Source organism: Streptomyces sp. NPDC030838, assembly GCF_055572035.1.
The window spans coordinates 1-114,482 of record NZ_JBVIED010000014.1; the positions used below are offsets into that span (position 1 = coordinate 1).

At 72.5% G+C, this 114,482-nt stretch carries 94 protein-coding genes, 2 pseudogenes and 1 riboswitch (1 of these 97 running past the window's edge); of the genes and pseudogenes, 36 read left to right on the plus strand and 60 right to left on the minus strand.

Features of this window, described 5'->3' with window-relative positions:
- Positions 1–457 precede the first annotated feature (457 nt).
- Positions 458–907 (plus strand): PTS sugar transporter subunit IIA, encoded by a 450-nt coding sequence (locus ACZ42A_RS29660; protein ID WP_468530360.1) that lies wholly within the window; start codon positions 458–460, stop codon positions 905–907.
- Between the two features lie 79 nt (positions 908–986).
- Entirely contained in the window at positions 987–2,657 is a 1,671-nt protein-coding gene (ptsP, locus tag ACZ42A_RS29665) for a phosphoenolpyruvate--protein phosphotransferase (RefSeq protein WP_468530361.1), read from the plus strand.
- A gap of 69 nt (positions 2,658–2,726) precedes the next feature.
- On the opposite strand, the gene ACZ42A_RS29670 is transcribed toward ptsP, so the two are convergent.
- Positions 2,727–3,620 (minus strand): hypothetical protein, encoded by an 894-nt coding sequence (locus ACZ42A_RS29670; protein WP_468530362.1) that lies wholly within the window; start codon positions 3,618–3,620, stop codon positions 2,727–2,729.
- A gap of 138 nt (positions 3,621–3,758) precedes the next feature.
- Positions 3,759–5,726, minus strand: a complete 1,968-nt coding sequence (locus ACZ42A_RS29675; RefSeq protein WP_468530363.1) for an acetoacetate--CoA ligase — start codon at positions 5,724–5,726, stop codon at positions 3,759–3,761.
- Between the two features lie 213 nt (positions 5,727–5,939).
- Here ACZ42A_RS29675 and ACZ42A_RS29680 point away from each other — a divergent pair, with 213 nt between their 5' ends.
- Complete coding sequence (locus ACZ42A_RS29680; RefSeq protein ID WP_468530364.1) at positions 5,940–8,300, plus strand: glycoside hydrolase family 31 protein; 2,361 nt, start codon at positions 5,940–5,942, stop codon at positions 8,298–8,300.
- 3 nt (positions 8,301–8,303) lie between these two features.
- On the opposite strand, the gene ACZ42A_RS29685 is transcribed toward ACZ42A_RS29680, so the two are convergent.
- Together ACZ42A_RS29685 and ACZ42A_RS29690 are read right to left on the minus strand one after the other, a co-directional pair.
- The gene (locus ACZ42A_RS29685; protein ID WP_468530365.1) at positions 8,304–8,834 is read right to left on the minus strand and encodes an NUDIX domain-containing protein; all 531 of its coding nucleotides are present in this window, start codon (positions 8,832–8,834) and stop codon (positions 8,304–8,306) included.
- A gap of 48 nt (positions 8,835–8,882) precedes the next feature.
- On the minus strand, positions 8,883–9,692 hold the full coding sequence (locus ACZ42A_RS29690; protein ID WP_468530366.1) for a M15 family metallopeptidase: 810 nt from the start codon (positions 9,690–9,692) through the stop codon (positions 8,883–8,885).
- Between the two features lie 185 nt (positions 9,693–9,877).
- Here ACZ42A_RS29690 and ACZ42A_RS29695 point away from each other — a divergent pair, with 185 nt between their 5' ends.
- The 5 genes from ACZ42A_RS29695 to glpK all read left to right on the plus strand — a co-directional run bounded on the left by ACZ42A_RS29695 (position 9,878) and on the right by glpK (position 16,011).
- Complete coding sequence (locus ACZ42A_RS29695) at positions 9,878–10,303, plus strand: Zn-ribbon domain-containing OB-fold protein (RefSeq protein ID WP_468530602.1); 426 nt, start codon at positions 9,878–9,880, stop codon at positions 10,301–10,303.
- Positions 10,300–11,490, plus strand: coding sequence for a lipid-transfer protein (locus ACZ42A_RS29700; RefSeq protein ID WP_468530367.1), 1,191 nt, complete (start codon positions 10,300–10,302; stop codon positions 11,488–11,490). Before ACZ42A_RS29695 ends, ACZ42A_RS29700 begins: the two co-directional genes overlap by 4 nt.
- A 189-nt stretch (positions 11,491–11,679) precedes the next feature.
- Positions 11,680–13,332 carry an EAL domain-containing protein gene (locus ACZ42A_RS29705; protein ID WP_468530368.1) on the plus strand — a complete coding sequence of 551 codons (1,653 nt, stop codon included), beginning with the start codon at positions 11,680–11,682 and terminating at the stop codon, positions 13,330–13,332.
- A 400-nt stretch (positions 13,333–13,732) separates the two neighbouring features.
- Positions 13,733–14,470 (plus strand): MIP/aquaporin family protein, encoded by a 738-nt coding sequence (locus ACZ42A_RS29710; RefSeq protein WP_468530369.1) that lies wholly within the window; start codon positions 13,733–13,735, stop codon positions 14,468–14,470.
- 20 nt (positions 14,471–14,490) lie between these two features.
- Positions 14,491–16,011: a glycerol kinase GlpK gene (glpK, locus tag ACZ42A_RS29715; RefSeq protein WP_468530370.1), complete on the plus strand. Its 1,521-nt coding sequence runs from the start codon at positions 14,491–14,493 to the stop codon at positions 16,009–16,011.
- An 81-nt stretch (positions 16,012–16,092) separates the two neighbouring features.
- Here the strand turns inward: glpK and ACZ42A_RS29720 are convergent, their stop codons facing one another.
- Genes ACZ42A_RS29720 through ACZ42A_RS29740 form a run of 5 tightly spaced genes read right to left on the minus strand, consistent with a single transcriptional unit; the run spans position 16,093 to position 24,279 of the window.
- Positions 16,093–16,698 (minus strand): GTP-binding protein, encoded by a 606-nt coding sequence (locus tag ACZ42A_RS29720; RefSeq protein ID WP_468530371.1) that lies wholly within the window; start codon positions 16,696–16,698, stop codon positions 16,093–16,095.
- Entirely contained in the window at positions 16,679–20,302 is a 3,624-nt protein-coding gene (locus ACZ42A_RS29725; protein ID WP_468530372.1) for a hydantoinase B/oxoprolinase family protein, read from the minus strand. Before ACZ42A_RS29725 ends, ACZ42A_RS29720 begins: the two co-directional genes overlap by 20 nt.
- Positions 20,303–20,326: 24 nt before the next feature.
- Entirely contained in the window at positions 20,327–20,722 is a 396-nt protein-coding gene (locus ACZ42A_RS29730; protein ID WP_468530373.1) for a DUF742 domain-containing protein, read from the minus strand.
- Between the two features lie 9 nt (positions 20,723–20,731).
- Positions 20,732–21,169, minus strand: a complete 438-nt coding sequence (locus ACZ42A_RS29735; protein ID WP_468530374.1) for a roadblock/LC7 domain-containing protein — start codon at positions 21,167–21,169, stop codon at positions 20,732–20,734.
- Positions 21,166–24,279 carry a nitrate- and nitrite sensing domain-containing protein gene (locus tag ACZ42A_RS29740; protein ID WP_468530375.1) on the minus strand — a complete coding sequence of 1,038 codons (3,114 nt, stop codon included), beginning with the start codon at positions 24,277–24,279 and terminating at the stop codon, positions 21,166–21,168. Before ACZ42A_RS29740 ends, ACZ42A_RS29735 begins: the two co-directional genes overlap by 4 nt.
- Before the next feature lie 418 nt (positions 24,280–24,697).
- Here ACZ42A_RS29740 and ACZ42A_RS29745 point away from each other — a divergent pair, with 418 nt between their 5' ends.
- A complete protein-coding gene (locus tag ACZ42A_RS29745) occupies positions 24,698–25,180 on the plus strand; it encodes a hypothetical protein (RefSeq protein WP_468530376.1) in 483 nt (160 codons plus the stop codon).
- On the opposite strand, the pseudogene ACZ42A_RS29750 reads toward ACZ42A_RS29745, so the two are convergent.
- The 3 genes and pseudogenes from ACZ42A_RS29750 to ACZ42A_RS29760 all read right to left on the minus strand — a co-directional run bounded on the left by ACZ42A_RS29750 (position 25,169) and on the right by ACZ42A_RS29760 (position 27,180).
- Positions 25,169–26,430: pseudogene (locus tag ACZ42A_RS29750) on the minus strand (NAD(P)/FAD-dependent oxidoreductase). The gene ACZ42A_RS29745 and the pseudogene ACZ42A_RS29750 sit on opposite strands and share 12 nt — an antisense overlap.
- On the minus strand, positions 26,427–26,648 hold the full coding sequence (locus ACZ42A_RS29755; RefSeq protein WP_468530377.1) for a hypothetical protein: 222 nt from the start codon (positions 26,646–26,648) through the stop codon (positions 26,427–26,429). Before ACZ42A_RS29755 ends, ACZ42A_RS29750 begins: the two are co-directional and overlap by 4 nt.
- Before the next feature lie 208 nt (positions 26,649–26,856).
- Positions 26,857–27,180 (minus strand): bifunctional 3-phenylpropionate/cinnamic acid dioxygenase ferredoxin subunit, encoded by a 324-nt coding sequence (locus tag ACZ42A_RS29760; protein WP_468530378.1) that lies wholly within the window; start codon positions 27,178–27,180, stop codon positions 26,857–26,859.
- A gap of 322 nt (positions 27,181–27,502) precedes the next feature.
- Between ACZ42A_RS29760 and ACZ42A_RS29765 the strand changes: the two genes are divergently transcribed.
- The 4 genes and pseudogenes from ACZ42A_RS29765 (at position 27,503) to ACZ42A_RS29780 (ending at position 31,996) form a co-directional block, all read left to right on the plus strand.
- Positions 27,503–28,333: an IclR family transcriptional regulator gene (locus tag ACZ42A_RS29765; RefSeq protein WP_468530379.1), complete on the plus strand. Its 831-nt coding sequence runs from the start codon at positions 27,503–27,505 to the stop codon at positions 28,331–28,333.
- A 214-nt stretch (positions 28,334–28,547) separates the two neighbouring features.
- The gene (locus tag ACZ42A_RS29770; protein WP_468530380.1) at positions 28,548–29,633 is read left to right on the plus strand and encodes an S-(hydroxymethyl)mycothiol dehydrogenase; all 1,086 of its coding nucleotides are present in this window, start codon (positions 28,548–28,550) and stop codon (positions 29,631–29,633) included.
- The gene (locus tag ACZ42A_RS29775; RefSeq protein WP_468530381.1) at positions 29,630–30,247 is read left to right on the plus strand and encodes an MBL fold metallo-hydrolase; all 618 of its coding nucleotides are present in this window, start codon (positions 29,630–29,632) and stop codon (positions 30,245–30,247) included. The genes ACZ42A_RS29770 and ACZ42A_RS29775 overlap by 4 nt, the downstream gene beginning before the upstream one ends.
- Before the next feature lie 197 nt (positions 30,248–30,444).
- Positions 30,445–31,996 (plus strand): annotated as a pseudogene (locus ACZ42A_RS29780) (GMC family oxidoreductase).
- 69 nt (positions 31,997–32,065) lie between these two features.
- Here ACZ42A_RS29780 and ACZ42A_RS29785 read toward each other — a convergent pair.
- The 4 genes from ACZ42A_RS29785 to ACZ42A_RS29800 form a co-directional block, all read right to left on the minus strand.
- Positions 32,066–36,712 carry a hypothetical protein gene (locus ACZ42A_RS29785; protein ID WP_468530382.1) on the minus strand — a complete coding sequence of 1,549 codons (4,647 nt, stop codon included), beginning with the start codon at positions 36,710–36,712 and terminating at the stop codon, positions 32,066–32,068.
- 62 nt (positions 36,713–36,774) lie between these two features.
- The gene (locus ACZ42A_RS29790) at positions 36,775–37,656 is read right to left on the minus strand and encodes a hypothetical protein (protein WP_468530383.1); all 882 of its coding nucleotides are present in this window, start codon (positions 37,654–37,656) and stop codon (positions 36,775–36,777) included.
- 31 nt (positions 37,657–37,687) lie between these two features.
- Positions 37,688–39,214 carry a hypothetical protein gene (locus ACZ42A_RS29795; RefSeq protein WP_468530384.1) on the minus strand — a complete coding sequence of 509 codons (1,527 nt, stop codon included), beginning with the start codon at positions 39,212–39,214 and terminating at the stop codon, positions 37,688–37,690.
- Between the two features lie 91 nt (positions 39,215–39,305).
- Positions 39,306–40,001: a GntR family transcriptional regulator gene (locus ACZ42A_RS29800; RefSeq protein WP_468530385.1), complete on the minus strand. Its 696-nt coding sequence runs from the start codon at positions 39,999–40,001 to the stop codon at positions 39,306–39,308.
- Between the two features lie 129 nt (positions 40,002–40,130).
- On the opposite strand from ACZ42A_RS29800, the gene ACZ42A_RS29805 reads away from it, so the two are divergent.
- From ACZ42A_RS29805 to ACZ42A_RS29825, 5 genes are all read left to right on the plus strand, one after another.
- Positions 40,131–41,432, plus strand: coding sequence for an MFS transporter (locus tag ACZ42A_RS29805; protein ID WP_468530386.1), 1,302 nt, complete (start codon positions 40,131–40,133; stop codon positions 41,430–41,432).
- Positions 41,433–41,500: 68 nt separating this feature from the next.
- Positions 41,501–42,346 carry a putative hydro-lyase gene (locus tag ACZ42A_RS29810; RefSeq protein ID WP_468530387.1) on the plus strand — a complete coding sequence of 282 codons (846 nt, stop codon included), beginning with the start codon at positions 41,501–41,503 and terminating at the stop codon, positions 42,344–42,346.
- Positions 42,347–42,368: 22 nt separating this feature from the next.
- Entirely contained in the window at positions 42,369–43,127 is a 759-nt protein-coding gene (locus ACZ42A_RS29815; protein WP_468530388.1) for a LamB/YcsF family protein, read from the plus strand.
- Complete coding sequence (locus ACZ42A_RS29820) at positions 43,124–43,750, plus strand: 5-oxoprolinase subunit B family protein (RefSeq protein ID WP_468530389.1); 627 nt, start codon at positions 43,124–43,126, stop codon at positions 43,748–43,750. Before ACZ42A_RS29815 ends, ACZ42A_RS29820 begins: the two co-directional genes overlap by 4 nt.
- Positions 43,747–44,616 (plus strand): 5-oxoprolinase subunit C family protein, encoded by an 870-nt coding sequence (locus tag ACZ42A_RS29825; protein ID WP_468530390.1) that lies wholly within the window; start codon positions 43,747–43,749, stop codon positions 44,614–44,616. Before ACZ42A_RS29820 ends, ACZ42A_RS29825 begins: the two co-directional genes overlap by 4 nt.
- A gap of 477 nt (positions 44,617–45,093) precedes the next feature.
- Here the strand turns inward: ACZ42A_RS29825 and ACZ42A_RS29830 are convergent, their stop codons facing one another.
- From ACZ42A_RS29830 to ACZ42A_RS29850, 5 genes are all read right to left on the minus strand, one after another.
- Entirely contained in the window at positions 45,094–45,942 is an 849-nt protein-coding gene (locus ACZ42A_RS29830; protein ID WP_468530391.1) for an SGNH/GDSL hydrolase family protein, read from the minus strand.
- Positions 45,939–47,126, minus strand: coding sequence for a glycosyltransferase (locus tag ACZ42A_RS29835; RefSeq protein ID WP_468530392.1), 1,188 nt, complete (start codon positions 47,124–47,126; stop codon positions 45,939–45,941). The genes ACZ42A_RS29830 and ACZ42A_RS29835 overlap by 4 nt, the downstream gene beginning before the upstream one ends.
- Complete coding sequence (locus ACZ42A_RS29840) at positions 47,123–48,250, minus strand: glycosyltransferase family 4 protein (RefSeq protein ID WP_468530393.1); 1,128 nt, start codon at positions 48,248–48,250, stop codon at positions 47,123–47,125. The genes ACZ42A_RS29835 and ACZ42A_RS29840 overlap by 4 nt, the downstream gene beginning before the upstream one ends.
- 331 nt (positions 48,251–48,581) lie before the next feature.
- Positions 48,582–50,000, minus strand: a complete 1,419-nt coding sequence (locus ACZ42A_RS29845) for a HEAT repeat domain-containing protein (RefSeq protein ID WP_468530394.1) — start codon at positions 49,998–50,000, stop codon at positions 48,582–48,584.
- 325 nt (positions 50,001–50,325) lie between these two features.
- Entirely contained in the window at positions 50,326–50,718 is a 393-nt protein-coding gene (locus ACZ42A_RS29850) for an ankyrin repeat domain-containing protein (RefSeq protein ID WP_468530395.1), read from the minus strand.
- Positions 50,719–50,979: 261 nt separating this feature from the next.
- On the opposite strand from ACZ42A_RS29850, the gene ACZ42A_RS29855 reads away from it, so the two are divergent.
- Positions 50,980–51,174, plus strand: coding sequence for a hypothetical protein (locus tag ACZ42A_RS29855; RefSeq protein WP_468530396.1), 195 nt, complete (start codon positions 50,980–50,982; stop codon positions 51,172–51,174).
- A gap of 37 nt (positions 51,175–51,211) precedes the next feature.
- Positions 51,212–52,861 carry a hypothetical protein gene (locus tag ACZ42A_RS29860; protein WP_468530397.1) on the plus strand — a complete coding sequence of 550 codons (1,650 nt, stop codon included), beginning with the start codon at positions 51,212–51,214 and terminating at the stop codon, positions 52,859–52,861.
- A 48-nt stretch (positions 52,862–52,909) separates the two neighbouring features.
- On the opposite strand, the gene ACZ42A_RS29865 is transcribed toward ACZ42A_RS29860, so the two are convergent.
- The gene (locus tag ACZ42A_RS29865; RefSeq protein ID WP_468530398.1) at positions 52,910–54,424 is read right to left on the minus strand and encodes an SCO1417 family PLP biosynthesis transcription factor; all 1,515 of its coding nucleotides are present in this window, start codon (positions 54,422–54,424) and stop codon (positions 52,910–52,912) included.
- A 34-nt stretch (positions 54,425–54,458) separates the two neighbouring features.
- Here ACZ42A_RS29865 and yczE point away from each other — a divergent pair, with 34 nt between their 5' ends.
- The 4 genes from yczE (at position 54,459) to ACZ42A_RS29885 (ending at position 58,025) form a co-directional block, all read left to right on the plus strand.
- Positions 54,459–55,190, plus strand: a complete 732-nt coding sequence (yczE, locus tag ACZ42A_RS29870) for a membrane protein YczE (protein ID WP_468530399.1) — start codon at positions 54,459–54,461, stop codon at positions 55,188–55,190.
- The gene (locus tag ACZ42A_RS29875; protein WP_468530400.1) at positions 55,187–55,954 is read left to right on the plus strand and encodes a glycerophosphodiester phosphodiesterase; all 768 of its coding nucleotides are present in this window, start codon (positions 55,187–55,189) and stop codon (positions 55,952–55,954) included. The genes yczE and ACZ42A_RS29875 overlap by 4 nt, the downstream gene beginning before the upstream one ends.
- A 62-nt stretch (positions 55,955–56,016) precedes the next feature.
- Positions 56,017–57,372, plus strand: coding sequence for an MFS transporter (locus tag ACZ42A_RS29880; RefSeq protein ID WP_468530401.1), 1,356 nt, complete (start codon positions 56,017–56,019; stop codon positions 57,370–57,372).
- A 278-nt stretch (positions 57,373–57,650) separates the two neighbouring features.
- Positions 57,651–58,025, plus strand: a complete 375-nt coding sequence (locus ACZ42A_RS29885) for an RNA polymerase-binding protein RbpA (RefSeq protein ID WP_003977404.1) — start codon at positions 57,651–57,653, stop codon at positions 58,023–58,025.
- A gap of 233 nt (positions 58,026–58,258) precedes the next feature.
- Here the strand turns inward: ACZ42A_RS29885 and fxsA are convergent, their stop codons facing one another.
- From fxsA to ACZ42A_RS29905, 4 genes are all read right to left on the minus strand, one after another.
- Positions 58,259–58,813 carry an FxsA family membrane protein gene (gene fxsA, locus ACZ42A_RS29890; RefSeq protein ID WP_468530402.1) on the minus strand — a complete coding sequence of 185 codons (555 nt, stop codon included), beginning with the start codon at positions 58,811–58,813 and terminating at the stop codon, positions 58,259–58,261.
- A gap of 73 nt (positions 58,814–58,886) precedes the next feature.
- Positions 58,887–59,696 (minus strand): polyprenol monophosphomannose synthase, encoded by an 810-nt coding sequence (locus tag ACZ42A_RS29895; RefSeq protein ID WP_468530403.1) that lies wholly within the window; start codon positions 59,694–59,696, stop codon positions 58,887–58,889.
- Positions 59,697–60,233: 537 nt separating this feature from the next.
- Positions 60,234–61,835, minus strand: a complete 1,602-nt coding sequence (locus tag ACZ42A_RS29900) for an amidohydrolase (protein ID WP_468530404.1) — start codon at positions 61,833–61,835, stop codon at positions 60,234–60,236.
- A gap of 46 nt (positions 61,836–61,881) precedes the next feature.
- On the minus strand, positions 61,882–62,322 hold the full coding sequence (locus ACZ42A_RS29905) for an Lrp/AsnC family transcriptional regulator (RefSeq protein ID WP_018548954.1): 441 nt from the start codon (positions 62,320–62,322) through the stop codon (positions 61,882–61,884).
- Positions 62,323–62,590: 268 nt separating this feature from the next.
- Between ACZ42A_RS29905 and ACZ42A_RS29910 the strand changes: the two genes are divergently transcribed.
- A complete protein-coding gene (locus tag ACZ42A_RS29910) occupies positions 62,591–63,031 on the plus strand; it encodes a hypothetical protein (protein ID WP_468530405.1) in 441 nt (146 codons plus the stop codon).
- A gap of 454 nt (positions 63,032–63,485) precedes the next feature.
- Here ACZ42A_RS29910 and ACZ42A_RS29915 read toward each other — a convergent pair whose 3' ends face one another.
- Positions 63,486–64,658, minus strand: coding sequence for an acyl-CoA dehydrogenase family protein (locus ACZ42A_RS29915; protein ID WP_468530406.1), 1,173 nt, complete (start codon positions 64,656–64,658; stop codon positions 63,486–63,488).
- A 349-nt stretch (positions 64,659–65,007) separates the two neighbouring features.
- Here ACZ42A_RS29915 and ACZ42A_RS29920 point away from each other — a divergent pair, with 349 nt between their 5' ends.
- The gene (locus ACZ42A_RS29920; RefSeq protein ID WP_468530407.1) at positions 65,008–66,246 is read left to right on the plus strand and encodes a glycoside hydrolase family 18 protein; all 1,239 of its coding nucleotides are present in this window, start codon (positions 65,008–65,010) and stop codon (positions 66,244–66,246) included.
- 49 nt (positions 66,247–66,295) lie between these two features.
- On the opposite strand, the gene ACZ42A_RS29925 is transcribed toward ACZ42A_RS29920, so the two are convergent.
- The 3 genes from ACZ42A_RS29925 to ACZ42A_RS29935 form a co-directional block, all read right to left on the minus strand.
- The gene (locus ACZ42A_RS29925) at positions 66,296–66,955 is read right to left on the minus strand and encodes a TetR/AcrR family transcriptional regulator (RefSeq protein WP_468530408.1); all 660 of its coding nucleotides are present in this window, start codon (positions 66,953–66,955) and stop codon (positions 66,296–66,298) included.
- Between the two features lie 97 nt (positions 66,956–67,052).
- Complete coding sequence (locus tag ACZ42A_RS29930) at positions 67,053–67,193, minus strand: SCO1431 family membrane protein (RefSeq protein ID WP_468530409.1); 141 nt, start codon at positions 67,191–67,193, stop codon at positions 67,053–67,055.
- 170 nt (positions 67,194–67,363) lie between these two features.
- Positions 67,364–68,728, minus strand: coding sequence for a peptidase C39 family protein (locus ACZ42A_RS29935; RefSeq protein ID WP_468530410.1), 1,365 nt, complete (start codon positions 68,726–68,728; stop codon positions 67,364–67,366).
- A 286-nt stretch (positions 68,729–69,014) separates the two neighbouring features.
- Between ACZ42A_RS29935 and ACZ42A_RS29940 the strand changes: the two genes are divergently transcribed.
- Together ACZ42A_RS29940 and ACZ42A_RS29945 are read left to right on the plus strand one after the other, a co-directional pair.
- Positions 69,015–69,647, plus strand: coding sequence for a uridine kinase family protein (locus ACZ42A_RS29940; RefSeq protein WP_468530411.1), 633 nt, complete (start codon positions 69,015–69,017; stop codon positions 69,645–69,647).
- 402 nt (positions 69,648–70,049) lie between these two features.
- Positions 70,050–71,912 (plus strand): AAA family ATPase, encoded by a 1,863-nt coding sequence (locus ACZ42A_RS29945; RefSeq protein WP_468530412.1) that lies wholly within the window; start codon positions 70,050–70,052, stop codon positions 71,910–71,912.
- A gap of 27 nt (positions 71,913–71,939) precedes the next feature.
- On the opposite strand, the gene ACZ42A_RS29950 is transcribed toward ACZ42A_RS29945, so the two are convergent.
- The 9 genes from ACZ42A_RS29950 to ACZ42A_RS29990 all read right to left on the minus strand — a co-directional run bounded on the left by ACZ42A_RS29950 (position 71,940) and on the right by ACZ42A_RS29990 (position 79,344).
- A complete protein-coding gene (locus ACZ42A_RS29950; protein ID WP_468530413.1) occupies positions 71,940–73,013 on the minus strand; it encodes a hemolysin family protein in 1,074 nt (357 codons plus the stop codon).
- Positions 73,010–74,335, minus strand: coding sequence for a hemolysin family protein (locus tag ACZ42A_RS29955; RefSeq protein ID WP_468530414.1), 1,326 nt, complete (start codon positions 74,333–74,335; stop codon positions 73,010–73,012). Before ACZ42A_RS29955 ends, ACZ42A_RS29950 begins: the two co-directional genes overlap by 4 nt.
- A 246-nt stretch (positions 74,336–74,581) precedes the next feature.
- Positions 74,582–75,034 carry a PH domain-containing protein gene (locus ACZ42A_RS29960; protein ID WP_468530415.1) on the minus strand — a complete coding sequence of 151 codons (453 nt, stop codon included), beginning with the start codon at positions 75,032–75,034 and terminating at the stop codon, positions 74,582–74,584.
- A 15-nt stretch (positions 75,035–75,049) separates the two neighbouring features.
- Positions 75,050–75,898 carry an ATP phosphoribosyltransferase gene (gene hisG, locus ACZ42A_RS29965; protein ID WP_468530416.1) on the minus strand — a complete coding sequence of 283 codons (849 nt, stop codon included), beginning with the start codon at positions 75,896–75,898 and terminating at the stop codon, positions 75,050–75,052.
- 48 nt (positions 75,899–75,946) lie between these two features.
- A complete protein-coding gene (locus tag ACZ42A_RS29970; protein WP_048458133.1) occupies positions 75,947–76,219 on the minus strand; it encodes a phosphoribosyl-ATP diphosphatase in 273 nt (90 codons plus the stop codon).
- A 34-nt stretch (positions 76,220–76,253) separates the two neighbouring features.
- Positions 76,254–76,739, minus strand: a complete 486-nt coding sequence (ribH, locus tag ACZ42A_RS29975) for a 6,7-dimethyl-8-ribityllumazine synthase (protein WP_468530417.1) — start codon at positions 76,737–76,739, stop codon at positions 76,254–76,256.
- Positions 76,740–76,775: 36 nt separating this feature from the next.
- Positions 76,776–78,107 carry a bifunctional 3,4-dihydroxy-2-butanone-4-phosphate synthase/GTP cyclohydrolase II gene (locus ACZ42A_RS29980; RefSeq protein WP_468530418.1) on the minus strand — a complete coding sequence of 444 codons (1,332 nt, stop codon included), beginning with the start codon at positions 78,105–78,107 and terminating at the stop codon, positions 76,776–76,778.
- Entirely contained in the window at positions 78,104–78,745 is a 642-nt protein-coding gene (locus tag ACZ42A_RS29985; RefSeq protein WP_468530419.1) for a nicotinamide mononucleotide transporter family protein, read from the minus strand. The genes ACZ42A_RS29980 and ACZ42A_RS29985 overlap by 4 nt, the downstream gene beginning before the upstream one ends.
- Entirely contained in the window at positions 78,742–79,344 is a 603-nt protein-coding gene (locus tag ACZ42A_RS29990; RefSeq protein WP_468530420.1) for a riboflavin synthase, read from the minus strand. Before ACZ42A_RS29990 ends, ACZ42A_RS29985 begins: the two co-directional genes overlap by 4 nt.
- A gap of 146 nt (positions 79,345–79,490) precedes the next feature.
- A riboswitch (FMN riboswitch) is annotated at positions 79,491–79,621 on the minus strand.
- A 204-nt stretch (positions 79,622–79,825) separates the two neighbouring features.
- On the opposite strand from ACZ42A_RS29990, the gene ACZ42A_RS29995 reads away from it, so the two are divergent.
- The 3 genes from ACZ42A_RS29995 (at position 79,826) to ACZ42A_RS30005 (ending at position 84,032) form a co-directional block, all read left to right on the plus strand.
- The gene (locus ACZ42A_RS29995) at positions 79,826–82,171 is read left to right on the plus strand and encodes a chitinase C-terminal domain-containing protein (RefSeq protein WP_468530421.1); all 2,346 of its coding nucleotides are present in this window, start codon (positions 79,826–79,828) and stop codon (positions 82,169–82,171) included.
- 110 nt (positions 82,172–82,281) lie between these two features.
- Entirely contained in the window at positions 82,282–83,181 is a 900-nt protein-coding gene (locus tag ACZ42A_RS30000) for an RNA polymerase sigma-70 factor (protein WP_468530422.1), read from the plus strand.
- A 92-nt stretch (positions 83,182–83,273) separates the two neighbouring features.
- Positions 83,274–84,032 (plus strand): SDR family oxidoreductase, encoded by a 759-nt coding sequence (locus tag ACZ42A_RS30005; protein ID WP_468530423.1) that lies wholly within the window; start codon positions 83,274–83,276, stop codon positions 84,030–84,032.
- Positions 84,033–84,040: 8 nt separating this feature from the next.
- Here the strand turns inward: ACZ42A_RS30005 and ACZ42A_RS30010 are convergent, their stop codons facing one another.
- A complete protein-coding gene (locus ACZ42A_RS30010; RefSeq protein ID WP_468530424.1) occupies positions 84,041–85,579 on the minus strand; it encodes an ROK family transcriptional regulator in 1,539 nt (512 codons plus the stop codon).
- Positions 85,580–85,731: 152 nt separating this feature from the next.
- Here ACZ42A_RS30010 and ACZ42A_RS30015 point away from each other — a divergent pair, with 152 nt between their 5' ends.
- Positions 85,732–86,943 (plus strand): MFS transporter, encoded by a 1,212-nt coding sequence (locus tag ACZ42A_RS30015; protein WP_468530603.1) that lies wholly within the window; start codon positions 85,732–85,734, stop codon positions 86,941–86,943.
- Positions 86,944–87,127: 184 nt separating this feature from the next.
- Positions 87,128–88,531, plus strand: a complete 1,404-nt coding sequence (locus tag ACZ42A_RS30020; RefSeq protein WP_468530425.1) for a uracil-xanthine permease family protein — start codon at positions 87,128–87,130, stop codon at positions 88,529–88,531.
- Here ACZ42A_RS30020 and ACZ42A_RS30025 read toward each other — a convergent pair.
- Complete coding sequence (locus ACZ42A_RS30025; protein ID WP_468530604.1) at positions 88,513–89,649, minus strand: glycoside hydrolase family 6 protein; 1,137 nt, start codon at positions 89,647–89,649, stop codon at positions 88,513–88,515. The two genes, ACZ42A_RS30020 and ACZ42A_RS30025, sit on opposite strands and share 19 nt — an antisense overlap.
- Before the next feature lie 203 nt (positions 89,650–89,852).
- Between ACZ42A_RS30025 and ACZ42A_RS30030 the strand changes: the two genes are divergently transcribed.
- Together ACZ42A_RS30030 and ACZ42A_RS30035 are read left to right on the plus strand one after the other, a co-directional pair.
- Complete coding sequence (locus tag ACZ42A_RS30030) at positions 89,853–90,539, plus strand: DUF5995 family protein (RefSeq protein ID WP_468530426.1); 687 nt, start codon at positions 89,853–89,855, stop codon at positions 90,537–90,539.
- 99 nt (positions 90,540–90,638) lie between these two features.
- The gene (locus ACZ42A_RS30035; protein ID WP_468530427.1) at positions 90,639–91,568 is read left to right on the plus strand and encodes an LLM class F420-dependent oxidoreductase; all 930 of its coding nucleotides are present in this window, start codon (positions 90,639–90,641) and stop codon (positions 91,566–91,568) included.
- Positions 91,569–91,581: 13 nt separating this feature from the next.
- Here ACZ42A_RS30035 and ACZ42A_RS30040 read toward each other — a convergent pair whose 3' ends face one another.
- The 10 genes from ACZ42A_RS30040 to fmt all read right to left on the minus strand — a co-directional run bounded on the left by ACZ42A_RS30040 (position 91,582) and on the right by fmt (position 103,086).
- On the minus strand, positions 91,582–93,279 hold the full coding sequence (locus ACZ42A_RS30040) for a flavin monoamine oxidase family protein (protein ID WP_468530428.1): 1,698 nt from the start codon (positions 93,277–93,279) through the stop codon (positions 91,582–91,584).
- A 50-nt stretch (positions 93,280–93,329) separates the two neighbouring features.
- Positions 93,330–94,118: a carbon-nitrogen hydrolase family protein gene (locus ACZ42A_RS30045; protein WP_468530429.1), complete on the minus strand. Its 789-nt coding sequence runs from the start codon at positions 94,116–94,118 to the stop codon at positions 93,330–93,332.
- Between the two features lie 266 nt (positions 94,119–94,384).
- The gene (locus tag ACZ42A_RS30050; protein ID WP_093551890.1) at positions 94,385–94,837 is read right to left on the minus strand and encodes an Lrp/AsnC family transcriptional regulator; all 453 of its coding nucleotides are present in this window, start codon (positions 94,835–94,837) and stop codon (positions 94,385–94,387) included.
- 10 nt (positions 94,838–94,847) lie between these two features.
- On the minus strand, positions 94,848–96,332 hold the full coding sequence (locus ACZ42A_RS30055) for an amino acid permease (RefSeq protein ID WP_468530430.1): 1,485 nt from the start codon (positions 96,330–96,332) through the stop codon (positions 94,848–94,850).
- 320 nt (positions 96,333–96,652) lie between these two features.
- On the minus strand, positions 96,653–98,095 hold the full coding sequence (locus ACZ42A_RS30060; protein ID WP_468530431.1) for a GuaB1 family IMP dehydrogenase-related protein: 1,443 nt from the start codon (positions 98,093–98,095) through the stop codon (positions 96,653–96,655).
- 129 nt (positions 98,096–98,224) lie between these two features.
- Positions 98,225–98,542, minus strand: a complete 318-nt coding sequence (locus ACZ42A_RS30065) for a barstar family protein (protein WP_468530432.1) — start codon at positions 98,540–98,542, stop codon at positions 98,225–98,227.
- Positions 98,543–98,659: 117 nt separating this feature from the next.
- Complete coding sequence (locus ACZ42A_RS30070) at positions 98,660–99,703, minus strand: sugar-binding transcriptional regulator (RefSeq protein WP_468530433.1); 1,044 nt, start codon at positions 99,701–99,703, stop codon at positions 98,660–98,662.
- Positions 99,704–99,781: 78 nt separating this feature from the next.
- The gene (rpe, locus tag ACZ42A_RS30075; protein WP_468530434.1) at positions 99,782–100,468 is read right to left on the minus strand and encodes a ribulose-phosphate 3-epimerase; all 687 of its coding nucleotides are present in this window, start codon (positions 100,466–100,468) and stop codon (positions 99,782–99,784) included.
- A gap of 150 nt (positions 100,469–100,618) precedes the next feature.
- A complete protein-coding gene (locus ACZ42A_RS30080) occupies positions 100,619–102,046 on the minus strand; it encodes an RsmB/NOP family class I SAM-dependent RNA methyltransferase (RefSeq protein WP_468530435.1) in 1,428 nt (475 codons plus the stop codon).
- A 107-nt stretch (positions 102,047–102,153) separates the two neighbouring features.
- Positions 102,154–103,086 (minus strand): methionyl-tRNA formyltransferase, encoded by a 933-nt coding sequence (fmt, locus tag ACZ42A_RS30085; protein WP_468530436.1) that lies wholly within the window; start codon positions 103,084–103,086, stop codon positions 102,154–102,156.
- 261 nt (positions 103,087–103,347) lie between these two features.
- On the opposite strand from fmt, the gene ACZ42A_RS30090 reads away from it, so the two are divergent.
- Complete coding sequence (locus ACZ42A_RS30090; protein WP_468530437.1) at positions 103,348–103,890, plus strand: hypothetical protein; 543 nt, start codon at positions 103,348–103,350, stop codon at positions 103,888–103,890.
- A gap of 87 nt (positions 103,891–103,977) precedes the next feature.
- Here the strand turns inward: ACZ42A_RS30090 and ACZ42A_RS30095 are convergent, their stop codons facing one another.
- From ACZ42A_RS30095 to carB, 9 genes are all read right to left on the minus strand, one after another.
- Positions 103,978–106,125 carry a primosomal protein N' gene (locus tag ACZ42A_RS30095; protein WP_468530438.1) on the minus strand — a complete coding sequence of 716 codons (2,148 nt, stop codon included), beginning with the start codon at positions 106,123–106,125 and terminating at the stop codon, positions 103,978–103,980.
- Between the two features lie 204 nt (positions 106,126–106,329).
- Positions 106,330–107,538, minus strand: coding sequence for a methionine adenosyltransferase (gene metK, locus ACZ42A_RS30100; protein ID WP_468530439.1), 1,209 nt, complete (start codon positions 107,536–107,538; stop codon positions 106,330–106,332).
- Positions 107,539–107,801: 263 nt separating this feature from the next.
- Positions 107,802–109,004 (minus strand): bifunctional phosphopantothenoylcysteine decarboxylase/phosphopantothenate--cysteine ligase CoaBC, encoded by a 1,203-nt coding sequence (gene coaBC / locus ACZ42A_RS30105; RefSeq protein ID WP_468530440.1) that lies wholly within the window; start codon positions 109,002–109,004, stop codon positions 107,802–107,804.
- A 111-nt stretch (positions 109,005–109,115) separates the two neighbouring features.
- On the minus strand, positions 109,116–109,388 hold the full coding sequence (gene rpoZ / locus ACZ42A_RS30110; RefSeq protein ID WP_004933985.1) for a DNA-directed RNA polymerase subunit omega: 273 nt from the start codon (positions 109,386–109,388) through the stop codon (positions 109,116–109,118).
- Positions 109,389–109,478: 90 nt separating this feature from the next.
- Complete coding sequence (gmk, locus tag ACZ42A_RS30115) at positions 109,479–110,036, minus strand: guanylate kinase (RefSeq protein WP_468530441.1); 558 nt, start codon at positions 110,034–110,036, stop codon at positions 109,479–109,481.
- A gap of 58 nt (positions 110,037–110,094) precedes the next feature.
- Positions 110,095–110,418 carry an integration host factor gene (locus ACZ42A_RS30120; RefSeq protein WP_003977346.1) on the minus strand — a complete coding sequence of 108 codons (324 nt, stop codon included), beginning with the start codon at positions 110,416–110,418 and terminating at the stop codon, positions 110,095–110,097.
- Between the two features lie 290 nt (positions 110,419–110,708).
- A complete protein-coding gene (gene pyrF / locus ACZ42A_RS30125; RefSeq protein ID WP_468530442.1) occupies positions 110,709–111,554 on the minus strand; it encodes an orotidine-5'-phosphate decarboxylase in 846 nt (281 codons plus the stop codon).
- Complete coding sequence (locus ACZ42A_RS30130; RefSeq protein ID WP_468530605.1) at positions 111,551–112,657, minus strand: quinone-dependent dihydroorotate dehydrogenase; 1,107 nt, start codon at positions 112,655–112,657, stop codon at positions 111,551–111,553. The genes pyrF and ACZ42A_RS30130 overlap by 4 nt, the downstream gene beginning before the upstream one ends.
- A 78-nt stretch (positions 112,658–112,735) precedes the next feature.
- Positions 112,736–114,482: the 3' portion of a carbamoyl-phosphate synthase large subunit gene (carB, locus tag ACZ42A_RS30135; RefSeq protein ID WP_468530443.1), read on the minus strand. 1,562 nt of this gene lie beyond the right edge of the window; only the last 1,747 of its 3,309 coding nucleotides appear in the window; its start codon lies beyond the right edge, outside the window; its stop codon occupies positions 112,736–112,738.

Consider the following 114,482-nt stretch of genomic DNA (forward strand, 5'->3'; position numbering starts at 1 on the left):
CTCGTCCCAGTCATGATGACCGGAGACGGGGTATCAACATATCTGGCGTTGACTTTTGGCACGCTGTTGAGTTCTCAAGGAACGGACGCTTCCTTCGTACTCACCCTCTCGGGCTTTCCTCCGGGCGCTTCCCTTCGGTGTTCCAAACTCTATCAGGGTTTTTCCGTCTCTCTGACCACCCTCCTGCGGGCATGCAGAAGGAGACCCCGAGATAGGATCTGACAAGTTGGGTGCCGCCGGGCAAGGACGCTCGGTCGCGTCGCTCAGCCTCAAGCAGGGGTACGACTGTACACGGGGCCGCCGAGCGGGTGCAAATCGATAGAGGATGTGGTCTAGACCTCTAATCGGGAGCTCTCATCCGGAACCGATACTTCCTATGACATACCCTGCTCCTCAGTGCGCCGTCCGGGACAGGCAGTGACGGCCCGTATATATCTCCACCCCTGGGAGGCTTCCCATGACCACCGTGACGTCCCCGCTGGCAGGACGCACCATCGGACTGGCCGCCGTGCCGGATCCGGTCTTCTCCGGGGCCATGGTCGGCCCGGGCACCGCCATCGACCCTGTACGTGAGCCTTCCGAGGCGGTCTCCCCCGTGGACGGAGTCATCGTTTCTCTCCACCCGCACGCCTTCGTGGTGGTGGACGCGAACGGGCACGGCGTGCTCACCCACCTCGGCATCGACACCGTGCAGCTCAACGGTGAGGGCTTCGAGCTGCTGGTGAACAAGGGCGACACCGTGACGCGTGGCCAGGCTGTCGTGCGCTGGGACCCGGCCGCCGTCGAGGCCGCGGGCAAGTCCCCGGTGTGCCCCATCGTCGCCCTGGAGGCCACCGCCGAGGCGCTCTCCGAGCTGCGTGAGGACGGCGACGTCAAGGCCGGCGACAGTCTCTTCGTCTGGAAGTGACGTCACTGCCGTCGTAGGACGGCGAGGTAGGACAACCACCGCGGCGGCGGGGCCCGCCGCACTATCGGAGACGGGTGAGATGGAGACAACGCTGCGAGGCGTCGGCGTGAGCCACGGTGTGGCGATCGGCGAGGTTCGGCACATGGGAACGGCGGTGCTCGAACCGCCTGCCAAGCAGATCCCGGCGGAGGAGGCGGAGCGTGAACAGGGGCGCGCCCGCCAGGCCGTGGAAGCTGTGGCGGCCGACCTGATTGCGCGCGGCAATCTGGCGGGGGGCGAAGCCCAAGCGGTGCTCGAGGCGCAGGCCATGATGGCGCAGGACCCCGAGCTGATCGCCGACGTGGACCGGCGGATCGCCGTGGGCAGCACGGCCGAGCGTGCGGTGTACGACGCGTTCGCCGCCTACCGGGATCTGCTGGCGGGTGCCGGTGAGTACCTGGCTGGTCGCGTCGCCGACCTCGACGATGTGCGGAATCGTATCGTCGCCCGGCTGCTGGGCGTGCCGATGCCGGGTGTGCCGGACAGCGACGAGCCGTATGTACTGGTCGCCCGTGACCTGGCGCCGGCCGACACGGCGCTGCTCGACCCGACGCTGGTGCTGGGCTTCGTCACCGAGGAAGGTGGGCCGACCAGCCACAGCGCGATTCTGGCGCGGGCGCTCGGGGTGCCGGCCGTGGTGGCGCTGCCGGGTGCCGGTGAGCTCGCCGAGGGGACGGTCGTCGCCGTCGACGGCAGCACCGGCGAGATCTTCGTGAACCCGAGCGAGGAGAAGAAGGCGCAGCTGCGAGCGGCGGCTGCCGAGCGCAAGGCCGCGCTCGCGGCGTCGACGGGGCCGGGTGTCACGTCCGACGGTCACAAGGTGCCGCTACTCGCCAACATCGGCGGTCCCGCTGACGTGGCCGCGGCGGTCGAGGCCGGAGCGGAGGGTGTCGGTCTCTTCCGGACCGAGTTCCTGTTCCTGGACGACAACAAGAACGCTCCTTCCGAGGAGAAGCAGGTCGAGGCCTATCGGCAGGTGCTCGAGGCGTTCCCCGAGGGCCGGGTCGTGGTCCGGGTGCTGGACGCGGGTGCGGACAAGCCGCTGGACTTCCTGACCCCGGCGGACGAGCCGAACCCGGCGCTCGGTGTGCGCGGGCTGCGGACGCTGCTGGACCACCCGGAGGTGCTGCGCACCCAGCTGACGGCGCTGGCGAAGGCGGCCGACGGTCTGCCGGTCTACCTCGAGGTCATGGCGCCGATGGTGGCGGACCGTACCGATGCCAAGGCGTTCGCCGACGCGTGCCGGGCGGCCGGGCTGCAGGCCAAGTTCGGTGCGATGGTGGAGATCCCGTCGGCCGCGCTGCGGGCTCGCTCGATTCTTCAGGAGGTCGAGTTCCTGTCGCTGGGGACGAACGACCTCGCTCAGTACACCTTCGCCGCCGACCGTCAGGTGGGCGCGGTGTCCCGGCTCCAGGACCCGTGGCAGCCCGCGCTGCTCGACCTGGTCGCGCTGTCCGCCGAGGCGGCCAAGGCCGAGGGCAAGAGCTGTGGTGTCTGTGGTGAGGCCGCGTCCGACCCGCTGCTCGCCTGTGTGCTGACCGGTCTGGGTGTCACCTCCCTGTCCATGGGTGCGGCGTCGATTCCTTACGTCCGGGCGACGCTGGCGAAGTACACGCTGGCGCAGTGCGAGCGTGCCGCGGCGGCCGCGCGTGCGGCGGACACGGCCGAGGAGGCGCGCAGCGCCGCTCAGGCGGTGCTGTCCGGCGAGTAGGCCGACCGAGCCGAGTGAGGCCTGTCGACCAGGGGCGCTCCACCTTCGGGTGGGGCGCCCCTGGCGCGTTCAGTGCTGGTGGTGCGGTGCCGGTCCGTCGTCTCCGAGGTCGGGCGGCTCGCAGTAGTCGACGCCTGATTCGGGTGAGATCAGGTCTCCGGAGTCGACGTCGGTGCAGTAGGCGTCGAAGACCTCGCCGGCGGTGAGGGGCTCGAGCCCGTTGCCGCGCAGGCGCCAGCCGTAGATGCGGTCGGCGCTGCCGGGTGCGCTGGTGCGCATGACGAGTCCGCCGGGGCTGTGGGTGGCGAGGCCCAGGGCCAGGACGGTGGTGAATTCGAGGGCCTCGGCCTCGTCGAGTTCGGTGGTGCCGTGGCTGTCGTCGTCGGCGTGCAGGACGGCGACGAGGGGCTCGGGGGTTCCCGAGACACTGCAGACGAGGTGGCGGTTGCCCGGTGGGGCGGTGTCGAGGATGCGGGCGAGGAGGGCCGAGGCACGGGTGAAGGCGGAGCGCCCGAAGTCCTCGCCGCAGGTGGTGCAGGAGCCCAGGCGGGCGAGGAGCGTGGAGGCGTAGTCCCAGGTCGCCTGTCGGACGGCTTCGTCGACGAGTGCGGGGACGAGATCCTTGAGGGGTTGGCCCTCGTAGGGAATGGTGGGGCCGCCGGCGGCCAGTTCGGCTGTGAAGCGGCTCCGGCTCGACGGCATGTCGGGGTCGAGTCCCGCGTCGGCGCAGTAGTCGGCGTATTCCTGCGGGTCGAAGAGGGCCACCGTGGTGTGGCTGCCCTGGGCGGCCCGGGTCTGGAGCAGTGCCTCGACCTGCTGGAGGTACGTCTGGTGGTCCTCGAAGGTGAAGCTGCGATAGCGCCGCATGGCGCGGAAGTCGTGCTCGTCGGTGAGCAGGCCGATGGTTCCGGCGATTTCGCGGCGCAGGACGCGTCGCATGGTCAGGTTGTCGGTGTGCGCCATGATTCCCCCTGTGCGTGCGGTCGATCAATGCTCACTCACAGTAACGGGCGGCACTGACAACGGCGTCCGAGCGGCCTCGGCCGGCGCCTGGTGCTCGGCGGTCCGAGGCCGCTGTGGGGGTGATCGGCCCTTGCGGGGTCAGGTGCGCTTGCGGGCCAGGTCCTCGTAGAAGTGGAGCAGGTCGAGGTTGTCGACGGAGCCGGGGTTGACCGCCTTCTCCAGGGGGGTGCCCTGGAGCAGCCGCTTGACCGGGACCTCGATGCGCTTGCCGGTGAGGGTGTGCGGGATGCCGGGCACCTCGATGATCTCGTCGGGGACGTGGCGAGGTGAGAGCTGTTCGCGGATGGTCTGCTTGACGCGGTTCCGGAGGGCGTCGTCGAGGACGGCTCCCGGTGCCAGGTGGACGAACAGGGGCATCCAGTAGCCGCCGTCGGGCTGTTCGATGCCGATGACGAGCGATTCCTTGATCTCGGGGAGGCGTTCGACGGCTTCGTAGATGTCGGCCGAGCCCATGCGCACGCCCTGCCGGTTGAGGGTGGAGTCGGAGCGGCCGTGGATGACGACGGAGCCGCGGGAGGTGACGGTGATCCAGTCGCCGTGGCGCCAGACGCCGGGGTAGGTGTCGAAGTAGCTGTCGTGGTAGCGGCTGCCGTCGGGGTCGTTCCAGAAGTAGATCGGCATGGACGGCATGGGGTTGGTGACCACGAGTTCGCCGACCTCGTCGACCAGGGGTTTGCCGCTCGGGTCCCAGGACTGGAGGTCGGTGCCCAGGCAGGGTGCCTGGAGTTCGCCGACGTACACGGGGAGGGTGGGGACGGCTCCCGCGAAGCAGGAGCACACGTCGGTGCCGCCGCTGACGGAGGCGATCCACAGGTCGTCGCGGACCTCGTCGTGCAGCCAGCGGAAGCCGTCGGGCGGCAGCGGGGAGCCCGTGGTCGCGACGCACCGCACGGCGGACAGGTCGTGGTCCCGCGCGGGGTGCACGTCCGCCTTGCGGCACGCCATCACGTAGGCGGCCGAGGTGCCGTAGAGGGTGGCTCCGGTGCGTTCGGCGACCCGCCACTGGGCGCCGGTGTCGGGGTATCCGGGGCTGCCGTCGTAGAGGACGATCGTGGTGCCGGTGAGGAGGCCGGAGACGAGGAAGTTCCACATCATCCAGCCCGTCGAGGTGTACCAGAAGAAACGGTCCTCGGGGCCGAGGTCGCAGTGCAGGCCGAGCTGTTTGAGGTGCTCGACGAGGATGCCGCCCTGGGATTGGACGATCGGCTTGGGGAGGCCGGTGGTGCCGGACGAGTAGAGGACCCACAGGGGGTGGTCGAAGGGGACGTGCTCGAATTCGGGCTCCACGTCCGCGCTCGTCAGCGCGGACCACTCCACGGCTCCCTCCGGCGCCTCGGTGCCGAGGAGCGGGATGTGGACGACGGCGCGCAGGGTGGGCAGTTCGCGGCGCAGTTCGGCGACGGTGTCGCGGCGGTCGTGCTCCTTGCCGCCGTACCGGTAGCCGTCGACGGTGAACAGGACGACCGGTTCGACCTGCTGGAAGCGGTCGAGGACGCTGCGGGCGCCGAAGTCGGGGGCGCAGGAGGTCCAGACGCCGCCCACGGCGGCCGTGGCGAGGAGGGCGACGACGGCTTGCGGGATGTTGGGCAGGTAGCCGCTGACGCGGTCGCCCGGGCGTACGCCGAGGGAGCGCAGTTCCGCGGCCAGGGAGCCCACCTGGCGGCGCAGCTCGGACCAGGTCACCGGGCGCGGTTCGTGGGTCTCGTCGACGCAGAGGAGGGCCGGTTCGTCCGCGCGGGTGGCGGCCGCGCGCAGGGCGTGCTCGGCGTAGTTCATGGTGGCCCCGGGGAACCACTGGGCGCCGGGCATGGCGCGGTCGCCCAGCACGCGCGCGTAGGGGGTGGAAAAGCGGACGTCGAACCATTCGGTGACGGCTTTCCAGAAGGTGTCCAGCTCGTCGACGGACCAGCGGTGCAGTGGGGCGTAGCCGCCCTCGGCCGGAGCGCCGTGGTGCTCGGCTGCCCAGGTCTGGAATCTGGTGATCTGCGCCTGGGCGATGCGTTCCGGATCGGGCTGCCAGAGCGGCTGGGGGTTCACGGTCGACATGGGGCGGCTCCCGGACTGTGCGCGTCGTGTGCGTCCTCCGCGCACGTGCTGGGGTGTGCGCGTGACGCGGCTGACACGGACGATGCCATGTGATCGACTTCTACACCAGGGTGCGCCCCACACAGTCCGTGTCGTGAAGATGTGGTCCCGGCACGGGTGAACGGCAGTTGAACGGGACGCGTGTACCGTCCGGACAGTGGCAGGGTGAGCAGCATGGACGGTCGTGACCTGGTGCGTTCGATGAAGGCGGTCGGTTCCGTGGGGGCGGCGCAGGGGTTGCGTACGGTACGGGCGGCGTGGCGCAGGAAGCGCGCCGACGCCACGGGGCTGCCGCCGCGGGGCGCGGAGCGCGCGCGGGTGCCCGGTGCCCTGGAGTCCGCGGAGCCGGGGCCGGGCGGCGGCACGCTGCGGTTCGCCCGGTCGGAACTGCGGATCACCGTCACGGTGAGCGGAGCGGTCTTCTGGGGCTGGGACGGGGCCGGTCCGGAGCCGTCGTACGCGCTGGCTGGCCACTGTCCGGACCCCGATCCGCGGGCCGTGCTGGAGCCCGACAAGGACGGCGGCTGGCGGGTCGTGGCCGAGCGGATGACGGTCGTGGTCTCGCGGCACGGGGCGGTCGAGGTGCGCACGCCCGGTGGCGTGACGCTGCGCCGCGATCTGCCGCCCCGCTGGTGGGAACCGGTGGGCGGGGGCACGGCACGGTGGATGCAGCGGTCGGAGGTGCCGGCGGACGCGCGGTTCTTCGGGCTGGGCGGACGGGCGTCCGGGCCCAGGCTGCGGAGCGGCGCCTACCGGTTGTGGAACACCGACCCAGGGCATGCCTTCGCGCCCGGGGACGATCCGCTGTACATCACGATGCCGGTCCACGTGGTGGTGGCCGACGCGGGCACGCATCTGGTGTTCCACGACACCACGTGGGACGGCACCGTGCTGCTGCGGGAGGGCGAGGAGGGGGCCGGTTCGGGGCACGACCGGAGTGGGATGTGCGAGCTGCGGATGGACGGCGGTCCGCTGCGCTGCTGGGTGGTGGTGGGCACCCCCGCGCGCGTGCTGCTCGCGTGGGCGTCGCTGACGGGGGCGCCCGCGCTGCCGCCCGCGTGGGCGCTCGGTCATCATCACGCGCGGTGGGGTTTCGGCAGCGAGCAGGAGGTGCGGCGGATCGTCGCGGGCTATCAGGAGCACGGTCTGCCGCTCGACGCGGTCCATCTGGACATCGATCACTACGAGGATCACCGGGTCTTCACCGTCGACCCGGATCGCTTCCCCAAGCTGCCGCAGCTCGCCGAGGAGCTGCGGCGGGACGGGATCCGGCTGGTGTCGATCGTGGACGCGGCGGTGAAGGCCGAGCCGGGCGACGCCGTGTACGACAGCGGGGCGGCAGAGGACGCGTTCGTACGGGACGCCTCGGGACGGCTCGTCCGGGGCCTGGTGTGGCCCGGGGAGTCGGTGTTCCCGGACTTCACGCACGCGCGCGTGCGGCAGTGGTGGGGCCGGCTGTACGAGGAGCGGCTGGCGCAGGGCTTCTCCGGGTTCTGGCATGACATGAACGAGCCGACGTCCTTCGCGGCGTTCGGGGAGACGACGCTGCCGCGTTCGGCCCGGCACTCCCTGGAGGGGCGCGGGGGTGACCATCGGGAGGCGCACAACGTCTACGCGCTGTGCATGGCCCGGGCGGGGTACGAGGGGCTGGCCGAGCTGGCACCGCGGCAGCGCCCGTTCGTCTTCTCGCGCTCCGGATGGGTCGGCATGCAGCGCTACGGCGGGACCTGGTCCGGTGATGTGGCGACGGGCTGGCCGGGGCTGCGGGCGTCGCTGTCGCTGGTCATGGGGCTCGGCTTGTGCGGGGTGCCGTACTCGGGGCCGGATGTCGGCGGCTATGACGGCCATCCGTCTCCGGAGCTGTTTCTGCGCTGGTTCCAGCTCGGCGCGTATCTGCCGCTGTTCCGCACCCATGCCGGGCTGCGGGCCGGGCGCAGGGAGCCGTGGGAGTTCGGTCCCGAGGTGCTGGAGCACGCGCGCGTGGCGCTGCTGGAGCGGCGGCGGCTGTTGCCGTACTTCGTGACGCTGGCGCATCTCGCCCGGCGTACGGGGGCTCCCTATGTGCGGCCGTTGTGGTGGGGGGCGCCGGAGGACCGGGCGCTGCGTGACTGCGAGGACGCCTTCCTTCTGGGCGACTGCCTTCTGGTGGCGCCGGTGCTCGACCCGGGGACGGACCGGCGGGCCGTGCAGCTGCCGCGGGGGCGGTGGTACGACACGGCGACGGGGCGGGCGTACGAGGGGCCGGCGCAGGTGCTGGTCGACGCGCCTCTGTCGCGGATTCCGGTGTTCGCGCGCGCGGGTGCCGTCCTGCCCGTGCGCGGGGAGGACGGTGGTCTGGAGCTGGAGGTGTGGGCTCCCGCGCGGGGGCGGACCGGGCGCGGGCTGGTCGTGCCGGATGCCGGGGAGGGCTGGGAGGAGTTCGAGATCGAGCGCTATGTGTCCCGCCGGTCGGGCCGGCGGGTGGTGGTCGAGCGGGAGGGCGACGGGGGTGAGCCGCCCTACCCGGTGCGTGTGCTTGGGCTCGGGGAGGACTGACGCTCAGACGTAGCGGCCCTCGAACCAGGCCCGTGCGGCGAGCGTGTGCAGGGGGAAAGCCAGCTCTTCCGGCCTGCGCAGGAGGTGCCGGCCCTCCGTCTCGTCGGTGGCGGCGGAGGCGGGCAGGCCGTCGGCGGGGCATTCCGGAAGCAGCCCGAAGAGGAGCAGGTGACCGTCGGGGGAGCTCATGGCGTCGGCGAGCCGCACGTCGCGGGCCGCCGCGTCGATGCCGGTCTCCTCCTTGAGTTCCCGGACGACGGCCTGGCGCCAGTCCTCGCGGTCGTCGACGTAGCCGCCGGGCAACGCGATGCCCCCGCGCGCGGGGGCCACGGTTCGGGTGATGACGACGAGGGCGGTGCCCCGGGTGTCGTACACGGGCTGGAGGGCCACCGCCACCGGCAGGGGGTTGCGGTACGCGACGGTGCCGCAGGTGGGGCAGGTGCGGGGCCAGCCGGAGACGCCCTCTCCATAGGGCGCGCCGCAGCTCGAACAGTGCGAGCCTGGGCTGGAGTTGGAGTGCTGAGTTTCGAACACGTCGCGGACTGTATCCGAACATGGAGAGGGCGTCGTCGGGGCGGCGGGTCAGTGGCCGTGGGCGAGGGATTTCGCGGACACCGGGAAGTCGAAGTAGGTGTCCGGGTAGGGCTCGGGCTTGTAGGTGAAGTGCCACCACTCCTCGGCGAGGTTCACGAACCCGAGGTCTTCGAGAGTGCTCTTCAGCAGCAGCCGGTTGGCCCGCTGCTCGCCCTGGATGCGCGGGTCCAGGGTGTGGGAGAGGGTGTCGAAGCAGTCGAATCCGGTGCCCATGTCGACGGAGTTGTCGGGGAAGCGCTCCTCCTGGGGTGCGTAGCAGGGCACCAAGGGCTGCCCGGGGACGTACGGCCTGGTCGGCTTCGCCGGGAGTTTCACGATCGTGAGGTCGACGGTGGAGCCACGGCTGTGGCCGGATTTCTCCGCGATGTAACCGTCCGCGAATAGCCGGGTCTTGTCGACGTTCGGGTAGAACTCCTCCTTCATCGCCTGGTCGTCGAGGTCCTTCGCCCAGCGGACGAAGTGGTCCACCGCGCGTTGCGGCCGGTAGCAGTCGTAGACCTTGAGGGTGTAGCCCTGGCGCAGCAGCCTCGACTGGGCCTGGTGGAGGGCCTCCGCGGCGGGGCGGGTGAGGATGCACAGGGGCTGGCGGTAGCCGTCGACGCGCTCGCCGACGAAGTTGTGCGGGGTGAAGTAGCGCATCTCCTGGACGATCGTCCGGTCCACGGTGCGCAGCGCCACGAAGTCCTCCGGCGCTGTGGGCTCGGTCCCGGCCTGGGTGGTGGCGGTGGCGGCGGTCATGGCCAGCAGGGCGGCGGCCGCGGTGACCAGACCGCGGGCCACGAGGGAGAGTCGTGTCATGTTCCCTGCATCTATCAAGCGGGGGTTCCGGCGGGGAAGCGATCGGATGCGGTCGGCGCCCGATCGGGCGTATCGCCGCTTCGCACCGGGCCCTGCCCCGCGGGCCCTCACCGTGGCACACTTCTGACGATCCGTCAGGTCGATCCGAGCGCCAGGGAGGGCCCTTGTCACGCACTCGTACCCCCGTGGTCGCCGGCTGGTTCACCGGCGACGGGGACGACTTCCGGCTGCTGGGCACGCGCTGTTCGGGCTGTTCCGCCGTGTTCTTCCCGCGCGAGGACGTCCATTGCCGCAATCCCGGCTGCCAGGGCGGGGAACTGGTCGAGATCCCGCTCTCGCGCGAGGGGCGCATCTGGTCGTACACGGACAGCCGGTACCGGCCTCCGTCACCGTACGTGACCGATCGGGAACTCCCGTGGGAGCCGTTCACGTTGATCGCTGTGGAGTTGGCGGCGGAGCGGCTCGTGGTGCTGGGGCAGGCGGTGCCCGGCGTGACCGTCGCCGATCTCGCGGTGGGGATGGCGGTGGAGGTGGTCCCCGGCGTGTTGCACGAGGACGCGGAGACGGTGTGGACGACATGGCGGTGGCGCCCGAAGGGGGTGACGGTGTGACGGAGGACGTGGCGGTGCTCGGTGCGGGGCTGCATCCCTGGGGCAAGTGGGGGCGCGGCTTCGTCGAGTACGGCGTGGCGGCGGCCCGCGCGGCACTCGCCGACGCGGGGATGGAGTGGCGGGAGGTGGACTCGGTCGTCGGCGCGGACACGGTGCGCGGCGGCTATCCGGGCTATGTGTCCGGGGCGACGTTCGCCAAGGCGCTCGGCTGGCAGGGCGCCCGGGTGACGAGCGTGTACGCGGCGTGCGCGTCGGGGGCGCAGGCGGTGCACACCGCGCGGGCCCAGATCCTGGCCGGGCTGGCGGACGTGGTGCTGGTGGTGGGCGCGGACGCCGCCCCCAAGGGCTTCTTCCGGCCGGCGGGCGGAGAGCGGCCCGATGATCCGGACTGGCTGCGCTTCCGGGTCCTCGGGGCGACGAATCCGGCGTACTTCGGGCTGTACGCCCGGCGGCGCATGGCCGTGCACGGCGACACACTGGACGACTTCGCGCGGGTCAAAGTGAAGAACGCGGCACAGGGCGCGCTGAATCCGTTCGCGCGGTACCGCACACCGGTCACCGCCGAGGAGGTGGCCGCGTCCCCGGTGGTCGCCGACCCCCTGCGGCTGCTGGACATCTGCGCGACCTCGGACGGCGGAGCTGCGCTGGTGCTGGCCGGGATGGAGTTCGCGCGGCGGCGGGGAGTGACGCGGCCGGTGCGGATCCGGGCGGTGTCCACGGTGACCCCGCGCTATCCCAACACGGTGCTGGACCTGCCCGATATCGCCACGGACTCGGCGCTCGCCGCCGAGCCCTCGGCCGAGACGTTCCGGGCGTCGATCGCGCGGGCCGCCTACGAGGAGGCGGGTGTCGGCCCCGAGGACCTGTCCCTCGCCGAGGTGTACGACCTGTCCACGGCGCTGGAGTTGCAGTGGTACGAGGACCTGGGGCTGTGCGGCGCGGGCGAGGCGGCCAAGCTGCTACGCGAGGGCGCGACCGCGCCGGGCGGGCGCATACCCGTGAACGCCAGCGGCGGACTGGCCTCCTTCGGGGAGGCCGTCCCGGCCCAGGCGATCGCCCAGATCTGCGAGCTGACCTGGCAGTTGCGAGGTGAGGCCGGCGCCCGGCAGGTCGCCGGGGCGCGGGTGGGCATCACGGCCAACCAGGGGCTGTTCGGGCACGGATCGGCGGTGATAGCGGTGCGCTGAGAGCGGCCCGGCTGCCCGGGGCACCGGACCGCGGCGTCGGCGGGCGGACTCGCGGGCGTACGAACACGACCTCACCGCCGTAACCCGCAGGCGGCAAGCTGTTCGTACGCTGTGTGACCAACCAGGAATGCTGCGTGAACGTCTTATGAACTGCGCCAACGCGTGCGCGGGCGGCGACATCATGCTCCCGTGCACTCCTGGTCGGACACGCTCCGTTTCGCTTTCCAGCCGGTGGTCAACCTGTCCACCGGCGGGATCGCGGCGTTGGAGATCCTCGCCCGCCCGGAAACCGGTGACATCCTGGCCGAAGCCCGCCGGGATCCCGAAGTCGACACTCGGCTCGCCGTGTTGGCGGTCCGGTCGGCCGTGCGGCACGAGACGCTGCTGCCGCTGCACGTCAACGTGTTCGCCGGGACCCTCGCGGACCTCGGCGGGCTCACCCCGCTGCACGACGCGGTACGCGCGGCCGGACGGCTGCCGTGGGAGGTGACCGTCGACATCGGCCCGCCGTACACCCATGTACCGCAGCAGGGTCTGCTGGACGCCGTGGGCACCCTGCGGGGGCAGGGCTTCCGGATCAGCGCGGACGGGGTGGGGGACGGCGACGTACCCCTGCGGCTGCTCACGGACCTGGCGCCCGACCTGGTGAAGCTGGACGCGTCGCTGCTGTTCCGGCCGGCCGCCGTGCGGGCCATGCGGACACTGTGCGAGGAGCTGGGAGCGCTCCTCGCCGTCGAGGGCGTGGAGACCGAACTCCAGTGTGCGGCCGCGCTGTCGGCCGGGGCGCAGCTGGCCCAGGGAACGCTGTTCGCCCCGCCGGCCAGGCTGCCCGCGACGGATGTGTACGTTCCGCCCCGCTCCACCGCCATCGAGGGGGTGCCGCGATCGGGGCCGTCGGTGCGGGAGTTCGTACGGCCGGCCGCGCTGCTGCCCGACAGCGCGTCAGCCTCCCAGGTGCGGTCGCTGCTGACCGGGTCGCCGGACGTGTCCGGGGTGCTGCTCGTGGACCGCAACGGGGTGCCGGTCCGCTCGGTGCACCGGTCCCGGTTCCTGCTGTCGATGTCGGGGCGGTACGGGCACGCCCTGTACGCCGACCGGCCCGCGGCGAAGCTGGGCGATCCGCCGCGGACGGTGGGGGTCGACGCCACCGCGTGGGAGGTGCTGGACGTGGTGGCGGACGGCGAGCGGGACCGTACGTCGGACGATGTCGCGGTCGTCGACGCCTACGGCCGGTGCGTGGGCGTCGTACGTCTCGCGGACCTGGTGCGGGCGCTGGCCGAGTCCCGCGTCGAGGAGGCCGCCGGGCTCAATCCGCTGACCCGGCTGCCGGGTTCGGACGCGATCACCGGTGAGGTGGACCGGCGCATCGCTGACGGGCGGACGTTCGCGTTGAGCTGGCTGGATGTGGACCACTTCAAGCAGGTGAACGACGGAGCCGGGTTCGCGGCGGGTGACGAGCTGATCCGGTCGGTGGGGCGGGCGTTGCAGCTCGCGGCGTCGGGGAGTGCTCGCGTGGGGCACATCGGTGGGGACGACTTCCTGGTGCTGGCGGACCTGGACGGGCTCGATCCGCTCGCCGCGTTGGTGCTCGACGCCCCCTGGTCGGCGGGCGGGCGGCCCGTCACGCTGTCCCTGGCCACGGTCGTGTGCGGGCCCGGCAGCGTGGCGGACCACCGGCAGGCGGCGGCTTGTCTGGCACCGCTGAAGAAGGCCGCGAAGGCGCTGAGCGGGGCGAGTTGGGTCCTGGGCCGCGCGGGGCAGCCGGGGCACGAGGTGCTGCGGGGCACGGAGACGGTGCCCCGGCAGGCCGGGTGTCCGGTGCCGGAGACGGGCAGGAGCTGACCGGGCGTCAAAGTGATGGCGCGGCACCCCGGGACCGCTCCGGCTGCTGTGCGGCGCTCGTACACGCGCGCGTGGCCGAGAACCGTTGCCGTCGGCGACCTTGACGGCCCCTGGGCGCCGGTGAACACTTCCCGTTGTCGGTCGACATCGCCGTACATTCTCGGCGTATTCAGGCACTGCGCCGCATGGGCTGCTGAGCCACGGCCCACTCCCCCACCGGTGATGCGGCGGCGACGGCACGCTCGTCACGGACGCCGGGCGGGGCGCGGGACTCTCCCTGCCTTCGGCTGAAGTCGCCACGAAAGCCACGGAGCCACGGGAGCAACGGGAGCCACCGGAAACCGCACCCCGCACAAGGGGCCGGGGTCGATCACCCCCGGGCCACGCCCTAGGAGCCGCCATGAGCAACGGAGACATCTTCGTCGGCGAGATCATCGGTACCGCCATCCTGATCCTCTTCGGTGCCGGCGTCTGCGCCGCCGTCACCCTCAGACACTCGAAAGCGCGCGCCTCCGGGTGGGTCGTCATCGCGTTCGGCTGGGGTTTCGCCGTGCTGGCGGGCGCCTACACCGCCGCTCCTCTCTCCGGCGGGCATCTGAATCCGGCCGTCACGATCGGCATCGCCGTCGACACCGGGGAGTGGGGCAAGGTCTGGGTGTATCTGCTGGGGCAGATGATCGGCGCGATGCTGGGCGCGGTCCTGGCCTATCTGGTGTACTTCGCGCAGTTCCAGGCCAACGTCCGGGCGAAGGACACGGCGGACGAGCCCACGCCGACGCTCGGCATCTTCTCCACCATCCCGGAGATCCGTCACCCGGTCGCCAACCTGGTCACGGAGATCATCGCGACGGTCGCGCTCGTCCTGCCGATCCTCGCCTTCGGACTGACCAAGGGACTCGGCGAGTCCGGCACGCAGGTGCTGATCGTCTCGCTGCTCGTCGTCGGCATCGGTCTCTCGCTCGGCGGGCCGACCGGCTACGCCATCAACCCCGCGCGGGACCTCGGGCCGCGCATCGTGCACAGCCTGCTGCCGATCCCGAACAAGGGCACCTCGGACTGGGGGTACGCCTGGGTGCCGGTGGCCGGCCCGCTGATCGGAGGAGCGCTCGCCGGTCTCGTCTACAACGCAGCCTTCTGAACCGAGCCCAAGGGGTAGCCATGACGGACAACGCCGAGAAGTACGTCGCCGCGATCGACCAGGGCACCACGTCCAGCCGCTGCATCATCTTCGACCGGGGCGGCGCGATCGTCGCCGTGGACCAGCGTGAGCACCGCCAGATCTTCCCCAAGCCCGGCTGGGTGGAGCACGACGCCACCGAGATCTGGTCCAAGGTGCAGGCGGTGGTCGCCGGGGCGATCGCCAAGGCCGGGCTGCGGGCCGACCAGCTGAGCGCGCTCGGCATCACCAACCAGCGCGAGACGACCGTCCTGTGGGACCGGGCGACGGGCAAGCCCGTGCACAACGCCATCGTGTGGCAGGACACCCGCACCGCCGCGCTCTGCGCCGAACTGGGCGGGACGGACGGGCAGGACCGCTTCCGCGAGCAGACGGGGCTGCCGCTGGCGAGCTACTTCTCCGGGCCGAAGGCGGCCTGGCTGCTCGACAACGTGCCGGGACTGCGGGCGCGGGCCGAGCGCGGCGAGATCGCCTTCGGCACCATCGATTCCTGGCTCATCTGGAACCTCACCGGCGGCACGGACGGCGGTCGGCACGTCACCGACGTGACCAACGCCGGGCGGACCATGCTGATGAACCTCGAGACCCTGCAATGGGACTCCTCCATCCTCTCCGCGATGAACATCCCCGAGGCCGTGCTCCCCGAGATCAGGTCGTCCGCCGAGGTGTACGGCACGGCCGTCGGGCAGCTCGGCGGGGTGCCCGTCGCGTCCGCGCTGGGGGACCAGCAGGCGGCGGTGTTCGGTCAGGCCTGCTACGAGGTGGGGACGGCGAAGAACACCTACGGGACGGGCAGTTTCCTGCTGCTGAACACCGGGAACCGGCCGGTGCCATCGAAGAACGGGCTGCTGACGACGATGGGCTACAAGATCGGCGACGAGGCGCCCGTCTACTGTCTGGAGGGCTCGATAGCGATAACGGGCGCGCTGGTGCAGTGGTTCCGCGACCAGCTCGGAATCATCCGTACCGCCGACGAGATCGAGCCACTGGCGGCGAGCGTCGAGGACAACGGCGGCGCGTACATCGTGCCCGCCTTCTCGGGGCTGTTCGCGCCGTACTGGCGCTCCGACGCGCGCGGGGTCGTCACGGGCCTCACCCGGTACGTCACGAAGGCGCATCTCGCGCGCGCGGTGCTGGAGGCGACGAGCTGGCAGACCCGCGAGGTCGTGGACGCCATGTACCAGGACTCCGGGGTGCGGATCAGCACCCTGAAGGTCGACGGCGGGATGACCAAGAACAACCTGCTGATGCAGCACCAGGCGGACGTGCTGGGCGTGCCGGTGATCCGGCCGCGGGTGTCGGAGACGACCTGTCTGGGGGCCGCGTACGCCGCCGGGCTCGCCACCGGGGTCTGGAACGACCTGGACGAGCTGCGGGCGCACTGGCAGAAGGACGCCGAGTGGACTCCGGCCATGGAGGCGTCGGTGCGGGACCGCGAGTACCGCAACTGGCGCAAGGCCGTGGAGAAGAGCCTCGGCTGGGTCGAGGACGGGGACGCCTAGGCACGCGCGCGCGGGGTATCCGAAACTGCGGCCCGTACCCCAGTCGGCGGGGGTACGGGCCGCACCGCCCGCGGGCCGGCGTCAGGTCGTGACGGCCTGGCGGCGGTCCGCGGCGTGGGCCATCGCATGCTGGACGACGCCGATGAGGACCTCCTTGACCGACTCGCGGTCGCGGGCGTCACACAGGACGACGGGCACGTGGTCGTCCAGGTCGAGGGCCCTGCGGACCTCCTCGGCCGGGTAACGGGCGGCTCCCTCGAAGCAGTTGACGCCGACGAGGAAGGGTATGGAACGCCGCTCGAAGTAGTCGACGGCGGCGAAGCAGTCCTCCAGGCGGCGGGTGTCGGCGAGGACGACGGCGCCGAGCGCGCCCTCGGAGAGCTCGTCCCACATGAACCAGAACCGCTCCTGGCCGGGCGTTCCGAAGAGGTAGAGCACCAGGTCCCGGCGCAGGGTGATGCGGCCGAAGTCCATCGCCACGGTCGTGGTGTGCTTGCCCTCCACGCCGCTGGTGTCGTCGACCGGGCGTCCGGCCTCGGTGAGCAGTTCCTCGGTGCGCAGCGGTCTGATCTCGCTGACCGCGCCGACGAGGGTGGTCTTGCCCACGCCGAAGCCGCCGGCCACCAGGATCTTGAGCGTGACGGGCTCGACCGGGGGCTTGCCGCGCTCAGAACGCCCGAAGATCATCGATCTCTTCTCCTGCTTGATGGGGGTGGGTGGGCGGTGGGCCGTAGCCTCCGCCGCCGGGGGTTTCGATGACGAGTACGTCGCCGGGACCGACGGACGCGGTGTCGCTGCCGGCGAGGCGGGTGACCGTGCCGTCCGCGCGCTCGACGCGGTTGGCGCCCAGGGCGCCGGGCTCGCCGCCCGCCACGCCGTACGGCGGGACGCGGCGGTGCTGGGACAGCGTGGTGACGGTCATGGGCTCCCGGAACCGGATGCGGCGCACGGCTCCGTCGCCGCCGCGCCAGCGGCCCGCTCCGCCGCTGCCGTGCCGGACCGAGAACTCCTCCAGGAGCACGGGCAGCCGCCACTCCAGGACTTCCGGGTCGGTCAGCCGGGAGTTGGTCATGTGGGTCTGCACCACGCTCGCGCCGGGGAAGCCGTCGCCGGCGCCGGAGCCGGAGGCGACGGTCTCGTAGTACTGGTGGCGCTCGTTGCCGAAGGTGACGTTGTTCATCGTGCCGGAGCCCTCCGCCTGGACGCCGAGTGCCGCGTAGAGGGCGCCGGTGATCGCCTGGGAGGTCTCCACGTTGCCGGCGACGACGGCTGCCGGCGGCTCGGGGGCGAGCATCGAGCCCGGCGGCACGATGATCCTGAGCGGGCGCAGACAGCCGTCGTTGAGGGGGATGTCGTCGGCGACCAGGGTGCGGAAGACGTAGAGGACGGCCGCGTTGACGACCGCGTAGGGGGCGTTGAAGTTGGTGGTCAGCTGGGGGGACGTGCCGGTGAAGTCGACGGTCGCGGAGCGGTTCTCGCGGTCCACGCGCACGCGTACCCGGATGACGGCCCCGGAGTCGGTCTCGTAGGCGTAGTCGCCGTCGTCGAGGGCGTCGATGACGCGGCGCACCGCTTCCTCGGCGTTGTCCTGGACGTGCCGCATGTAGGCCTGCACGACGTCGAGGCCGAAGTCCTCGATCATGCGGGTGACTTCTTCGACGCCTTTCTGGTTGGCGGCGATCTGGGCGCGCAGGTCGGCGAGGTTGGTCCGCGGGTTGCGGGACGGGTACGGCGCCTCGGTGAGCAGGCGGTGGGTCTCGGCCTCCCGGAAGCGGCCGTTCTCGGCGAGCAGCCAGGTGTCGAAGAGGACGCCCTCCTCCTCGATGGTGCGGCTGTCGGCGGGCATGGAGCCGGGGGCGATGCCGCCGATCTCGGCGTGGTGGCCGCGGGAGGCGACGTAGAAGAGAATCCGGTTACTGTCCGTGTCCTTGGTGTCGAAGACCGGGGTGATCACGGTGACGTCGGGCAGATGGGTGCCGCCGTGGTACGGGTCGTTGACGGCGTAGGTGTCTCCGGGCCGCATCCGGGAGCCGCGGCGGCGGATGACCTCCTTGACGCTGGTGCCCATGGAGCCCAGGTGGACGGGGATGTGCGGGGCGTTGGCCACCAGGTTTCCGTCCGGGTCGAAGAGGGCGCAGGAGAAGTCCAGACGTTCCTTGATGTTGACGGACTGGGCGGTCGACTCCAGCCGTGCGCCCATCTGCTCGGCGATCGACATGAAGAGGTTGTTGAAGACCTCGAGGAGAACCGGATCGACTCTTGTGTCGAGTTCGGAACTCTCCGTAATCGCCACGCGTTCCATGACCAGATGCCCGTCGTCGGTGGCCGCGGCCTGCCAGCCGTCGTCGACGACGGTCGTCGCACTGGCCTCGGTGATGATCGCCGGGCCGGTGACGGTCCGGCCGGGGGGCAGCGCCTCCCGGCGGTGGAGGGGTACGTCGCGCCAGGTTCCGCCGGTGTGGAGGCGGACGGTGTGCGGGTCGGCGGTGCGGCCCTCGTAAGGGGCGAGGGCGGAGAGATCGGGGGGTGTGGTGAGGCCGGTGGCTTCGACGGAGAGGGCTTCGACGACGATCGGGCGGTCGAGGGTGAAGGAGTACGTGGTGCGATGACGTGCTTCGAAGGCCTGCCGCATGCCGGCGGGGTCGGTGAGTTCGACGGTGAGGGCGGTGTCGGTGCCGTCGTAGCGGAGCTGTGCGCGACGGGTGACCTCGATGCGGTCCTCGGGGATGTCCTCGGCGAGGAGTTCGGCGCGGGCGGCGGCCTCCAGATCGTCCGCGGTCTTCAGGACGCCGGGCATCGCGGCGGGTCCCAGGGGTGCCTCGACGGACTGCTCGCGCATGGCGGTGGTGTCGGCGAGGCCGATGCCGAGCGCGGAGAGGACACCGGCCATGGGCGGGACGAGGACGGTGCGGATGCCGAGCGAGTCGGCGACCATGCAGGCGTGCTGGCCGCCCGCGCCACCAAAGGTGGTGAGCGCGTAGCGGGTGACGTCGTGGCCCTTCTGCACGGAGATCCGTTTGACGGCGTTGGCGATGTTGGCGACGGCGATCTTCAGGTAGCCCTCGGCGACCTGTTCGGCGGTGCGGTCGTCGCCCGTCCGCTCGCGGATCTCGCCCGCGAGGGCGGCGAAGCGCTCGCGGACCAGGGCGTCGTCGAGGGGCTGGTCACCGTCGGGGCCGAAGACCTGGGGGAAGTGGTCGGGTTGGACGCGGCCCAGCATGACGTTGGCGTCGGTGACGGTGAGCGGGCCGCCGCGGCGGTAGCAGGCGGGGCCCGGGTCCGCGCCCGCCGAGTCCGGCCCTACGCGGTAGCGGGAGCCGTCGAAGTGCAGGATCGAGCCGCCGCCCGCGGCGACGGTGTGGATGTCGAGCATGGGGGCGCGCAGCCGGACGCCGGCGATCTGGCTGGTGAAGACGCGTTCGTAGGCGCCGGCGTAGTGCGACACGTCGGTGGAGGTGCCGCCCATGTCGAAGCCGATGACGCGGTCGAAGCCGGCCAGCCGGGACATCCGGGCCATGCCGACGATGCCGCCGGCCGGGCCGGACAGGATGGCGTCCTTGCCGCGGAACTGCCCGGCCTCGGCGAGGCCTCCGTTGGACTGCATGAACATCAGCCGCACGCCTTGGAGCTGATCGGCGACCTGCCGGACGTAGCGGCGCAGCACGGGCGAGAGGTAGGCGTCGACGACGGCGGTGTCCCCGCGCGGGACGAGTTTCATCAGCGGGCTGACCTCGCTGGACAGCGAGATCTGCGGAAATCCGATCCGGGCGGCGAGGTCCCCGACGGCGCGTTCGTGCGCCGGGTGGAGATGGCTGTGCAGGCAGACCACGGCGACGGCGCGGATCCCGTCGTCGTAGGCCTGGCGGAGCGGCCCGGCGAGGGCGTCCAGGTCGGGTGCGCGCAGCACGGTGCCGTCGGCGGCGATGCGCTCGTCGACCTCGACGACCCGTTCATGGAGCAGTGCGGGCAGTTCGATGCGGCGGGCGAAGATGTGCGGGCGGTTCTGGTAGGCGATGCGCAGGGCGTCGCGGAAGCCGCGGGTGATGACCAGGAGGGTGCGCTCGCCCTTGCGTTCGAGAAGGGCGTTGGTGGCGACCGTGGTCCCCATGCGCACGGCCTCCACGGGATCCTGCGAGCCGGCCAGCAGCCGGTGGACGCCGGCGACGGCCGCGTCGGGGTAGGCCGGGCTGTCCGAGAGGAGCTTGTGGGTCAGCAGCCGGCCGTCCGGGCGCCGCGCGACGATGTCGGTGAAGGTGCCGCCCCGGTCGACCCAGAACTGCCAGCCTGTCACGTCTCCACCTCGCTTCCGCGCTGCTCACAGCGCCCGGAGGCCGTTGATCACGTCGCGCAGAATACTCTCGTCCGGCAGTTCGGCCGGGGGCACCGGGCGTGTCACATGGACGAGTTCGGCGTCCACGAGATCGCCGATGAGGACCCGTACGACGCCGATGGGAAGGTCGAGTTCGGCGGCGAGTTCGGCGACCGACTGCGGGGTGTCGCGGCAGAGCTCGACGATGTCCACGTGCTCCGGGGACAGCGTCGGGTCTCTTTCCGGGTCGTCCGCGTGGGGTTCCGTGACGACCACCGCGATCAGATCGAGGCGGTGCTGGGCCGCATGGCTGGTGCGGCCGCGCGTCATGGCGTAGGGACGGACGACCGGTCCTGCCTCGTCGTCGAACCAGTGGCTGCGTACCTGACCGTCTGCGCTCATGCCATCCCACTACCCGCCCGCGGGCAGATCGGTGCGCGGAGCGGTGGCCAGATGCGGGCCGACCCGCTTCACGAGCAGCGTCATCTCGTAGGCGACCTGGCCGATGTCCGAGTCGGCGTCCGAGAGGACGGCGAGGCAGCTGCCGTCGCCGGCGGCCGTGACGAACAGGAAGGCGTCGTCGAGCTCGACCACCGTCTGCCGGACGCTGCCCGCCTCGAAGTGGCGGCCGACACCCTTGGCGAGGCTGTGGAATCCGGAGGCCACGGCGGCCAGGTGCTCGCTGTCCTCCCGGGTCAGGTCCTTGGAGACCCCCGTGGGCAGTCCGTCGCCGGACAGCACGACGGCCTTGCGGATGCTCGCCACTCGGTCCACCAGATCGTCGAGCAGCCAGTTCAGCTCCCCGGACTTGCCGGTCGTGGCGTGGTCGGTCGCCTTCGGTGCGGTCATCGACCGTCCCCCTTAGTCGTTCCTTGTGGTGCTGTGCCGCTGTGGGCGTCGTCGCCCGCGGCGTTCTCCTCGCGGCCGCGCCGCCAGCCACGCTGGAGCGAGGCCATACGGCTGCGGACCTCGTCGGCGTCCCGCTCGGCGGGCGCCGCCCGGTCGTCGGTACGGCGTGCCGGTTCCTGCCGCAGCTGCGGCGCGAGGCTGGCCTGCCGCACGCGCCGGGGCAGCGGGCCGGAGCCGGTGCCGGGGTCTTCGGGCGCGCCTGTGTTCCCGTGGGCCGGGCCGCCTGTGGAGGCCTCGGGCCTTCCCGCGCCGTCGCGGGAGTCGCTGCGGCCGTCGCGACGGCGCGGGGACACGACGGCGTCCACACCGTCGCGCGCTTCCGTGCGGCCCTCGCGCGGAGCCGGGGAAACCACGGCATCCACATCCTCGCGGGAAGCGGCATCCGCATCCTCGCGGGAATCCGTACGGCCCTCCCGCCAACCCGGGGACACCACGGCATCCACGCCCTCGCGCACGTCCGTGCGGCCCTCCCCACGGCCCGGGGAGACCACGGCATCCACCCCCTCACGGGCATCCGTCCAGCCGTCGCGGCGGCCGGGGATCGGCGTGGGATCCGTGCCGTCGCCGGAAGCGGAGCGGTCCTCTCGGTGGCTCGGTGACGTGGCGCCGCGGCCGAGGGGGGAGCTGCCGCGGCGGCGGGTCGGGAGGGGGGTCATGCGGTCCGGGTCCGACCTGCGCGCGGCGAGGGGCGTCGTCTCGTCGTCCGGGTCCAGGCGGCGGGGGCGCTGCTCGGTGACCGGGCGGCCGTGGGAGCTGACCAGCTTGGGCGTGCGGCGGCGGGGCAGCGGGACGGGAGCGTCGAGGTGGTCGTCCTCGTCGTTGCCGTCGCGCGCGGACACGTCACGGGCACGGGAGGCGGCATGGTGACGGTCAGCGGGGCGCCCTGGCGTCTCCTCGTCCGCGGGGACGAGGGAGCGGCGGGGGCGGAACAGCCCACCGCGTTCGCTCTCCTCGCTGTCGAGCACGCCGGGGAAGTCCTCGATCGCGTCGAGGTCGACCGGGGCCTCCAGTTCGACCGGTCCGTCGAGCAGCGAGGCGGGCAGGCCGGGCAGCTTCACCGGCGCCGGGGAGAGTGCGGTGCGGCGGCCCGTCTCGGCCTCGGTCTCCTTGGCGGGCCGGGGCCGGTCGAGGCGGAAGCCGATGCCGTTGGTGTCCGGGACGTCGTCCGTCAGCAGGGTGTCAGGGATGAAGACGACGGCGGTGGTGCCGCCGTAGGGGGACGGCTGGAGAGAGACCCGGACGTTCTGCCGCTGGGCGAGCCGGCTGACCACGAACAGGCCGAGCCGGTCGGTGTCGGAGAGTTCGAACTCCGGTGTCTCGGCGAGCCGCAGGTTGGCGTCGAGGAGCGCGTCAGCCGCCATGCCGAGGCCCCGGTCGTGGATCTCCAGCGTGAAGCCGTTGGCGACCCGTTCGCCCACGACCTGGACGGCAGTGTGCGGCGGGGAGAACACGGTGGCGTTCTCGAGGAGTTCGGCCACGAGATGCGTGACGTCCGCGACGGCCGGACCGGTGACGGCGATCCGCGGCAGTCTGCGGACCTCGATGCGCTCGTAGTCCTCGACCTCGGCGACGGCGGCCCGCACGACGTCCATGAGCTGGACCGGCTTGCGCCACTGCCGGGACGGCGCCGCGCCGGAGAGGATCACCAGGCCTTCGGCGTGCCGGCGCATCCGCGTGGTGAGGTGGTCGAGGCGGAACAGGTCGGCCAGTTCCTCGGTGTCCTCGGTCCTGCGCTCCATGGTGTCGAGCAGGGTGAGCTGCTTGTGCAGCAGGACCTGGCTGCGGCGGGCGAGGTTGACGAAGACCTCGGAGACGCCGGCGCGCAGTTCGGCCTGTTTGACGGCGGCTTCGACGGCGGCGCGCTGGAGGGTGTTGAGGGCCTGGCCGACCTCGCCGATCTCGTTCTTGTCGTACTCGAGCCGCGGGACCTCGGTCTCGACGTCGACCTGCTCGCCCGCGGAGAGCCGGCGCATCACGCTGGGCAGCCGCACGCCGGACGCCTCGTGGGCCTCCAGGCGCAGCTGGCGCAGATCGCGGATGAGGCCGCGGCCGATGCGCACGGACACGAAGAGGGACACCAGCAAGGCGGCGAGGCCGAAGACGCCGGCGACGACGACCTTGACGATGACGCCGGTCGCGATCGGGCGGACCCGCTCCTGGTAGCGTTCGGCCGCTTCGTCGTCGAGGGTGCCGAGTCCGGCGAGGACGCTCCCGGCGGCGGTGTCCCAGCTCTGGGCGGTGACGCCGCTGGGAGTGCCGGACCGGACGGCGACGGCGGCCTCCTCGGCCACCCTCAGCGGGGCGGTCTCGGCGTTCTTCCAGAAGCGCTGGTAGCGGTCCCGTTCCGCGGTCGGGAGCAGCGACTGGTTGACCTCGTACAGCAGCGTGCGCTGGGCGATGAGGTCGGAGATCGCACGGACCTCGGCGCGGGAGAGCCTGCCGACGATCAGGGCGGAGCCGAGCAGGGCGTCCTCGCGGGAGAGGAGTTCGCGGGCTCGGGAGAGATTGACGAGGGCTCGGTACTGGGTGTCCATCTCCACGTTGTCGATGACGTGGAGGTTGGCCAGGAGCGAGTAGCAGGGGTCGACCAGCCGGTTGTACAGGCGGTAGGCCTGGGAGCGGTCGACGGTGCCGTCGCCGACGCTGCGGCGCAGGGACGCGATGCCCTCGAACGCCTCCAGCATGGCGGTCAGGCGCTCGCCGGTGGCCGCGCCCAGGGCCTCGCGCACATCGGGGTCGCGGGCGTTCCTGCGGATCTCGGCGACCGCCTCGTCGGTGGCGGCCTGGCTGCGCCTGAGGGCGGCGAGTCCGTTGGAGGCACGGGGATCGGCGAGGTAGACGAGGGTCTGGCGGCGCTCCTGCTGGAGCACGCGGACGGTGTCCTCGGTGGGGTAGCCGATCTCCTCGACGAGGGACGACACACTGAACAGCCGGCCTGCCTCACGCCCCGTGAGCACCGTGGCGAACGCCCAGATCGCGGTCAGGGACACCAACGGCACGAGAAGCAGCGCCACGATCTTCCGGCGGATGGACTTCCCGCGAAAGCGCATGGCCTCCCCCAGCTCGACCCCCACCGGCAGGGGGTACACATGTGCGTCAACAAACGGCGCGAGCCTACTACCGACACACAGGTAACTCGAAGGGCGTTCCGGAAGGCGAACTTCCGTACTGGACGCCGAGCATGGGGAGTTGTCCGGTCATTGCGGGAGATTGCCGCCCCGATTCGGGCGGCGCGTCGGCGGCCGGACCGGGTGGACGCGGCCGGACGATTGGCCGGAATTTTTCGCTGGTGGGGAATCTTCGGGGAGCGCCGTTCGTCCTTCATGACAGGGAATGGGGGCGGAATCGGCCACAGGAGCCGCATCCCGCACCCCGGCGGCGTAAATCAGCGCAAGCCGGGCAGCCACTGGGGAGTCGGGTCTTCGGACCGGGGCGAGCGGTCTGCTGGCGGTGGGGAGTGACACGGTGATGGGCACGGCGGAGCGGCGCGAGGCGCCCGTGGAGGGCACGGTGGGTGTCCCCAGGTCCGGCGAACCCGGCGGCGGCCAAGCGCGGCCGTATTACCGGCCGTTGTGGATCGAGGAGCCCGCGAAGCGGCGTCGGCTGCCCGACCCGGTGCGTACGGCGGCCGTGCGGGCGGTGCTCATCATCGCCGTGACCCTGATACAGGCGATGGTGGCGTTTCTGAGCACTCTGGCCGGATCCTGGCTGGCGTTCCCCATGGTGCTCAGCAGTGTGGCCAGCACGGTGGTGGCCACCTGGGCGGTGCTGGACGTCTGGGTGACGCGCCAGGTGTGGAACCAGCGCAACGGCGTGGTGTCGGCGCCGAGCAGCACGGCACGCGCGCTGCGCCGCGAGCGGCGCCGGGCGCGTCGGCAGGCCCGGGCCGCCGAGCGGGCGCAGGAGCGCATACGCCGGCACGGCGGCGCCGAGCAGTTGTCACATCCCTGAGGGCACCATCCGGCCCTCCGCGCGGGTAAGTTCGCGCCGGGCCCGCATGAAGGGCCGGGGCCGATCGACGGCGAGCACGGCGGTCGTACGGCCCTCCCGTTCGTAGACCGCGAGAAAGCCGCCTGCCGCCGGTGCCGGTGCCGGTGCCGACGACCGCACGGCCGGCGGCGTCGCGGGCCCGGTCCGGGAGCGGTCCCGGCCGGGGCCTCGAGTAGGCCGGCCGTGTCCCCCTCGACGATCCGCACCGCGTCGCCCTCGCGCCGCCGCCCCGCGAACTGGATGCGGGCTCCGTACTGGTCGGACCAGAAGTAGGGCACGGATCGCACGGTCTCGGCCGTGTGTCCGGCGAGGAGGTTGGCGACGGCGACCGGGGGCTGCTCGGTCGCGGACGTCCAGTGTTCCGCGCGGGTGCCGCCCACCCGGGCCACATCACCGACAGCGACGATCTGCGGGAGGGAGGTGACACAGCCGTCGTCGCACAGGACACCGTCGTGCAGGGCGAGCGTCGAGCCCGCCAGCCAGGCGGTGTTGGGGGTGGCTCCGATGCCGACGACGACCACGTCGGCGGGGAGGGTACGGCCGTCGGACAGGTGCACGCCGGTCACGGTGCCCGTGCCGCGCAGCCCGGCCACGCCGACGCCGGTCAGCAGCTCCACGCCTCCGCGCCGGTGCAGCGCGGCGCACACCGCGGCCAGTTCGGCACCGAGTTGGGGCAGCAGCGGCAGCGGGGCGGCCTCGACGACGGTGACGGTGTGGCCGAGGGCGGCGCAGGACGAGGCCGTCTCGGCTCCGATGAAGCCGGCGCCGATGACCACGACCCGGCGCGGGCCACGGGTGAGGTCCTCGCGCAGGGCGCGGGCGTCGTCGAGGGTGCGCAGGGTGTGCACGCCGGCCAGGCTGTCGCCGGGTAGCCGGCGGGCCGAGGCGCCGGTGGCGATGACGACGCCGTCGGTGGAGACGGTGCGGCCGTCGTCGAGCAGGACGGTGCGGCCGCGGGCGTCCAGGCCACGGGCGCGGACGCCGAGCAGCCACTTGGCGTCGAGTTCGGCGCGTTCCTCGGCGTCGAGAAGGGAGAGACGGGTCTCGTCGGCACGGCCGGTGAGGAAGTCCTTGGACAGGGGCGGCCGGTCGTAGGGCAGGTGGGGTTCGTCGCCGACGATCACCAGCCGGCCGTCGAAGCCCTGGGCACGCAGCTCACGGGCCGCGTACAGGCCAGAGAGGGAGGCGCCGACGACGGTCACGGTCCTCATGAGGCGGGGCTCCTCTCGGCGCGGTCCGCCGTGGCGGGAACGGCGGTGGCGGGCGCCGCGCCGCCGGGCACCTTGGTGCCAGGCACCGTCCCGGCGGACACCTTGGTGGCAGGCACCGTCCCGGCACGCACCGTGGAGGCGTGCACCATGCCCGCGGAGGCATACACCGCGGCGGCGGGCGCGTACACCGCGGCGACGGTCGCCGTGGCAGAGCGCACCGTCCCGGCGTTCCTCGCAGCGTGCCTCCCGGCGTGCGGCCCGACGTGCATCGCGGCGCGCGTCCCGACGTGCCTCGCGGCGTGCCCCCGGCGTGCGTCCCGATGTGCCTCCCGCCGCGCGTCCCGACGTGCCTCCCGGCGGAAGTCGCAGCGGCGACAGGAACCCCGGCGGCGGGACGGAGGAGAGTGCCGAGTGCCGTCACGGCGTTCATGCGGCGGTGCCCTCCTCCGCGGCGAGGTGGACGTGGATCATGCCCTCGTCGACGGTGACGCGGTGGGTGCGGACGGGGCGGCGGGCCGGGAGGCAGGTCGGCTGTCCGGTGCGCAGGTCGAATGAGGCGGCGTGCAGCGGGCATTCGACCAGACAGCCCTCCAGCCAGCCTTCGGAGAGGGAGGCGTCCTGGTGGGTGCAGGTGTCGTCGATGGCGTACAGCTCGCCGTCGTCGGTGTGGAACACGGCGACGGGCGGTGTCGTCTCGACGCGGATGGACTCGCCCTCGGGGAGGTCTTCGAGGCGGCAGACGGGTATCACGGGGCCCCCTCTCGGTCCGGGCACGGGGTCCGGACCTCTTGGTCCAGCAGTCGGGAAGTTCGGGAAGTTCGGGCAGTTCGAGGAATCCCGAGGAGTTCGGGGAATCCGGGAGGTTCCGCAGGATCGGACCGTCATTGGTCCGCGCGGTCCGACCCGGTGGTGGGCGTCCTCTTCCGAGATCCGGACGCTTCGGTAACATGATTTTTCACATGGCGCACTGTCGAGCGCTATGCGCAACAGAATCCGGGCGGGGCGACCGTCGCGTCAAGGGTTTCCCGCAGATGCGGCCCAAACCGGGCCGTCAGGTGGTGAGAGTTGAGCTATGGCCCGCACGCAGAAGCAGTCCGACCACAGTGAGGACAGAACCGGGGGCGCGGCGAAGCAGGGCGGCCGGGGAGCCGCCAGCGCCGTGCAGTCGGTCGACCGCGCCGTGAGTGTCCTGGAGATCCTCGCCCGGCACGGAGAGGCGGGCGTCACCGAGATCGCCGACGAGCTGGACGTGCACAAGTCCACCGCGTTCCGGCTGCTCGGCGTCCTGGAGAACCGCGGCCTCGTCGCCCAGGCGAAGGACCGCGGCAAGTACTACCTGGGGGCGGGCGTCCTGCGGCTGGCGGGGGCGGCGGCCGTGCGGCTGGACATCTCGCAGGAGGGCGTCCCGGTGTGCCGAGAGCTCGCCGACGAGCTGGGCGAGACCGTGAACATCGCGGTCCTGGACGACGACGCGGCCGTCAACATCATGCAGGCCCGCGGCACCGCGTCGGTGACCGCGCAGAACTGGCTCGGCCGGCGCACCCCGCTGCACGCCACGTCGAGTGGCAAGGTGCTGCTCGCGCACATGTCGCCCACCCTGCGCGAAGGCCTGCTGGCCCGCCCGCTGCCCCGCTTCACGGAGCGCACCATCACCGGCGCCTCCATGCTGCGCGGCGAGCTGGAGGCCGTGGTGGAGCAGGGGTACGGGGTCACCATCGAGGAGCTGGAGCTGGGGCTCGCCGCCGTGGCCGCGCCGATCCGGGCGCACGACGGCAAGGTGATCGCGGCGATCAGCGCCTCGGGGCCGGTGTACCGGCTGAACCCGGACCGGCTGCCGGAGCTGGCCAAGCGCACGGTGGCGGCGGGCGCCGAGCTGTCGCGCCGTATGGGGTACGGCTTCTGACGGACCCCCACCGAGCGATCGTCTGACGCACGCCCCCCAGCGCGGGACCGGGAACTCCCTGGTCCCGCGCAGCTGTGTGTCCGCGAGGTTTCCGCCCTCCCGCTCCTTTTGCCAAGGGTTAACTCGCACCCCTTGACGGCCGCTTGATGGCGTTCTCAATATGTTCCCCATCGCGCAACCCATCGTGCAGTGCGCAACAGCAGAGGAGCTTGTCGTGCCACACGAGGTCCGTGCCGTAGTCGCTGGGAAGAAGGGCGCACCCGTCGAGGTGCAGACGATCGTGGTCCCCGATCCGGGGCCCGGGGAGGTCCTGGTGACCGTGCAGGCCTGCGGGGTCTGCCACACGGATCTGCACTACCGGGACGGCGCGATCACGGACGACTTCCCCTTCCTGCTGGGCCATGAGGCGGCCGGCACGATTGAGGCGGTCGGCGAGGGCGTCACCGATCTGGCGCCCGACGACTACGTGGTGCTGGCCTGGCGGGCGCCCTGCGGCAGCTGCCGTTCCTGTCGTCGCGGCCGCCCCTGGTACTGCTTCGACTCCCGCAACGCCACCCAGCCGATGACCCTCACGGACGGCACCCCGCTCAGCAACGCCCTCGGCATCGGCGCCTTCGCCGAGAAAACCCTGGTCGCGGCCGGTCAAGCGGTGAAGATCGACCCGGCGGCCCGCCCCGAGGCGGCGGGCCTCATCGGCTGCGGGGTGATGGCCGGCTACGGCGCCGCGGTGAACACCGGCAAGGTCGGCCGCGGCGACTCGGTCGCCGTCATCGGCTGCGGCGGGGTCGGCAACGCGGCCATCGCGGGCGCCTGCCTCAACGGCGCCATGAAGGTGATCGCCGTCGACATCGACGACAGAAAACTCGACCAGGCCGAGAAGTTCGGTGCCACCCACACCGTCAACTCCCGGGGCACCGACCCCATCGAGGCGGTCCGCGCCCTCACCGACGGCCACGGCGTCGACATCGCGATCGACGCGGTCGGCCGCCCGGAGACGTTCCGGCAGGCCTTCTACATGCGCGACCATGCGGGCCTGCTGGTCCAGGTCGGCGTGCCCTCTCCCGCGATGAGGATCGAGCTGCCGCTGATCGACGTGTTCTCGCGGGGCGGCGCGATCAAGTCGTCCTGGTACGGGGACTGTCTGCCGAGCCGGGACTTCCCGTTCCTGATCGACCAGTACCTGTACGGGCTGCTGGATCTGAACGCCTTCGTCACCGAGACCATCGCCCTCGACCAGGTGGAGGAGGCGTTCGCCAAGATGCACCGGGGTGAGGTGCTGCGCTCGGTGGTGGTCATGTGAGCGGGGCTCGCATCGAGAAGGTCGTCACACGGGGCATCTTCACCCTCGACGGCGAGACCTTCGACGTCGACAACAACGTCTGGCTCGTCGGCGACGACCAGGAGGTACTGGTCGTCGACGCCGCACACGACGCCCGCGCGATCCACGAGGCGATCGCGGGCCGCCACGTGACCGCCATCGTCTGCACCCACGCCCACGACGACCACATCGACGCGGCGCCCGCGCTCTCCGTCCTGACCGGCGCCCCGGTCCTCCTCCACCCCCACGACCACGAGCTGTGGTCCCACACCCACCCCGCCCGCAAGCCGGACGGCGAACTCGCCGACGGCCGCGTCCTCACCGTCGCCGGCACCGAACTCCACGTGCACCACACCCCGGGCCACACCTGGGGCAGTTGCTCGCTCCACGCGCCGTCCCTGAACACCGTGTTCACCGGCGACACCCTCTTCCACGGCGGCCCCGGCGCCACCGGCCGCTCCTACTCCGACCGCCCGACCATCGAGGCGTCCATCCGCACGCGGCTGCTCACCCTGCCCGGCGACACGGTCGTCCGCACCGGACACGGCCAGGACACGACGATCGCCGCCGAGCGGTCCACCGTGCCCGCGGCATGAACCACTTCTGACCACCCCGGCATCCCCGCCACCCTGACCACCCCGGCATCCCCGCCACCCTGACCACCCCTGCCATCCCTTCGCCTACTACTGGTTCGTCCAGCGGCACCGCACCGGCGTCCTCGCCGAGCACCGGCTGGAGACCGTCCCCGCGTCCCTCGCCGCCCCGGCGGCCGACTGAAGGAGGTCAACGACTCATGGGCATGGACGAGTTCGACTACGTCGCGGTGGGCGGCGGCACGGCCGGCAACGTGGTCGCGGCGCGGCTGTCGGAGGATCCGTCGGTCACGGTGTGCGTGCTGGAGGCGGGGCCGAGCGATGTCGGCGACGACGACGTGCTGCGGCTGGAGCGCTGGATGGGGCTGCTGGAGTCCGGCTACGACTGGGACTACCCGGTCGAGCCGCAGAGCAGCGGAAACAGCTTCCTCCGGCACGCCCGCGCCAAGGTGCTCGGCGGCTGCTCCTCGCACAACTCGTGCATCGCGTTCTGGGCTCCGGCCGAGGACCTGGACGACTGGGCGGCGGGCGGCTGTACGGGCTGGAGCGCGGCCGACCTGTTCCCGCTCTACCAGCGGCTGGAGAACAAACGACGCCCCCGGCGACCACCACGGCCGCACCGGCCCGGTGAAGCTGCGCACCCTCAAGGGCGACGACCCATGCGGCACCGCGCTGCTGAAGGCGTGCGCGCAGGCGGGCATACCCACCGTGCCCTTCAACACCGGCCGGACGGTGATCCGGGGCGCCAACTGGTTCCAGATCAACTCCGACGAGAACAACATCCGCCAGTCGTCGTCGGTGGCGTATCTGCACCCGGTCATGGACAAGCGGCCCAACCTGGAGATACGGACCGGGGTGCGGGCCAGGAAGCTGGTGCTGGAAGGGCGGCGGTGCGTCGGCGCCGAGTATCTGGACCCGGATCTGATCCACACCCGGACCGTACGGGCCCCGCGCGAGGTGATCGTGTCCTGCGGGGCGATCGACTCGCCCAAGCTGCTGATGCTGTCCGGCATCGGACCGGCCGGGCATCTGCGGGAGGTCGGCGTCGAGGTGGTCGTCGACTCGGCGGGCGTCGGCGAGAACCTGCAGGACCACCCCGAGGGCGTCATCATGTGGGAGGCGAAGCAGCCGATGACCACCACGTCCAGCCAGTGGTGGGAGGCGGGCATCTTCTACGACACCGAGCCAGGCCTGGACCGGCCGGACCTGATGTTCCACTACGGGTCCGTGCCGTTCGACATGAACACCGCGCGGCACGGTTATCCGACCTCGGAGAACGCGTTCTGCCTCACTCCGAACGTCACGCGCGCGAAGTCCCGGGGCACGGTGCGGCTGCGGACGCGGGACTTCCGGGACAAGCCGAAGGTAGATCCTCGGTACTTCACGCACGAGCACGACGTACGGGTGATGACGTATGGGCTGCGGCTCGCGCGGAAGATCGCCGAGCAGCCCGCGCTGAGCGGCTGGGCCGGCGCGGAACTGGCCCCTGGGCCGGACGTGCGGACCGACGACGAGCTGCTGGACTACATCCACACGACGCACAACACCGTCTACCACCCGTCCTGCACCGTGAAGATGGGCGCCGCCGACGACCCCTCGGCCCCGCTCGACGCGCGGCTGCGGGTCAAGGGGGTCGAGGGGCTCAGGGTCGCGGACGGGTCGGTGATGCCGGATCTCGTCACGGTGAACCCGTGCATCACGACGATGATGATCGGCGAGAAGTGCGCTGACTTGTTGAAGGAGGATGCCTGAAGGTACCCAGGGGCGCGGGGAACTGCGCGACCGGCCACGGACGGCCCGCAGGTTCCCACGACAGTGCCGCTACGGCAAGCTCGACGCCGGGCGCTTGAACATACGCGTGGCGGTGATCTCGCTGTGGCCGGCTTCCCCGGCGGGAGCCTCACGCGGCAGGCCCGGGCGGAGGTGTTCCTCCACGCTGATGTACTTCAGGCCTGCCCTCAGGTCGGCGTCGTTGCGGAGGCGGATGACCAGCGGGAACTCGGCGAGGGCGGTCGTGTCGAAGAGGCCCGTGGTGTAGAGGAGCTGGACGCCGAGCGCGTCGGAGACGGCCCGCTGGAGTTCCAGCAGGTATGTCGCGTTGGCGCGGCCGATCGGGTTGTCGAGGAACAGGGTGCCCGCGTGGCGGTGCTTGTCGCTGCGGCCCCGGTCGTTGGAGCGCAGGGCGGCCATCGTGCAGTACAGGGCGATGGCGGCGGTGAGCAGCTGGCCGCCGGAGAACACGTCGCCCATCTGCCCGACGGGGACGCGCTCGGCGCGCAGCACCGCGTCGGGTTTGAGGATCTCGACGGCGACGCCCTTGGGCTGGAGCGCGGCGGCGACTCCGCGCAGCAGCAGGGACATGCCGTCGCGGCGCAGGTCGGAGTTCTTCTTCACCGCGGCGCGGGTCGCCTCGTCGATGACCTCGCCGAGCCGTTCGGTGAGGGTCGCCTGGTCGGGTTCCTCGAAGCGGATGCGGAGGAACTCCTGCCCGGACCACTCGCCGAGTCCCTCCGGCAGCCGGGACAGCCGCTGCGCGGAGCGCAGGGTCGCGAGGGCCGACTCGACGAGTCCCCGCAGTCGGTCCACGATCGAGTCGCGGTTGCGTTCCAGCTGCGCCAGCTCGTCGGTGAGGACCCGCAGCCGGGGCGCGAAGGCGTCGGCCCAGCGCTGGGCGTGCTCGGGCAGGGCGGCGGCGGGCAGCTCGCGGATCTGCTGCCGCGCGGGCGTGCGCACCTGCTCGTAGCGGGTGGAGTTGGCGTGCCGGACGAGGACGTCGCTCGCCTCGCGGACGGCGGCCTCGGCGGCGGAGAGGTCGGCCGCGCAGCCGCGCAGCGACCGGCGGGCCTCGGCGGCGGACTGCCGGGCCTCCTCCAGGCTGCCGGGGTACGGCTCCGGCTGTTCCCGCTCCTCCTCGACGGTGTGCTCGCGCAGCAGGTCGCGCAGGAGCGCGGCGATCTCGTCGAAGCCGCCGGCGGCGTCCTCGGCGGCCCGGTGGGCGTCCAGCAGTTCGGCGTGCGCCTCGCGGGCCTGGGCCAGTGCCTCGGTGCGGGAGGCGAGTTCGCCGGTGGCCGTGCGCAGCAGCGCCTGGGCGTGCTCGGCGTCGCGCGGGACCAGCTCCTCGGGCAGCTCGGTGTGCGCCTCGCCGTCCTCGGGGGCGTGCCGTTCGGCCTCGCCCCGCAGCCGGCCCAGCTGCTCGCTGGCGCTGGACATGCGGGTCTCCAGGAGCTGCACCAGCTCCTCCGCGCGGGCGGCGGCCGCCTGCCGGGACGGCCCGTCAGAGCCGTCGGGTGACTGGAGCAGCTGCTCGGCGCGGGTGCGGACCTTGTTGCTCAGCCGGTCCAGCTCGGCGCGGGCCGCGCTCTCGTCGCTCTCCGCGCGGGCCTGCTCGGCGCGCAGGTCCGCGCCGACGCCGACCTTCTCGTACACCTGGGAGGCCGCGCGGTAGGCCTCGCGCAGGGCGGGCAGCGACGCCTTGGGCGTGTCGCCGTCGCTCTCCGGTACGTCGTCGGGGGCGCCGGCGATCTCGGAGCGCTCGGCGCGCAGGGCCCGCGCGGTGCGGCGGGCGTCGTCGGCGGCGCGCTGGGCGGCGCGGCGGTCCTCGTCGGCGGCGCGGGCCCGCTCCAGACAGACCTGGGCGCGGGCCTCCGACTCGGCGGCCTCGTCGGCGAGTTCGCGCAGCTTGACCTGCCAGCCGGCCCGCTCACGCAGCCGGAAGGCGAGTCCGGCGAGGGCGTCGGCGGCGCGCCGGGCCTTCTGCGCGGCCTCCTGCTTCTCGTCGCGGACCCGGGCCGCCTCGGCGGCGGCCTCCTCGGCCTCCGCCCGCACGGTACGCGCCTCGGCCAGCTCGGCCTCGGCCTCCTCGGCGAACGCGCGCGCGTCCTGGGCGGCTTGGGCGAGTTCGGCGAGCCGTCCGGCGGGGCAGCCGGTGCGCCAGGAGGCGAGCCGGGCGGCCAGCTCACGGTCCTTGCCGAGGCGGGCGGCGAGGGTGCGGATCTCCTCGTCGCGCTGCGTCGCCCGGGCGCGCAGGGCCTGCCGTTCCTCGTCGGCGGCGTGCTCGTCGTGCATGGCCGGGTTCGGCGGTACGAGGAAGACGCCGCTGTCGGCGGAGTCGGCGGCCGGGGTGGGGGCGAGCAGGGCGGCGGCCGTGCCGACGGCCACCGCGGACCGGGGCAGCAGGGCGGCGTCGCTCAGCGCCTCCCGGGCGCGGGCGTGCGAGTCCGGGTCGGTGATGATCACACCGTCGACCAGCTCGGGCCGGGCGGCCAGCACGCGCGCGTGGTCGGCGGGGTCGACGGCCTGGGCGAGATAGCGCCAGCCGGGCAGCGCGGGGATGCCGTGCTCACCGAGGAACTCCACGGTGGCCAGCACGTCCGGGCCGGGCGGCAGCAGCCCGCCGTCGCCGAGGGCGCCGAGGATCCGGGCGTCGTCGGCGGCGGCGGTGCGCAGGTCGAAGAGCTGGCGCTCGGCGGAGGAGACGGCGTCGTCGAGGAGTTCGCGCAGTTCGTCGGCGAAGCGGTCCAGCTCCTCGGGGCTGAGACCGGTCTCGGTGCGGCCGGTCCCCTCCTCGGGGGCGCCCTCGCCCGTGCGCGGCCCCGGCACCAGGGCCCGGGCTCCGGCGGAGGCGCCGGGCAGGCTCAGCAGCTCCGCCAGCCGCTCCTCCGCGGCAAGCGCCTCGGCGGTGCGCCGCTCGCCGTCGTAGCCGCGCTCCGCGGCGGTGGCGGCGTCGGCCGCGCGGGCGGCGGTGAGTTCCGCGCGGGACTCGGCGGAGGCCGCCTCGCGCGCGTGCTCGGTGGCCCGGCGGGAGGCCTCGCGGGCGGTGTCCCAGGCGGCGACGGCGGTCTTCTCGGCGTCGCTGGCCGCGAGGGCGGCGCGCGCGGGGTCGGCGTCGGGCGCGCTGTCGTCGAGCCAGCCCGCGCGGACCGCCTCGGCGGTCTCCTGCTCGACCTCGGCGAGCCGCTGGCGCAGGTGCCCGGTCTCGCTGCGGGCGCGCTGCGCCTCGGTGGCGGCGGCGGTGGAGTCCCGGTACGCGGAGTCGCTGACCTCCTGGAGCGCGGCCGAGCGCTCCTCCTCCTCGTTGGCGAGCGTCTCGGCGCTCTCGGCGGCCGCGTGGAGGGCGCGGACGAGGTCGACGGCGGCCTTGGTGCGGGCGGCGAGCGCGGGGGCGGCGTCCCGCTCGGCCTCCTGGATCGCGGCGGCCACGCGCGCGACCCGGTCGGCGGCGGCCCGGTGGCGCAGCACGGCCTCGGCGGCCTGCCAGGCGGAGTGCAGGGTGCGCGCGTCGGCGAGTTCGCGCTTCTGCGCGGCGGCGGCCTTCTCGGCGGCGGCGAGCGCCAACGAGGCGTGCCGGTAGGCGAGTTCGGCGGTGATCAGGGCGCTGCGCTCGCGGGCGCTCTCGGCGTGCGTGACGGCGTAGGCGGCGGCCGTGACGCGCTGGGCGAGGTCGGCGGCCCGCAGCCGTTCCTGGGCGCCGCGCGCGGACAGCCGCCGGGCCAGGGTACGGGTGCGTCGCTCGGCCCCGGCGTGGATGTCACGCGCGCGTGAGCGTGCCTCGGCGGCCTCGACGATCCGGCCGAGCAGGTCCACCGACCCGGCGGTGAAGTCCCGTTCGGCGATCAGCTCGGCGCGCCGGCCCAGCTTGTTGCCGAAACCGCTGACGAGGTCGGCGAGCCCGTCGGTGTCCCGGGTGTCGGTGACCGCGCGCAGCAGCAGGTCGGTGAAGTCGGAGTCCTTCTTCACCGCGAACAGGCCGGCCGCCTCGCCCTCGTCGGCGTTCATCTCCCGCTGGTAGCGGAAGAGTTCGGGGTCGAGGCCGAGTTCGCCGAGGTGTTCGGTCCAGCGCTCGTGGATCTCCTCCCAGTGCACCTCCAGGTGCGGATACGCCTTGCCGGCCTCGGTGAGCGCGTCCCGGAAGCCCTTCATGGTGCGGCGGCGGCCCTGGGCGCCGGACTGGCCCTCGACGGGCGGCCGTACCGCGGTGGCCTCGGCGACGGGCAGGTTGTCCAAGGTGAGCCCGGGGCCGGGCCGGAAGGAGTACCAGGCCTCGGCGAACTTCCGCGGGTCGTTGGAGACCTGGCGGCCGCGCCATTCGCTGACCTTGCCGACGACCACGCACTCGCCGGTCTGCACGTGCTGCCACTCCAGCGCCACATGCCCGCAGTCGTCGGCGAGCAGGAACTTGCGCAGCACGCCGGAGCTGGCGCCGCCGAGGGTGTTGCGGTGGCCCGGCAGCATCACGGAGAAGATCAGCTTGAGCAGGACGGACTTGCCGCCGCCGTTCTCCAGGAAGAGCACACCGGCGGGCGCGGGCCGCCGCGGCGGCCCGACGGGCTCCTCCTCGAAGAACTCCGCCTGGGTGGGCGCGGGGTCGGGCACGGGCTCGCCCACACCGCGCAGGTCAAGCACGGTGTCGGCGTAGCGCGCACCGGCGGGTCCGATGGAGTAGAGGCGGACCCGGGACAGCTCGTACATGGCGGACTCTCGTAAGTCTTCGTCAGATCGGGGAGGAACGGGGGTTCGTCGGGAGCGGCGGCTCAGGCGGAGTGGAACGGCAGTCCCGCGTCGGCCACCAGCTCCAGGTCGTCGGTCTCCTCGGCGGGCAGCAGGGTCGGCGTGCCGTCGGTGACCGGCACGACGCCCAGCTCCAGCAGCTCGGCCAGCGCCGCACTGCCCGCCATGTCGCGGACCTGGAGCTGGTACCGCGCGGTGGTGCGGTACGTGCCGCCGCTGTCGTCGCCGGTGCGCTGGAGGAAGCCGGAGTCGGTGAGGAACGTCACGGCCTTGGCGACGATGCCGGTCGTGGAGGCGGCCGGCCGGCGGGCGTCCTTGGTGGCGCCGGTCGCACTGCGTCTCGCCCAGATCCGCCAGGCGGCCTCCAGGCCGGGCGCGTCCGTCGCCGGGTCGGTGTTCTCGCCCTGCTCGGCGGCGCGCTCCTCCAGACGGCGGCAGGCCTGCCGGACGAAGGCGTCGACGCCGTTGACGGTCACGCGGCCGATGTAGCCGTCGTCGGCCAGGTCCTCGGGGCGCGGGAAGGCCATCGCGGCGACGGCGAGGTGGGCGAGGCCGTGCAGGAAGCGGTCGCCGGAGTCGGCGGCCGTGCGACGCGCGTAGTCGCCCATGCGCACGGCGAACACCGAGTCCTCGGCGGCCGTCACCGCCATGCCCGCGCGGGGGGAGACCTCCAGCACGACCAGGCCCAGACCGGCGGCGACGGCGTCCGCGAGGCGGGCGAACGGCGGGTCCTCCCGGTAACGGCGCAGCAGGTCGGCGTACTCCTGGTCGCGGGCGGGCAGCAGCTTGGGCTGGAGCCCGAAGGCGACGAGCCGCGCCGCGTCGGCGGCGTCGGCGGGGGTGACGGGGGCCTGCGCCGACGGGGCGGGTGCCTCCGGCTCACTCCACTCGACGTGCTCGGTCACGGTCGGTGCTCCTTGCTGCGCTGGTGCTCGGTCATGCTGCTTCCGTCCTGTCCGCCGCCATCCCGGCCGCGTCCAGCAGCGCCGTCCCCACGATGAGGTCGGCTCCGCCGAACTCGGGATCGTCCAGCTCCGTGCCGTCGTCCACGGCGAACAGGAGCTTCTCCTCGCCCTGCCGGTAGGCGGTGCCGACGGGCGGGCTGGCCGCGTGGACCGCCAACAGGGCGACCAGGTACGGCAGATCGGGATCCTGGCGACGGGCCTGGGCCAGCAGGCCGGACAGCCGGCGCGGCGCGTCGGCCGGGAGGTCCAGCAGCTCCATCGCGGCGGCCAGCTGCTCCTCGCTGAACCGGCTGTCGTCGGGGGTGGCGATGAGGTCGGGCTCGGGCATCTCGGCGCCCAGGTGCTCCCGCTCGACGGGTGGGGTGAGCAGGATGTCGACCAGGTCGCCGACCCGGACCGACACGGGGGTGCGCAGGCCGGTGCCCTTCGCGAACCAGGCGTCGGTGACGCGGATCGCCTGCTCCAGGGGCAGGGGCAGGACCGGGGCGACGAGATGGCCGTAGAGGTCTATCCCCGCGCTGGAGGCCGGGGTCGCGAAGGCCTGGCGGTCCTGCTCGGCGCGGAACAGCGGTCCGGCCTCCAGCAGGCGCGACTGGAGCTGCGTGTGGCGGCGGATGCAGTCCTTGACGATGTCGACCAGCTCGGCGGCGCGGCGCTTGTGCTCGGGGTCCTCGGACTCGTCGCGGGCCTTGCGGATGTTGGTGAGGATCGCGTTCTCGTGCCGGTACCGGTCGGCCACGTGGTCCAGGGCCTCGGCGATCATGTCGGGCACGGCGTTGAGCCAGTCCACCGCGCGGACGTTGCGCCGGGTGGCGTCCAGGGCCTTGCGGAGGGTCTCCGAGTACTGCACCGTGCGATACCGCGCCTGTTCGGCGGCGAGCTGGGCGTCGGCGAGGCGGCCGCGGCTGATCAGCACCTCCAGCTTGACCTCGGCGGCGATCTGGGCGCTGGTGACATCGGTGTCGAGGGCGCCGACGAGGACGTTGACTGCCTCGTCGGTGGTCCGCAGGTAGACGCTGCCGCCGGGGCCGGGGACCTCCTCGATCAGCTTGAAGTCGTAGTCACGGCGGACATACGTGCCGTCCGGGGCGAACGTGCCGTACACCGCGCGGAAGCCGCGGTCCACGCTGCCGACGTTGATCAGGTTCTCCAGGACCCAGCGGGCCACCCGCTCGTGCTCGGCGGCGGGCCGCCGCGGGGCCTGCGCGGCGATCCGGGGGACGAGCCGGGCGACGACCTGGTCGTGGTCGGCGCCGGTGTCGAAGTCCATGTTCAGGGTGACGAGGTCGATCGCGGCGAGAGCGATCTCCGCCATGCCGTACACCGAGTACTCGCCCGCGAGGTTCGCCTTGCGCGCGTCAAGGTCGTGCAGCGGCGCGGTGCAGGCGAGCGCGCGCAGCCGCCGCGCCAGTCCCTCGTCGGCGGCCGGGCCCGGTGCGGGGCGCGGCCCCGCGCTGAGCTGGGGCGGAACACTGTCCGTCGATGCAGGCGAAGTCACGGTGCACAGACTAGGTCCTCGGTCTGACAACGACCCAAACGGCGCGGATCGGCTCCGCCGCAGCAGGGGTCACACCGACTCCGTGACGCCGCTAGCCCTCGTCCCCGACCCGCCTCCGGTACACCTCCACCACCCGCTTGAGCGAGTCGTCGAGGTAGCCGGCCAGCAGGGTCTCGGCCTTGTCGCGGTCTCCGACCTGAAGCGCTTCCAGAATCCCGACATTTCGCGCCATATACGGTTCGTGCAGCCGCTGTGGCTCGTCCACGACATGGAACGCGAGCCGCAGTTCGGCGAAGACGCTGCGCATCAGCTCGTCCGTGCGCTCACTCCCGGCCAGGGCGACCAGTTCCCGGTGGAAGTGGATGTTGGCGGTACCCACCGCATTCCAGTCACCTTCGCGCGCCGCGCGCCGACCCGCCTCGACGGCCTCGGCGAGCGCGCCCACGCCGTACGGCGGCTCGCCCAGACCCCGGACGACGGCGCACTCCACGAGCCGGCGGGTGCGGTAGATGTCCTCGACGTCCTCGACGGTCAGCACCCGGACGAAGACCCCGCGGTTCAGCTCGTGGACGAGCAGCCGTTCGTGGGTGAGCAGCCGGAACGCCTCGCGCAACGTGTTGCGGGAGACGCCGAGCGCCCCGCCGATGCTGTCCTCCGACAGCCGGGTGCCGGGCGGGAAGTACCCGTCGGCGATACGGCTGCGAAGGATGTCCGAGACCCGCTCGGCGGTGCTGGTGCGCCCGAGGAGCGCCCGGTCGTCGGCCAGGTCCGTCAACTGCTCTGCCATGCCCGGAATTCAAGCGCAGACACCAGAACGAAACAACAGGGGTATTGAAGGATCGTTGAACGATCCTCTACGTTGCTGTGCGTTGGCTCACAGCTGAAGCACCCTCCGTCCTCCCACTGCGAGGTGCCCATGAGCACGACCCCTCCACCGAAGGCCCTGAGCGGCGACATACGCCCCGACGCAAGCGAACACCCCGGCGACGACGGCCCGTTGGGCTGGCTGCGCGCCCTCGGACCGCGCGGGCGGCGCGCCTTCGCCGGCGCGTTCGGCGGCTATGCCCTGGACTCGTACGACTACTTCACGCTGCCGCTGAGCATGGTCGCGCTGGCCGCGTACTTCGGCCTGGACAGCGGCCAGACCGGCCTGTTCACCACGGTCACCCTCGTCGTCTCGGCCGTCGGCGGCGCCCTCGCGGGCGTGCTGGCGGACCGTATCGGCCGGGTCAAGGCCCTGATGATCACGGTCATCACGTACGCGGTGTTCACCGTGGCCTGCGGTTTCGCGCCCAACTACGAGACACTGCTGGTCTTCCGGGCCCTTCAGGGCCTCGGTTTCGGCGGTGAGTGGGCGGTCGGCGCCATCCTGGTCGCGGAGTACGCGAGCGCCAGGCACCGCGGCCGCACCCTGGGCGCCATCCAGAGCTCCTGGGCCGTCGGCTGGGCGCTGGCGGCGATCGTCTACACGCTGGTCTTCTCGGTCCTCGACGACGGCCTGGCCTGGCGGGTGATGTTCTGGACCGGTGCGCTGCCCGCGCTGCTCGTGGTCTGGATGCGGCGCCGGGTGCAGGACGCGCCCCAGGCCGTCGCCGTACGCGAACACAGCCCGGGAAAGGGCTCGTTCGGCGCCATCTTCAAGCCCGGTCTCCTGCGCACCACGGTCTTCGCGGTGCTGCTGTCCACCGGCGTCCAGGGCGGCTACTACACACTCGCCACCTGGGTGCCGACCTACCTGAAGACGGAACGCGACCTCTCGGTCGTCGGCACCGGCGGATACTTGACCTTCCTGATCTCCGGCGCCTTCCTCGGCTATCTGACGGGCGGTTACCTCACCGACCGGCTGGGCCGGCGCCGCAACATCTGGCTGTTCGCGCTGCTGTCGGCGGTGTGCATCCTGGCGTACGCGAACATCCCCAGCGGCGCCAACTCCCTGCTGCTGGTGCTCGGTTTCCCGCTCGGGTTCTGCATGTCGGCGATCTTCAGCGGCTTCGGCTCCTTCCTGAGCGAGCTGTACCCGACGGCGGTGCGCGGCACGGGGCAGGGGTTCACGTACAACACCGGCCGCGCGGTGGGCGCGGTCTTCCCCACGACGGTCGGCTTCCTGGCCGACAGCTGGGGCGTGGGCGGCGCGCTGGTGTTCGGCGCGGTCGGCTACGGCCTCGCCGCGCTGGCCCTGCTCGGGCTGCCGGAGACCCGCGGGAAGGAGCTGACGTGAGCCGTCCGCGAGGGGCGGGCGTGAGCCGTCCGCGAGGGGCTGGTGTGGCCCTCCCCCGAGGGGCTGGTGTGACCCTCCCGCAGCAGTCCGCCCCGACCGCCACCGGGGACCGCCCCCTGACCGTCGTCGACGGGCACGCGCACGCGTGGACCCCGCGCGAGGCCCGGGCCCGCTTCCGCGCGGGGCTCACCGGCCCCACCGCCGGGGTCGCCGCGGGCCACACCCAGGTGAATCTGATCTCGGTGCCGGCGGACTGGGCGTACGACATGCTGCTCTTCTGCCAGCGCAACCCCAAGCCCTGTCCGGTGCTCGACGTGACCGACGCGGGCTCCTGGACCACGGTGCTCGCGGACGGCGCAGACCTGCGCACCGACCTGCCGCGCTACCGCGTCTGGGAGGACGGAGAGCTGGTGGCCGAGCCGACGGACGTTCTCGGCCACTGGCGCGACGACCTGGTGACGTTCCTGATCGGGTGCAGCTTCACCTTCGAGTGGGCGCTGACCGCGGCGGGCGTCCCGATCCGCCATGTCGAGCAGGGCCGCAACGTCCCGATGTACGTCACCAGCCGCCCCTGCCGGCCCGCCGGGCGGCTGCACGGCCCGATGGTGGTGTCGATGCGCCCGGTGCCGCCGGAGCACCTGGCGGCGGCGATCCGGGAGAGCAGCCTGCTCCCGGCCGTGCACGGCAGCCCCGTACACTGCGGCGACGCGTCGGCACTCGGCATCGACGACCTCGGCCGGCCCGACTTCGGCGACCCGGTGACGGCCGAGCCGGACGACATCCCGGTGTTCTGGGCCTGCGGCGTGACCCCGCAGGCCGCGGTGATGGCCTCGCGCCCGCCGTTCGCGATCACCCACGCACCGGGCCAGATGTTCCTCACCGACGCCCGCGACGAGCAGTACCGCGTGGCCTGAGCAGGCAGGACAAGAGGGGACCATGACCGCGATCGATCTGAACGCCGACCTCGGCGAGGGTTTCGGCCGCTGGCGGCTGACCGACGACGAGCAGCTGCTGTCCGTGGTCACCAGCGCCAACGTGGCCTGCGGCTTCCACGCGGGGGACGCGGCCACCATGCGCCGGGTGTGCGAGCTGGCGGCCGAGCGCGGGGTGACGATCGGCGCCCAGGTCTCCTACCGGGACCTGGCCGGATTCGGGCGGCGCGCGATGGACGTGCCGCCCGCCGAGCTGGCGGCCGAGGTGGCCTACCAGATCGGCGCCCTGGAGGTCTTCGCGCGCGCGGCGGGCGCACGCGTGGCCTACGTCAAGCCGCACGGCGCCCTGTACAACCGCGTGGTCCACGACGAGCGGCAGGCCGCCGCGGTCGTCGACGGCGTGCTGCTGGCGGACGCCACGCTGCCGGTGCTGGGCCTGCCCGGCTCGCGGCTGCTGGAGCTGGCCGCCAAGGCGGGGCTCCCGGCTGTCACGGAGGCGTTCGCGGACCGCGCGTACACCGAGGAGGGCACGCTGGTGCCGCGCGGGCAGGAGGGCGCCGTGGTGACCGACCCGGAGGCCGTCGTGGAGCGCTCGGTGAGCCTTGCCCGGTTCGGCACGGTGGTGGCACACTCCGGGACCCCGATCGAGGTCCGCGCGCGATCCCTGTGCCTGCACGGGGACACGCCCGGCGCGGTCGAGCTGGCCCGCAGGGTGCGCGAACGGCTGGAGTCGGCGGGCGTGCGGGTGGAGGCCTTCGCATGAGGGTGCTGCCTGTCGGGGACGGCGCGCTGCTCGTGGAGGTGTCGTCGGGCGAGGAGGCGCAGGCGCTCCACGCGGAGCTGCTGCGCCGCCGCGCGGAGGGCTCGCTGACGGTGCGGGAGATCGTGCCCGCCGCGCGGACGGTCCTCCTCGACGGCCTGACCGACCCGGACCGGGTCGCCTCCGACCTGGCCGCCGCCGACGTACCGCCCGCCCCGCCGAGCCCGGGGACGGTCGTACGCATCCCCGTGCGCTACGACGGCCCGGACCTGGCCGAGGTCGCCGCACACTGGGGCGTGTCCACACAGGAGGTCGCCCGCATCCACGCGGAGACCGAGTTCCGGGTCGCCTTCTGCGGGTTCGCCCCCGGCTTCGGCTATCTCACCGGATTGCCACCGCGCTACGACGTCCCGCGCCGGGCCACGCCGCGCACCGCGGTGCCGGCGGGGTCGGTGGCGCTGGCCGGGCCGTACACCGGTGTCTACCCGAGGTCGTCGCCCGGCGGCTGGCAGCTGATCGGCAGCACGGAGGCGGTGCTGTGGGACCACGCGCGCGTACCGGCGGCGCTGCTCACGCCGGGCAGGCGGGTGCGGTTCGTGCCGGAGGCCGGAGTGGGTGCCGTATGACCGACCGTGCCCTCGCCGTCGTCCGCGCGGGAGCCCTGACCACCGTCCAGGACCTCGGGCGTCCCGGTCACGCCCACCTGGGGGTGCCACGCTCCGGGGCGCTCGACGCTCCTGCGGCGGCGCTGGTCAACCGGCTGGTCGGCAATCCGACCACGGCGGCCGTCCTGGAGACGACGCTCACCGGCTGCGCGGTGCGCCCCCGGTCGGCCGTCACCGTGGCGGTCGGCGGCGCGCCCTGCGCGGTGACCGTGGACGGGCGGCCGGCGGCCTGGGGCGCGCCGGTCCGGGTGCCCGCCGGGGCGCTCCTTGACGTGGGCCCGGCCCGCGCGGGCGTCCGGAGCTACGTCGCCGTCTCCGGCGGCATCGCCGTCGAGCCGGTCCTCGGCAGCCGCTCCACGGACCTGCTGTCGGGCCTGGGGCCGACGCCGCTCACGGACGGCGCGGTGCTGCCCCTGGGCACTCCGGGCGAGCCCCACGCGCGCGTGGACGCCGCCCCCCAGCCCGCGCCGCCCGCCGAACTGCTCCTGCGGGTGACCCTGGGCCCTCGCGACGACTGGTTCACACGCCGGGCACTCCGCGACTTCACCTCCCGCACTTACCGGGTGTCCGCGGCGAGCAACCGCATCGGGCTGCGCACGGAGGGGCCCGCCCTGGAGCGGGCCCGGCCCGGCGAGCTGCCCAGCGAGGGCATGGTGCTGGGCGCGGTCCAGGTGCCGCCGGACGGCCGCCCGGTGGTCTTCCTGGCCGACCATCCGACCACCGGCGGCTACCCGGTGATCGCCGTCGTCCGCCCCGCCGACCTCCCGGCGGCCGCCCAGGCGGTCCCGGGCACGCCGGTCCGTTTTCTGGCGGTACGGCGCCGCTGAGGCGGTCCCTGCGGCCCGCTACGCCGCCGCTGAGCCGGTCCCTGGAGCCCGCTACGCCGCCGCTGAGCCGGTCCCCGGAGCCTGCTACGCCGCGTCCGGCGCTCGGCCACAGACAGTGCCGCCGATGCCGCGTGGGCCCCCGATGATCGATGCGGGCGCTGGTGCCGCGCGGGGTGGCACTGCGTCGTCCGCGCCACCGACGTCGCGGCAGCCGCCCATGCAGTCCCCGGGACGCCGGTTCGCTTCCTCGCGGTGCGCCGCCGCTGACCCACGCGCGCGTCACCCACCCGCGGCAGCCGCCCCGGCGGCCCTCGGGACGCCGGGTCCGCTACCGCGCGGTGCGCCCCCGCCGCTGACCCATACGCGCGTCACCGCCCCCACAGCAGCCGCCCGAGCAGCCCCCCGGGACACCGGTCCGCTCCCGCGCGGTGCGCCCCCGCCGCTCACCCCGCACCGGCCAGCGCGCGACGGCAGCGCCTACGCCGCGTCCGGCCGCTCCGCCACCGACAGCGCCGCCAGCGCCGCCGACACCGCGTGGGCCGCCCGCAGGTCGAGGCGAGCGCTGGTGCCGCGGGCGTCGTGGTGGAGCTCGTCGGCGGCGAGGCGCAGCAGCTGGGGCAGCAGGTCGGTGCACCGGCGGGCGACCCAGCCGGTGCCCGCGGTGGCCAGCCACCACAGCCCGGCCGCTCTGGTCGGCGCCGGGGACTCGGGCTCGGGCGAGGGCGCCGCTCCCGTAGCCAGGCCCGCCTGGGCCAGCAGCGCGTGGAAGCGGAGGGCCAGCTGCCGGTGGCCGCGCTCCCCGGGGTGCAGCCGGTCCGCGCTCCACATCGCCCGGTCGCGGAGCCAGGCCCCGTCGCAGGCGTGCAGGTGCACGGCGCCGTGGCGCTCGGACAGCGCGTGGACCACGGTGTTGACCGCCCGCTGCCGCCGGGCGAGCGGGCGGGCCAGCGCCCCGGGCAGCCCCAGCATGGTCCCGGGATCGGGCAGACAGGCGGTGAGCAGCACCGCGCCCTGCCCGGTGAACGCGGCGTACACCTCGTCGAGCCGGGCGGCGACGGCATGGATGTCGAAGGTGCGGCGCAGCGTGTCGTTGACGCCGACGACGACGGACACCAGGTCCGGCCGCAGGGCCAGTCCCGCGGGCAGCTGGGTCTCCAGGACGTCCCGGGTCTGCGCCCCGCTGACCGCGAGGTTGGTGAACCGCACGGGCTCCGGTGCGAGCCCGGCGGCGAGCAGCGCGGCCCAGCCACGCCACCCCTTCCCCACCGGATCGCCCACCCCTTCCGTCAGCGAGTCGCCCAGCGCGACGAACCGCAGCAGTCTCATCCGACGCCCTCCGCGACGAACGGCGCGACGCGACGGCTCCGTACCGTGGCATCGTGCGCGGCGAGGAACGCCTCCACCGCCGCACCCCACCCGAAACACTCCGCACGCGCGCGTGCCGCCTCGCGCCGCGCCCGCTCGGGCCGCTCCAGCAGCGCCTCCACGGCGTCCGCGAAGCCCGCCCCGGTGTCCGCCGCGACGGCCCCGGCCGCCCCGACGACCTCCGGCAGCGCCGACGACGCGCTCACCGCGACCGGCGTGCCGCACGCCATGGCCTCCAGCGCGGCGAGCCCGAAGGTCTCCGCGGGTCCCGGCGCCAGGCACACATCCGCACTGGCCTGGAGCGCGCCGAGCAGCCCCCGGTCGGAGAGGTGCCCGAGGAAGGTGACCGGCAGCCCCCGTTCACGCGCCCGCTGTTCCAGCCGCCCGCGCAGCGGCCCGTCCCCGGCCACGACCAGCACCGCCCGCCTGCCCCGCCGGCGCAGCTCGGCGAGGGCGTCCAGCGCGGTGCCGGGCCGCTTCTCCACGGACAGCCGCGAGCACATCACCAGCAGCTCCTGGTCCCCGCGCGCGTGGAGGCCGCGTATGGCCGGATCCCGCAACGATGGGTGGCGGTGCGTCAGATCGACGCCCAGGGGCGCTCGTACGACATTGCGGGCGCCGATGCGCACGAACTCCCGCTCGGCGAACTCCGTGGTGCACACGACCTTGGAGTAGGTGTGCGCGGTCCGCACGTTGAGCGCGTCGGCGGCGCGCCGGGCCGCTCCCTCGGGCAGCCCCCAGGTGCGCAGCACCCCGTCGGCGGTCTCGTGGGAGACCATCACCGCGGGCACCCGCGCGCGCCGCGCCCACCGGCCGGTCCAGCGCAGCGTCGTACGGTCGGAGACCTCCAGGCGGTCGGGTGCCAGGTCCTCCACGAGGGCGGCGACACGGCGCTTGTCGGTGAGCACGCGGTAGCCGCCGGTGCCGGGCAGCAGCGGTCCGGGCAGGGTGATGACGCGGCCCTGTTCGGTGTCCCGATCGGTGTGCCGTTCGCCGGGCACGATCAGGACGGGTTCGTGTCCGGCCGCGCGGTAGCCCTTGCCCAGCTCGCGCAGGGCGGTGCGCAGTCCGCCGGAGGCGGGGGCGACGAAGTTGGCCAGCCGGACGATCCGCAGCGGCCCGTCCGTCCTCCCTGACGAAGTCATGCCGCCAGCACCGCCTTCCGCGCGGCGAGCACATCGTCGTAGTGCTCGATGAGCCGGTCTCCGACGGCCGCCCAGGTACGGCCCTCGACGGTGACCCGCGCGGCGGCGCCGTACGCGGCGCGCAACGCGGGGTCGGCGGCGAGGGACGCCACCGCGTCCCGGACGGCGTCCGCGTCGCGCGGCGGGACCAGCAGCCCGGTGCGGCCGTGGTCGACCAGGTCGAGGGGGCCGCCGGCGGCGGGCGCGACGACGGGCACTCCGCTGGCCATGGCCTCCTGCACGGTCTGACAGAAGGTCTCGAAGGGGCCGGTGTGCGCGAAGACGTCGAGCGAGGCGAAGATCCGGGCCAGGTCGTCACCGGTGCGGCGGCCGAGGAAGACCGCGCCGGGCAGCGCCTCCTCCAGGCCGGGCCGGCTGGGCCCGTCGCCGACGATCACCACCCGCACGCCCGGCAGCCCGCAGGCCCCGGCGAGGAGTTCGACCTGCTTCTCGGGGGCGAGCCGTCCGACGTAGCCGACGATCAGCTCGCCGTTCGGGGCGAGTTCGCGGCGCAGGGCCTCGTCCCGGTGGCCGGGCCGGAAGCGTACGGTGTCGACCCCGCGGGGCCACAGCCGTACCCGGGGCACGCCGTGCGCCTCCAGGTCGCGCAGGGAGGCGGTGGACGGCGCGAGGGTGCGGTCCGCGGCGGCGTGCACGGAGCGGATGCGCCGCCAGGCGGCGGCCTCGCCGGCACCCATGTAGGTGCGGGCGTATCCGGCCAGGTCGGTCTGGTAGACGGCGACGGCGGGGATGCCGAGCCGGGCGGCGGCGGCCATGCCGCGCACCCCGAGGACGAAGGGGCTGGCCAGGTGGACGATGTCCGCGCGGTGCTCGACGAGCGCCGCGGCGAGGCGCCGGCTGGGGAGGGCGACACGGACCTGGGGATAGCCCGGGAGCGGCAGGGAGGGGACGTGGACGACACGGCACGGCGCGAGGGCGTCGGGCCGCTGACCGGGAGCGGGGGCCGGTGCGACGACGAGGGGAGTGTGACCGCGATCGACGAGGTGCCGGGCGGTCTGGAGCGCGCAGTGGGCCACGCCGTTCACATCGGGGGGAAAGGATTCGGTCACGATGACGACACGCATACGGGTGTTGTCGCCGTGCTGGACGTGGCCGCGTCAACGTGGATCTTTCCTGACGAGGAACGTCCCATGAGCGTTGGCCCCCACCCCCGAGCAGGTCAGACCACGTCCATGCGGGTCTGACCCCCGGGTCACCCGGCGTTCACACGGCGGGCGCGCGGCGCCCGGACCGGCGGCTCACCGGGTCTCATATGGCATACGTGCGGCGCCCCGCCCGGCCACTCACCGCATCTCACACTGCGCCCAACCGACGGCTCACCTGCATCTCACACTGCGCACGGCCCGTCGGCTCACCCGGTCTCACACGGCGCCCGATCCGTCGGCCCACCCGATCTCACACGGCCGGCATGTCCGGCCCGATCCGGCTGCGTACCGCCGTCTGGACCTCCGCCTCCTCGGCCGGGTCGGCGGCGAGGCGGCGCAGTTGCTCGACGACCCGGGTGTCGCCGGTCTCGGCGTGCCGGGCGGCGAGTTCGCGGGTGGACTCCTCGCAGTCCCAGAGACACTCGACGGCGAATCCGGCGGGGAAGGAGGGGTCGGTGGCGGCGAGCGCGCGGGCGGCGCGGCCGCGCAGATGGGAGGAGGCGGTCTCCCGGTAGACATGGCGCAGCACGGGGGCGGCGCAGGCGATGCCGAGCCGTCCGGCGCCGTCGACGAGGGTCCACAGGGTCGGCGCGTCGGGGCCCTCGCCCCGGACGGCCTCGCGCAGGGCGCCGAGGACCAGATCGCTGTCCTGGGCTCCGCCCCGGCAGGCCAGCACCCGGCCGGCGGCGGCGCCCAGCGGATCGGGCCGGCGGGCCCAGCCGCGCGCGCGGTCGACGGCGGCGACGCTGCGCATCCGCTCGAAGGCGTCGACGGCGGCCTCCACGACGGTCGGCGAGCCGGTGCCGACGGCGGCCTCGATGAGATCGAGGGCGGCGGGATCGTTGCTGTCGGCGAGGTAGCGCAAGGCGGTGCAGCGGGCGCCGTCGGTGCCGTCCTTGGCCGCCTGGATGATCTCGGGCCGGTCCTCCGGTCCCGCGACGGCGGACAGGCAGCGGGCGGCGGGCACATGGAGGGCCGCGCCGCGTTCGAGGCCCTGCTGGGCCCATTCGAACACCGCCCGCACGCTCCACCCGGGGCGGGGGCCGGTGGGCCGCATCTGCCGCTGCCAGCGGTCGAAGCAGCCGGTCTCCTGGGCGGCACGCACGCGCGTGGCGATCCAGTCGCGCGGATCCTCGGCCCACAGCCGCCAGGGCCTGGGCTCGAAGGAGTCCCGGACGACGGCGGCGAGCTCGGCATCGCCCTCGGCGCCGGCCGGGAAACGCGCGAGGACGGGCGCCGCGAGAGCGCGCAGACCGGCGTCGTCATCCCGCAGGGCGAGTTCGTCGAGGGCCCAGGCCCAGTTGCTGCCGTGGGCGGCGTACCTGCGCAACAGTTCCAGGGCGTCCCGCCTGCCGTAGGAGGCGAGGTGGCCGAGGACGGCCAGGGCGAGCCCGGTGCGTGACTCGTCGGTGTCGAGGATGTCCTCGGGGTCGAAGAGGTGCGCCTCGATCGCGTCCAGTTCGCCGTTCAGGTCGAGATAGAGACGGGCGTAGTAAAGGGAGCGGTTCTCCACCTGCCAGTCGTGGCGGGGGTCGCGCAGCACACAGTGGTTCAGGGCCGTCAGGGCCTCGTCACGGGGGGCGGTGAGCGCGTGGAGCGTGCCGTCGCCGCGGCCCCGCTGAAGCAGGCCGAGCAGCGTACCGCTGGGCGCTATGACCGGATCGAACATGGGAAACACAGCCTCACATCAAGCGTCGACGCAACCGGGAAACAGCACTACCTGGCCGCGTGACAACACGTCGGGGCGCCCGCCGTCTCATGCTTGCTGTAGACCATCTTCCTCTGCCTCTCGTCGGTGGCCCTTGCGGACCGCGTCACGGCCCGCGCGGTGCGGCAACACCTGCCCAGCCATCGCGTCCGTGAATCACGACGTCATGATGACTCGGCGTCTCTCGATGCCGCGACCGAAATTTCCGGCGGCCCCGTACCGCCTCCCCCGTGGTCGTTGCCCTACCTGGTCAGAACGTGCGTTTTACCTGATCAGACGCTACGAATCAATCCGCACCGAACAGCTTCAGCAGCTCGGCCTTGCCGAACATCCGGGCCGTGTCGACGGCCGACGGAGTACCGGCGGAAGGGTCGGCTCCGCCCTCCAGCAACGCCCTGATGACCGCTTCCTCGCCCTTGAACACCGCTCCGGCGAGCGGGGTCTGGCCTCGGTCGTTGACCCGGTCCGCCTCGGCACCCCGGGCCAGCAGCGCCCGGACGGTCTCCGCGTGGCCGTGATAGGCGGCGAGCATCACCAGGGAGTCGCCGCGGTCGTTGGTGAGGTTGGCCGGAACGCCCGCGTCGACATACGCCACGAGCGCCTCGGTCTGCCCCCGCCGGGCCAGATCGAAGATCTTCGTCGCCAGCTCCACGACCTCGGGGTCGGGGGCTTCACTCATCGGCCGGACCGCCTCTCGCTACAACCGTTCAGGTGAATCGCCAGCGTACTGGCTCACGCGGCACATGACCCGATGTGCCCGAGGTAAAGATCACGACAGACCCGCCTGGAGGCAACCGCCCAGCTCAACCGGCCGAAGACGGCTCGGCCGACTGGGGGAAATCCACCAAATTTCACTCAGTTGCACCTTTTATCGTATGGATACATCCTGTGAGCCTGGAAGTACTCATGGTGACTGTCCCCACGAACCAGGAGAACTCAAATGATCCTGTCCATCTCAGGCGTGGTCCTGCTCGGCATCGTCGTCTTCATCTTCTTCCGCAAGGACGGCCTCAAGGCGTCACACGGCCTGGTCTGCGCCTTGTTCGGCTTCTACCTGGCGAGCACGGCCATCGCGCCCAGCATCAAGGCCGGCGGCGAGAGCCTCGCGAGCCTCCTCGGCGGCATCAAGTTCTGACGTCCGTCCCGCCCGTACGCACCTCCAGGAGACAGCAGTGGCCCGGCGCCCCCTCCCCCGCATCCTGAGCACAGGCAGCGCGCAGATCGCCCGGAGCCGGGAGCTGGCCCGGACGGCGGCCGACAGCGCCACCGACGTCCTCCATCCGCTGATCACGATCACCCGCGGTCTGCGCCTGCTGGCGGCGGCCGGACGGCGCAAGTGGGCCGACACCCCCAAGGACAGGCGCGGGCCGCTGCTGTTCCTGGCGGCCTCGGTGATCCTGGTCGTGGCCCTGGTGCCGTACGGCCCGCTGCTCGCCGTCATCACCGTGATGGCGGCGGCAGCCTGGCAGGGCCGGGACCGCACCCCGTCCGCGCCCGAGGGGCCCGACGCGTCGCAGACCGAGCGGCTGAAGTCGCTGTACGAGGCCCTGGTCCCGTATTTCTCGACCGCCGAGGACCCGGAGCCGCTCTACGCCCACGGTGGCGCCTGGGAGAAGGCCTTCCCCGAGTACGAGTTCGACGGCTCGGGCCGGGTCGGCCACCTGGTGATCCAGTACCCGGCCTACTTCCCGGACGGCGAACCGCGAGCCCGCGCGCGCGTGGAACACCTGCTCAGCGCGAAGTCGGGCCGCGGCCGGGAGTACCACTTCGCCTGGGACCAGGAGGGCAACCAGCTCACCGTCACGGTCCTCGCCCCGCTGCCCACCGACATCGCCGCCCAGCGCTTCGTCACCGCCCCCGGCGAGACGGTCCTCGGCTTCACCGACCCCTCCGAGGTGCAGCGCACGCTCCCCCTCACCCACGGCGAGGAGCGGCGCGACGTCCCGCCGGTCGTCTGGCGCACCGGCATCCGCTCCACCGAGCCGCATCTGCTGGTCATGGGACAGCCGGGCAGCGGCACCTCCACCCTGCTGCGCTCCATCGCCCTGCAGGCCCTCCAGTACGGCGACGTCCTCATCGTCGAGGGCGGCGGCACCGGCGAGTACGCCTGCCTGACCGGGCGCGACGGCGTACTCGCGGTCGAGTGCGCGCTGCCGGGGGCGCTGGCCGGCCTGGAGTGGGCCGCGACCGAGACCGAGCGCCGGCTGATCGCCGTCAACCGCGCCCGGCAGGAGGGCAACCCGCCGCCGGACGACACCAAGCGGCCCCTGTGGATCCTGCTGGACCGGCCGACCGCGCTCGGCCACGTCGCCTCCGCCGACGGCGACAAGGACCCGCAGTCCCTGCTCCAGATGCCGCTGCGGCACGGCCGCGCGGCGGGCGTCACCGTGGTCGTCGCCGAGCAGTTCGACAACCTGGACGCCCTCAGCGACGCCGTACGGCAGCACACGCGCGCGCGTGTCGTCCTCGGCCCGGCCACCGCCGAGCAACTGGAGACGGTCCTCGGCGCCCCGCCGCACACCACGCCGACCGCCCAGGTCCCGCCGGGCCGCGGCTACGCCCGCCTCGGCGCGGGCCCGGTGCTGCGCCTCCAGGTCCCGGCGACCCCCGACCCGTACGACGACGCGACCAGCGACGCCCACCGCCAGGCGGTCCTCGATCTCCTGCCACCGCGTACGACACCGGCGGACGAGGAACCGGAGGTCGTGGAGCCGGAGGTCGTCGAGCCGGAGGTCGCGGAGCCGAAGGTCTTGGAGCCTGAGACCGACGCCGAGCCGGTCGCCGCGAAGGCGATCGCGGCCGAGAGTTCACAACCGGCATAGCTGCGGACAGTCGTGCCGCCAGGGGCGGCACCGCACACCGGGACCTCCTCAGGCCACGAACATCCGCCCGGCCTCCACCCCCACAGTCCCCGCGGTCCCCCCGCTCTCCACCAACCGCGCCGCCGCGGCCAACCGCACCGCCGCCTCGTCCGCCACCGCGCCGCCGACGGTGAACGGCAGCCGCACATACCCCTCGAACGCCCCGTCGACCCCGAAGCGCGGCCCGGACGGCACCCGCACGCCGACCCGCTCCCCCGCCTCGGCGAGGCGCGACCCCGACAGTCCCCCGGCCCGCACCCACAGGGTCAGCCCGCCCTTGGGCACCTCGAACTCCCAGTCGGGCAGCTCCCGCCGCACCGCGGCGACCAGCGCGTCCCGGTTGTCCCGGGCCTGCGCCCGCCGCAGCTCCACGGCCTGCTCCCAGCTGCCCGTGCTGAACAGCCAGTGCACGGCGAGCTGCTCCAGCACCGGCGTGCCCAGGTCGGCGTAGGCGCGCGCGGCGACCAGGCTGCGAATCACGTCCGGTGCCGCCCGCACCCAGCCGATGCGCATCCCGGCCCAGAACGCCTTGCTGGCCGACCCGACGGTGATCACCGTGGACCCGGCCGGGTCGAAGGCGCACACCGGCGGCGGCATGGCGCCCGCCATGTCCTCGTCGAGCCACAGCTCGCTCATCGTCTCGTCGGCGACCAGCACGGTCCCGGCCGACCGGGCCGCCTCCACCAGCCGCCGCCGCTGGTCCTCGTCGGCGAGCGCGCCGGTCGGGTTGTGGAAGTCGGCGACGACGTAGGCGATGCGCGGCGCGGCGTCCCGCAGCACCTGGCGCCAGCGGTCCATGTCCCAGCCGGTCAGGCCCTCGGCCATCGCGACGGGGACCAGCCGAGCGCCGGCCTCCCGCATCAGCTGGAGGATGTTGGCGTAGGACGGCGACTCCACGGCGATCCGCTCGCCGCGCCCGGCGAAGAGATGACAGATCGCGTCGATGGCGCCCATCGCGCCGGTCGTCACCATGATCTGCTCGGGCATGGTGGGGATGCCCCGCGCGGTGTACCGCTCGGCGATCATCGCGCGCAGCGCGGGCAGCCCGGCCGGATAGTCGCCGTGCGTGTGCGCGTACGGCGGCAGCTCCTCCAGGGCGCCCTGCACCGCGCGCGTGAGCCACGGTTCGGGCGCGGGCAGCGCCGCGCAGCCGAGGTCGATCATCGAACCCAGCGCCTCGGGCGGCAGCGGTTCCAGGCCCCGCGCGGGGAGCGGGTTTCCGGCCGGTACGGCGGTCCAGCTGCCGGCGCCGCGCCGGGACTCCAGGAAGCCCTCGGTGCGCAGCGCCTCGTAGGCCGCCGCGACCGTCGTACGGCTCACGGACAGGGCGAGGGCGAGTTCGCGTTCGGCGGGCAGCCGGGCGGCCACCGGCACCCGCCCTTCGAGGACCAGCAGCCGGATGCCGTCGGCGAGCGCCCGGTAGGCGGGCGGACGGCGGGTGCCGGGGCCCGCCGGGCGGTCCTGCTGGGACTTGAGCAGCCGGGCGAGCTGCGCAGCCCCCACCGCCGAGGTCCACTGCGCCATGATTACCAGTCCACCTTCCCCGAATTGGCCATGGATGACATCTCATCCCAAGCCACAGAGTGTCACGCGTCAGGCCACATCCACCACCAGGGGGGACCCTTTGTCCACGCGTCGGTCCACACAGGGGCACGTCATACGCCGGTTGATCCAGCTGTACGCCGGTCTCGCGCTGTACGGCGCCAGCTCCGCCCTCCTGGTGAAGGCGGGACTCGGCCTGGAGCCGTGGAACGTCCTCCACGAGGGCCTGGCCGAGCGCACCGGACTGACGATCGGCGTGGTGTCGATCATCGTCGGCGCCGGGGTGCTGCTGCTGTGGATCCCGTTGCGCCAGCGCCCCGGCCTCGGCACGGTCTCCAACGTCTTCGTCGTCGGCATCGCCATGGACGGCACTCTCGCCCTCGTCCCCGAGGCGGACACCCTCGCCGTCCGAGTCCCCCTGATGCTGGCCGGCATCCTCCTCAACGGGGTCGCCACCGGGCTGTACATCGCCGCCCGCTTCGGTCCCGGGCCGCGCGACGGGCTGATGACCGGGCTGCACCGGCGCACCGGGCGCTCGATCCGGCTGATGCGGACGGCCGTCGAGATCGCGGTCGTCGTCACCGGTTTCGCGCTGGGCGGCACCATCGGCGTCGGCACGCTGCTGTACGCGATCTCGATCGGCCCGCTCGCCCAGCTCTTCCTGCGGGTGTTCGCCGTCCCGTCGGCATCCGACGGCAGCACGGTCGTTGCCGGAGGGCAACCGCGGCGCGCGATACTGCGACCGTGAGCACGCGCATACGCCATCCCTATCTCGACCACCCCGGCCCCATCCCGTTCGCCCACCGGGGCGGGGCGGGCGACGGCCTGGAGAACACGGCGCTCCAGTTCCGGCGGGCGGTCGAGACCGGCTACCGGTACATCGAGACCGATGTGCACGCCACGCGGGACGGCAAGCTCGTGGCGTTCCACGACGCGACGCTGGACCGGGTGACCGACGGCGCGGGCCGGATCGCGGACCTGCCCTGGGCTGAGGTGCGGCACGCGCGCGTGGGCGGCAGCGAACCGGTGCCGCTGTTCGAAGAACTGCTGGAGGCCTTTCCCGAGGTGCGCTGGAACGTCGACCTCAAGGCGGAGTCGGCGCTCCACCCGTTCCTCGATCTGGTCGCCCGCACCGACTCCTGGGACCGGATCTGCGTCGGTTCGTTCTCCGAGGCCCGCGTGGTGCGCGCCCAGCGGCTGGCCGGACCGCGCCTGGCGACGTCGTACGGCACCCGGGGCGTGCTCAATCTGCGGCTGCGCTCCTGGGGCGTCCCGGCCGCGCTGCGCCGCTCGGCCGTCGCCGCCCAGGTGCCCGAGTACCAGTCCGGCATCCAGGTGGTGGACCACCGCTTCGTCCGCGCCGCCCACGCGCGCGGGCTGCAGGTGCACGTGTGGACGATCAACGAACCGGAGCGGATGCACCGGCTCCTGGACCTGGGAGTCGATGGCATCATGACCGATCACATCGACACACTGCGCAAGGTCATGGAGGACCGCGGCGTCTGGGCGTGACGCCCCGGACCCGCCGCCGCCCGGCCCTGCGCGCGGCACCTGCACGGGAAGCGAGGGCACGGGTGGGCACCGACACCGTGCGGACCGGCACCGCGGACGCGGACGACGAGTCCGCCGCGCGACGGCGCGAACAGCGCGGCTGGTACGCCTACGACTGGGCGTGCTCCGTCTACTCGACGAGCGTGCTCACCGTGTTCCTGGGCCCCTACCTGACGTCGGTCGCCGAGTCGGCCGCGGACGCCGACGGATTCGTGCACCCGCTGGGGATCCCGGTGCGCGCCGGGTCCTTCTTCCCGTACGCGGTGTCCCTGTCGGTGATCGTGGCCGTCCTGGCGATGCCTCTGGTGGGCGCGGCCGCCGACCGCACGGGCCGGAAGAAGCCCCTGCTGGCCGTCGCCGCCTACACGGGTGCCGCGGCCACCGCGGGCATGTTCTTCCTCTCCGGCGACCGCTATCTGCTCGGCGGGGCGCTGCTGGTCGTCGCGAACGCGGCCCAGTCGGTGGCGATGATGCTCTACAACGCCTATCTGCCACAGATCGCGACGCCCGAGGAGCGGGACGCGGTCTCCTCGCGCGGCTGGGCCTTCGGGTACGCGGCCGGAGCCCTGGTCCTGGTCGGCAACCTGGTGCTCTACCTGGCCCACGACTCCTTCGGGCTCTCGGAGAGCGAGGCCGTGCGTATCTGTCTGGCCTCCGCCGGACTGTGGTGGGGAGCGTTCGCCCTGATCCCGCTGCGCCGGCTGCGTGACCGCCCGGCACCGGGGCGGGCGGCGGGCGTCACCGGCCGCCGCCAGCTGACGGCGACCCTGCGCGACATGCGCCGCCACCCGCTGACCCTGGCCTTCCTGCTGGCGTACCTGGTCTACAACGACGGCATCCAGACGGTGATCAGCCAGGCCTCGGTCTACGGCTCCGAGGAGCTGGGACTCGGCCAGTCGACGCTCATCGGGGCCGTGCTGCTGGTCCAGGTGCTGGCGGTGGCGGGCGCGCTGGCGCCGGGCCGGCTGGCCCGGCGGTACGGCGCCAAGCGGACCGTGCTGGGTTCGCTGGTGGCGTGGACGGTGATTCTCGCCACGGGATACTTCCTGCCCGCCGGGGCGCCGCTGTGGTTCTTCGTGCTGGCCGCCGGGATCGGTCTGGTCCTCGGCGGCAGCCAGGCGCTCTCCCGCTCCCTGTTCTCGCACCTGGTCCCGCCCGGCAAGGAGGCCGAGTACTTCTCGGCCTACGAGCTGAGCGACCGCGGCATGAGCTGGCTGGGCCCGCTGCTGTTCGGCCTGACCTACCAGCTGACCGGGAGCTACCGGGACGCGATCATCTCCCTGGTGGCCTTCTTCGTACTGGGATTCGCGCTGCTCGCGCGGGTGCCGGTACGGCGGGCGATCGGCGACGCGGGCAACCCCGTTCCCGAAAGGATTTAGCACTCGGCGCGAAAGGGCTGTAGTGTACGCGTTTGGCCTGCCAGGCGTACCGTTACTGCGCGTCAAAGATGCCGAAACGCTGGGTGACATCTCCTAGCAGATGTGACAAACCGGGCGCCTGTGGGTACTGCACTGGTTGACAAGGCTGCGGCTACGACGGCGACGCATGACCCGGAACGTGACTCGGAACGGGAATCTTTACCGCCGACCGGACGTTGACCGGATGACGACGACAGCGACACCTGTCCTGTGGGCGACAAGCCCGGGAGGCACGATTCATGAGTGAGCGAGCTCTTCGCGGCACGCGCCTCGTGGTGACCAGCTACGAGACGGACCGCGGCATCGACCTGGCCCCGCGCCAGGCCGTGGAGTACGCATGCGAGAAGGGGCACCGATTCGAGATGCCCTTCTCGGTCGAGGCGGAGATCCCGCCGGAGTGGGAGTGCAAGGTCTGCGGGGCCCAGGCACTCCTTGTGGATGGCGACGGCCCGGAGGAGAAGAAGGCCAAGCCCGCGCGAACGCATTGGGACATGCTGATGGAGCGGCGCACCCGTGAGGAGCTCGAAGAGGTCCTCGAGGAGCGGCTGGCCGTGCTGCGTTCCGGCGCGATGAACATCGCCGTTCATCCCCGGGACAGCCGCAAGTCGGCCTGAGTCCCGGCGGGGCCTGGCCCGGTATCCAGCGCGCACGCACATGACCGCGGGCGCCGTACGTGAGTCCCACGTGCGGCGCCCGCGGTCGTTGCGTCGTTCGTGCGGGCCCGGCGCTACGGCGCCTGCGGTCGTTCCGTCGCTTGTGCGCGCCCGGCGCTCAGCGACGCAGGACGGTCAGCGGTTCAGTGCGATCACGCGGTCAGCGGTTCAGCGCGATCAGCGGTTCAGCGTGCTCAGCGGTTCAGCGGCGGGCGCTGCTCGCGGGGCGCGTCCCCGGGCTCGTCGCGGATGACCTCACCCTGCACGACCTTGCCGTCGGGACGGCGCATACGGGCCTGCTGGAAGGCGTCGCCCAGGCTGCCGGGCGTGGCCCGGCGCAGCTTGCGCTCCACCGTTCGCTCGGCGTACCGGCCGAGGGCCTTCTGGACCGGGGGAAGGAGCAGCAGCAGGCCGGCGACGTCCGAGATCAGGCCGGGCAGCATCAGCAGCAGGCCGCCGAGCATCATGAGACCGCTGCCGCCTCCGCTGGAGGGCGCGGTGCCCCGTTGCAGCGCCTCGTTGAGGTTCTGGAAGGCGCGCCGGCCCGCCCGCTTGATGACCACCGAGCCGAGCACGATTCCGGCGAGCAGCAGCAGGAACACCGTGAAGCCGCCCGCCGCGTCCGCGACCACGGTCAGCAGCCAGATCTCCAGCACCAGCCACGCAGCGACGGCGAGCGGCAGCACCGTGCGCAGCCGGGACCGCCGGGGCCGGGCGGAGAGCGGAGGGGTCGAAGCGCCAGTCATCATGCGTCCAGTGTGCCTGGGCCCGGCTCAGGGCGGGATAAGGGCCTGATCGACGAGCCCCTGGACCCCGGAGGGCTCATGACTTCCGCTGCGCCGCCCCGGCGTCGCGGCCCAGCAGCTTGCCGACCCGCTCCCCCACGCCCCACGAGGTGACCCGCCACAGGGCCTCGACGAGGATGTCGCGGCTCATCTTGGAGTCGCCCAGCTCGCGTTCGACGAAGGTGATCGGGACCTCGACGACGTGGTAGCCGGCCTTGATGGCACGGCGGGCGAGATCGACCTGGAAGCAGTAGCCCTGGGAGGCGACGTCGTCGAGGCCGATGCCCCGCAGGGTCTCGGCCCGGAACGCGCGGTAGCCGCCGGTGATGTCGCGCAGCGGCAGGTCGAGCGCGAGACGCGAGTAGAGGCTGCCGCCGCGGGAGATGAACTCGCGGGACTTGGGCCAGTTCACCACCCGGCCGCCCGGCACCCAGCGGGAGCCGAGCACCAGGTCGGCGCCCTTCAGCGCGGTCAGCAGCCGGGGCAGCTCCTCGGGCTGGTGGGAGCCGTCGGCGTCCATCTCGATCAGCACGCCGTAGCCGCGCTCCAGGCCCCAGCGGAAGCCCGCGAGATAGGCGGCGCCCAGGCCCTCCTTGCCCTTGCGGTGCAGCACCTGGACCTGGTCGTCGGAGGCGGCGAGTTCGTCGGCGAGCTTGCCGGTGCCGTCGGGGCTGTTGTCGTCGGCCACCAGAACGTGCGCCTCGGGGACCGCCTTGCGCACCCGGCCGACGATCGTCTTGATGTTCTCCGCCTCGTTGTAGGTCGGAATGATCACCAAGGCCGTGCCGAGCGGGCCGAAACGCCTCCCCTGGGCCTCTGCCGCGCGGGTCCCGTCGCCGTCGTTCACTGCTGCCCCTTCATGTCCGTACGCAGAGGTCCACCATAGTGGCCGCGGCCTGCGCCGACGCGACAGGACGAGCGTACGGTGGTGTCGGTTCCGGGAAAGCGGGGTAGATGCACGGGTTTGACCGTCCGCCGGTGCGGCGGATGGGGGCCCGGCGCCCTTCGGGCCGACCTGGGACCCGCTGGCTGCGGGTCGACCGAAAGCCGTTGTCTACTGAGCACCCGGGCCCCACCCGGGTCACACCTTCCCGACCGGCCGGAACGTCCCCTCGGCGCGCTGCCGACGCTGAGCCTGGCTCCCAGTGACGGTGCCCCGGTGCGGTACACCATCCCTGACCCAGCGGCGTCGCGGCGAGCGTGTGAACGTTCCCCGGTCGAGTGTCCGGTGGTGGACCCGGCCGAACCTACCGGCCCCCTGCCGCCGCCTGTCAACAGCCGTTTGACCTGCGGTTTCCTCGCGACGTCGCAGGTCGGCGCGGTGGATACGCAGGTCGCGCGACGGTGCGCCGGGCGTGGTGCGGCCGCGCGCCGCCCCGGGAGATCACTCGCCCGGCCGTACGAACACCGTCCGCCCGCCGACCACCGTGCGCAGACAGACGGGCAGGTCGGTGCCCGGGGTCAGGTCGGGCAGGCCGGGGGTGCCGGAGCGCGGGTCGGTGGACCAGCGCGCGACCCGGTCGTCGGGGGCCTGCACGATCAGCTCCCCGGTGCGCCACACGGCGTAGTCCGCGGGTGCGCCCGGCACCAGGGCGCCGGCGTCGTCCCGGCCGATCGCCCGCCAGCCGCCGCGGGTGTGGGCGGTGAAGGCGGCCCGGACGGAGACCCGGTGCTCGGGCGTGCGGTGGAAGGCGGCGGCGCGGACCGTGCCCCACGGGTCGAGCGGGGTGACCGGGCTGTCGGAGCCGAGGGCGAGCGGGACCCCGGCACGCAGCAGGGCCGCGAACGGGTTGAGCGTACGGGCGCGCTCGGCGCCGAGCCGCTGCGCGTACATGCCGTCCTCGCCGCCCCACAGGGCGTCGAAGGCGGGCTGCACGGAGGCGGTGAGGCCGAGTTCGGCGAAGGCGGCGATGGTCTCCGGAGTGAGCATCTCGGCGTGCTCGACGCGGTGCCGGGCGGCCCGGATCCGGGCGAGGCCCACCTTCTCGGCGGCGGCGCGCACGCCCTCGACGACGGCGGTGACGGCGGCGTCGCCGATGGCGTGGAAACCGGCCTGGAGGCCCGCCTCGGTGCAGGCGACGACGTGCGCGGCGACGGCGTCGGCGTCCAGGTAGGCGGTGCCGGTGTGGGCGGCGTCGGCGTACGGCTCGTGCAGGCAGGCGGTGTGGGAGCCTAGGGCGCCGTCGACGAAGAGGTCGCCCGCGGCGCCCGCCGCGCCCAGCTCCCGGGCCTTGTCGACGTCTCGTTCGGCCCAGTAGCCGATCACGCGCGGACCGGGCTCCTCGGCCGCGAGACGCAGCAGGCCGGTGAAGTCGTCCTCGGAGGAGATCTCGGGCCCGCCGCACTCGTGGACCGAGCCGATACCGAGAGAGGCGGCGTGGGCGAGGGCGGCCCGCTGGGCCTTGGTGCGCTGCCGCGGGGTCACGGCGGCGAGGGCGGCGGCGCGCACCGCGTGGTGGGCGTCGGCAGTCAGCGGGCCGTCCAGCGGTCCGAGCCCCGGGGTCATGTCCAGCAGCGCCGTGGTGACGACCGCCGAGTGCACGTCGATCCGCGACAGGTACAGCGGGCGCCCGCCCGTCGCCTCGTCCAGCTCCGCGCGGGTCGGCGGCCGGCCGCCGGGCCAGCGGGCGGCGTCCCAGCCGTGGCCGAGCAGCACCCGGTCGTGCGGGCGGGCGGCGGCGAACTCCCGCACCAGGGCCAGCGCCTGGTCGAGATCCCGCGCGGCGGACAGGTCGAGCCCGGTGAGGGCAAGGCCGGTGGCGGTGGCGTGGACGTGCGCGTCGGTGAACGCGGGGGTGACGAGGGCGCCGTCGAGGTCGATCACCTCGTCGACGCCGTCCGCGAAGGCGTCGGCCGCGCCCTCGGAGCCGACCCAGGCGACCTGGCCGTGCTCGACGACCATGGCGGTGGCGAACGGATCGGCGGGGCTGTGGACCTCTCCGCGGCGGAGGAGGACGGTCTTCGTCGGGGCGGTGCGCTCACTCATGGGGAACAGTCTCGCGCCCCGCGTGCGCCGCCCCGCACCCAGGTGCTCAGATGCGCGGGGGCCGGGCCTCGTACGGCGTCGAGAGGACCACGGTGGTACGGGTCGAGACCCCGGCCAGGCTGCGCAGCCGGGCCAGCAGCTCCTCCAGCTCGTGGGGGGTGGCCACCCGCACCTTGAGGATGTAGTTCTCGTCGCCCGCCACGCTGTGGCAGGCCTCGATCTCGGGCACCCCGGCGAGCCGGTCGGCGATGTCGTCGGGGGCGCTGGGGTCGAACGGCTTCACCGAGATGAAGGCGGTCAGGGGCAGCCCGACGGCCTCGGGGTCGACCACGGCGGCGTACCCGCGGATGACGCCACGCTGCTCCAGCCGGCGCACCCGCTGGTGCACGGCCGATGTGGACAGGCCCGTGGCCTTGCCCAGGTCGGTGTAGCTCATCCGCCCGTCCTTGACGAGCAGCTGCACGATCTGTCGGTCCAGCTCCTCCATGGCGCAAGAACCTACAGTGCCGCTGATCTCCTCGGATAGCCGAGCGGCGCAGGTCATGCCCGGTTCGTGATGTGGGCGCCGGCGGACGGTGGGCCGTCCGGGCGACAGGGCAGCCTCGCCGGGCACCTGCATACGGCATGTGACGAACGCCACAGGGCCCGAGCCGTCTCCGTGATGTTCTCGTGATTACCCCGGAATCCGGTTGGGAAGTGCTTGCTGTGGTCGAGGCCGCAGTGCCTGAACGGCCCAGCCCGAGGGGGAGAATCCCATGCAGAGTCTTAAGCGCCCTGGTCGTACCGCGCCCAAGCGGCAGCAGCCGGTCGTGGAGCCCGAGCCGGAGGGCGTCGAACCCGACGCCTACGACGACACGGAAGAGCTCGACGCGTACGACACCTTCGAGATGTACCGGGTGATCTGCCCGGACTGCGCGCAGCCCATCGCCCTGCTGGCGGACGAGGAGGTCCTGCCGGAGCACGCGCTGTGCGCCTCGCCGTGGAACCCGTTCGGCCTCACGGTCTGCGCCGGCACCGGCCGCCGGGCCGCCGACGCCCGGCCCGCGGACGAGTCCTTCGAGCCCCAGGAGCAGGACACCGCCCTGCTGCTGACGCTGCCTCAGGGGCTCGACTGGCGGACGCAGCCGTTCTCGCACGTCGGCGGCCCGGGCTCGCGCCCCATGCGCGTCCCGGCGATGCGCCGCCGTGCCGCCTGAGCCGCCCGGCCCGCTCACCTCACCGCGACCGCACCACGGCACTCGGCTGCCGTGGTGCGGTTCGGTGTGCCCGGATACGCCGGGCGGGTGACGTCCGTGCCGGGCGTGCGCGCGTGACGGCACGCCCCGTTCCCGCGCCGGTGGACCTGCCGGGCGCCGGGCGCCACCCGGGAACGCACGCCCGATTCAGCGGACGGGTGACCTGTCCGCCCCGCGTGGCGTTGCCCAGGTATGACCCCCACATCCTCCACGACCGGGCGTCAGCGTCCACTGTTCGTCCCGACCATCGCAGAATCGGTTCCGCTGCCGCCCCCGGCGGTCCCGCCGCACCTCCAGGACCCGCCGATCTACCGCGATCTGCTGCACGCCTGGGCCACCCGGGGCCGCACCCTGCCGGGACGCCACGACCCGGAGTGGGTCCGGCTGGCGGCACCCCTGGTCAGGCCGGGGCAGTTCAGCGGCTCTCCGGACCGGCGAGGTGACGGGCGATGACCATCCGCTGGATCTGATTGGTGCCCTCGACGATCTGGAGCACCTTGGCCTCGCGCATGTAGCGCTCGACGGGGAAGTCCGCGGTGTAGCCGTAGCCGCCGAGGACCTGGACGGCGTCCGTGGTGACCTTCATCGCCGTGTCGGTGCAGTGCAGCTTGGCCATGGCCGCCTGCTTGGCGAACGGCCGACCCGCGTCCCGCAGCCGCGCCGCCGCCAGGTAGAGGGCACGGCCCGCCTCGATCTGCGTCGCCATGTCGGCGAGCATGAAGCGCAGGCCCTGGAAGTCGGCGATCGGCCGGCCGAACTGGCGGCGCCCCTGGGCGTACTCCACCGCCGCGTCCAGCGCCGCCTGGGCGACGCCGATCGCGCAGGCGGCGATGCCGAGCCGCCCGGAGTCCAGGGCGGCCAGGGCGATCGCGAAGCCCTGGCCCTCCTCGCCGATGCGCCGGTCGTCGCCGACGCGCACCCCGTCGAAGTGGACCTGGGCGGTGGGCGAGCCCTTCATGCCCATCTTCTTCTCGGGGGCCGCCGCGCTCAGCCGCGCGGCGTCGCCGGGCACCAGGAAGGCGGTGATCCCGCGCGGGCCCTCCTCGCCGGTGCGGGCCATGACGGTGTAGAAGTCGGCGATGCCGCCGTGGGTGATCCAGGCCTTGGTCCCGGTGATCACCCACTCGTCGCCGTCCCGGACGGCCTTGGTGCGCAGGGAGGCCGCGTCGGAGCCGGAGGAGGGCTCGGAGAGGCAGTACGCGCCGAGCAGACCGCCGCCGAGCATGGCGGGGAGATGCTCGACCTGCTGCTCCTTGGTGCCGTAGGTGGCGAGGGCGTAGGAGGCCAGGGTGTGCACGCTGACGCCGAGGCCGACGGTCAGGCGGGCCGCGGCCAGCTCCTCGAGGACCTGGAGGTAGACCTCGTACGGCTGCTCCCCGCCGCCGTACTCGGCGTCGTAGGGCAGTCCGAGGAGGCCGGATTCGGACAGGAGGGTGAAGATCTCGCGCGGGAAGCGCCCGGCATCCTCCTCCTCGGCCGCCTTCGGCGCGATCTCGCGCTGCGCTATGTCGCGGACGAGCGAGATCAGGTCCCGGGCCTCGTCCGTGGGCAGTTGTCGGTCCACCGGCTGCGGGGCGCGGTCGGGCATGGCGACGCTCTCCTCCCGTTTCGGGCACATCGGCGGGCGGGCGTCGTTGGGTGGGGCGCCTCCGCCGGTCTTTCTGAGGGCCGGCCGCGGGGCGGGCTTCCGGGTCTCGGAAGCCGCTGACCAGCGGCTGTGCGCAGTGAGTATGCCCGATCCGGGCCCCGGCGTCACCGGTTAACGACCGCTCACTTCAAGAATTCCCGCGCGGCCGTCCCCGCAGTCCGGTCGGGCGGAAATTGGTCCGCACCATTGACCCGACTGGTCTAGTCCTCCTACGGTGTCGCATCGCCGAGCGCTTTATCGCGTTCATGCCAACCAGCGCGCGTTCCCCTCCCCCCACGAGGAGACCCCGATGCGAACTCCCCACCGTCCCCGCGCCCGGTTCCGGGCCCTCGTCGCCGCCGCCTGTACCGCCGTCCTCGGCGCCGGGCTCCTCGCGGGCGCGGGCGCGACCACCGCCACCGCCGCACCCGAGGCGGAGGCCGCGGCCGGCTCCAAGGTCGTCGGCTACTTCACCGAATGGGGCACCTACGGCCGCAACTACCTGGTCAAGAACATCGTCACCTCCGGCTCCGCCGCCAAGCTCACCCACATCAACTACGCATTCGGCAATGTCTCCGGCGGCAAGTGCGTCATGGGCGACGCCTACGCGGCCACCGACCGCGCCTACACCGCCGCCGAGTCCGTCGACGGCGTCGCCGACACCTGGGACCAGCCGCTGCGCGGCAACTTCAACCAGCTGCGCGAGCTGAAGAAGAAGTACCCGCACATCAAGGTGCTGTGGTCGTTCGGCGGCTGGACCTGGTCGGGCGGCTTCGGCGAGGCCGCGAGGAACCCCGCCGCGTTCGCGCAGTCCTGCTACGACCTGGTCGAGAACTCCAAGTGGGCGGACGTCTTCGACGGCATCGACATCGACTGGGAGTACCCGAACGCCTGCGGCGCCACCTGCGACACCAGCGGCCGGGCGGCCTACAAGAACCTGATGGCGGCGGTCCGGGCCAAGTTCGGCTCCGGCAACCTGGTCACCGCGGCGATCCCGGCGGACGCGGCCGCCGGCGGCAAGATCGACGCGGCGGACTACGCGGGCGCGGCGCAGTACGTCAACTGGTACAACCCGATGACCTACGACTACTTCGGCGCCTGGGACGCCACCGGCCCGACCGCCCCGCACTCGCCGCTGACCTCGTACTCCGGCATCCCGAAGGCGGCGAACCACACCTCGGCGACGATCGCCAAGCTCAAGGGCCTCGGCATCCCCGCCTCCAAACTGCTGCTCGGCATCGGCTTCTACGGCCGCGGCTGGACCGGCGTCACCCAGACCGCGCCCGGCGGCACCGCGACCGGCCCGGCGGCCGGTACGTACGAGCAGGGCATCGACGACTACAAGGTGCTGAAGACCAAGTGCCCGCCGACCGGCACGGTGGGCGGCACCGCGTACGCCAAGTGCGGCAGCAACTGGTGGAGTTACGACACCCCGGCGACCATCGCGACGAAGATGACGTACAAGAACCAGCAGGGTCTCGGCGGCACCTTCTTCTGGGAGCTGAGCGGGGACACCGCGAGCGGTGAGCTGATCAAGGCGATCAACTAACCGCGACGGAAGGGAAATCGGGGCGGGGGCCGGTCACCGGCCTCCGCCCTCAGCCGTCCCGGCGGGCGGGCCGCGGGGCCGGGTAGGCGGGGTCGAGTTCCTCGATGGCGCGCATCGCGCCGCCGAGCGTCTTCACCAGCAGCTCCCGCATGAGATCGCGGGACAGGCCGGGACGGTCGATCCAGTCGAGGGTGGCGCCCTCGACGCCACAGACCCAGCCGAGCAGTCCCATCCGCGCCAGCGGGGTGATCTCCCGGTGGCCGTACGCCCCTTCGGCGATGGTCGCGACGATCGCCTCGCGCACCCCGTCCCGGATGGCCTGCACCTCGGTGTCGAAGCCGACGCCGCCGCTGACGATGGTGCGGTACGCGGCCTGGTTGTCCTCGGCGTAGCGCAGATAGCCGTCGACGGTGCGCTCCACCCGCTCCCGCGCCGGGAGTTCGAGGCCGCTCGCCGCGAAGGTGACCAGGTCGGCGACGGAGTCCTGGACGATGGCCAGGTAGTAGCCGCGCTTGGACCGGAAGTAGTAGTAGATCAGTCCCTTGGCGACATGGGCCTGGCGGGCGATGTCGTCCATCGAGAGCGCGTCGTAGGACGTGTCGGCGAACAACTTCCGCCCGATGGCGATGAGTTCGGCGCGGCGCGCGAGGGAGCGCTCGGTTCCGCGCGGCCGGGGACGAGCGGCGTCGCGCTGTTCACTGATATTCACTTTCGACCCTGGTTCCAACGGGCGGCGGGACATCCCGCAGTATGGCAGGTCGGGCCGGACGGATATGCGTCAGTTCACAGCCGCACCATGCCGTGGGTCACAGCAGGCCGAGCTGGGTGATCAGCATGGCGACGACGGCCACCAGGACCCAACCCATGACATGCTCGACGATCTTCGGGCCGTCGTCCTGGGGGCCGCCGGTGCGGGCGCGGGCGGCGGTGAGCGAAGTGGCGGTCATGTGCGTCTCGCTGGTCTCGTCGTGCGGTGGACGTGCGGGGGCGTCCCCCGCCGGCAGGGAGGGCATTCCCCACCGACAGGAGGGCGTTCCCCACCGATCTGTCCACCTTGCCACCGCCCGCGCCGTTTGCGGCCGAGACGTTCCTCACAGCCCCGGCCGCGCCCGCCGGGTCAGCGGACGCCCACCGCCGCGAGCGCCGCCCGCTGGCGCGGGGTCGGCCGGGCCGGGAAGTAGAGGTAGCAGACGCCGCCGGTGCCGGAGACGACCTTGCCGGAGGCGTTGTAGCGCTTCGTCCGCAGCCAGATGTTCTCGAATTCCCTCCGCCGATAGACCCGCCGCACCGCGTCGTTGCTCGGCGACGCCGGGTCGTTGGCGATCACGTCGCCCTCGGCGGTGAAGCCGATCACGGTCATCAGGTGCCCGGCGGTGCCGTAGCCCGCGCCGGTCAGCTCCTCCTTGAGGAAGGACTGGGAGGTGATGGCCGGGATGCCCGCGGCGATCAGCGTCTCCAGGTCGGTCAGCGACCCGAGCCGGGTCACCACCCCGCGCAGATCCTTGAAGGTGGCCGCGTAGGCGGCGTTGAACGGCCAGTTGCCGCAGCCCGCGTACTGGTAGTCGTAGGTGTACCGGGCCGCGTGGCAGACCTGCGGGTCGGCGTAGGCCGGGTCGACCCAGGACAGCTGCTCCGGGGTGAGCCGGCCGCCCCAGTACTCGATGATCATCTGCGAGGAGGTGGGGCTGCACCAGGCCTCGCCGCCGTTGTCGTACTCGGGGTACTGGCCGACGTGGATCTCCTGCGAGTAGCGCGGGACGGTCAGCTCCTGGGCGAGACCGGGGCTGGAGGCGGGGACGGTGAAGCGGTCGGGGATGTCGGAGCCCATCGCACCGGCCCGCCACACGGTGGGGGTGAGCCGGGTGCCCGGCCGCCGGTGCAGGGTCAGCCGGAGCCGGTACGACACCAGGCGCAGTCCGGACGCCGGGGTGTCGATGGCGAAGGTGTCCGTCCAGACGCTGCTCTTGCCGTCGCCCTGGTCGTCGACGGAGGTCCGCCGGATGTCCTGGTCGCCGGCCGCCCAGCGGCCCATGACGTACCAGGGGGTGTCGGTGCCGTCGGAGTAGGTGCCCTTGAGGTCGATCTGGAGCCAGGTGCCGTCCGGGGTGTGCGCGTTCCAGGACGGGATCACCTCGGTGGCGGGGACGGCGAGCCGGTGGACGGGCGAGGTCCAGGTCGCGTACTCCCAGCGGGAGGTCTTGCCGGTGTGCGGGTCCGGGTAGTCGAGGGTGCCGAGGGGCGCGGCGATCGCCAGGCCGGGCCGGGTGCCGGCGACGGCCCGGGTGCCCTTGGCGGTGCCGGAGCGCCAGTCGGTGTACGTGGTCCAGGCGCGGTTGTCGATCGGGCGGGCGGGGGCCCCGCCGCCGGTCCCGCCGGCGGTCGCGGTACTGTCGGCGACGGCCGTCCCCGCGCTGCCGGTGACCGCGGCGGCGACCGCGGCGGCCAGAAGGGTTCTGCGGGACGGCTGTTCGGCTCTGCTCATGGGCGCATGACTCCCAGGGGTGCGAGACGGGCAGGTCCTTGCGGTGTGCGGTCGTGCGGCACCGCTGCGTGCGGTCGTGCGGACACCGCTGTCGTGGTTCTGCGTGCACCGCTGCACGCGGTCGTGCGTCGACCGCTGCACGCGGTCGTGCGTGGACCGCTGTACGCGGTTGTGTTCGCCAACTATGGACGCGGGCGGACCGCCCTGCCAGCACTTCGGGGCATGCCACGCGGACCAATATTGGTCAGGACCACTGCCGGGTGCGGTCGCGCGGCATGATGGGCGCGTGTCCCATCCCCTGAACGACCTCGCCCGTACGCTCCGCCGCCTCCCGCCGTCCTGCGGCCCGGTCCGCCTCGTCGGCGTCGACGGGCACGCGGGCTCGGGGAAGTCGACCTTCGCCGGGGAGCTGGCGGCCGCGCTCGGCGGGGCGCCGGTGCTGCATCTGGACGACATCGCCAGCCACGAGGAGCTGTTCGAGTGGACCGGCCGGCTGCTGGCACAGGTGATCGAGCCGCTGCGCCGCGGCGCCACCGCCCACTACGCCCCCTATGACTGGCGCGCCCGTCGCTTCGGCCCGCCCCGCCCGCTGTCGCCCGCACCGGTGATGCTCCTGGAGGGCGTGGGCGCGGGCCGCCGTGCGCTTCGCCCGCATCTGGCGCATCTGCTGTGGATGGAGCTGCCCCGCGAGGACTCCTGGACGCGGGGCCGCTCCCGGGACGGGGAGGAGCAGAGGGAGTTCTGGGACGGATGGGTCTCCGCGGAGCGGCGGCATTTCGCCGACGACCCCTCGCGGCCGTACGCCGACCTTCTGGTGCTTCAGGTGACAGAGGGGTATGAGGTGCTGGTGGGGCCCGCGGGACGCTCCGGCGGGGACCAGCGCGTGACGCTGCGTGATGGATCGTCTCCGATGTGGTGAACTTGTGAAGACCCTTGCGAGCGAACTCGGCCGAGTGCCTCAACTCGGCTTGACCCAGGGCCCGTACAGGACTTACGTTCTCAATGTGCGGCCAAACGGAGCCGCCCAGCGACGCGAAGCCCCCGGTTGTTCCCCCGTGACCGGGGGCTTCGTTCTGTCCGCTTCACTTTTTCCGGCGCACGCCCGCTCCGATTCGCTCACCCTCGGTCACCACGCGGTGTGCGCCCCCTCTGCTCCCACCTCGCCAAACGTGCCCTGCGGCGCCCTTCGGCGGGCACCCGGCCCGCGGGTACGATGCCCACTGTCGCAACTCCGGTCCGCTGCACAGCGGTTCGACCGACGCGGCCGCCGGGCGACGGCCCGGCGGTGAACCAGCGGGGGCACGGTTTGTGGGGGGACGTGATGGACTTCGCCGCGCAGGGCCCCGAGGCCCCGGCCGACCTCGCCTGGCTGCGAGGCGTGGACGCCTACACCATGGGTGCCTATCCGCAGGCGGAGGAGGAGTTCCGCACCGCGGTACGGCTCGACCCCGGAATGGCCGACGGCTGGCTGGGGCTGCACGCGCTGCGCGTCGACACCACCACCGCGCTGCTGCGGATGTTCCGCCACCGTGACCGCTTCGGCGAGCAGCGCGCCCGCCACCGCCGCACCCTCAACTCCTGGTACTGGCTGGGCTGGTGGGTGCAGCCGGTGCTGGAGAGCCCCCGTGATCTGCTGCTGGCGCACGCCTCGCACTGGCTGGACGGCCGCCATGTCCCGGAGCTGGACCGGGCCCTGGCCGGGCTGCCGCCGGTCGACGCCGACTCCCAGGTCCGCTTTCTGCACGCCTGCCGGGCCTATCTGGTCAAGGACTGGGAGCAGCTGGTGCGGCACACCGATCCGCTGCTCGACGATCCGCTGCTCGGCATCGAGGCGGGCCTGTTCGGCGGCATGGCCCGGGTCCGCCTGGAGATGTACGGCCAGGCCGAACCCCTGCTGTCCGCCGCCCTGATGCGCTGCCGCAGCGAGCAGCCGCAGCGCAAGGAGCTGCGGTACTGGCTGGCGCGGGCGCACGAGGGCACCGGCCGCTCGGCGGCGGCGCTCCCCCTGTACCGGGCGGTGCACCGCGTCGACCCCGCCTTCATGGACACCTCCGCGCGGCTCGCCGCGATCGCCGAGGGCGACGGGTACGACGAGACCGACAGCCTCACCGCGCTCACCCTGGCCGGCGCCGGCCCGGACGGCCTCGACGGCCCCGAGGGGCTCGACCCGCTCTACGACGCCGAGGACCGGAACCTGAAGCTGTCCGAGCCCGAGCCGCCGCCCGCCGGGCCGCTGCCGTCGGAGAGCGACCCGGCGGTACGCGAGAAGATCCTGCCGGTGCAGCCGCTGCCCGCCGGGCCCACCGACCCCGCGTTACTCGAGGAGGCGCTCGCCGAACTGGAGCGCATGGTGGGCCTGGAGCCGGTGAAACGGCAGGTCAAGGCCCTGTCGGCACAGCTGAACATGGCACGGCTGCGGGCCGGGCAGGGCCTGCCCGTCCAGCCGCCCAAGCGGCACTTCGTCTTCTCCGGCCCGTCCGGCACCGGCAAGACCACCGTCGCCCGGATCCTCGGCCGCGTCTTCTACGCGCTCGGCCTGCTCGGCGGCGACCATCTCGTGGAGGCACAGCGCGCCGACCTGGTCGGCGAGTACCTGGGCCAGACGGCCGTGAAGGCCAACGAACTGATCGACTCCGCGCTCGGCGGGGTGCTCTTCGTCGACGAGGCGTACTCGCTGTCGAACTCCGGATACGGCAAGGGCGACGCCTACGGCGACGAGGCGCTCCAGGTGCTGCTGAAGCGGGCGGAGGACAACCGCGACCACCTGGTGGTGATCCTGGCCGGCTATCCCGAGGGCATGGACCGCCTGCTGGCCGCCAACCCCGGACTGTCCTCCCGGTTCACGACCCGGGTCGACTTCCCCTCGTACCGGCCGCTGGAGCTGACCGCGATCGGCGAGGTGCTGGCCGCCGAGAACGGCGACGTGTGGGACGAGGAGTCGCTGGAGGAGCTGCGGTCGATCGCCGGGCACGTGGTGGACCAGGGCTGGATCGACGAGCTGGGCAACGGGCGGTTCCTGCGCACGCTGTACGAGAAGAGCTGCGCGTACCGGGATCTGCGGCTGTCGACGTATCCGGGGACGCTGTCCCGGGAGGACCTGGCGACGCTGCGGCTGCCGGATCTGATGCAGGCGTACGGAGAGGTGCTGTCGGGGCGGGGGCCGCAGGATCCGTCGGCACTGTGACGGACCCCGCGGCCCGGCGGGCGGGTGTCAGCCCGCCAGCACCTCCTCGCCCGACCGGGGTTCGGTCACCGTCGGCAGGACCTTCCGGTGAGCCGGGTCCCGCACCTCACCGACCAGCAGCTCGAGTACGTCCTCCAGCGCCACAAGACCCAGCACCCGGCCGGAGGCGTCGGCCACCTGGGCGAGGTGCGTGGCGGCGCGGCGCATGACCGTCAGGGCGTCGTCGAGGGGCAGTTCGGAACGGAGGGTCGTCATCGGGCGCCACAGCTGCTGCGGCACCGCGCGGTCGGAGTCCTCCAGGTCGAGGACGTCCTTCACATGCAGATAGCCCATGAAGGCGCCGCCGTCCGTGGCGACCGGGAAGCGGGAGTACCCGGTGCGGGCGGTCAGCTCGACGATCTGTCCGGGCGTGACCGACGGGGGCACCGTCACCAGCGACTCGCGCCCCAGCAGGACGTCCGTCACCGGGCGGGAGCCCAGTTCCAGGGCGTCCTCCAGGCGTTCGGCCTCCTCGGGGTCGAGCAGTCCGGCCTGCCCGGAGTCCTCCACCAGCCGGTTGAGCTGTTCGCTGGTGAAGACGGCCTCGACCTCGTCCTTGGGCTCGACCCGGAACAGCCGCAGCACGCCCTGGGCGCAGGCGCCGAGGGCCACGGTGATCGGCCGGCACAGCCGGGCGAACGCGACCAGTCCGGGGCTGAGCCACAGCGCGGCCTTCTCCGGCGCGGCCATCGCCAGGTTCTTCGGGACCATCTCGCCGATGACGAGGTGGAAGAAGACGACGGTGGCCAGGGCGATGACGTAGCCCAGCGGGTGGATCATCGCGTGCGGCAGGTGTATCCACGCGAAGACGGGCTCCAGCAGATGCGCGACCGTCGGCTCGGCGACCGCGCCCAGCGTCAGCGAGCAGACGGTGATGCCGAACTGGGCGGCGGCCATCATCTGCGGGAGCCGCTCCAGGCCGTAGAGCACCTGGCGGGCGCGGGCGGTGCCGAGCGGTTCGATCTGGCTGCGGCGCACGGAGACCAGCGCGAACTCGGCGCCGACGAAGAAGCCGTTGGCGAGCACGAGCAGCGCGGCGAAGAGCAGTTGGAGCACGCTCATCGGGCGGCCTCCAGGACGGGGGCCGTGCGCACCAGGCGGACCCGTTCGGCGCGGTAGTGGCCGACCTGGCGCACGGCGAGGCGCCAGCCGGGCAGTTCGGCCCGGTCCCCGACGGCCGGGATCCGGCCGAGCAGGTCGGCGACGAGTCCGGCGACCGTCTCGTAGGGCCCCTCGGGCACCTCCAGGCCGATCCGGAGCAGGGTGTCGACCCGGCAGCTGCCGTCGACGTCCCAGGCGGGCCTGCCGTCCTCCGGCGGCGCCGGGGCGAGTTCCGGCACGTCGTGACCGTCGTGCTCGTCCCGGACCTCGCCGACGATCTCCTCGACGATGTCCTCCAGGGTGACGACCCCGGCGGTGCCGCCGTACTCGTCGACGACCACCGCGATCGGCTGCTCGCTGCGCAGCCGGGCCAGCAGCGGCCGGACGGGCAGGGTCTCGGGGACGAGCAGGGCCGGCCGGGCGATCCGGGCGACGGGGGTGCGCAGCCGCTCGTGGACGGGTATCGCCAGGGCGTCCTTGAGGTGGACCATGCCGACCACCTCGTCGATCCGCTCCCGGTAGACGGGGAAGCGGGACAGGCCGGTGGCCCGGGTCAGATTGACCACGTCCTCGGCGGTCGCCGACGACTGCAGCGCGCTGACCTTCACCCGCGGGGTCATCACATGCTGCGCGGTCAGCTCGCCGAGCGACAGGGTGCGGACGAACAGGTCCGCGGTGTCCTGCTCCAGGGCGCCGGCCTGCGCCGAGTGGCGGGCGAGGGAGACGAGTTCGCCGGGGGTGCGGGCGGAGGCCAGCTCCTCGGCGGGCTCGAAGCCCAGGGCGCGGACGAGCCGGTTGGCGACGCCGTTCAGCCCGGCGATCACCGGGCGGAACAAGCGGGCGAAGGTGTGCTGCGGGCCCGCGACGAAGCGCGCGACCTGCATCGGGCGGGACACCGCCCAGTTCTTGGGGACCAGTTCGCCGACCACCATCTGCACGGCGGAGGCCAGCAGCATGCCGATCACCACGGACACCCCGGACACCGCGCCCTCGGGGATGCCGACGGCCGTGAGCGGGCCGTCGAGCAGCTGGGCGAGGGCCGGTTCGGCGAGCATGCCGACGACCAGGGAGGTGATGGTGATGCCGAGCTGGGTGCCGGAGAGCTGGAAGGACAGCTCCTTGAGGGAGGCGACGACCCTGAGGGCCCGTCGGTCGCCCTCGGCGGCGGCCTTCTCGGCCTCCCCGCGCTCGACGGTCACCAGGCCGAACTCGGCCGCCACGAAGAAGCCGTTGGCGAGAATCAGCAGGAAAGCGGCTGCCAGGAGCAGCAGGGGGATGGTCATGATGCCGCCGCCTCCGCACGGGCGCGGACCTCGGGAACCGGGTCCGCGCTATGTCGGCAGGGGGCGGCGCAGGTACTACAGGACGATCCGTCCATCGCCGGAGAGGGTCACTCCTCGGGTAGCAGGAACCCCCGGCGCGCCAGGGGCACGACAGGGGCGGAGGCGCAGGGAATGCGCCTCCGCCCCACAGATTAATCAAGACAGGGGGTCCTGCGGCAGGGTGAGCACCCCGGACGTGCCCCCGAGTCAGCCCTGATGTTCCCCGGTCCGGGCCTCGACGAGGGCCCTCAGGGTGCGGGCGTGGTCGATGGCCTGCTCCTTGCCGATGCCCGGCTGGATGCCGATGACGGGCAGGCTGGTGCCGTCGCTCAGGTCGAGGAACGCCCAGGGGTCGCCGACCCGCAGGTTCACCTGGACGATCTCCGCCCACTCCAGCCGGCGGACGGTGCCGAAGTTGACGACCGTCACGCCGGACTCCTCGGCGACCACCTTGGGCCGCGCCAGCCGCAGCAGCACCCAGGCCAGCAGGGCGGCGACGAAGACGAAGCTCAGTTTCTCGGCCGGGCTGAGGCGCTCCAGGAGCAGCGCGACCAGCGACACGGTGACGAAGATCGCAGCGGCGGCGGTGAGCAGCACGGCCCGGGTGCGGGTCGGCCGGAGGGTGACGGGAAGAGTGGGGAGGGGTGCCGGTTCCGACATCGTGCGCCGCTCCTCTCAGAGCCGGCAGGCGTGGATGGCGGTGGTCAGGATGGCCCGCGCTCCGATGGAGTACAGGTCGTCCATGATCCGCTGGGCGTCCTTGGCGGGCACCATGGCGCGGACCGCGACCCAGCCCTCGTTGTGCAGCGGCGAGATGGTCGGCGACTCCAGGCCCGGGGTGAGGGCGACGGCCTTCTCCAGCTGCTCGACCCGGCAGTCGTAGTCCATCATCACGTAGGTCCGGGCGACCAGGACGCCCTGGAGGCGGCGCAGGAACTGCTGGACCTTCTCCTCCTCGGCGTCGGCCCCGACGCGGCGGACGACCACGGCCTCGGACTTCATGATCGGCTCGCCGATGACCTCCAGACCGGCGTTGCGCAGCGAGGTGCCGGTCTCGACGACGTCCGCGATGACCTCGGCGACGCCGAGTTCGATGGCGGTCTCGACGGCGCCGTCGAGGTGGACGACGGAGGCGTCGATGCCGTTGTCGGCGAGGTGCTTGGCGACGATGCCCTCGTAGGAGGTGGCGACCGTCATGCCGCTGAGGTCCTCGACGCCGTTCGCCGTGCCCGGCTTGGTGGCGTAGCGGAAGGTGGAGCGGGCGAAGCCCAGCGGCAGGATCTCCTCGGCGCTGGCGCCGGAGTCGATCAGCAGGTCGCGGCCGGTGATGCCGATGTCGAGCCTGCCGGAGGAGACGTAGATCGCGATGTCGCGGGGGCGGAGGTAGAAGAACTCGACCTCGTTCTCCGGGTCGACGATCCGCAGTTCCTTGGACTCGCGGCGCTGCTGGTAGCCGGCCTCATGCAGCATCTCCGCCGCAGGGCCGGAGAGTGAACCCTTGTTGGGAACGGCGATGCGCAGCATGAGGTCGGCTTCCTTTGTTCGCTCTTACGGTGTGCTGGTTGCTGGTGCTCAGAGGTGGGCGTAGACGTCGTCCAGGGAGATCCCGCGTGCGACCATCATCACCTGGACGTGGTACAGCAGCTGGGAGATCTCCTCGGCGGCCGCCTCCTTGCCCTCGTACTCGGCGGCCATCCAGACCTCGGCGGCCTCCTCGACGACCTTCTTGCCGATGGCATGGACGCCCTTCTCGACCAGCTCTGCGGTGCGGGAAGTGGCGGGGTCGCCGTGGGCGGCCTTGTGCTGGAGCTCGGTGAAGAGCTCCTCGAACGTCTTCTTGGACATGATGCCTCTTACCCTACGGGGTAACGGCCACCTCTCAGCGCCACGGTTCAGATACTGAACGCAGGGTGGCCGCCGTGGCGACCGCCGCGGTGACCGCCTCGTGCCCCTTGTCCTCGCTGGAGCCGTCCAGTCCCGCCCGGTCCAGGGCCTGCTCCTCGGTGTCGCAGGTGAGCACGCCGAAGCCGACGGGAACGCCGGTGTCGACGGAGACCTGGGTGAGGCCCTGGGTGACGCCCTGGCACACGTAGTCGAAGTGGGGGGTGCCGCCGCGGATGACGACGCCGAGGGCGACGATCGCGTCGTAGCCGCGTCCGGCGAGCACCTTGGCGACCACCGGAAGCTCCCAGCTGCCGGGGACCCGCAGCAGGGTCGGCTCGTCGATGCCCAGCTCGTGCAGGGCGCGCAGCGCGCCGTCCACCAGGCCGTCCATCACCTTCTCGTGCCACTGCGCCGCGATGACGGCGACCCGCAGGTCACCCACATTGCGTACGGACAGCTCCGGTGCGCCCTTGCCGCTCACGTTCTCGCCTCTCCTCGGTGTCTCTCGGGTGTTCGGTTACTGGTCGCCGCAGGTGGCCGCCGCCGCGGGGGCGTCCAGCCAGGGCAGGTCGTGGCCCATCCGGTCCCGCTTGGTGCGCAGGTAGCGGAGGTTGTGCTCGCCCGCGGTCACGGGCATCGGCTCGCGCTCGACGACCTCGATGCCGTGGCGGAGGAGCGCGTCGGCCTTGTCGGGGTTGTTGGTCATCAGGCGGACGCTGCGCACGCCGAGGTCCTGGAGGATCTGGGCGCCCGCCCCGTAGTCCCGGGCGTCGGCGGGCAGGCCCAGCTCCAGGTTGGCGTCGAGGGTGTCCCGCCCGCGCTCCTGCAGTTCGTAGGCCCGCAGCTTGGACAGCAGGCCGATGCCGCGGCCCTCGTGTCCGCGCAGGTAGACCACCACGCCCCGGCCCGCGGCCTGGATGCGCTCCAGGGAGGCCTCCAGCTGGGGGCCGCAGTCGCAGCGCAGGGAGTGGAAGACGTCACCGGTGAGGCACTCGGAGTGCATCCGGACCAGGACGTCCGCGCCGTCGCCCAGCTCGCCGTGGACGAGGGCGACGTGCTCGACGCCGTCCACGGTGGAGCGGTAGCCGTACGCCGTGAAGGTGCCGTGCCGGGTCGGCAGGTGGACCTCGGCCTCGCGGCGGACGGTGGGCTCGGATGGGGGTGCCCCCTGCTCGAGCGGAGCCGAGAGCTTGGGGGAGCGGCGGTAGGCGATCAGGTCCTCGATGGAGATGATCGTCAGGCCGTGCTTGCGGGCGAACGGGATCAGCTCGGGCAGCCGCAGCATCTGGCCGTCCTCGCCGGCGATCTCGACGATGGCGCCGGCCGGGCGCAGACCCGCGAGCCGGGCGAGGTCGACGGCGGCCTCGGTGTGGCCGTTGCGGACCAGGACGCCGCCGGGCTTGGCGCGCAGCGGGAAGATGTGGCCGGGGCGGACGAAGTCGGACGGCTCGGCGGTGCCGGTCGCCAGCAGCTGGAGGGTGGTGGCGCGGTCGGAGGCCGAGATTCCGGTGGTCACGCCGTGCGCGGCGGAGGCGTCCACGGAGATGGTGAACGCGGTCTTCATCGACTCGGTGTTGTCCGCGACCATCTGCGGGAGCCGGAGCCGGTCCAGTTCGTCGCCCTCCATGGGGGCGCAGATCAGGCCGCGGCACTCGCTCATCATGAACGCGACGATCTCGGGGGTGGCCTTCTCGGCGGCGATGACGAGGTCGCCCTCGTTCTCCCGGTCCTCGTCGTCGACGACCACGACCGGGCGGCCGGCCGCGATGTCGGCGATGGCCTGCTCGATCGGGTCGAGGGCGAAGTCCTCGATGCCGTCGGTGCTGTACAGCAGGGGGGCGGTGGTCATGCCGGGGCTCCTTCCAGGACGGGCTGCCCCGCCCGGCGGGAGCGCAGCCACCAGTCGCGCATGCCCCACAGGACGAGCGCGCCGTAGATGACGTAGACGAAACCGGAGAAGGCGTAGCCGTTGGCGAAGTTGAGGGGCACGCCGACCAGGTCGACGAGCAGCCAGGCGAACCAGAACTCGACCATGCCGCGCGCCTGGGCGTACATGGCGACGATGGTGCCGACGAAGATGTACGCGTCGGGCCAGGGGTCCCAGGACAGGCTCGGGTACGCCGTGAAGAGCAGGGCGACCGCGACGGTGCCGAGGGCGGCCGCGGCGGCCATCGCGCCGCGCTCGCGCCAGGTGGCGAACCGTACGGCGATCCGGCCGTCCTCCGTCTGGCCCTTGCCGCGGTTCCACTGCCACCAGCCGTACAGCGCGACGGCCATGACGACGGCCTGCTTGCCGGCGCTGCCGGTCAGGTGGCCGAAGAAGGCGCCGAAGAGGACGAGGCCGGAGAGGAACTGCACGGGCCAGGTCCACAGGGAGCGCCGCCAGCCGAGGGCGAGGGTGATGAGGCCGAGGATGTTGCCGACCATGTCCGACCAGATGATGTGCTGGCCGAGGAGGGTGAAGGCCTCGGAGTTCAGCCAGTTCACTGCGCGGCCCCCCGGGTGCCGAGCAGCCGCTCGACGTACTTGGCGATCACGTCCACCTCGAGGTTGACCGGGTCGCCGGGCTGCTTGATGCCGAGCGTGGTCAGGGCGAGGGTGGTCGGGATGAGGCTGACGGTGAAGTAGTCGGGGCCGGCCTCGACGACGGTGAGGCTGATGCCGTCGACCGTGATGGAGCCCTTCTCGACGACGTAGCGGGCGAGGTCGGCGGGGAGGGAGATCTTCACGATCTCCCAGTGCTCGGAGGGGGTGCGTTCGAGGACCGTGCCGGTGCCGTCGACGTGGCCCTGCACGATGTGGCCGCCGAGGCGGGCGCCGACGGCGGTGGGCCGTTCGAGGTTGACGCGGGAGCCGACCGTGAGGACGCCCAGGCTGGAGCGCTTGAGGGTCTCGGCCATGACGTCGGCGGTGAACTCGTCGCCCTCGTGGTCGACGACCGTCAGGCAGACGCCGTTGACGGCGATCGAGTCGCCGTGCTTCGCGTCTTCGGTGACGACGGGGCCACGCAGCCGGAAGCGACAGGCGTCGTCGAGGGTCTCGACGGCGGTGACCTCGCCCAGCTCTTCGACGATTCCGGTGAACACTTCCCGGGTCCTCCTGCCTCTTCGGGCACGGACTCCGGGGCTGTCGATGACGACAGAAAGTACGAGCGAGGGCACCGAGAGCGACGCCGGACAGGGCTCGCCACAGGGCGAACCGGTACGGCGGCACGCACGGATGTGCCCGCCCGCCGCGCACTGCCTCCCATCCGGACTTTAACCGTCGGTCCAGGAATTTCACCTGGTCAACCGGCCGCTGGAGGCGACCGGGTCGCGGACTGTAACCGCCGGTTCGGACTTTCACCGACCCCGGAGTGCGCTGCTACTGGTACAGGGCCAGTGTGCCACGCCCGATCGACGTCCATACGGGGAGGCGGTGTGGGGTGGCTCACAGCACGTCGGCATGGACTCCTCGAGCGCGCCAACTCCCGGGCGGGCACCCACCCTTGAGATTGGTCCATACCTATTGACTCACTGGTCTAGTCCTCTCTAGGGTCTGCGCAACTTCCGTGGAGAGGAACCGACTGTGCTGTCCCCCTCACGTCACCGGGGCGGACCCGCCCTGCTCGCGGCCGCCGGCGCCGTCGCGGGTCTGCTGCTCGCCGGCCTCCCGGCGACCGTCTCGCACGCCGCCGACCAGGAGTCCTGTCGCCCCGACGGCCTCTACAAGACTCCGGGCGTCGACGTCCCGTACTGCTCGGTCTACGACACCGAGGGCCGGGAGAAGATGGGCGCCGACCACCAGCGCCGGGTGATCGGCTACTTCACCGGCTGGCGTACCGGCAAGGACGGCACGCCCGCGTACCTGGCCCCGGACATCCCCTGGGACAAGGTCACGCACCTCAACTACGCCTTCGCTCATATCGACGGAAACAACAAGATTTCCGTCGGCACGGACAGTGCGACGAACGCGGCCACCGGCATGACCTGGCCCGGGGTCACTGGCGCGGAAATGGACCCGGAGTTCCCGTACAAGGGTCATTTCAACCTGCTGAACAAGTTCAAGAAGCAGCACCCGAACGTCAAGACGCTGATCTCGGTGGGCGGCTGGGCCGAGACCGGCGGCTACTTCGACGACAGCGGCAAGCGGGTGAACTCCGGCGGCTTCTACGCGATGGCCACCAACGCGGACGGCTCGGTCAACCAGGCCGGGATCGACACCTTCGCGGACTCGGCGGTCGCGTTCATCCGGAAGTACGGCTTCAACGGCGTCGACATCGACTACGAGTACCCGACGACCATGAAGGACGCGGGCAACCCGCTCGACTGGTCCTTCGCCAACGCCCGCCGGGCCGGCCTGGTCAAGGGGTACGCGGCCCTGATGAAGACGCTCCGGGAGAAGCTCGACCGCGCGGGCGCGGCGGACGGCAGGCACTATCTGCTGTCGGTGGCGGCCCCCTCGTCCGGCTATCTGCTCCGCGGCATGGAGACCTTCCAGGTCCAGAAGTACCTGGACTACGTCAACATCATGTCGTACGACCTGCACGGCGCCTGGAACGAGTACGTCGGCCCGAACGCCTCCCTCTTCGACGACGGCAAGGACGCCGAACTCGCCGCCGCGGGCGTGTACTCCGCGTCCCAGTACGGCGGGATCGGCTATCTGAACACCGACTGGGCCTACCACTACTTCCGCGGCTCGATGCCGGCCGGTCGCATCAACATCGGACTCCCCTACTACACGCGGGGCTTCAAGAACGTCACCGGCGGCACGGACGGTCTGTGGGGCAAGGCGCCCGCCACCACCTGCCCGGCCGGCTCCGGTCTGACCAAGTGCGGTGACGGTGCCGTCGGCATCGACAACCTGTGGCACGACAAGGACGACAACGGCAAGGAGTCCCCGGCCGGTTCGAACCCGATGTGGCACGCCAAGAACCTGGAGAAGGGCGTCGTCGGGGACTACGTGACGAAGTACGGCTTCCCCGCCGACACCAAGCTCACCGGGACGTACGCCCGCAAGTACGACGCGACGCTGGTCGCGCCGTGGCTGTGGAACGCCGAGAAGAAGGTGTTCCTGTCCACGGAGGACGAGCAGTCGGTGGCCGCGAAGGCCGACTACGTCGTCGACCGGGGCATCGGCGGCACGATGGTGTGGGAGCTGGCGGGCGACTTCGCCTGGAACGCCGCCAAGGGCCAGTACGAGCCCGGCTCCACGCTGACCACCCTGATGTACGAGAAGTTCAAGTCGGCCGCCCCGTACGGCGCGAAGGTCTCGAACCAGGCGCTGCCCGACAAGGCGGTGAACATCGGCGTGGAGTTCGGGGAGTTCAAGCTCGGCGACTCCAACTACCCGATCACTCCCAAGGTGAAGATCACCAACAACACGAAGACGACGCTGCCGGGCGGTACGGAGTTCCGGTTCGACTACTCCACCGCGGCCCCCGGCAACGCCTCCGACCAGTCGGGCTTCGGCGCGAAGGTGATCAGCAGCGACCACACGGGGAACAACGTCGGCGGGCTGAAGGGCGACTTCCACCGCGTCTCGCTGAAGCTGCCGAGCTGGCAGTCGCTGGCGCCGGGCGCGTCGGTGGAGCTGTCCTTCAACTACTACCTGCCGGTGTCCACCCCGTGGAACTGGACGGTGACCATCGCCGGCACGACGTACGCGCTCGCCGGGGATCTGGCGCGCGGCACCACGGTGGTGGAGCCGGGCTCGGGCACGTCGCCCTCTCCGGACCCCACGAACCCGACTCCGACGCCGACCCCGACGCCCGGCGCCTGCACCGCGCCCGCGTGGAACACGGCCACCGAGTACACGGGCGGTTCGACCGTGTCCCACAAGGGGCACTCGTGGAAGGCCAAGTGGTGGACGAAGGGTGAGGAGCCCGGCACCACCGGCGAATGGGGGGTCTGGCAGGACCTGGGCGCCTGCTGACCCCACGCTGACCGGCCCGGCGGCGGTGACGACGGCCCTTGCCCGCCGCCGGGTCTCTCCACCCCCTCCCCGCACCCTGCCGGAGCACGGGCTCTGGCAGGGTGACCGGTATGACGACCGCGAGCACGGACGACACCGCAGACGAGTTCGAACACCACCGGCCCCGGCTGTTCGGCCTGGCCTACCGTCTGCTGGGCTCCGCCGACGAGGCCGAGGACACCGTCCAGGACGCCTATCTGCGCTTCAGCGGCACCGACCGTACGCGGATCGAGCATCCGGGGGCCTGGCTCGCCAAGGTCGTCACCAACCTCAGCCTCAACCGGCTGACCTCGGCCCGGGCCCGGCGCGAGCAGTACGTCGGCACCTGGCTGCCGGAGCCGGTGGTCACCTCCGACGGCACGCTCGGCCCACTCGAGTCCGCCGAACAGCGGGACGCCGTGTCCATGGCGCTGCTGGTCCTGCTGGAACGGCTCACGCCGACCGAGCGCGCCGTGTACGTGCTGCGCGAGGCGTTCGGATACGGCCACCGGGAGATCGCCGAGGTCCTGGAGCTGGGCGAGGCCAACTGCCGTCAGCTCTACCGGCGGGCGGTGCGGCGGGTGGGTGAGCCGCGGTCCCGGTTCGAGCCGGCGCCCGAGCGGCGCGAGGAACTGGTCGCCTCCTTCGTCGCGGCGGCCCGGGACGGCGATCTGGCGGGCCTGGAGAAGCTGCTCGCCGCCGATGTCACCTGGTCCAGCGACGGCGGCGGCACGGTCCGGACGGCCCAGCGGCCGGTCGTGGGGCGCGCGAAGGTGGGCCGGCTCGTGGTGGGTGTCCTCGAGCGGTTCGCCGCGGGCCTGGAGTACACGCCGGTCGAGATCAACGGCGAGAGCGGGCTGGCCGCGTGGGCGGGTGACACGCTCGCCGGTGTCGTCGCGTTCGAGTTGCGGGACGGTCTGATCGCGCATGTGCGGGTGGTGCTGAACCCGGACAAGCTCGGCTTCGTACGCCGCCGGATCACCCGGTCGTAGCGGGCGCTGTCACATTTCGCGGCGGGTAGTCGGTCTCTGCTGACGAAGGGTGTTCCGCCCGGGAGCGCCCACGTCCGAAGGGGCTGAACAGCATGACCACGATCCTGGTGACCGGCGGCACCGGAACTCTCGGCCGGGTCGTCACCGAGCGGCTGAGGGGCGACGGGCACGAGGTCCGCGTGCTCAGCCGGCACGCACAGCCGTACGCCGTCGATCTGCGGACGGGAGGCAGCGGGCTGGACGCGGCCGTCGCGGGCGTGGACACGATCGTGCACTGCGCGAGCAGCCCGCGCGGCGGGGACGAGCAGGCGGCCGGCCATCTGATCGAGGCGGCACGGCGGGCGGGGGTGGGGCACCTGGTCTACATCTCCATCGTCGGCGTCGACCGGGTGCCGTTCGGCTACTACCGGACCAAGCTCGCCGTGGAGCGGCGCGTCGAGGAGTCGGGGCTGGGCTGGACCGTGCTGCGGACGACCCAGTTCCACGATCTGCTGGTCCAGCTGTTCCAGGCGCTCGCCAAGTCGCCGGTGATGCCGCTGCCGGCCGGGGTGCCGGACCAGCCGATCGAGGTGACGGAGGTCGCCGACCGGCTGGCGGAGCTGGCACTCGGCGGTCCGGTCGGGCGGGCCGAGGACATGGGCGGCCCCCAGGTGCGGTCGCTCGACTCACTGGCCCGGGCGTATCTGACGGCGACGGGCCGCCGACGACCGCTGCTCCGCGTGCCGCTGTGGGGCGCCGCGTACCGCGCCTTCCGCGCGGGCGGCCACCTCACTCCGGAACGGGCCGTGGGGAAGGGCACGTTCGAGGACTACCTGACGGCACGCTTCGGCAGCGGCCACACCGGGCGTTAGCTCCCGGGTCATCTCTCCGGCGGTGCGAACAGCTCGTCCTGGGCGCGGTCCCGCGCGGTCAGCAGCGCTCCGCGGAGCACCGCGCCGCCGCCCAGGGCGCTCGGCCGCACCTCGGTGGCCAGCGGCGAGATCCGCCGGATCCGCGCCTCCACGCGCGCGGCGAGCGCCGCTCCCCCGGCCTGCCCGACCTCACCGCCCAGCACCACGCACCCGGGGTCCAGAACGGCCACGACGGAGGCGACGCCGACGGCGAGCCGGTCGGCGAGGGCATCGAGGAAACGGGCCTCGGGGGACGGGGAATCGGCCGGGGCATCGTCGGCGACGACATCACCGGCAAGGCCGCGGCCGACCGATGGGGTGCCTCCCGAGGCTCCGGCCCCGGGGATCCGAGCACCGGCTTCGGCTTGGGTACCGGCTTCGGCACCGGCTTCGGCACCGGCTTCCGCTTCGGCTTGGGCACCGGCTTCGGCACCGGCTTCCGCTTCCGCTTCGGCTCCGGCTTCCGCTTCGGCTCCGGCTCCGGCTCCGGCTCCGGCTTCCGCTTCGGCTCCGGCTTCCGCTCCGGCTCCGGCTCCGGCTTCCGCTCCGGCTCCGGCTTCCGCTCCGGCTTCGGCCCCGGCTTCCGCTTCGGCGGTACGGCTGCCCGACACCGCGTCCACCGCCACCCCCACCAGCTCCGCCGCCCACGGCCCGGCCCCCGCCCTCGGCGCCGTCACGCCGTACTCCCCCGCCAGCCGCTCGATCGCCGCCGCCCCCGCCAGCGAGTGGAAGCCGCCCTCGCAGTCGGTCGCCGACGGCAGGCCGGTGGTCCCCGGCACCGGCAGGAAGCCGATCTCACCGGTGCCGCCGGAGGCCCCGCGGCGTAGCCGGCCGTCGAGGACGACCGCCGCGCCGGTGCCGTGGCCGAGCCAGAGCAGGACGAAGGTGTCGCGGTCGCGGGCGCCTCCGTCGCGCTGTTCGGCGAGGGCCGCGAGGTTGGTCTCGTTCTCGACGATGACGCGGGCCTCGGGGAGCCGTTCCGCCAGCGCGGCGACCAGGCGCCGGTGCCACGCGGGAAGACCCGACGAGTCGCGCAGGTCGCCGCTCGCCGGGTCGATCAGGCCGGGTGCGCCGATCCCGACGGTGTGCAGCCGGTCGGCGCCGGCCTCCTTGGCGGCCCGTTCGACGAGGGCGACCGCCTGCTCCACCGCGGGCCCGGTGCCGGCGTCGTCGCGGATCGGCGCGGACGCCTCGGCGAGCACCCGCCCGAGCAGGTCGGAGACGACCACGGAGACACCCTCGGTGCGCACGTCGAGCGCGGCGAGGTGGGCCCGGTCGGCGACGATGCCGTACAGCCTGGCGTTGGGCCCGCGCCGCTGCGCCCCGGCCTCGCCGACGACCTCGATGAGCCCGGCGGCGGTGAGGCGTTCGACGAGGTCGGCCACGGTCGGCCGGGACAGTCCGGTCAGCTGCTTCAACTGCCCCGCCGTCAGCGGTCCTTCCTGCTGGAGGAGCCGCAAGGCGAGCCGGTCGTTGATGGCTCGGGCGGTGCTCGGGGATGCGGGCATGCCGGGATCCTTCCAGACAGGCGGTCCCGCGCTACGGGCGGCCATGAATAATCCCTATCTATCAGGCAGGGTCCCTGATAGTTTACGCGGCGGAACGGCGGCAGAGCGCACGGGGTGACAGTCACCCGGGGAGGGGCCGGAGAATGAGTGCAATGGTCGAAGGGGTCTACGAGCAACGCGTCATACGCCGTGCCCGGTACGCCGTGGCCGCCGTGTTCACCGTGCACGGAGCGGTCACCGGCTCGTTCGCGACCCGGGTCCCCTGGATCCAGGACCACGCCGGGGTGAGCGCGGGCCAGCTGGGCCTCGCCCTCGCCTTCCCGGCGCTCGGCGCGTCCGTCGCGATGCCGCTCGCGGGCTGGGTCAGCCACCGCTTCGGTGCCCGTACGGCCCTGCGCGGACTGCTGGCGCTGTGGACGCTGTCGCTGCTCCTGCCGTCCCTGGCGCCCAACCTGGCGACGCTCTGTCTGGCCCTGTTCGCCTTCGGGGCCACCGCGGGCATGGCGGACGTGGCGATGAACGCCCTCGGCGTGGAGGTGGAGAACCGGCTCGGCCGGTCGATCATGTCCGGCCTGCACGGCATGTGGAGCGCGGGCGCGCTGCTCGGCTCGGCGGCCGGCACCCTCGCCGCCCACCTCGGCTCCGACGCCCGGCTGCACCACGCGCTGGCGGCCGGAGCGCTGACCGTGGCGGGCGCGGTGGCCTGCTCCTGGGTGCTCGACCTCCAGCCCGCCGAGGACGAGGAGCCCCCGCCCCGGTTCGCGCTGCCGCCGCGTTCGGCGGTGCTGATCGGCGCGGTCGGGTTCTGCGCGGTGTTCGCGGAGGGCGCGAGCCTGGACTGGTCGGCGGTCTATCTCCGCGACGAGCTGGGCTCCTCGGCCGGTCTGGCGGCGGCCTGCACCACCGGGTTCACGCTCACCATGGCGGTCGCCCGGTTCGCGGGCGACAAGGTGGTGGACCGTTTCGGCGCGGTACGGACGGTCCGCTGGGGCGGGGTGCTGGCAGCCCTCGGCGGTGCGCTGATCGTCCTCGCCGGGCATCCGGCGGTGGCGATGACGGGGTTCGCCCTGATGGGTCTCGGCATCGCCGTGGTCGTCCCGCTGTGCTTCGCGGCGGCGGGCCGCAGCGGCCCCAACCCCGCTCAGGCCATCGCGGGCGTCGCGACCATCACGTACACCTCGGGGCTGATCGCCCCCAGTGCGATCGGCGGACTCGCCCAGGCGACCAGCCTGGTGGTGTCGTTCGGCCTGGTCACGCTGTTGTCCTGCGGGCTCGCCGGGTTCGCGGGCGTGCTGCGGGCCGGTGACCGGGATCGCCCGAAGGTCACGCGCCCGGACGCAGCGGTTCCCGACCCACGGCCCTGAACTCCTCGCTCCACGGGCCGTGCTCCTGCCGGGGCTTCGGCGGTCACGGGCGGGGACTCCTGACGTGGGCCTGAGGCAGACCTCGGAACGTTCAACCACCCCACCCTAAGCGGGCGCTCAGCACCCTCCCGCGCCAGGGACAATGGTCGACGGCCCTCGCACGCACGAACGAAAGCGAAACCTCATGGATCTCGGCGTCCGCTGGAAACTGCACGGCGACGGACGCACCCCGGCCCCCGGAGCCGTCGTCCGCCCCGACGAACGGCTCTCCTGGCCCCGCACGGCGGGACTCGGCGCCCAGCATGTGGTGGCCATGTTCGGCGCGTCATTCGTGGCCCCGGTGCTGATGGGCCTGGACCCGAACCTCGCGATCATGATGTCGGGCGTGGCGACAATCGTGTTCCTCCTCGCCACCCGCGGCCGGGTGCCCAGCTATCTCGGCTGCTCGCTGTCGTTCGTGGGCGTCGCCGCGGTCATCCGCGCGCAGGGCGGTACGAGCGCCACGGTGACCGGCGCGGTGTTCGTCGTCGGCGTGGCGCTGTTCCTGGTGGGCCTCGCCGTGCAGCGGTTCGGGGCGCGGATCATCCACGCCGCCATGCCGCCGATCGTCACCGGCGCGGTCGTGATGCTGATCGGCTTCAACCTGGCCCCCGTGACGGCGTCCACCTACTGGCCGCAGGACCAGTGGACCGCGCTGCTCGTGATGCTGTTCACGGGTCTGGCCGTCGTCTGCCTGCGCGGCTTCTGGTCCCGGATCGCGATCTTCCTCGGCCTGGTCTTCGGCTACGGCATCTCCTGGGTCTTCGACCTGGTCTTCGGCAAGATCCACTCGGTGGACGGCAGCGGCAAGATCACCGACCACTGGCGCCTCGACTTCTCGGCGGTCGGCCAGGCCGACTGGATCGGACTGCCCTCCTTCCACGGCCCGTCCTTCGATTGGTCGGCGATCCTGGTCGCGCTGCCCGTCGTGATCGCCCTGGTCGCGGAGAACGCCGGACACGTCAAGGCGGTCGGGGAGATGACCGGCGACCCGCTGGACGACAAGCTCGGCACGGCGATCTCCGCCGACGGCGTCGGCTCGATGCTGTCCACCGCGGTCGGCGGCCCGCCCACCACCACGTACTCCGAGAACATCGGCGTGATGGCCGCGACCCGGGTCTACTCCACGGCCGCCTACTGGACCGCCGCCGCCTTCGCCCTGCTGTTCGGCCTCTGCCCCAAGTTCGGCGCGGTCGTGGCCGCGATCCCGGGCGGGGTGCTCGGCGGCATCACCGTCATCCTGTACGGCATGATCGGCCTGCTCGGCGCCCAGATCTGGATCAACGCCAAGGTGGACCTGCGCAATCCGCTGAACCTGGTGCCGGCCGCGGCGGGCATCATCATCGGCGTCGGCAACGTCTCCCTGCAGATCACCGACAACTTCTCGCTCAGCGGGATCGCACTCGGCACGCTGGTCGTCATCACCGGCTACCACGCGCTGCGCGCCTTCGCCCCCGCCCACCTCAAAACGCAGGAGCCCCTGCTCGACGAGGGCACCAGCTCCTACGACACGGAAGCCGACCAGGCGCCTCAGCGCGCCAAGTCGTAGGCGTACGACGGCGTGAAGGTGCCCGGCGTCCCCTTGCAGCCGTCCGACTCCCCCGGCAGCTTGACCCACAGGTAGGCGTCGACGCGCTCCTCGCCGGTGGTCAGGGTCGGGGTCCGGCCGAGCTTGCGGCCCGCCGGGTCGCACCACTGGCCGTCGGCCGGGGCACCGTTGCCGTTGCGGCTGGTGTCGATCACCGCGCCCAGGTCCGCCGGACCGCCGAGGGCGTCCAGCACGCGCCGGTCGTAGGCGATCTCGTCGGCCGTGCGGTGGAAGTTGGAGACGTTGCTGAAGATGCCGTCGGAGGAGGCGGCCGAGGCGGCGCCCGCCTGCCGCAGCAGCTCCGCCTGCCGGGCGGCCGGGTGCCAGCCGGAGTGGCCCGCGTCGTAGTAGACGCGGGCCTTCGGGTTGGCGGCCTTGAGCACCCGGCCCGCGCGGGCCAGCGAGGCGAACCGGTCGGCCCGTTCGCGGGCCGGGAGACACTCGGCCTGCGCGACCGAGTCGGGCTCCAGGACGACGATCACCTCACCCGAGCCCAGCCCGGCGGCGAACCGGTCGATCCACGCGTCGTAGGCGTCCAGGTCGGGCGCTCCGCCCTGCGAGTGGCCGCCGCAGTCACGGTCCGGGATCGCGTACGGCACGAGCACGGGCACCCGGCCCTCGGCGGCGGCGCCGGAGGTGACGGCCGCGACCCGGGCGGTGATCGTCGCGGGCGTGAAGTCGGCGAACCACACCGACGCGGGCTGGTCCGCGATGCGCTCCCGGATGACGTCGCGGCGGGGGTCCTCGGGGTTGGTGCGCACCCAGTCCAGGACCCGGGACTCGGGGTGGCGGTAGAGACGGGTGGACACGGGGGCGCTCCGCGGGGTGCGCTCGGCGCGGCTGGGCGACGGCGTGGCCGACTGGCGCTCCTCCGGCGTCGCACTGGGCGAGGGCGAGGCGGAGGCGGAAGCCGTCGTCGGCGCCGGGGACGGCGACGGCTCGACGGGCAGCGGGTCCGGCCGGGGTGCCCGGGACGTCTCGGCGGTCCTGGCCTCGTCCACGGCCGGCCGGTCGGCGAGCGCGGACACCATGCCGGTCACGGCACCGACCGCGACCACGACCGAGGCCGCCGCCACCATCGCGTTGCGCCGGACGGCACGCCGGCGCGCGGCCCTGCGCTCGGCCAGCCGCCGGGCACGTAAGCCTGACACGTCCCGATCCCCCCTCGTGTCGCCGTCTCCCCCACGGCTCACTCTCCCGTGCGACGGTCCCGTTCCCCCGTTCCGGGGAAGCGTCGGGCTCGCCGCCACGCCGGGAAGCCTACGGCTGGGACGCTGCCCCCATGGCGCAGTTGGAACACTTCACCACTCCCGTCGACGCGGTCGTCTCCCGAATGCGCGCCCTCGACGCATCCCTGCCCCCGCGGGACGGAGTCGCGGTCTTCAACCGCGTCTACCTCGCCGTCACCGAGGCGGTCGACCGGCGGATCGACACCGGCCGGTTCCCGGACCCACGGGCCGCGATCACCCTGGACGTACGGTTCGCGGAGCGCTATCTCGCGGCGGTCGACGCGGCCGCCGAGGAGCGTCGCCCGCCGGCCTGCTGGCGGCCGCTGTTCCAGTTCCGCCGACATCCCGGCGTACGTCCGCTGCAGTTCGCGCTGGCGGGCATCAACGCGCACATCGGGCACGATCTGGCGCTCGCCGTCGTGGACGCGTGTCGTACGTTGGGATGCGAACCGGCCGATCTGGAGGATGAGTTCGACCGCGTGGGCGACCTCCTCGTGACGCTGGAGGAGCGCATCCGCGAGGATCTGATGCCGGGCCCCGATCTGCTCCAGATCGCCGACCCGCTCACCCATCTGCTCGGCTCGTGGAGCCTGGAGCGGGCACGGGACGCGACCTGGGCGGCGGCGCGGGCGCTGTGGGCGATGCGCCGACTGCCCGATCTCACCGAGGAGTTCGTCGAACGTCTGGACGCCGCTGTGGGCTTCGCAGGACGGATGATGCTCACTCCGCTACCGGCCTGATCGAGCCAACCGCACCCCGCTCACCAGGCAGTCCTGAACTGAATCGTTGTAAGTTGAATGATCCATTCAGCAGTCGCTGACGCGAAGGAGCACACACATATGGCGATCCGACTCGGCCTCGGTCTCCCCCAGGCGCGGCAGTACGACCTCGGCCGGGACGTGCCGGACGTGGCCCGCGCCGCCGAGCGCATCGGCTACGAGAGCCTCTGGGTCTTCGAACGCGCGTTATTCCCCGAACCCGCCACCCAGGGGCTCTACGGCGTCGAGGGCCTGCCGTGGCCCGACTTCTACCGGCATGTCGCCGACCCGCTGGTCACGCTGACCCTCGCGGCGGCGGCCACCGAGCGGGCCCGGCTGGGCACGAGCGTGCTGGTGGCACCGCTGCACGTGCCGTTCCAGCTCGCCAGGACGCTCGCCACGCTGGACGCGGCGAGCGGCGGCCGGGTGATCGCCGGGTTCGGCACCGGCTGGTCGCTGGACGAGTACGCCGCCGCCGGGATCCGGCCGTTCGAGGAGCGCGGCCGGGTGCTGGACGAGCTGATCGAGGTGTGCCGGGCGGTGTGGGGCCCGGACCCCGTCGTCCACGAGGGGCCGACCACGACGATCGCCTCCGCCGTGGTCGGCCCCAAGCCCGCCCGGCCCATTCCCCTGCTGCTGGCCGCCTCGAGCCCGAAGGCCAGGCGCCGGCTCGTCGACCACGCCGACGGCTGGCTGCCGGTGGCCATGAACGCCGACGCCCTGGCCGAGGAGTGGCGACGGCTCCAGGACCTCGCGGCCGAGCGGGGCCGTACCGCTCCTCTCCAGACGGTGCTGCGGGTCAACGCGCAGTACACGCCGCGGACGTACGACGGCTCCGACCGCCGGCCCTTCCAGGGCAGCGTCGACCAGATCGTGGCCGACCTGGTCCCGTACGCGGAGATCGGCCTGGAGGAGATCCTGATCGACTTCCTCGGCTCCCCGCGTGACGCCCGGGAACTGGTGGACGTGGCCGAGCAGGTCTACGACAAGGCCCGCGCGGCCGGCGTCTGACCTCTCCGGTGCCTCAGTCCTCCGGCAGCTCGACCGGCGCGATCTCGTCGTAGACGTCGCCCGGGCCGGGGTTGGACGGGTCGGTCGTACCGCCGAAGTGGTGCATCACGCCCCAGACCGCGTTCAGCGCGGTCTGGATCGCGCCCTCGGCCCAGCCGGCCGTCCAGGAGATGTCGTCACCGGCGAGGAAGATGCCCCGCTTGTCCTCGGGCAGCCGGTCCTGCATGAAGTGGGTGAACAGGCGCCGCTGGTAGCGGTAGTGACCCGGCAGGTTGGCCTTGAACGCGCCCATGAAGTAGGGCTCGTTCTCCCAGGAGACCGTCACCGGGTTGCCGATGATGTGCTTCCGGATGTCGACCTTCGGGTAGATCTCGCCGAGCGACTTCAGCATGACCTCCATCCGCTCGTTCGCGGACAGCGGCAGCCACTTCAGGCTGTCGTCGCACCAGGTGTACGACAGGCAGATGACGGCGGGCTTGTCCGGGCCGTCGTCCAGCAGGTAGGTGCCGCGAGTCATCCGGTCGGTGAGCGTCATCGACATGACGTCCCGGCCGGTCTCCTCGTCCTTGTCCAGCCAGAAGGGCCGGTCGACCGGGACGAAGAGCTTGGAGGACTCCATGTAGTGGGTGCGCTCGATCGCCGTCCAGTGGTCGATCGGGAAGAGCGAGTCGTCGCAGGCGATCTTGGACAGCAGCATCCAGGACTGGGCGGTGAAGATCGCCGCCTTGTAGGTGCGGATGTCGCCGTTCGCGTCGGTCACGGTGATCTGGTTGCCCGCGGTGCGGTGCAGCCGGGTCACGGCCGGCTTGGGCTGGCCGCCGTCGTGCAGCTTGGCGAGCGAGGTGCCGTACTCCCAGTGGACGATCTTCTCCGGCTCGCGCTCCCACAGGCGCAGCGGCAGCTGCTGGGAGCCGCCGACGATGCCGCGGTGGTGGTCGTCGGCCTCGGTGTAGACGACCCGCAGGATCTCCAGGATGGAGTTCGGGAAGTCCGTGTCCCAGCCGCCGGTGCCGAAGCCGACCTGGCCGAAGATCTCGCGGTGCCGGAAGGACTTGAAGGCCTCGGAGTCGCAGAGGAAGCCGTAGAAGGTCTGGTTGTCGAGCTTCTCGACGAGCTGCGACCAGATCTCCCGGATGCGCGGGACGTCCCGCTCGCGCATGGCCCGGTTCATGTCGGAGAAGTCGGCGCCCTCCTCCAGGCACTTGTTCCAGGCCTCGGCGACGTCCCGGTAGACCTGCGGCAGGTCGTCGATGGTCTCGGCGTAGTGCGTCTCGCCCTTGAGGTCGACGACGGTCGAGGGGGTGGCCTCCGCGAGCGGGTTCGGGAAGGGCCTGGTCTCGAGGCCGACCAGGTCGATGTAGTGCTGGAGGGCAGTGGAGGACGGCGGGAAGCGCATCGCGCCCATCTCGGCGGTCAGGGACTCGTCGCAGCCCTCGAAGCCGACGGTGCGCAGCCGGCCGCCGATCTGGTCGGCCTCGTAGACGACGGGCTTGAGGCCCATCTTCATCAGCTCGTAGGCCGCGACGATGCCGGACAGACCGCCGCCGATGACCGCGACCTCCGTGCCGTGCTCGGTCGCGGGTACCTGACCGAGCCCCGCCGGGTGGGCGAGGAAGTCGTCGTACGCGTAGGGGAAGTCCGGGCCGAACATGGTGATCGGCGGCTGCTGCTCGTCGGCGTGTTCGACGGCGTTGGGCACCGTGGACGTCATGGGGTACGGACTCCTTGCACGTGGTGAAACAGGGGGAGGCTGGGGGCGGCTCAGACGAGGGAGCCGTAGAGGCCGGGGCGGCGGTCCTGCAGATACGGGTTGGCCTCGCGGGAGGCGGCGAGGAAGGCGGGGTCCACGTCCGCGAACACCAGTTCCTCGGCGCGGCCGGCCCGGGTGCGGGCGATGCCGTCGGGTCCGGCCAGGGTGGAGAGCCCGACGAACTCGAACTCGCCCTCCGCGCCGACCCGGTTGACGTACGCGACGTACATCTGGTTCTCGAAGGCCCGCACCGGGACCAAGTGCTCGGCGACGAACTGGAACGGGTGCATCTGGGCCGTCGGCACCAGCAGCAGGTCGGTGCCCGCCAGGGCGTGGCCGCGGACGTTCTCCGGGAACTCCACGTCGTAGCAGATCATGATCCCGACGCGGACGCCGTCGATCTCCGCCTGGACCACCGGCTGCTCGCCCGGCGTGAAGTGGTCGCGCTCGAAGCAGCCGAAGAGGTGGGTCTTGCGGTAGTTGGCCAGGCGGGTGCCGTCGGCGGAGATCAGCTGGGCGGAGTTGAAGACGGTCGCGTCGGCGCGCTCCGGGTAGCCGTACGCGACCGCCAGGCCGTGGCGCGAGGCGATCTCGGCGATCGCGTCGGCGGAGTCACCGTCGGCGGGCTCGGCGAGGCGGCCGATGTCGTCGCCGATGGCGTAGCCGGTCAGGAACATCTCCGGAGCGACCAGCAGCCCCGCGCCCGCGGCGGCGGCCCGGCCCGCGGCCTCGTCGAGGACCTTGAGGTTCTCGACGGTCGAACCGGGTCGGCCGGAGCTCTGGAGCAGGGCGATACGCATGCGTGTTCCTCACCGGGACGGATGGGTGTGGGGGCCACGTAGACCGTACGGGCGGCGGGCTCGGGCGGACAAGGAGGAGCCGTTGCGCGCTCGTGCGCGGTTCGTTGCGTCCGATCGAGGACCGGCGGCGATTCGTTGCGCGCCCTGGAGTGCCCCCTCGGGACAAGGGCTCGCCGCCGGTTCCCGCCCCGCCGAAAGCACGACCGCCGCCTCCCCAGGGGGTGGGAGGCGGCGGTCGTGCGAGCGCTTCTGCGCGGCCGTACGGCTCAGGTCGGGGAGCCCGACGAGAAGCGGCGCAGCAGCGGCGAGAGGACGAGCACCGACTTGGTGCGCTCGACGAACGGCTCCCCGGCGATCCGCTCCAGGACCCGTTCGAAGTGCCGCATGTCGGAGGCGAAGACCTGGGCGACCGCGTCCGCGTCCCCGGTGACGGTGGACGCGGCCACGACCTCCTGGTAGCGCTCCAGACCCCGCTGGATGGTCTCCGGCGAGGTGTTGCGGCGGCAGTAGATCTCGACGAACCCCTCGGTCTCCCAGCCGAGCGCCGCCGGGTCCACCCGTACGGTGAATCCGGTGATGGCTCCGGTGGCGCGCAGCCGGTCCACGCGCCGTTTCACGGCGGGCGCGGACAGGCCGACCAGCTGCCCGATGTCCGCGTAGGAGCGGCGGGCGTCCTCGGCGAGGGCGTGCACGATGCGTTCGTCGAGATCGTTCAGCACAGGGGGTGGTTCACTTCGCTTCTGATGGTGCTTCTGCCGTGGCCGCCGGGGCGGCGAGCCGCGACCGGCGATAGCCGTACAGGAAGTAGAACACGAGACCGGCGGCCATCCAGAACCCGAAGACCACCCAGGTGACGGTGTCGAGGCTGAACATGTTGTACGCGCAGAAGAGGAAGCCCAGCACCGGCAGCACCGGGCCGAACGGCACCTTGAAGGTGCGCTCCAGCTCCGGGCGCTTGTAGCGGAGCACGATCACCGCGATGTTGACCAGGGCGAAGGCGAACAGCGTGCCGATGCTGGTGGCGTCGACGAGCTTGCCCAGCGGGATCAGCGCGGCGAGCACACCGCAGAACAGGGAGACGACCACCGTGTTCAGGCGCGGGGCGCCGGTCTTCGGGTTGATCTTGCCGAGCGCCTTGGGGACCAGGCCGTCGCGGGACATCGCGAAGAGGATGCGGGTCTGGCCGTAGAGCACGGTGAGCACGACGCTGGCGATGGAGATGACGGCGCCGAGGGCGAGCAGGGTGCCCCAGAAGGACTGGCCACTGACATCGTTCATGATCGCGGCGAGGGAGGCGTCCGAGCCCTCGAACTTCGTCCAGTGCCAGGCGCCGACGGCGACACCCGCGACCAGCACGTACAGCGCGGTGACGATGATCAGCGAGAGCATGATCGCCCGAGGCAGGTCCTTCTTCGGGTCCTTGGCCTCCTCACCGGCGGTGGAGGCGGCGTCGAAGCCGATGTACGAGAAGAACAGGGTGGCGCCGGCGGCGCTGACGCCGGCCATGCCGAGCGGCATGAAGTCGGCGTAGTTCCCGGACTTGAAGCCCATGAAGCCGACGGCGCAGAACAGCACCAGCGCGGCGACCTTGACGGCGACCATGATCGTGTTGGCGCGGGCGGACTCGCGCACGCCGCCGAGCAGGAACACCATCGCCAGCAGCACGACGATCAGCGCGGGCAGGTTGATGATCCCGCCCTCACCCGGCGCCGAGGACAGCACGGCCGGGATGGTCACACCGATCGTGCCGTTCAGCAGCTCGTTGAGGTACTCGCCCCAGCCGACGGCGACGGCGGCCACCGACACGCCGTACTCCAGCACCAGACACCAGCCGCAGACCCAGGCGACCAGCTCGCCCATCGTTGCGTACGCATACGAGTAGGAGGAGCCGGCGACCGGGATGCTGCCGGCCAGCTCGGCGTACGACAGGGCCGAGAACAGCGCCGTGAGACCGGCGATGACGAACGCGAGGGTGACCGCGGGACCGGCCTCGGGAACGGCGTCGCCGAGGACGACGAAGATGCCGGTGCCGAGGGTGGCACCGATGCTGATCATGGTGAGCTGCCACAGGCCCAGAGAGCGCCTGAGCGAGCCTCCCTCACCCTGGCCGCCCTCCGCGACCAGGCGTTCCACGGGCTTGCGGCGCATCAGGCGCGTGACGACGCCCGGGGCTGGCTGAGTGCGGTTCTGCGGGGGTGCGCCTTGGTCGAGCACGCGCTGGCTCCTTCTCGCTGCCGTTCAGGGCGACGGGGACCGGCGGGCACCCGGCGACAGCCGGAACCCACCGAGCGGGGTCCCCGCCACGCCACGTACAGCGCAGCACTCTATGGGTGGGGCGTTGCGGCTGTAATGCAGCAACCTTGCGCATACCCGAAAGATCATTGCGTTCCTGCGGAGAAGGCGGGGCTTCGTTGCGCGAGGGCTTTCGAGTGTTGCGTCGCGGTGGTTCCGGGTGGGTTTCGGGGGAAACGACGAAGGCCCCCGTCCGTCCCGGCGAGCGGGCGGACGAGGGCCTTCGGAAGAGGGGGAGCGGATCAGCTCCAGCTGGCGTGCAGCGGCTTGCCCTCGGCGTAGCCCGCGGCGCTCTGGATGCCGACGATCGCCTTCTCGGCGAACTCCTCCAGGGAGGCGGCACCGGCGTAGGTGCAGGAGGAGCGGACGCCCGCGATGATCGAGTCGATCAGGTCCTCGACACCCGGGCGGGCCGGGTCGAGGAACATGCGGGAGGTGGAGATGCCCTCCTCGAACAGCGCCTTGCGGGCGCGGTCGTACGCCGACTCCTCCGAGGTCCGGTTGCGCACCGCGCGCGCGGAGGCCATGCCGAACGACTCCTTGTACGCGCGGCCGTCCGCGTCGTGCTGGAGGTCGCCCGGGGACTCGTAGGTGCCCGCGAACCACGAGCCGATCATCACGTTGGACGCGCCGGCCGCGAGGGCCATCGCCACGTCACGCGGGTGACGGACACCGCCGTCGGCCCACACGTGCTTGCCGTACTTCTTCGCCTCGGCGGCGCACTCCAGCACCGCGGAGAACTGCGGCCGGCCGACGCCGGTCATCATGCGGGTGGTGCACATGGCGCCGGGGCCGACGCCGACCTTGATGATGTCCGCGCCCGCGTCGATCAGGTCCTTCACGCCCTCGGCGGAGACGATGTTGCCCGCCACGATCGGCACCTGCGGGTCGAGCGCGCGGACCAGCTTGATGGCGCTGATCATCGACTCCTGGTGGCCGTGCGCGGTGTCGATGACGAGCGTGTCGACGCCCGCGTCGAGCAGCTGCTTCGCCTTGCCCGCCACATCGCCGTTGATGCCCACGGCGGCGGCGATCCGCAGCCGGCCCTGAGCGTCGACGGCGGGCGTGTACAGCGTGGCGCGCAGGGCGCCCTTGCGGGTGAGGATGCCGGCGAGCTTGCCGTCCTTGTCGACCGCCGGGGCGTAGCGCCGGTTGTGGTGGTCGAGGGTGTTGAAGGCCTCGCGCGGGTCGATGTCGGCGTCCAGCAGGAGCAGGTCCTTGGACATGACCACTTCGAGCTGGGTGAAGCGGTCGACGCCGGTCAGGTCCCGGTCGGTGACGACGCCGACCGGCCGGTGGTCCTCGTCGACGACGACACCGGCGTTGTGCGCCCGCTTGCCCAGCAGCGACAGCGCGTCGGCGACGGTCTGGTGGGGAGCCAGCACGATCGGGGTGTCGAGCACCAGGTGGCGGCTCTTGACCCAGGAGACGACGTCGGTGACGACCTCGATCGGGATGTCCTGCGGGATGACCACGAGGCCGCCGCGCCGGGCCACCGTCTCGGCCATCCGGCGGCCGGCGATGGCGGTCATGTTGGCGACGACGAGCGGAATCGTGGTGCCCGTGCCGTCCGGGGAGCTGAGGTCCACGCCCTGACGGGAGCCGACCGCGCTGCGGCTCGGCACCATGAACACATCGTCGTACGTCAGGTCGTACGAGGGCTGGATGTCATTGAGGAAACGCACGTGCTGCACATCCCAGTCGATCAAAGGTGGCCCCCGGACAGGTCAGCCAGGGGGAAAGAGCACGTACTTCATTGTCCCATGCCGCCCGTATCCCCAGGTACGGGCAGTTCATCCAGGCTGGTCAGAGAGTCATTGGGAGGATCCTCCAAGGGCGAGGTGCACGGAGAGCGCCGGGGTGTGGTCCGCCGCCTGCCCGAACACCTCCTGAGCGGTCTCCCACTCGTCCGGCCGCGCCTGCGCGTACCCCCGCCAGTTCCGTACGACGACCCGCAGCCCCTGTTCGACGGCGCCCTCCGGCCACAGGGTGTGGTCACCGAGGCTGTCGGCGAGCGCGTCCCAGTTCCGGCCGAACCAGTCGGGCAGGCCGAGGGCGCGGGCGCAGCGGTCCATCAGCCCCGCCTTGTCGGTGACCCCGTCGAGGTCCAGCGTGACCACGCGTTCCGTCATGTCAGCACCGCCGTGAACGAGTCGAGGTGATCGTCGGTGTACCGGCGAGGACACCGAGGACGTACCGCAGCCGTATGCGGCCACGGCCGTCCCCGGGGCACCCGTCGTCGGAACCCGTCAGTGTCCGTCGGGGTCCGCCCGGTTGAGCGCGGGCTTCGGCGTCGGCCCGGCCGTCATCAGGTAGTCCGCGGCCGAGGTGTCCGTGACCAGGCTGGTGACCAGCCCGGACCGCAGCACCGCGTCGATCGCGGGCCCCTTGCGCTGCCCGCCCGCGATCGCCACGACCTCGGGGATACGGCGCAGCTGGTCGGCCTTGACCGTGATGCACCGCTCGCCCAGGTCCCGGCCGATCCGCCGGCCCTCCGCGTCGAAGAGGTGCGCGGCCATCTCGGCGGCGACGCCGAGCGAGGCGTAGTGCGCCCGCTCCTCGTCGCTGAGCATGTCGTGCACCGTCGAGATACCGGGCTCCCAGGAGCCGATGGAGACACAGGCGACCGTGACCTTGTCGAAGTACTCGAAGGCCCGGGCGATCCCGGTCTGGTTGCGCAGCGCGGCCGCGGTGGCCGCGTCCGGCAGCAGCATCGGCGCATAGATGGGGTGGGCGTCTCCGCCGGACACCTGGGCGGCGCGGCGCACGGCCTCCACCGAGCCGCGCTCGGAGGTCCCCGCGTCGTACACGCCGGTCAGCTGCACCACCGTGCACGGCGGCAGCCGGTCCAGGGCCGCGGCCATGTGGATGGTGGACCGGCCCCAGGCCAGACCCAGCACATCACCCTCGTTGACCAGCTCGCCGAGCAGGTCGGCGGCCACCTCCCCCAGGTTCTCGGGGTCGGGGCTCTCCTCCGCCTCGGCCGGGGACTCGACCACGACGGCGTGCCTGAGGCCGTAGCGGGCGCGGAGCGCGTCGGAGCGCTCGGCGTCCAGCTCGGCCGGAACACGGATCTCGATGCGTACGAGGTCCCGTTCGAGGGCGGTCTCCAGGACCCGGGCCACCTTGAAGCGGCTGACGCCGAACTCCTCCGCGATCTGGATCTTGGACTTGCCCTCGAGGTAGAAGCGGCGGGCCATGGCCGCCGCCTGCACCAGCTCAGCGGGTCCCATCCGCATGGCTGACCGGCCCGCCGACATACCCGACACGGCGATCTCCTCACTGCTGTTCACACTCTGGATTCGCCGTTCATCCTTGCAGATCCGGCGCGCTTGATCAGCCCTGATGGGCGCCGTTCACGTTCCTGACGCTCAGTGGTCGCACGCCCACGACGCCTTGGCGGTGGCCGCCTCCGCCTGGCTGCGCAGGGCACGGACCGCCTCGGCCGGGTCCGATGCCCCGTACACGGCCGATCCCGCGACGAAGACGTCGGCGCCGGCGTCGGCGCACTGCTCGATGGTGGAAGCCGAGACTCCGCCGTCCACCTGGAGCCACAGCTCGAGACCATGCTTGCCGATCAGCTCCCGGGTGCGGCGGATCTTCGGGAGCATGATGTCGAGAAACGCCTGGCCGCCGAAGCCCGGCTCCACCGTCATGATGAGCAGCATGTCGAGCTCGGGGAGCAGGTCCTCGTACGGCTCGATCGGCGTGGCGGGCCTGAGGGCCATGGAGGCACGGGCACCCTTGGCCCGGATCTCCCGGGCCAGCCGCACGGGTGCCGCGGCGGCCTCGACGTGGAAGGTGACGGAGGAGGCCCCCGCTTCCACATACTGCGGCGCCCAGCGATCGGGGGCCTCGATCATCAGATGGCAGTCCAGCGGAGTGTCCGTCGCACGGGCCAGGGACTCTACGACCGGCACGCCGAGCGTGAGGTTCGGGACGAAATGGTTGTCCATGACGTCGACATGGAGCCAGTCGGCCCCTTCGACCGCCTTCGCCTCGTCGGCGAGCCGGGCGAAGTCGGCGGACAGGATGCTGGGGTTGATCTGCACGGCCATGACCCAAGCGTATGCGCTGCGCTGTGCTTGGGCGGTGGCGCCCCCATGGCCGGCAGTTCACTTCCCGTGCGGGTGGTGTGTGGCTGGTCGCCGCCCACGCGGCGGAGCCGTGGAATGTCACGCCCCGCGCCCCTGTCGGAGCGCCGTCTCTCAGGCCGTGCGGCGGATCAGGGCCAGGTACATCGCGTCCGTGCCGTGGAGGTGGGGCCACAGCTGGATGTCGGGGCCGTCGCCGAGGTCGGGGACGCCGGGCAGCAGGGGGCGGGCGTCGACGAGTTCCGTGGCCGGGAACTGCTTGAGGAGGTCGGCGACGACGGCACGGGTCTCGGGGAGCAGCGGCGAGCAGGTGGCGTAGCCGACGATACCGCCGACGCGCACGGACTCCAGGGCGGTGCGCAGCAGGGCGCGCTGGAGCGGCGCGAAGCCGTCCAGGTCCTCCGGGCGCCGCCGCCAGCGGGCCTCGGGGCGGCGGCGCAATGCGCCGAGCCCGGTGCAGGGCACGTCCATCAGCACCCGGTCGAAGGTGCCGGGCCGCCACGGCGGGCGGGTACCGTCGGCGGCGATGACCTGGTAGGGCCCGGGGTTGCCGTGCAGCGCCTTGGCGACCAGCCCGGCCCGGTGGGGCTGCTTCTCGGAGGCGAGCAGTGTGGCGCCCCGTTCGGCGGCGAGCGCGGCGAGCAGCGCGGCCTTGCCGCCGGGGCCGGCGCAGCCGTCCAGCCACGTCTCGTCCGGCCCGTCCAGGGGCGCGTTGGCGAGGGCGAGCGCGACGAGCTGGCTGCCCTCGTCCTGCACGCCGGCCCGGCCTTCCCGGACGGCCTCGATGGCGCCGGGCTCGCCGCCCTCGGTGAGCCGGACGGCGTACGGCGACCAGCGTCCCGGCACCGCGGCGTCCTCGACCAGCAGCTCCTCGGCCGTGGCCCGGCCGGGGCGGGCGACCAGGGTCACCTCGGGGCGCTCGTTGTCGGCGGCCAGCAGCTTCTCGATGCCGTCACGGCCGCCGCCGAGCGAGTCCCACAGCGCGGAGACGACCCAGCGCGGGTGGGAGTGGACGACGGAGAGGTAGTCCTCGGGGTCCTCGTCGTAGGGCGGCGCGACGCGTTCCAGCCAGCCGTCGAGATCGTGCTGCGCCACCTTCCTCAGCACGGCGTTGACGAACTTGGCGCGCCCGTCGCCGAGCACCACGCGGGCCAGTTCCACGGTGGCGGAGACGGCGGCGTGCGTGGGGATCCGGGTGCCGAGCAGCTGGTGCGCACCGAGGCTCAGCACGTCCAGCACCGGCGGGTCGACCTCCCGCAGCGGCCGGTCGACGCAGGCCGCGATGACCGCGTCGTAGGTCCCCTGCCGGCGCAGCGTCCCGTACACCAGCTCGGTGGCCAGCGCGGCGTCCCGCCCGTCGAACTTCTCGGGCCCCTCCTTCTCCCGCGCCTTGCGCAGCAGCGGCGGCAGCACGAGGTTGGCGTAGGCGTCCCGCTCGTCCACGGCGCGCAGCGCCTCGAAGGCGAGGACGCGGACGGGGTCCTTCTTGGGCCGGCGGTAGGGCTTGCCGGGTTTGCGGGGGCGCCGGGAGGTGTCGCTCACGAAAAGGTGCTCCGGTTTTCTGTATACGGTGTGCGACCAGCGTACGTCGGGCGCGGACCCGCCGCGCCGGGCGTCAGGCGGGTCGGGCGCCAGGCGGGTCGGGCGCGTCAGGCCCCGACGGTCTCCCCGTCGGCGATCCGCACCCCGCGCGCCCAGTCCGCCGCCCGCATCGGCTTCTTGCCCTGCGCCTGGACCCACAGCAGCTCGACGGCGTGCGAGCCGGTGCCGACGTAGACGTTGTTCTTGCCGACGGACAGCCGGCCGGGCGCCAGATCGGTCCGCTCGGGCACGAGGGCGACCTGGACGAGCTTGAGCCGCTCACCGCGGAAGGTGGTCCACGCGCCCGGCGCCGGCGTGCACCCGCGCACCACCCGGTCGACCCGCAGGGCGGGCGCGGTCCAGTCGACGTGGGCGTCCTCGACGGTGATCTTCGGCGCGAGGCTGATCCCCTCGGCGGGCTGCGGAACGGCCTTCAGGGTGCCGTCCTCGATGCCGTCCATGGTCGCCGCCAGCAGCCCGGCCCCGGCGAAGGCGAGCCGGGTCAGCAGGTCGCCGCTGGTGTCGGTGGGGCGGATCTCCTCGGTGACGGTCCCGTAGACGGGCCCGGAGTCGAGCCCTTCCTCGATCAGGAAGGTGGAGGCCCCGGTGATCTCGTCACCGGCCATGATCGAGTGCTGCACGGGGGCCGCGCCGCGCCAGGCGGGCAGCAGCGAGAAGTGCAGGTTGACCCAGCCGTGGGCGGGGATGTCGAGGGCGACGCGCGGCAGCAGGGCGCCGTACGCGACGACCGGGCAGCAGTCCGGGGCGATCTCGCGCAGCCGCTCCAGGAACTCCGGGTCGCGCGGCTTGACCGGCTTCAGCACCTCGATCCCGGCCTCCTCCGCCCGCTCGGCCACGGGCGAGGCGACCAGCCTGCGGCCCCGCCCGGCCGGCGCGTCGGGCCGGGTGACGACGGCGGCCACCTCGTGCCGCCCGGAGGCGAGCAGAGCGTCCAGGGCGGGAACGGCGACCTCGGGGGTACCGGCGAAGACGAGCTTCATGGGCGGACACGGGCCTCTCGACGGGAACGGATGCGGGCAGCGCACCAGTCTAGTGACCATGGCGGGAAAGCCGTTGACGGCGGGAAACCCGCAGGCGGGGCGCACCGCGCACATCCCCCCTGGGGGCGTACGCATATGCCCATACGCCCCCCGTGCGTGACCAGCGGCGCGAATCCGCGTTGGTCAAGAAAGAGTTGACCACTACGGGCCGCGATCGCGGCCCGATCCTTTCTCTTCAACGCCGGTTCGAGAGGCTTGTTCATGGCCGACCACGCAACCCACGACGCCCAGGCTCGGGCCAGCCTGCACTTGCTGGTGCGGGACATCGAGCGGGTCCGCCGGCAGGTGGACGCGCTGCGCACGCTCACCGCCCAGCTGGGCAACGTCTACCGCCCGCGCCGCTCCGGCCCCTCCACGGGCTTCGTCGTCTACGGACGCGCCCCCGCCCCGACCGTCCGTCTCGCCCAGGAACTGCGGGACAGTGTCGAGACCCTGGTCACGGCCGCGGTCGACTTCGACCGCTCGCTCGGCTTCTCGTGGGACGCGGTGGGCTCCGCCCTCGGAGTCACCAAGCAGGCGGTCCACCGCCGTTACGGCTCCCGCCGGGCCGCCGCCCAGGCCGCCGCCGAGACCGAGCGCGGCGCCGAGCCGTCGGGCACCCGCACGGTCAACGTGGGCACCGGGCTTCCGACGGTGCCCACGGTCCCGGCCGCCCGCTCCATGCCGACCCAGCCGACGGCGGGCAGCCCGGCGCTGCGCGACGAGGCGAGGCCGACGGCGTTCCCGGGCCCGCGCAACGGCTGACGCCTTCCTCCGACTGCCCTCCCGGCACGGGCCGAGAGGGCAGTCCTGTAGTCCCTGGATCCCGCCGAGCCCCCGTGCGGGTGCGGCTCACCCGATGTTCGGCGGATCGATCCGCACCCGGACCACCGCCTCGCTGCCCCGGGCCATCCGCGCCGCCTGAGTGGCCTTCAGGGCGGCCGCCAGCGCGGCCCCGCGCCCCGGCGGCACTCGGATCAGCGCCCGCTCCCAGTGCTCCCCCGGCGGCGGTGCTCCCGGCCGCCGGGGGCGTCCCGGAGCGGCGACGGGCACTGGCACCGGCCCCAACACCTCGGCCTCGGACGGCAGTTCGACCATCGCGAGGAACTCCGCGACCGCCTCCGCCGTACCCGACACCGCCGCCATCCGGGACACCGGCGGGAACCCCAGCTCGGCCCGCTCGGCCAGCTCTCGCACCGCATGCCCGACGGGATCCCAGCGCACCAGCGCCTGCACGGGCCGCAGCGTCGGCTCGGCGACGATCACGACGGTCCCCCCGGCACCCTGGGGCCGCACCAGCGCACCGGCCGCGATCCACCGCCGCAGCGCGTCCTCCCCCGCGCGCAGATCCGGCCGCCCCAGCATGGCCCAGCCGTCGAGCAGCAGCGCCGCGGCGTAACCGCCCTCCGCGACGGGCTCCGCGCCCGGCGTGCTCACCACCAGCGCGGGCGCCCCCGGCACCGTGTCCAGCACATGCTCGCGCCCGGACGTCCGCACCGGCACCGCCGGGAACGCCCGCCCCAGTTCCTCCGCGGTCCGCCGCGCGCCCACGACCTGCGCCCGCAGCCGGAAGGACCCGCACTCCGGGCAGTGCCAGGACTCCTCCGCCCGCCCGCACCACCCGCACCGCAGCGCCCCGGCGTCCTGGGCCTCCAGCGGTCCGGCGCAGTGCCGGCACCGGGCGGGCTCGCGGCATCGGGCGCAGGCCATCCGAGGCACGTATCCCCGCCGGGGCACCTGCACCAGCACCGGCCCGTGCCGCAGCCCCTCCCTGACGACCTGCCAGGCCAGGGTGGGGAGCCGGGCCGCGCGTGCGGCCTCGTCCCGCGCCAGGTCCTGGTCGCCCACGGTCCGTACGAGCGGAGCGGCGGCCCGCACCTGCTCGCGCCCGGCGACCAGCGGCCGCGCCCACCCGCTCTCCACCAGCTGCGCGGCCTCCACGGTGCAGCTCCACCCGCCCAGCAGGAAGGCGCACTTGTCCTGGGCGGCGCGCAGCAGCAGCACTTCCCGCGCATGGGGCTGCGGCGCGTGCTGCTCGCTGTGGCTGTCGTCCCCGTCGTCCCAGAGGGCGACCAGCCCGAGATCCCGCACCGGCGCGAACATGGCGGCGCGCGTCCCGACGACGGCCCGCACGGACCCTCTCCGTACGGCCAGCCACTCGCGATACCGCTTCTCTGGCCCGGCGTCGGCGGTGAGCAGCGCATGCCGCCCCTCCCCGAGCAGGGCCGTGAGCGCGGCGTCGACGCGTGCGGCGGCCCGTCCGTCGGGTACGACGACGAGCACGCCGCGACCCGAGGCCAGCGTCGCGGCGACGGCACGAGCCAGTTCCTCGCTCCACTCCGGCCCGGGCAGCGCGTTCCACACGGCCCGTGGCGCGCCCCCGGAGGCCAGCGCCGCCAGGAAGGCCGCCCCCCGCTCGTACCGCGCCCAGGACCCCGGCTCCGGCGCCGCCGGCGGCGGCAGCGGGGCGGGCGACGGCCGCTGCTCGGCCCGCGCGCTGCGCGGCGGCACGGCGAGCTGCAGCACATCGGCGAGACTGCCCGCGTACCGATCGGCGACGGCCCGGGCCAGCCCCAGCAGCTCCTCGCTCAGCACGGGCTCGGGCGACACCACCTGGGCCAGCGCGGCCAGCGGTCCGGAGTAGTCGGACTCGGCCCGCCGCTCGACGAGAAACCCGTCGATCAGCCCGCCGCCCTCGCGACGCCCTTCCCGCACCCGGTGCCGCCCGGCCCCGAACCGCACCCGCACCCGCACGCCCGGCTGTGCGACGGCGTCCAGCTCCTCCGGCACCGCATAGTCGAAGTACCGGTCGAGATGCAGCACGCCCTTGTCCACGAGCACCCGCGCCACGGGCAGCTCCTTGGCCAGCGCGGCCCCCCGCCAGGTCCGCGGCTTGGCCCGCGGCTCCTTGGCCTTGCGCACACTCTCCCGGATGAGCGCGAGCTGCTCCGGCGGCGCACCCTCCGCGCCCCCGCCGCCCCGACCGTTCTCGCTGCTCACGCTTGCATTCTTACCAAACCCCACTGACACCGGCGCATGGCCCGAGATCACCTCGGCCCCGGATCAACGCCACACGGCGCTTCCGCCATAGACCACTCGGGCCGGGCCGGCACGTCCGGACGGCGCTTTCCGTTCCCGGAACGCGCCGAGGCCCGGCACCCCCGAAAGGGCGCCGGGCCTCGTGAGCATCGTCAGGCTCAGGCCTTACAGACCCGCCGCCTCGCGCAGCGCGTCCACGCGGTCCGTGCGCTCCCAGGTGAAGTCGGGGAGCTCGCGGCCGAAGTGGCCGTAGGCCGCGGTCTGGGCGTAGATCGGGCGGAGCAGGTCGAGGTCACGGATGATGGCGGCCGGACGGAGGTCGAAGACCTCGTCGATGGCCTTCTCGATCTTCTCGGGCTCGACCTTGTGGGTGCCGAAGGTCTCGACGAAGAGACCGACCGGCTCGGCCTTGCCGATGGCGTAGGCCACCTGGACCTCGCAGCGGCCGGCCAGGCCCGCGGCGACCACGTTCTTCGCCACCCAGCGCATCGCGTACGCCGCCGAGCGGTCCACCTTGGACGGGTCCTTGCCGGAGAAGGCACCGCCGCCGTGCCGGGCCATGCCGCCGTAGGTGTCGATGATGATCTTGCGGCCGGTGAGGCCGGCGTCGCCCATCGGGCCGCCGATCTCGAAGCGGCCGGTCGGGTTGACCAGCAGGCGGTAGCCCTCGGTGTCCAGCTTGATGCCCTCGTCCAGCAGGGCCTTCAGCTCCGGCTCCACCACGAACTCGCGGATGTCGGGAGCGAGCAGCGAGTCCAGGTCGATGTCGGAGGCGTGCTGGGAGGAGACGACGACGGTGTCGAGGCGGACCGCCTTGTCGCCGTCGTACTCGATGGTGACCTGCGTCTTACCGTCCGGGCGCAGGTAGGGGATCGTGCCGTTCTTGCGGACGTCCGACAGGCGCTTCGACAGGCGGTGGGCCAGGAAGATCGGCAGCGGCATGAGCGTCGGCGTCTCGTCCGTCGCGTACCCGAACATCAGGCCCTGGTCACCGGCGCCCTGCCGGTCCAGCTCGTCCTCGTCGCCCTCGACCCGGGTCTCGTACGCGGTGTCGACGCCCTGCGCGATGTCCGGGGACTGCGAACCGATCGACACCGACACGCCGCAGGAGGCGCCGTCGAAGCCCTTCTTCGAGGAGTCGTAGCCGATCTCCAGGATCTTGTCCCGGACCAGCTGGGGGATCGGCGCGTAGGCCTTGGTCGTGACCTCACCGGCCACGTGGACCAGGCCGGTCGTGATCAGGGTCTCGACGGCGACCCGGGAGGTCGGGTCCTCGCGCAGCAGCGCGTCGAGGATGGTGTCGCTGATCTGGTCAGCGATCTTGTCGGGGTGACCCTCGGTCACGGACTCCGAAGTGAACAGGCGACGGGACACAACGCTCCCTGTGGTTGCAGCGGCTGCTGGCTGATCATTGGTGGACGGGACGGGGCTGCGCCCGGCGTCATCCTGGAACAGTTTATCGGTCGTGCTCCGCCGCGGGACCACCTGTCTCGCCTCTCGGGAGTGCTGTGACCTGCGGCACGGGCATTCTGCCCAATGTTGCGCGGCATTGGCCAGGGGCGCCACGCAGCTGTTGCCGGGGCGTGGGCGGCGTGCTGCATCGCCCCGGCGGAGCGGTGGCGGGCGCCGGAGGGCCGTCAGCGCAGGCGCTCGGCTACGAGGTCCCACACGGTTTCGGCCAGTTCCTCCTTGGGCCCGTGTGGGACGGGGATCTCGCCGCCGTCGGCGGCCAGCACGACGGCCTCGCTCTCCTCGGCGCCGAAGGTCTTGCGCTCCCCCACCTCGTTCACCACGAGCAGATCGCAGCCCTTGCGTTCGAGCTTCCTGCGGCCGTTGGCCAGGACGTCGTCCGTCTCGGCGGCGAAGCCGACGATCACCTGGCCGGGGCGGGCCCGTTCGGCTGATATCTCGGCGAGGATGTCGGGATTGCGGACCAGGACGATCGGCTCCGGGTCCTGCCCGTCCTTCTTCTTGATCTTCCCGGCCGCGTACGTCGACGGGCGGAAGTCGGCCACCGCCGCGGCCATGACGACCGCGTCGGCGTCCGAGGCGGCCTTCAGCACCGCCTCGCGCATCTGTACGGCGGTGCCCACGGAGACCACGTCCACCCCGGCCGGGTCCGGCAGGGCGGTGTTGGCGGCGATCAGGGTGACCCGGGCGCCACGCGCGGCGGCCGTGCGGGCGAGGGCGTAGCCCTGCTTGCCGGAGGAGCGGTTGCCGAGGAAGCGCACCGGGTCCAGCGGCTCACGGGTGCCGCCGGCGCTGACCACGACATGCCGGCCGGCGAGGTCCGGCTCGCGCACGCCCCGGGCCAGCACCCGGCGGCAGACCTCGAAGATCTCGGCCGGCTCGGGCAGCCGCCCCTTGCCGGTGTCGACGCCGGTGAGGCGGCCGACGGCGGGCTCGATGACGACCGCGCCGCGCCGGCGCAGCGTCGCCACGTTCTCCTGGGTGGCCGGGTGCTCCCACATCTCCGTGTGCATCGCGGGGGCGAAGACGACCGGGCAGCGGGCGGTGAGGAGGGTGTTGGTCAGCAGGTCGTCGGCGAGGCCGTGGGCGGCCTTGGCGAGCATGTCGGCGGTGGCGGGGGCGACCACGACCAGGTCGGCCTGCTGGCCGATGCGGACGTGCGGCACCTCGTGGACGTCGTCCCAGACCTCCGTGGAGACGGGGTTGCCGGAGAGCGCGGACCAGGTGGCGGCGCCGACGAAGTGCAGGGCGGACGCGGTGGGGACGACCCGGACGTCGTGCCCGGACTCCGTGAGCCTTCTCAGCAGCTCACAGGCCTTGTACGCGGCGATGCCACCGCTGACCCCCAGAACGACCTTCGGCTTGTCCACCGTCGCTTCTCCCCGAACCTCGGAAACGTGACCACCCCCATGAGACACCACAGGCCCGGCAGTCGTACTACCGGGCCTGTGGAAAAGTCAGCTGTGAGCTGATCGTATGACTTACTGACCGGGGCCCTCGACGGCCTCGGAGGTCAGCAGCCCCGCGTTGATCTCGCGCAGCGCGATCGAGAGCGGCTTCTCGTGAACGTGAGTGTCGACGAGCGGACCGACGTACTCGAGGAGACCCTCGCCGAGCTGCGAGTAGTACGCGTTGATCTGGCGGGCCCGCTTGGCCGCGTAGATCACGAGGCTGTACTTCGAGTCGGTGGCCTCGAGGAGCTCGTCGATCGGCGGGTTGATGATGCCCTCGGGCGCGGAGATGGAAGAGGACACGCTCTACCTTCCGATGGATGGGAAAGATTCAGTCCGTGTGATTGTCCGGGTGGTCGTCCGAGTGATCTCGGTCTGCATGACCACGGACGATCACACGACGTTCATCAAGGCTAGCAGCTCACGCGCGACGTCCTGGACGGAGGTGTTGACCAGCGTCTCGTCGAACTCGGGCTCGGCGGCGAGTTCGACCTTGGCCGCGTCCAGCCGGCGTTCGATCACCTCGGGCGGTTCGGTGCCCCGGCCGGTCAGCCTGCGCACCAGCTCCTCCCAGGAGGGCGGAGCCAGGAACACCAGCTGGGCCTCGGGCATCGACTCGCGGACCTGCCGGGCACCCTGGAGGTCGATCTCCAGGAGGACGGGCTCGCCCGCCTCCAGGCGCTCCAGCACGGCCGCACGCGGCGTGCCGTAGCGGTTGCCGGCGAACTCGGCCCACTCCAGCAGCTCGCCGTTGGCGATCAGCTTGTCCATCTCCTCGTCGGTGACGAAGAAGTAGTGGACTCCGTGCTGCTCGCCGGGGCGGGGCTTCCGGGTCGTCGCCGACACCGAGAGCCAGACCTCGGGGTGTTCCTTGCGCATATGGGCGACGACCGTGCTCTTGCCGACCCCGGAGGGTCCGGAGAGCACGGTCAGCCGCGGACGTTCACTCATGCAGCGATTATTCCAGCAATCCCGGAGTGCCCGAGACCACGCCCGGGCGAGCCGGGTTTCAGGAGCCGGTGCTGCCGAATTCGCGCTCGAGGGAGGCGATCTGGTTGGAACCGAGACCGCGCACGCGGCGGCTCTCGGAGATGCCGAGTCGCTCCATGATCTGCTTGGCGCGGACCTTGCCCACGCCCGGCAGGGACTCAAGGAGGGCGGAGACCTTCATCTTGCCGATGACGTCGTTCTCCTGGCCCTGCTTGATGACCTCGTGAAGGGAGGCGCCGGAGTGCTTGAGTCGATTCTTGACCTCGGCCCGCTCCCGGCGAGCCGCGGCGGCCTTTTCGAGCGCGGCTGCGCGCTGTTCGGGGGTAAGGGGCGGAAGAGCCACGCCTACGTCACCTCGGATGTCGAACTGTCGGATACGGACCGGTGAGGAACCTAGTCGCCCCACACCTGGGGAGCCACGAGCAACACGCTTGCCCGTCCTCCCCCACTGCCTTGAGGGGCGTGGGAGGTGCCCCCACACGTCGGAGACTAGCGGTCAAGTCCGCCAGAGTCAGCGAGAACAGAGGAAAAGTCCTGGTCAGCCTCTGTCAGGACCGGATATTTCAGACATACTGCCCTGGATTTGAGGATGTATCCAGCCTCAAGTCGACCCCGGAGGACCCGGTGGGGGTCTCAGACCGACGTCACCGCGGTCCTGATCTCCTCCGCGAACCGCTCCGCGGCCGACCTGAGGGCAGCCACATCGGGACCGTGACGCAGAACACCCCGGCTGACGTTCGGCACCACATTGCGCACCGCGGCACCGAAGACCCGGGGAAGGCCGGCCGCGGTGGCCCCCTGGGCGCCGATGCCGGGGGCGAGCAGCGGACCGTTGATCGCCAGGTCGTACGAGGACAGGTCGCCCAGCGTGGCGCCGACGACCGCGCCGAAGGAGCCCAGCGGCTCCGCTCCGGCGTTCTCGGCCGCGAGGTGGGCCAGCATGGTCGCACCGACGTTACGGCCATCCGCGCGGACGGCGTGCTGGACCTCGCCGCCCTCCGGGTTGGAGGTCAGCGCCAGCACGAAGAGCCCGGTGCCGTTCTCCCGTGCCAGGTCCACGGCGGGCTTCAGGGAGCCGTAGCCGAGGTACGGCGAGACGGTCAGCGCGTCGGAGAAGAGCGGGGCGTCCTTGCGCAGGAAGGACTCGGCGTAGGCGGCCATGGTGGAGCCGATGTCGCCGCGCTTGGCGTCCATGACGACCAGCGCGCCGGCCGCGCGGGCCTCCTCGACCGCCTTCTCCAGGACGGCGACGCCGCGCGAGCCGAAGCGCTCGAAGAACGCGCTCTGCGGCTTGAGGACGGCGACCCGGTCGGCCATCGCCTCGACGACCGTGCGGCTGAACCGCTCCAGGCCGGCCACGTCGTCGTTCAGGCCCCACTCGGCGAGCAGGGAGGCGTGCGGGTCGATGCCCACGCACAGCGGGCCGCGGTCGTCCATGGCGCGGCGCAGCCGGGCGCCGAAGGGCTCCAGGGGGCTCATACGGTCTTCCTCACGTCGGCGCCGACCGCGTCGGCGAGGGTGGCGTAGGGGCTCTGGCGCAGCCGCACGGCGAGGCCCTTGTGGATGGCGCGGCCCCAGAAGGGCCCCTCGTAGATGAAGGCGCTGTAGCCCTGCACCAGCGTGGCGCCGGCCAGGATGCGCTGCCAGGCGTCCTCGGCGTTCTCGATGCCGCCGACGCCCACGAGGGTGATCCGGTCGCCCACGCGCGCGTAGAGGCGGCGCAGCACCTCCAGGGAGCGGGCCTTCAGGGGCGCCCCGGACAGCCCGCCGGTCTCCTTGACGAGGGAAGGTTCGGATTTCAAACCGAGACCGTCGCGCGCGATGGTGGTGTTCGTGGCGATGATCCCGTCCAGGCCGAGTTCCACGGCGAGGTCGGCCACCGCGTCGATGTCCTCGTCGGCGAGGTCGGGCGCGATCTTGACCAGGAGCGGGACGCGCCGCGTGGTGACGGTACGGTCGGCGGCCTCGCGCACGGCGGTCAGCAGCGGGCGCAGCGCCTCGGTGGCCTGGAGGTTACGGAGTCCGGGCGTGTTGGGCGACGACACGTTCACGACGAGGTAGTCGGCGTAGGGGGACAGTCGCTCGGCGGACTTCACATAGTCCAGGACGGCCTCCTCCTCCGGCACGACCTTGGTCTTGCCGATGTTCACGCCCACGACGGTCTTGAAGACCGGCGTACGGGAGGCCAGGCGGGCGGCGACGGCGAGGGAGCCCTCGTTGTTGAAGCCCATGCGGTTGATCAGCGCCCGGTCGGCGACCAGCCGGAACAGCCGCTTCTTGGGGTTGCCGGGCTGTGCCTCCCCGGTGACGGTGCCGATCTCGACGTGGTCGAAGCCGAGCATCGCCATGCCGTCGATGGCGACGGCGTTCTTGTCGAAGCCGGCGGCGAGCCCGAAGGGCCCGTGCATGCGCAGCCCGAAGGCCTCCGTGCGCAGCTCCTTGTAGCGGGGTGCGAGCACGGCCGCGACGAAGGTGCGCAGGACGGGGATGCGCACGGCCAGGCGGATCCAGCGGAACGCCAGGTGGTGGGCCTGCTCCGGGTCCATCCGCTTGAAGACGAGGTTGAAGAAGATCTTGTACATCGGTGTCCTCATGACAAAGCTCATGGACGAGCCTCATGAAGAGGGGGACACCGTTTCCGGTGTCCCCCTCAAGGGCTGCTAGTCGCGGGCCGCGGTCAGGAATTCCGCGTGTTCCTGGAGCGATCGGACGCCCACGTCGCCGTGGTTGAGGGCGTCGATGCCCTGGACGGCGGCGGCGAGCGCCTGGACCGTCGTCAGGCACGGCACGGACCGCGCCACGGCCGCCGTACGGATCTCGTAGCCGTCGAGGCGGCCGCCGGTGCCGTACGGGGTGTTGACGATGAGGTCGACCTCGCCGTCGTGGATGAGCTGGACGATGGTCCGCTCGCCGTTCGGGCCGGTGCCCTCGGACTGCTTGCGCACGATCGTGGCGTTGATGCCGTTGCGCTTGAGGACCTCGGCGGTGCCGGAGGTGGCCAGCAGCTCGAAGCCGTGGGCGACCAGCTCGCGCGCCGGGAAGATCATCGAACGCTTGTCGCGGTTGGCGACCGAGATGAAGGCGCGGCCCTTGGTCGGCAGCGGGCCGTAGGCGCCGGCCTGCGACTTGGCGTACGCCGTGCCGAAGACCGAGTCGATGCCCATGACCTCACCCGTGGAGCGCATCTCCGGGCCGAGGACGGTGTCCACGCCGCGGCCGTGGATGTCCCGGAAGCGGGACCACGGCATGACCGCCTCCTTGACGGAGATCGGCGCGTCGAGCGGCAGCTCGCCGCCGTCGCCGTGCTTCGGGAGCAGGCCCTCCTCGCGCAGCTCGGCGATGGTCGCGCCCAGCGAGATCCGGGCGGCGGCCTTGGCCAGTGGCACCGCGGTCGCCTTGGAGGTGAAGGGCACCGTGCGCGAGGCGCGCGGGTTGGCCTCCAGGACGTAGAGGATGTCGCCCGCCATCGCGAACTGGATGTTGATCAGGCCGCGCACGCCGACGCCCTTGGCGATGGCCTCGGTGGAGGCGCGCAGGCGCTTGATGTCGAAGCCGCCGAGCGTGATCGGGGGCAGGGCGCACGCCGAGTCGCCGGAGTGGATGCCGGCCTCCTCGATGTGCTCCATGACGCCGCCGAGGTACAGCTCCTCGCCGTCGTAGAGGGCGTCGACGTCGATCTCGATCGCGTCGTCGAGGAAGCGGTCGACGAGCACCGGCCGGGTGGGGCTGATCTCGGTCGACTCGGCGATGTACGCCTCCAGGCGCGCCTCGTCGTAGACGATCTCCATGCCGCGTCCGCCGAGCACGTACGACGGCCGGACGAGGACCGGGTAGCCGATCTCGTCGGCGATGGCCTTGGCCTCGGCGAAGGTGGTGGCGGTGCCGTGCTTGGGCGCCGGCAGACCGGCCTCCTTCAGCACGCGGCCGAAGGCGCCGCGGTCCTCGGCGGCGTGGATGGCCTCCGGGGACGTACCGACGATCGGCACCCCGTTGTCCTTCAGCGCCTGCGACAGGCCCAGCGGGGTCTGGCCGCCGAGCTGCACGACCACACCGGCGACCGGTCCGGCCTGCTGCTCGGCGTGGACGATCTCCAGCACGTCCTCGAGCGTCAGCGGCTCGAAGTACAGGCGGTCGGAGGTGTCGTAGTCGGTGGAGACGGTCTCCGGGTTGCAGTTGACCATCACCGTCTCGTACCCGGCGTCGCTCAGCGCGAAGGAGGCGTGGACGCAGGAGTAGTCGAACTCGATGCCCTGGCCGATGCGGTTCGGGCCGGAGCCCAGGATGATCACCGCGGGCTTCTCGCGCTGCGCGACCTCGGTCTCCTCGTCGTAGGACGAGTAGAAGTACGGCGTCTTGGCGGCGAACTCGGCGGCGCAGGTGTCGACCGTCTTGTAGACCGGGCGGATG

What these genes read in the sequence shown, in the direction of transcription:
- ACZ42A_RS29850 (WP_468530395.1), bottom strand. Translation starts at nt 50,718, where the DNA reads ATGAGTGAAGCCCCCGACCCCGAGGTCGTGGAGCTGGCGACGAAGATC.
- ACZ42A_RS29740 (WP_468530375.1), bottom strand. Translation starts at nt 24,279, where the DNA reads ATGCGCTTTCGCGGGAAGTCCATCCGCCGGAAGATCGTGGCGCTGCTT.
- ACZ42A_RS29820 (WP_468530389.1), top strand. Translation starts at nt 43,124, where the DNA reads ATGAGGGTGCTGCCTGTCGGGGACGGCGCGCTGCTCGTGGAGGTGTCG.
- ACZ42A_RS29730 (WP_468530373.1), bottom strand. Translation starts at nt 20,722, where the DNA reads ATGAGCGCAGACGGTCAGGTACGCAGCCACTGGTTCGACGACGAGGCA.
- ACZ42A_RS29930 (WP_468530409.1), bottom strand. Translation starts at nt 67,193, where the DNA reads ATGACCGCCACTTCGCTCACCGCCGCCCGCGCCCGCACCGGCGGCCCC.
- ACZ42A_RS30005 (WP_468530423.1), top strand. Translation starts at nt 83,274, where the DNA reads ATGACCACGATCCTGGTGACCGGCGGCACCGGAACTCTCGGCCGGGTC.
- ptsP (WP_468530361.1), top strand. Translation starts at nt 987, where the DNA reads ATGGAGACAACGCTGCGAGGCGTCGGCGTGAGCCACGGTGTGGCGATC.
- rpe (WP_468530434.1), bottom strand. Translation starts at nt 100,468, where the DNA reads ATGGCCGTGCAGATCAACCCCAGCATCCTGTCCGCCGACTTCGCCCGG.
- fxsA (WP_468530402.1), bottom strand. Translation starts at nt 58,813, where the DNA reads ATGATGACTGGCGCTTCGACCCCTCCGCTCTCCGCCCGGCCCCGGCGG.
- ACZ42A_RS29690 (WP_468530366.1), bottom strand. Translation starts at nt 9,692, where the DNA reads ATGACACGACTCTCCCTCGTGGCCCGCGGTCTGGTCACCGCGGCCGCC.
- ACZ42A_RS29710 (WP_468530369.1), top strand. Translation starts at nt 13,733, where the DNA reads ATGAGCAACGGAGACATCTTCGTCGGCGAGATCATCGGTACCGCCATC.
- ACZ42A_RS30000 (WP_468530422.1), top strand. Translation starts at nt 82,282, where the DNA reads ATGACGACCGCGAGCACGGACGACACCGCAGACGAGTTCGAACACCAC.
- ACZ42A_RS29840 (WP_468530393.1), bottom strand. Translation starts at nt 48,250, where the DNA reads ATGCGTGTCGTCATCGTGACCGAATCCTTTCCCCCCGATGTGAACGGC.
- ACZ42A_RS29745 (WP_468530376.1), top strand. Translation starts at nt 24,698, where the DNA reads ATGGGCACGGCGGAGCGGCGCGAGGCGCCCGTGGAGGGCACGGTGGGT.
- ACZ42A_RS29785 (WP_468530382.1), bottom strand. Translation starts at nt 36,712, where the DNA reads ATGTACGAGCTGTCCCGGGTCCGCCTCTACTCCATCGGACCCGCCGGT.
- ACZ42A_RS30090 (WP_468530437.1), top strand. Translation starts at nt 103,348, where the DNA reads ATGGCCGACCACGCAACCCACGACGCCCAGGCTCGGGCCAGCCTGCAC.
- ACZ42A_RS29800 (WP_468530385.1), bottom strand. Translation starts at nt 40,001, where the DNA reads ATGGCAGAGCAGTTGACGGACCTGGCCGACGACCGGGCGCTCCTCGGG.
- ACZ42A_RS29815 (WP_468530388.1), top strand. Translation starts at nt 42,369, where the DNA reads ATGACCGCGATCGATCTGAACGCCGACCTCGGCGAGGGTTTCGGCCGC.
- ACZ42A_RS29855 (WP_468530396.1), top strand. Translation starts at nt 50,980, where the DNA reads ATGATCCTGTCCATCTCAGGCGTGGTCCTGCTCGGCATCGTCGTCTTC.
- ACZ42A_RS29805 (WP_468530386.1), top strand. Translation starts at nt 40,131, where the DNA reads ATGAGCACGACCCCTCCACCGAAGGCCCTGAGCGGCGACATACGCCCC.
- ACZ42A_RS29675 (WP_468530363.1), bottom strand. Translation starts at nt 5,726, where the DNA reads ATGTCGACCGTGAACCCCCAGCCGCTCTGGCAGCCCGATCCGGAACGC.
- ACZ42A_RS29735 (WP_468530374.1), bottom strand. Translation starts at nt 21,169, where the DNA reads ATGACCGCACCGAAGGCGACCGACCACGCCACGACCGGCAAGTCCGGG.
- ACZ42A_RS29920 (WP_468530407.1), top strand. Translation starts at nt 65,008, where the DNA reads ATGCGAACTCCCCACCGTCCCCGCGCCCGGTTCCGGGCCCTCGTCGCC.
- ACZ42A_RS29905 (WP_018548954.1), bottom strand. Translation starts at nt 62,322, where the DNA reads ATGGAGGAGCTGGACCGACAGATCGTGCAGCTGCTCGTCAAGGACGGG.
- yczE (WP_468530399.1), top strand. Translation starts at nt 54,459, where the DNA reads ATGACATCTCATCCCAAGCCACAGAGTGTCACGCGTCAGGCCACATCC.
- ACZ42A_RS30040 (WP_468530428.1), bottom strand. Translation starts at nt 93,279, where the DNA reads ATGACGTCCACGGTGCCCAACGCCGTCGAACACGCCGACGAGCAGCAG.
- ACZ42A_RS29935 (WP_468530410.1), bottom strand. Translation starts at nt 68,728, where the DNA reads ATGAGCAGAGCCGAACAGCCGTCCCGCAGAACCCTTCTGGCCGCCGCG.
- ACZ42A_RS29865 (WP_468530398.1), bottom strand. Translation starts at nt 54,424, where the DNA reads ATGGCGCAGTGGACCTCGGCGGTGGGGGCTGCGCAGCTCGCCCGGCTG.
- ACZ42A_RS30035 (WP_468530427.1), top strand. Translation starts at nt 90,639, where the DNA reads ATGGCGATCCGACTCGGCCTCGGTCTCCCCCAGGCGCGGCAGTACGAC.
- ACZ42A_RS29720 (WP_468530371.1), bottom strand. Translation starts at nt 16,698, where the DNA reads ATGATCTTCGGGCGTTCTGAGCGCGGCAAGCCCCCGGTCGAGCCCGTC.
- ACZ42A_RS29960 (WP_468530415.1), bottom strand. Translation starts at nt 75,034, where the DNA reads ATGTCGGAACCGGCACCCCTCCCCACTCTTCCCGTCACCCTCCGGCCG.
- ACZ42A_RS30030 (WP_468530426.1), top strand. Translation starts at nt 89,853, where the DNA reads ATGGCGCAGTTGGAACACTTCACCACTCCCGTCGACGCGGTCGTCTCC.
- ACZ42A_RS29885 (WP_003977404.1), top strand. Translation starts at nt 57,651, where the DNA reads ATGAGTGAGCGAGCTCTTCGCGGCACGCGCCTCGTGGTGACCAGCTAC.
- ACZ42A_RS30130 (WP_468530605.1), bottom strand. Translation starts at nt 112,657, where the DNA reads ATGTACAAGATCTTCTTCAACCTCGTCTTCAAGCGGATGGACCCGGAG.
- ACZ42A_RS29830 (WP_468530391.1), bottom strand. Translation starts at nt 45,942, where the DNA reads ATGAGACTGCTGCGGTTCGTCGCGCTGGGCGACTCGCTGACGGAAGGG.
- glpK (WP_468530370.1), top strand. Translation starts at nt 14,491, where the DNA reads ATGACGGACAACGCCGAGAAGTACGTCGCCGCGATCGACCAGGGCACC.
- ACZ42A_RS29915 (WP_468530406.1), bottom strand. Translation starts at nt 64,658, where the DNA reads ATGCCCGACCGCGCCCCGCAGCCGGTGGACCGACAACTGCCCACGGAC.
- ACZ42A_RS30045 (WP_468530429.1), bottom strand. Translation starts at nt 94,118, where the DNA reads ATGCGTATCGCCCTGCTCCAGAGCTCCGGCCGACCCGGTTCGACCGTC.
- ACZ42A_RS30015 (WP_468530603.1), top strand. Translation starts at nt 85,732, where the DNA reads ATGGTCGAAGGGGTCTACGAGCAACGCGTCATACGCCGTGCCCGGTAC.
- hisG (WP_468530416.1), bottom strand. Translation starts at nt 75,898, where the DNA reads ATGCTGCGCATCGCCGTTCCCAACAAGGGTTCACTCTCCGGCCCTGCG.
- ACZ42A_RS29765 (WP_468530379.1), top strand. Translation starts at nt 27,503, where the DNA reads ATGGCCCGCACGCAGAAGCAGTCCGACCACAGTGAGGACAGAACCGGG.
- ACZ42A_RS30025 (WP_468530604.1), bottom strand. Translation starts at nt 89,649, where the DNA reads ATGGTGGCGGCGGCCTCGGTCGTGGTCGCGGTCGGTGCCGTGACCGGC.
- ACZ42A_RS29945 (WP_468530412.1), top strand. Translation starts at nt 70,050, where the DNA reads ATGGACTTCGCCGCGCAGGGCCCCGAGGCCCCGGCCGACCTCGCCTGG.
- ACZ42A_RS30010 (WP_468530424.1), bottom strand. Translation starts at nt 85,579, where the DNA reads ATGCCCGCATCCCCGAGCACCGCCCGAGCCATCAACGACCGGCTCGCC.
- ACZ42A_RS29980 (WP_468530418.1), bottom strand. Translation starts at nt 78,107, where the DNA reads ATGACCACCGCCCCCCTGCTGTACAGCACCGACGGCATCGAGGACTTC.
- ACZ42A_RS29955 (WP_468530414.1), bottom strand. Translation starts at nt 74,335, where the DNA reads ATGACCATCCCCCTGCTGCTCCTGGCAGCCGCTTTCCTGCTGATTCTC.
- ACZ42A_RS29680 (WP_468530364.1), top strand. Translation starts at nt 5,940, where the DNA reads ATGGACGGTCGTGACCTGGTGCGTTCGATGAAGGCGGTCGGTTCCGTG.
- ACZ42A_RS29660 (WP_468530360.1), top strand. Translation starts at nt 458, where the DNA reads ATGACCACCGTGACGTCCCCGCTGGCAGGACGCACCATCGGACTGGCC.
- ACZ42A_RS30020 (WP_468530425.1), top strand. Translation starts at nt 87,128, where the DNA reads ATGGATCTCGGCGTCCGCTGGAAACTGCACGGCGACGGACGCACCCCG.
- gmk (WP_468530441.1), bottom strand. Translation starts at nt 110,036, where the DNA reads ATGAGTGAACGTCCGCGGCTGACCGTGCTCTCCGGACCCTCCGGGGTC.
- ACZ42A_RS30065 (WP_468530432.1), bottom strand. Translation starts at nt 98,542, where the DNA reads ATGACGGAACGCGTGGTCACGCTGGACCTCGACGGGGTCACCGACAAG.
- ACZ42A_RS29900 (WP_468530404.1), bottom strand. Translation starts at nt 61,835, where the DNA reads ATGAGTGAGCGCACCGCCCCGACGAAGACCGTCCTCCTCCGCCGCGGA.
- pyrF (WP_468530442.1), bottom strand. Translation starts at nt 111,554, where the DNA reads ATGAGCCCCCTGGAGCCCTTCGGCGCCCGGCTGCGCCGCGCCATGGAC.
- ACZ42A_RS29835 (WP_468530392.1), bottom strand. Translation starts at nt 47,126, where the DNA reads ATGACTTCGTCAGGGAGGACGGACGGGCCGCTGCGGATCGTCCGGCTG.
- ACZ42A_RS29950 (WP_468530413.1), bottom strand. Translation starts at nt 73,013, where the DNA reads ATGAGCGTGCTCCAACTGCTCTTCGCCGCGCTGCTCGTGCTCGCCAAC.
- ACZ42A_RS29670 (WP_468530362.1), bottom strand. Translation starts at nt 3,620, where the DNA reads ATGGCGCACACCGACAACCTGACCATGCGACGCGTCCTGCGCCGCGAA.
- ACZ42A_RS29910 (WP_468530405.1), top strand. Translation starts at nt 62,591, where the DNA reads ATGCAGAGTCTTAAGCGCCCTGGTCGTACCGCGCCCAAGCGGCAGCAG.
- ACZ42A_RS29825 (WP_468530390.1), top strand. Translation starts at nt 43,747, where the DNA reads ATGACCGACCGTGCCCTCGCCGTCGTCCGCGCGGGAGCCCTGACCACC.
- fmt (WP_468530436.1), bottom strand. Translation starts at nt 103,086, where the DNA reads ATGAAGCTCGTCTTCGCCGGTACCCCCGAGGTCGCCGTTCCCGCCCTG.
- ACZ42A_RS29970 (WP_048458133.1), bottom strand. Translation starts at nt 76,219, where the DNA reads ATGTCCAAGAAGACGTTCGAGGAGCTCTTCACCGAGCTCCAGCACAAG.
- ACZ42A_RS29845 (WP_468530394.1), bottom strand. Translation starts at nt 50,000, where the DNA reads ATGTTCGATCCGGTCATAGCGCCCAGCGGTACGCTGCTCGGCCTGCTT.